Here is a 115,343-nt window from a genome sequence, read left to right on the forward strand (position 1 = left end):
CGTTAATTGCTCCGTCTGCTTGCTTATATCCGTTAAAGCAACGATTATCGCTTTTGTCAGTAAATCAGCCTCCCTATTCCAATGGTTCTTGGTTTCCGAAAGCTGGACTTTTTCTCTCCCGATTTTGCTAACGAGGTCGGCAAGTGATACGAAAGGGCGGGCCAATCTACGAGCAAGCCATATTGCGGAAAGCAATAATAAGATAAACGGAAGAAGTATATACAAGAGTAAGGTTTGGATATGATCATTCAATTGTTCATGGATAGCACCGATCGGAGAATAAACCACCACACCCCAACCGTTCTCCGGAACGGTTGAATATCCGGCGAGGAGGGGAACTCCTTTCAAGTTGATCATCTGCTCCTGCCCGCTCTTGCCTTGAACAAGCTTCTGAACGACTGGATTAGCGCTAACATCCTCTCCTAACCGGGTTTTATCGGGATGGTACAACAGATGACCGTCTGACCCTACCACATAAAAGGAGGAGCCAACATCATCGACGTTACTGCTGCCAAAAATCATATTCATGATGTTGTTCTCCTGCAAAAAAATGGTGCCCCCGACAATGCCGCGGTATGTCCCGTTCTTCTCAAATAACGGCTCACTCATAAATACAATGAGGCGATTGCTTTTGGAGCTTGTATACGAATGGGACAAGTAGGGCTTTCTCGAAGCCAGTGCTTCTTTGGCAGCATCCGTCGAAATGCGGCTCCCGACAGCGCCTTCGGAATAAGGAGATCTGTTGCGGATGAGTCCCGTTTCATCAACCACGAAGACGGAGTTAAAGTAGTTGCTGCTGTGGCGCATGAATTCGAGGTTATTATACATTTCATCTTCGTTTGTAGTAGGATTACTTGATAAAATACCGGCTGTATACTGAAGGCTGCTCCGCATCGATTTAAATAAGGAGTCCATGGTTTGACTCATTTTTGCAGCGTTTGTGAAATTTAAGGTGAGTGTTGTTTCGTATAATGCCTGTTTTTTTGATTGATAGGATGCAATGAGTAAGATCGTTAACGTGAGTACGACGGAAAGTGCGACCAATCCCGACAGTAGAGTGGCTAGACCGATTTTATTCCTTTGGCTTTTTTTAATCTCGCGTAGTACAGGCATGGTAAAACTCCTCTTTAATAAAAATGGCTTTCGTTACAATTCGACGTTATTCTACACATACCTCTCAAATGCATGTAATAATCACAATAATAATTGCTACTATTATCCTATTTACTGTAAGTAGAATGAGGAGACTGGAGAAGAGTAAGAGTCGAGAAGGCACATCTTACGTATGGAGCATTAATCCAATGTAGGTCTATACGAAAAAGAGAACGTAATCTGAAAATAGAGGATAGAGGGCAGGGGGATCAGGTGAGTGGAACCTGTCTGCTCCCAAGCGGGGATGAGTATTGATTGTAGTGCCGATAGCCCACCTATTAAAAAAGTGACCCGCAAGATGGTATACATCCTACGGGTCACGGTCTTTAGTGCTCTTAACTTGCTGGCTTAGCCAGTCGCAACGGCCACCCAGTGCCCCTTTTTTACTTCCACGAATTCGGAGCGTTCGAGGCCGTAGGGATCAGCTTTGGAAGCTTCCTCATGCGGCACTAGCTTCTTCTGCGATTCAACCTTGGGATCGGGTACCGGAATGGCCGCAAGCAGCGACTTCGTATAGGCATGGATCGGGTTCGCGTAAAGCTCCTCGCTTTCGGCAAGCTCCACGATTTTCCCTTTGTACATCACCGCGACGCGGTCGCTAATATGCTTCACCATCGATAAATCATGGGCGATGAACAGGTACGTTAGGCCGAGCCTTTGCTGGAGTTCCTCCAGCAGCTTCACGATCTGGGCTTGAATCGAAACGTCTAGGGCGGACAACGGCTCGTCGCATACGATAAATTCCGGCTCCACGGCCAGCGTTCGCGCAATGCCGATCCGCTGGCGCTGTCCGCCGGAAAATTCATGCGGATACCGCATGGCATGAGACGGATCTAGCCCAACCATCTCTAGCAGCTCCTCGACACGTCTCTGGCGATCCCGCTTGGTGGTCGTTATTTCGTGCACGTCAAGCGCCTCGCCAATAATATCAATGATGCGAAGCCTTGGATTCAGGGAGGCATACGGATCTTGGAAGATCATTCCCATATGCCGCCTCATCGTCTTCATCTCAGAGCGGTTTAATTGCTGGAGCGGAATGCCTTTGAAGAGCACCTCGCCGCCAGTCGCTTCATTTAAGCGGAGAATCGTGCGGCCGGTCGTCGACTTGCCGCTGCCGGATTCTCCTACCACGCCGAGCGTCTCGCCTGCCTGTATATCGAAGCTGATATCATTAACCGCCTTAACAATCTGTCCTTTTCCCATATCAAAATATTGCTTCAAGGCGCGAACCTGCAGCAGCGGCACGCCCTCTTCCCGCTGAACAATCGCAGGCACGGGCTTCGGTTTTTTCTTCTCGTCCAAGCGCGGTAATGCGTTGAGAAGCTTAACGGTGTAAGGATGCTGCGGATTTGCAAAAATTTGCTCCGTTGTCCCCGTCTCGACGATTTCCCCGTCCTTCATCACGACGACGCGGTCGCACATGCCGGCCACGACGCCGAGGTCATGCGTAATTAAAATAATGGAGGTACCGAGCTGCTTCTGAATATCCTTCATCTGGTTAAGGATCTGTGCCTGTATGGTCACGTCAAGCGACGTTGTCGGCTCGTCCGCAATAAGCAGCGATGGGCGGCATGCTAACGCAATAGCGATCATGACCCGCTGACGCATCCCGCCAGAGAACTCATGAGCATACTGATGATAGCGGGCTTCGCTGTTTGGAATGCCTACGAGCTTCAGCATCTCAATCGCTTCCGTCCGGGCTTGCTTCTTATCCAGCTTTCGATGCTTGATCAAGCTTTCTTCAATTTGGTTGCCGATCCGCATCGTCGGATTAAGGGAGGACATCGGATCTTGAAAGATCATCCCGATATCCCTTCCGCGTATGGCTTCCATTTCTTTGTCGGTTTTAAAGGCAAGGTTTTGGCCTTGAAAAAGCACCTCGCCGTTTTTCACCATGGAAGGAGGAGAGGGCAGAAGCCTCATAATCGTACGTGCGGTAACGCTTTTGCCGCTTCCGGATTCGCCTACGATTCCCAGCGTCTCGCCTTTACGGACTTCAAAGCTGACATGACGGACTGCTTCTATTTCTTTGTCACGGGTGAAAAAAGAAACCGATAAATCGTTAACTTGCAATAATGTATCCATATATGCACCTGCAATTCTGTTGTTTTCCAATAAAGAATAGTTAATATTTAAAAAAAGATGATGCTTTTTTTTTACCTCATACTCCTTATAGCATGTATAATGAAAAAAAGTAAGTAACCAATTTAAAAGTTATTGACATATTCCAACCCTTAAAATAAAATCTACTATATCGATCGGAATAATGCAATTTAAAATTACGAGAATGAAAGGAAGCGGACTAGCTTGAAAGGGCACGCAACTGCAACGGGTAATGGCTTTGTTGATCATATTGCCGCCATCTACCGCAAAATGTTACTACATCCGGCCTACAGTCTGCTTTTATTGCTGATAGGAGCACCCGTATCTGCCATCGTGTATGGCGTTCATCAATATCGTAAATCCAAGTACGGCTACAAAGCTATCGCCGAGGAGACGAAGAACAAGCTGCTTGCGACCGGGTACCGGGGTAAGCTGCTGCTTGAGGCTAAGGAACAGCTTATCCGCAAGCACCGTTTCTTCGGGCAAACTGTCAGCGCAGAGCAGACCGAGCTGGAAGCGAATCGGATGGCTGAGATGAAATTCAATGAGACGTTCAGCCATGAACTGGAGAAACGGCTTGCCAGCGAGAGCGGACTGAAGTTTTCGTTTGGCGATACGTATCATGCGTTAGCTTTGAATCCGGCCTTTTTCGCATTATCGCTGATTATCGGTTTCCCTATGTATCTATTGATGGCAATCTACTCTATGCCTTACTTGAAATACGTCGCGGAACGATTGGTGATGGCTATATTCGTCATCTTCGGAGTCGCGTTTCTCGTTTTTACGATCCTATATATATCGCCGATGAATCCAGCGGCTAACCTATTAGGCGAGACAGCGACCGCCGAGCAAATTGCAGCGTTCAACCATCTGTACGGATTGGATCAACCTTATCTTGTCCAGCTATGGGACACGCTTAAAGGCATCCTTACTTTCGATCTTGGCAAGTCTTTCGCGGGCAACGAGAACGTAACCGCAGCCATTGCCAATAAATTTCCGGTGACGCTGACGTTAACGGTCATCTCGACGCTGATCGCCGTATTAATCGCTCTGCCAATCGGCATTGTTTCGGCTACGAGGCCGAATTCCTTTTTTGATTATACCTTTATGTTCATTGCCTTGCTCGGATTATCGATCCCGAATTTTTGGCAAGCTCTTATTTTTATTTTGAATTTCTCGATTAAGCTGCCATGGCTGCCCGCAACGTATAACCCCGAAAACTGGCTGTCCGCGATTATGCCGATCGTCGTTCTCGGTACGGGACTAACGGCTGCCGTAGCCCGCATGACCCGTTCATCGACGCTGGAGGTCATCCATGAGGATTACATTACGACCGCAAGGGCAAAAGGGCTTGCCCGAAAGCATGTGATATGGAAGCATGCCGTAGGCAACGCGCTAATCCCTATTATTACGGTCATCGGCCTGCAGTTCGGCGGCATGCTCGGCGGAGCGGCGGTTACGGAGAAAGTATTCAATATTAGCGGTATAGGCAGTTATATCGTGGACAAACAATTCATTCCTGACATTCCTAGCGTGATGGGCGGGGTCGTCTATACAGCCATTACCATTTCGATCGTGAACGTTATCGTCGATTTGCTGTATGCGTTTTTTGATCCTAGAATCCGTTCGAAAATGAAACAATACTAAAGCAGGTGCTACTCTTGACGAATCCTACTATCACTAAGCAAGAAGTCAGGTTCAGGCTGAAATCAAGCCAAGAATACGGCCAAGCGAGCTTCGCCGGCATCGTATCCCTGGCTCTGGCGCTTGTTCTTCTGCTAAACAGTTATGTTCCCGGCGACGGGTCATTTAAGCCAGCAGTACTCATCGTAAGCATTGCTTATTTCGCCTTTGCGCTGCTTGAGTTGGCGGTATGGGCGCTCATTCGAAGCGATCTTATCCGGTTCGGCGCAATTAGACGTTCCACAAGGTTGCTAGGTTATGTGCTGCTGTTAAGCGTGCTAACCGCGAACGTGTTCGTTGCAACCACTGCGTTCCAGCTCATCAAGCAGAAAAAAAGCGCGGCCTACACGCTAGCCGTTTACTCGCTGCTTACGACCTTGCTCGTATTCGCGGTTTCTGCTCTAAATCTGTTCAAGCCCTATGTGGCAAACGGCTTCCTAATAGGCATGTTCCTGCTGATCATTGCCGCGATCCTGCAGCTCGCAGCGTTGCTCCTGGTTGCCAAGTATGCGGAGAAAGCGGTTATGCCGCGCTGGATGGGATTAGTTGCCGGCATTCTTATCTTAACTTCGGTGTCCGGCAATTTGTTCGCTTTATTCCTGGGATTATTGCTGATTGCCAAGCTGCGGGACAGGGGCTATACATCCGGTTCCAAGCTGGGGGAAGTCGTCGAGCGTCTGTCGAGAAGCTCGACTTCCATGCTGGGACTGCTCTTCATCTTGTTCCTGCTCACGTTGTCCATAACCAGTTATCTGACCTTCGATTACGGCCTTGCGATCGAGAACAACTACAGCTTAATTCTTCAATCTCCTGAGCTGGCCTACCCGCTTGGAACGGATAACTTCGGAAGAGACCTGTTCTCGCGTATCGTCTTCGGAGCACGCATTTCATTGGCCGTCGGCCTGTTGTCAACGCTCATCCCCGTCCTGATCGGGGGCGTGCTGGGTGCGGTCTCCGGCTATTACGGGCGGCATACGGACAACATCATTATGAGAATACTCGATATCCTCTACGCGATACCGGGCATTCTGCTTGCCATTGCCATTATCGCGGCATTCGGCGCAAGCACCGTCAATTTGATCTTGGCATTGAGCGTAGGCGCGATCCCGACGTATGCCAGGACGATGAGAGCGAATGTCATGCTCGTATCCACTCTGGAATACGTACAGGCCGCTAGGGCATTCGGCGCAAGCGACCTGACCATTTTGTTCAAGCATATCGTACCCAACTCCATCGCGCCGATGATCGTAAAATCTACGCTGACGATTGGCACCGCGGTCATCTCGACCAGCAGCTTGAGCTATTTGGGGCTCGGCGTAGAGCCGCATATTCCGGAATGGGGCAACATTTTAAAGCTCGGTAGCGCCTATCTCGAGACGCATGCCTTTACGGCCGTCTATCCGGGACTTGCGATAATCGCGCTGGTGCTTTCGTTCAACTTCCTTGGCGACGGCTTGCGCGACGCGCTTGATCCGAAGCTGGATTAATGCTTCAATCCCTTTTTTAACCTCATTCATATTCCATCGACTTCTACGTTACGAGACATGAACGGACGATAACTGAATGTGAGTTAACATACAAGATAACGATAACCCAGGAGGAGAATACCATGAAGAACAAAGGCAAATTCGCCGCTTTGTTGCTAATCAGCCTTTCGATTATGCTCAGCGGCTGCAAATTAACGACTAAAAACGACGTGGCGGAATCGCCGTCGCCAACGCAAGGAACGGAAGCTGTCGTCGACAGCAACCCGGTAGACATAGAGCTGCTTGGCATGAGCTCAAACGAGGCTGACCTTAACATCGTTCGCGACCAGCTTGCAAAAAACGGATTTAACGTAAAATTGAATGTACAGGCCGATTACGGCAGCTTCAAATCGCAGCAGGATGCCGGCAATTATGACATCGCATTGTCCAGCTGGACTACCGTTACCGGCAATCCTGACTACGCGGTTCGCTCGCTCTTCAAGACTGGCGGAGACTACAGCATCCTTGCCGATTCGGAGATCGATACTTTAATTGATGCCGCCGGTGCTCAAACGCCAGAAGAGTACACGGAAACTTATAAGCAATTCGAGCAGCAGCTCGTCTTCGACAAGGCTTATATCGCGCCGCTATACAACTCGCTTAAAGCGCAGGCTTTGAACCAGGACGTACTGAACAAGGATTCCGTCCGCATCTCGAAGTCCCGTTCCCTTCCTTGGGAAGACGTCGATTTTAAAGACACAGCGAAGCGCGGTACGGATGCGCTAGTGCTTCAGTCGACTATGCCAACGCTGACGTCGCTTGACCCGATCAAAGGCAACGACGGCTCCATCAATATTATCAATACCAATATGTACGTTCGGTTAGTGAATCTGACAGATGACGATAAAATCACTTCGGAAGGCTCCTTGTCATACAATCATGCCATTGCCGAAGGCAATTCCGACTACTACTTCATCCTAAGAGACAATATCAATTTTGCCCAAATTAAAAACAAGCTTGCAGCAGATACAGGCGAACGCGTTGGTGCTGACGATGTCATCTTCTCGCTAAACCGCGCGAAGGACAAAAACTCCGTGCCTGACCACCGCACGTTCACTCTTCACGAGCATATTAAAAACGTGGAGCTTGTGACGGATGCCGCAGCACTGGAAGCTGTTAAGCTCTCCGGCGGCAGCGACAGCGTGAAAACCGCTCTTGAGCAAGGCCTTGGTACAAAAATAAACGAGCTCGTATCGGACAAGAAGCAAGCGAACAACAAAGAGGGCAAATACCAAGTCGTTAAGCTTACGACGACTGAGCCTTTCCCTCAAGTGCTGAACTATTTGGCTCATCAATCGGCAGGCATCGTGTCCAAGAAACAGGTAGAGAGCATCAATAAGTACGACGTGGCTAAATTCGACGTGAACAAAGATATTCCTTACGGCGACCAAAACACGGTAACGGAAGGCAGCGCGTACAACAATACATTGTATACGAGCGGTCCTTATATCCTGTCCTCCAAAAATGATTACGAGGCGATCTTCTACAAAAACCCTGCTTATATGACTGGCACGGAAAATGAGCCGAATATCGCCAATATTAAAATCCGTTTCATTAAAGACGCAGACAGCAGCTTGTCCGCGCTTCGCAGCGGCGAGATTCATATCTACTACGGCGTATCCGAGACGAAATTCGACGTCGTGAAGGGCGACAGCAAGCTGGCGCTTCAAACGGTACGGAGCAACGCTGTTTCTTACTTGCTGTTCAATACGAAAAACCGTCCAGTCGCAGAAAGCGCAGACCTGCGGAAAGCCGTTCTCTACTCCATCAATCAGGACGAGATCTTGTCTTTCTACAACGGCAATAAATTCAAAGCCGTTTCCACGCTTAGCCCGCTGGTCGACACAGGCCTGGAGCTAAAAGCCGATCCGGCGAAAGCGAAAGAATTCTTAAACGCCTACAAAGCGAGCAAATAACTTTTAATACTGGCAAGAGACTGCCTCCGGTTATCGATGATGACCGGGGCAGTCTCTTTCCTATCGAGCTGCTCACATGCGGAGCACAAAGGAGAGATCACGAATGGATGACAGAATCAAGCCTGATACGAAACTATCGCAATGGGATGCCCTGATGTTGGAATCGCTGAAAGCATACGACTGGTCCGAGGATGAGCTCATTAGCAGAGTTCAGGCCGGCAATCTGCCTGCGGATGAAAGCAAGTTCCATTTCGATTACGCCGCTTTAACCGCTTTGGCGAACGAGGATGCGGACAACTTCGCGCAAGCTGTGAAGAACGGCTACCAAATCAAGTACAACACGATCCGCGGCATTCATAGCTGGATACTCGTCGCGCTGAAGCAAGAAGCGGAGCTTATCCTGGAGCCGGATAACGAAGCGGTCAGCGCATACTTGTCTGAGGCTGACGCGCAGCGTCTAGCTTCCGTCCTTTCATTCGGATGGAGCTTATTGCCTCAAGAGGGGACACAAGATTCGGACGGAAGAGTCTTGTATAGAGTCGCGCCTACACGAGCATAAAAGGCTGTATGGATAGATGAAGTGAATGGTAAAGGAATTGTTTATGATGAAGGCTGCCGTGAACTAACGTTCACGGCAGCCTTTTATTAATTAAGCCCTGTGCATCTATTGCAATCTCATTCTCCGTAGCTTCCCCGTATCTTCATTCACCTAATAACGCATTAAAAGGATTCAGCCCCGTTTTAAATTTCTGGGACTGAATCGCATTATTTATCTACTCTTTAGAAAAAGCGGATTCGTCTTTAATTTCCTCTTGAAAACCTCGAATGCTTTCTTTGCGGCGCTCATTTTTTTCTTCGATTTGATTTAGTTCCGTGCTGCTGATTTCGGATGAAAATTCGTTTAAATAACTTTCAGCTTCTTTCATGTTTTCCTTTGTATTTTGGATACTTTGCTGTAAATGCTCAACATTATCTGCCCGATTATCCGGTTTTGCCATTCGTTTATCGCCTCCAGGTAATAGTTGCGCTCATTGGAGCACTAACCATTAGTTTTGTCACTATCGGACAATCTTATGTATTTAAAAATGTTTTTCGAACACGATTGTAATCGTTCCATCGGTTTACAGACAGGAAGAGGAACCGGAAAGACTGGCTCTGAGAGAGGCCCATGCAATTGCGCATGGCCCTTTTCGATTTATTGAGAACGCTTATTACGGGCATCTGCGCTTCTAGCAATCTCCATTATCTAGTAAATGATGCAAACATATGCGTGAATAATAGAGTTCAGATACATATGTTAAGTATTTACAATAAGGGGATTTTATAGTGGTAAAAATTGAATTATAGTTATATCCGAGGAAGCAAAACTTCAAAATTACTAAGATGAATGGAGATGGTTTAATGTTTTACACGCTTTTCACGGATGGTACGGTAAGCTACACGTATGTGGCCAACAAAATCGTTGATGGTCTCGTAGGTCTAATTCCAGGCGGACAAGCTGCAACAATCGCTGCTTCAATTGCATACAAACTGAAGGCGATCGTACGCACCACAGACGGCTTTAGCTGGTGGGATCTCGGCGGCGTCATCGTCGATATCGGGAAATTCATTATTGACCTGCTGCCTGCAGCAAAGCTGGCGAAAGTGGTCGGCATTCTGTGGGACTTGTCGCAATTGCTCTAATTCCATACATCGTATCATAAAAATACAACCTTAGCCATATATGGCAAAGGTTGTATTTTTATGATCATTATAGTAAAGTATTTGTTAGTTCTTGTCCGACCTTGGTAGACTCTATCAGGTTTTGGGAGAAGTTGTTATTCGCTGCTTGGATTGGTAATGAGATCCCACTCGAAGGAGGTGATTCAATTGACAGCTAAACTGGTGGACACGAGGAATCTGGCCTTTATTTACATCGCTATCGTCGTCGTTTGCTTCTCAGTGGGCTATTTCAATGCTGGCGTCGGGAGACCGCCTGACGATGTTGAGAAGCTGGGGACACATTTCATTTGGTTCGTATTTATCGCGAATACGATAACCATTCTGTTCATGTATTTACTGTCCACAGTCGGCTTGGCCATTCCATTCATTATTAAGAACTTGTATTCCATCGGTTACGCCGCGAAGGCAAGTGGAATTCCGCCGTTGATTTATTTTCCCGTTTCGCTCATACACGGTATTTTTGAGTTAATTGCGCTGTTCCTTGTACTATTCACCTGCATACAGAATATAAAAATTCTTATCCTTATTAAAAAAGGAGGTGAATCACAGAGCGCGTTCTGGACGTTTAATAAGCGATTGCTGCGGCGAGAGATTCCATTGACGGTTGTTCTGCTGATAGTTGGAGCCTTGCTGGAAATTCTGGTATCGAACCGGCTCATAGCCGCGATTGTGGGGTAAGGTTCATTAATTTGTACTAGGGGGAATGCCGGAATGCGCAGGGCTATGAATGTAGGATGAAGTTGAATAAATATGGAAATAGTATTTTGCTGCATGACAGTATGAAGATTGTGTTCATCGACATCAACGACATTTTGTTCCTGGAGAAGCTGGGAAACGATACATACATCCATACAGCGGATAAAACGGTGAAGGCATCCGTATCCTTGAAGAATATTCATACTTTATTGTCACCGGACTTTGTACGCTCTCATCGATCCTTCATCATTAATAAGAGGCGAATCGTTGAAATCCAATTTATGAATGCCTCTTGCTGTGAGGTATTATTCGGGGAGCAGAAGAAGGCGTTAATCAAGAAGGAAAAAGTAAACGAAATTATAACTTAAAGGAATGATCCTTTTGTATACATACCGAATGTATAACCGCTATTCCACGAAAAAGTCCGAAGTCCTCAATGAACAGGGAGAGGTCATTGCCTATATTGAACGAACTTATTCAAATCCGTTAATGAGATTGCTGGATATCGTGACAGAAGGGGCGATGTTTACCGATTACCGAATTACAGATGCGAATGATAAGCTGGTCGTCGAGGCGAATCAGGTTCGGACGTTCATCAAAAGAAGACAGTACTATATCACCTATCATTCGGGTGAGGGCACCTCGAAAATTCATTTGGTCGATAAGAAGCTTTTGGATCTTGGCGAGAAGACGGATTTTGAATATCAGGGCAAAACCTACCAGCTCAATAAACCATTGATGGACTGGGGAATAATCATTCTGGATGGAAAACCGTTGGCGGAGTGGAAGGAAACACTGACAATTCCGGCCAAAGCCAATTTCAAGCTGGTGGATCCTGCATGCAATGAGCATGAGCTGCTGCTATTGGGTATCTTCCACACCTATCTTCATTCCCCTAAATAATTAACTAGAATAGAGGAGGCTTTTTTCTATGAAAAAGAAATGGATCGCTATACTTTTATCGTTCATTTTCTCCGGTCTTGGACAAATCTATGCCGGTTCCCTCATTAGAGGAATTGTATTCGCTGTGCTATCAGTCATCGCTATGATCTGCAGCCAATCCGTGTCTGCGGTGTTCAGCCTAGTATTTCTGGCGATATGGGGATACGGCATGATCGATGCGGCGCAGAAGGTAACGAAGGCCAACCTGGCGGTTAACAGTCGATAGCTAGCAACCCCGATAGGCAGACCAAATATAAGGATAAGGTGAGGTCCTTTACGATGTCCATTTCGATTAGTGGAGACAACTTGATCGTCAAACGGAAGGACAAGCTTGTCTTTGTCCCAATTGAACGAATTTGTTTCATTGAAAGGCAAAATCAAAAAACGTATATTCACCTGGATAAAGAAGTGATTTATTCCAGGTCATTGTTGAATGAGCTGTTCGTCTATTTGCCCCCGCATTTTAAACGCTTGCATAAATCATTTATCGTGAATTTCAAGCGAATCCAGGAGCTAGTGCCGATCAATGACCAGATTTACGAAGCGAAGTATAGGGGCGGGAAGGTTGCGTTGGTTTCTAAAAAGCTATATTTGGTAACGATCGAGGGCTTCTAGCAGACGGAGAATGACAAGGAGGGACATTCATTTTAATAGGCTTACGAGAGTGCGGCATATCTGATCCCCACGCCTCATGCTGATTGAGTCCACCTTCAACATCAGGCGAGGGGGGATCGTACTCATATGGAGCTATTATTATCAAGCTGTAGGAGTTGGTCTGGTTGCAATCCGAAGCTGTACTCGGCAAAGCGAAGAAATCAAGAGGGATTTGGGCGTGGGGCATTATCGTAGTTATTGCGGCTGCTGCCTTTGGCCTTGGTTATGCGTATTTGGAGGTGCTGCGGTCCGAATCGACGAAGATGATTTATGAGCTGGTAACGGTTAAACGAGCGGAGATGGCTAAAACCGTGATTGTCGCAGGGATCGTAAAGCCGGAGCAGGAACAAAGCCTGTATTTCGATACCGAGAACGGCGAGGACGCGGAAATTTTAGTCAAGCAGGGTGATCGAGTGCAGGAGGGAACGCCGCTCGTTAAATATACGAATCGTGATAATAACGTCGATATGAAGCGGGCGCAGTTAGCGCTGAAAAGCGTAGAGGTCCAGCGGGAGGAGCTGGAGCTGCGGCGGAAAGAACTTGAACGGCAGCTGTCCACGGTGATGAGCAGCCAGGATGAGGGGCAGTTGAATCAATTCCATGAGCAGGTCGCCAAGCTGGAGATGGATGAGAAGCGGATTCTCATCTCAGAGCAGGAGGCTCAATTAACGTTTGATGAGCTAGAGCAGCAGGCCGCCGATACGATTGTATACTCCTCACTCGAAGGCATCGTCAGTCAGGTGATGCCGTTAAATGATGGTTATGTGCCAAGCGGCCCGATTGTAGAGCTGGTGTCGGCGTCACAGATAGTCGAAGCGGAGGTGTCGGAATATGAGCTGGAAAATGTCCAGGTTGGACAGGCCGCTTTGTTCCGGTCGAAGGCCTTCCCGAATCGGGAGTGGGAAGGGGCAATCAGCTTCCGTGACGAGCAGCCTGCCGAGACGGCGGCAGCTGATGAGAAGGGGGTCAGTACGTACCCAGTTAAGCTAAGCCTGGCGTCAGGAACGCATCCACTCGCGAACGGATCGCATGTCAATGTGGAAATCCAGACGGTCGTCCAGGAGGTGCTCGCTGTCCCGTATTCGAGCGTATTTGAGGATATGTGGGATCAACCCTCATTGGACAGCGACGAGAAGCCGTCGAAAAATGTATACGTGGTGACGGCCGACGGCACGGTGGAGCAGCGTGAGGTCAAGGCAGGTCTGATATCCGATCATCTGATTGAGATTACAACCGGCGTATCGGAAGGGGAGCGGGTTGTGAAGTCGCCATCATTAGATATTCTGGTCGGCATGAAGATCATTGAGCAGAACATTAAAATGGTTGAAAGCTAGGCAGGGTGGGTGATAGGCTGTGAGAACCTTAATCGAGAACTTTGAAATTGCTATCTCGTCGATCTTTGATCATAAGTTAAGATCGCTACTAACGATGTTTGGGATCGTCATTGGCGTTGGCGCTGTCATTGGCGTTGTTGCCATCGGCCGGGGCGGGGAATCGATGCTAAAGAGCAATTTGGCCGGACAGCAGGAGAACACGCTGACGATTATCTATGTGCCGAATACGGATGATATTTCGTTTGAGAAGGAGCCTCCGGCTTATTTTGCGGATAAGGATATAATTGCGCTTCGAACGATAGACCAAATTAAGCAGATCTACGCCACGAACGACAGCACCGTCGATGTCACCTATTATCAGAACGAGAGCGGCGCCAGCCTGAAGGGGATCGATATGACCTATTGGAACACGGTTAAGGCGAATATCGTTCAGGGACGGGCGTTTACCGATGAGGAGTGGGAGGGAGGTAAGCGGGTTGTCATCATTACGGAGCGCCTGGCCCGGAAGCTCGAGGAAGAGCTGCCTGCCATCGGAACCGGCTCGATCCTCTATATTAATTATGAACCTTTCGAGATTGCCGGTATTTATGCGGCCAAGTTGGAGAGTGACCTCGGCATAATGATGCCCAGGGCCTTATGGCCGGTGCTGTATGATAATGATCATATACAATCCGTCGACGTCCAGACGTACAACGCCGATCAGTTGGAGCTGGTCAGCAAGAAGGCGGTCGACGTGCTCAATTCCACTAGTACGCTCGACGGGCATTATGAGGTGGTGAACCAGGAACTGTTCAAAACGATCCTGACGACGGTCACCCGTGTCATGACAAGCGTCGTGGGCGGCATCGCCAGTATTTCCCTTGTTGTCGGCGGAGTCGGCGTAATGAATATGATGCTGGTCTCGGTGACGGAACGAACGCGGGAGATCGGAATCCGCAAGGCATTAGGAGCCAGCTATCGGAATATTCTGGTCCAATTCCTGATCGAATCGATGATTTTAACGACGCTAGGAGGCATGGCCGGCATCATTATCGGGCTGGTGTTCGCTAATGTCGTTGCGCATTTTGCAAAGTGGCCGCCGCTTATCGATCTGTCGATCATCGGCATCGGGGTGCTGTTCTCGATGGTCATCGGAATCTTCTTCGGCTTATTGCCCGCGAACCGCGCGGCTCGGATGAAGCCGATCGAGGCGCTGCGTTATGAATAACGAATGGCGAATGATTAATGGAAGATGATGAATAACGCAAGACATCTAGTATGATTCCTATGAAAGCGTGCGTGAAGCTATGATTACATTGACCGATATATCGAAGCTGTACCGGAACGGAGCGGTCGAGGTGACTGCGATCAAGCAAATTTCACTTCATATCAAAAAGGGGGAATTCGTCTCCATCATGGGTCCGTCCGGCTCAGGGAAATCGACGCTCATGAATATAATCGGTTGCCTCGATACGCAGGATTCGGGCAGCTATGAGTTGGACGGCATTCAGATCGAATCCCTGCAGGAGAAGGAGCTGGACAAGGTTCGCAATCAAAAGATTGGCTTCGTGTTCCAGAGCTTCAACCTCCTGCCAAAGCAGACGATTCTGCGAAATGTGGAGCTGCCGATGATTTATGGCTTGTATTCCAGAAAGGACAGGATTGAGCGGGCGAAGGTGCTGCTGGACAAAGTAGGACTCGGCGAGCGCATCAAGAATCGGCCGAATGAGCTTTCAGGCGGGCAGCGCCAGCGGGTCGCCGTCGCCCGGGCGCTCGCAATGAATCCCTCAATCTTGTTAGCCGACGAACCTACAGGCAATCTGGACACCGCCTCAGCCGCCGATATCATGCAGCTGTTCTCCCAGTTGAATGAGGAGGGGACGACGGTCATCCTCGTTACCCATGACCCCCACATTGCGGACTATGGAACACGGATCGTACTGTTCGGGGATGGTGAGATAAGGAGCGATGTCCGCCAAGAGCGATGACCGGTAAAGTGTATGCGTAAACCGCAGCTCGCCATACTTGCGCAGAAAAAACGTTTTATTAGAGTTTGTTATTATGTCTCAAAGTGATAACTACATTTCCTTTTTTACGGCCTTGATCGACATACCGGTGCGCCTCGACCGTCTGCTCCAGCGGATAGCAGCGATCAATCACTGATTTCAGTTGGCCCGCCTCGACAAGCTCCTTGAGAAAAACGAGATCTTCTTTGCTTGGGACTGCCGTCCCGCCGATGATTTTCTTATCTGTTGTCATCGAATACCACAGCGCTTTAAGCTCAGAACCCACCAATCCCGTATGAAGATAATAGCCTTTTTGCTTCAGTGAGCTTTTACATTGTGATAGCGAAGTCTTGCCAACCGCGTCAAAAATAATATCGTAGGCCACGCCGTTTTTTGCAAAATCCTCTTGCGTGTAGTCTATAATCTTATCTGCGCCTAGAGATTTTACCAATTCTATATTCCGGGTACTGCATACCCCAGTGACTTCTGCCCCATAGTATTTGGCAAGCTGCACCGCGAAAGTGCCTACGCTGCCCGATGCGCCATTGATAAGGACTTTTTTTCCGGGCTGGATGTTAGCTTTCTTGAGGAATGACAGGGCGGTAAGTGCTCCAATAGAAAGAGTAGCAGCTTCCTCATAGGTCATATTGTTTGGCTTTTTCACCACAGCGCCATCCTCGGGCAGACATTTATACTCGGCGTGGGCACCAAAATTCACCTTGAAGGTCGATGCGAAAATCGGGTCGCCTGCTTTGAACTGTGTTACATCTTTTCCGACTGCGGCCACTTCACCGGCAAGCTCCATTCCGAATATCGGATTTCTTGGTTTTCTAAAACCTAAAGCAATTCGGCCGGGGAGCCAGAACATGGGAGGGACGTTAAAGCTTCGCATCCTACAGTCCCCGACATTTACAGTTGTCGCAAAGACTTTTATTAATAGTTCATTGTCTTTGGGCGTAGGTTTTTCGACCTCTTTGAGCTGCAGAACCTCCGGTGATCCGTAGTTTGATGCCACAATAGCTTTAATAACGATTCCTCCTTATGATAGGCGTGCGGCTATTAGCTCATTCGTTTTCGTTTTTGCCGATTCGGAAGCGAAGGCAGTTAAATTGAATCCTTTAACGATGAGCCATACCGCTAAAGTCATTTCATATAAGGCTACCGGAAGCGCCAAAACGGCTCCCCATGTTGAAAGTTGAAGAATAATACCGAACATTTCTAACAAGGCTGCGATAAAAATAAGTGTCGCTCCAGCAAGACCCATGACGGATATAAATCGGGGTACGAGTTTTGATTTATAGAGCAAATAACTGCACAGCATCGTGTTTATGCCAAGCATAAAATTAGGTCCCAGCATAAAGGTCCAGTCATGTACGGCTTTTAATAAGGTACCTGAGGCTTGAAAAGCGGAAGCATCCGAAGCGGCTGTTTCTACAAATTGCTGACTTAAGGTCAATAGGGATAGTACGCTGACGATACCAACCATTATAATAACGGCCTCAAGAAACCTGAAGCAGACATACCCAAGAGCTATACTTTCATTTTGCTTTCTTAATAATGGAAACAGCATAATCGAAGTGCCAATAGCTGAGCAGACAAGAATTAACTCAAAAAGCGCTCCCAGTACCACTTGGTTTTTATGCTCAAAGCCTGCAGTAAGGTAATCCGGACCATTTAGAATAGGGTCGTATAAAAGAAGACCTACAATTGACGTGACCGCCGCTAGTATAAATAGCGCTCCGACAATGATTGCGGTTTTTCTGTTGGCTATCATTTTTTTATCTCCTTCTTTTTTATATATTAGATATACGCCTTCTTCATCCAGTCCGATATGCCAAGCCCCTCTGATTCATGTAATTCCTCGACATCAGTCATTCTAATTAATGAACCGTCTTTGATGGCTATAAAGCTATCCAATATCGATTCGATTTCTGTTATCTCATGGCTGGTCATGACTAATGTCTGACGTTCCAGATCGACATAAGAAATCATTCCCTTCACGATAGATTGCCGCACCAACGGATCAAGTCCAGATAACGGTTCGTCCATTAAAAGGTAAGGCACTTCTCTGGCTAGCGTAAGCACGATTTTTAATCGGCTGCGATTTCCTTTTGAGAGCTCTTTGATTCTCTTATCTGGGTCTAGCTGCATATACTTCATGATTTCCTCAGCCTTAGCCATATTGAAGTCCGTAAACTGCGAAGCCTCAAAGGCCAATGCTTCTCTTACCGTGAATATGGAGTAGAAAGAATCATGCCCCGATAAGTAAGAAACGAGCTTGGAGATTCTGCGATTCGCCATTTCTCCATTAACGGTCACTGTTCCACTTGTCGGCTGCGAAAGACCTGCTATAAGCTTCAATAGCGTTGATTTTCCACTGCCGTTTTCGCCCACAATGCCTATGATCTTACCTAAGGGGAGCGTCAATGAAATATTTTTAATTGCAGGACGTTTCATATACGTCTTTGAAACATTAGCCAATTCAATCACATTACGCATCTCCTTTATCCATTTTGTTTAAGTGGTCCTGTAGTCCGGCGATCATTTCATGTGAGCTGTATCCCATCTCCTGCATGACCTGAACAAACGTTAGAATCTGCTCTTCTTTCAAATTCCCGCGTAGTTGAATCAGCCGCTCCTCATTTTCTGTGACAAATGTTCCTTGACCTCTTCTTGTTTCCAAAATGCCCTCACGCTCCAGCTCGCTGTAAGTACGCTGTATGGTATTCGGATTGACGTTGTAGGATAACGCCATATCACGGACAGATTGAAGCTTCTCACCAGCTTTTAACTCTTTGCTTACAATCAGTCGATTGATCCGATCTGCCAATTGCAGATAGATTGCTTTTGAAGTATTAAATTCATCCATTCCATCGTTACACCTCAACTTTCCTATCAATGACCCAAGCACTCAAATAAAATAGTCCAATGATTACAATAAAGTGGTACAAATATTCTCCTGCATAGGCGGGTATGGGATCTATTGAGAATGTCGGAAAATTCATTTCTAAGTCTACCCACTGCGTTAATAACTTATATGGTTTAGAGGAATCAATTAAGGCACCTACCCAGCTTGGTAGGATGACCGCGCCAAGAAGCGCTAACCAGGTCCAATGCCCAATTCTATATTTAAGGGCATGATGTATGGACCATAAGAGTATCACGAAGGCGCTAATCATCATGGAGATTATAAAAAGATGAGGAAAAATCAACAATGCCGCCTTCAAAGTATCCGTCCAATACGCTTCAATTAAATGGAACCTAGTAGTAATCAGCAATCCTGCCATCAAATAGAGAATAATTAAGGATACAGCCATCATGACCATTCCGTTTAATACTTTACTTAAGAGTAGGGTGGGGGCCGATCGTTGGCTATGCAGCCAGAGATGCAGCTTATCCGCCTCTGTTCTCAAGCTGATCAACAAGATGACCGGAAGGTAAAAAATATGGAGCACAATAGCAGCTAATAAGGGTATGAATAGGTATAAGTTGTCACCAGTACTCATATCCACGTACAACGTTAACAATAAAACCAAGAAGTTCATGACAAGCCCTATGAAAAAAACGGTTCTTGTTAATTGAAAATCCTTTTTGAATAGAGCCGACCATGCGGTCATTTGTATCTCCCCTTATATTTGAATTTGAACAATGAATTATTGTATTAGTGAGATAGTACACTAATTCATTAATTCATGTCAATGGGCATTAATAAAACGACTGGAATCTAAGCTAGGCAGTCCTAAGTCCTTCCGTTTGCATTAACATCCCATGTATATTCTCCTAATTTTTAAAATGATATTGTCGAAAAAACGGTACTTTTTACCTGAAATTATGATAGAATTGGGAAATCATATATTAATAGGAGAGATTATACTTATGCATGTTAGATTGAGAAATGCTGCAGGCGGAGTGAAGGAAGTGAAAGTCGGGTTCAGTTGGACTACGCTCTTATTTGGGTTTTTCCCGGCGCTATTCAGAGGCGATTTGAAGTGGGCTGTCATTATGTTTATTATCTCGGCAGCAGTTGGAGTATTCACAGTGGGGTTTGGAGCATGGATTCCCGGTATCGTCTTTTCTTTTGTTTATAATAAAATATATATTAAAGAACTGCTGGAAAAGGGTTACCACCCAGCAGATGAGCATGCTCAATCTGCACTGCGTACTAATGGAATCATTGCGGCTTAGATCACCATTTCTAAGTTATTTTTATCCGCCTGCGATCGCAGGCCAACACAAAGAGCTTACTCGGTTACCCGAGTAAGCTCTTTGCCGTTCGTTATACCCAATCACCAGTTATTGCCGGATACTCTTACCACTGTAAAATTCGGACTTCCGCTTTCGCCGTAAATGGCTGCAACACCAGGGTTGTTCACCTTTACATTCGTAAAGCTTGCTCCACCGACAGCTGGTCCTTGGCCTTGTTCTCCTCTGACAACAAGCTTAATACCGTAGCGGGTAGGGTTGTTGATATTGACGTTCTCTACACGAACATTTTGCATAGCAAGGTTCTCCGGAGACTTCGTCTGGAACATTAAACCAAAGTAAACCGGGTTATTGATGTCCACATTTTTCACCAGAATGTTCTTGAAGGTTCTGTCTCCTCCGAAAAACCAAATAGCACCAAAGTTCTGATACTCGTTGATCTTGTCATCTGCTCCGACGCTGGTCCAGAAATCTCCGCCCGTCCGGTCTAATGTTACTCCGTCAATAACGGTGTCTTTATCGCCAAATCCTAATGTGTTGTAGCCGAAGCTTAAGCTGCTAATTGTAATTCCAGGATAGGTTAATGTATCTGCTCCGTAGAGGTTTTGATAAAGGTTATCCGAACCGCCATATACGGCAAAAGCCGCTGCACGTCTTACACAGGTTGCCGTCAGATTGATGTACTTATTGCCTACATTGTAGGAACCGCCAGCATCGACCGCACTGAACAAAGCGAACGCATCGTCACCGGCTCCTCTGGAATAGTTGTTGTCAATCACGTTATAGGATGAACCGTTCGTCATGTTGATTCCATCTGCGAATGTGTTTTTAATACGGTTGTCTTTGAACGTATTGTTAGATGAGTTGACTCCCCAATATAAGCAGATGAAGTGCTCTACCCAAATATTTTGAACCGTTACGTTCTGCATGCCATTGCCGTCGATGAATTTGCCTGGTCCGTCTATTCGGTATACATAGTTGCCCCATGCAGACAGGTCCTTAATAGTAGAGCCGTTGGCTGTAGAACCAATATTAAAGCCTACATCCGTATTGGTTTGATTTTGTGGCGCTACGAGTTTGGTATGCCATGGGCCGGCGCCGATGATTTCGGTTGCACGTCCATAAAGGAATATTTTACTGTTAATCGTCCACTCGCCGGCAGGTATGAAAATCCCTTTTTTCGTTGAATCCTGTCTAAATTCATTAAGCGCTTGCTCAATGGATTTTGAAGCGGAAACCTGAATGTATTTGCTTGGGTCAGGGTTAGACGCTGGAGGCGCGACATTTTCCGTTTCGATCATGTCTACATAGATGGAAGGTACGTCTCCAGCATCCTTTTGGATTTTGATCTTCGTTCCGGCTTCATATACTTGGTCAAGCAGCAGCTGGGAATCTTCATAGAGCCAGTAAGCGGTTAAACCTGCTCCAGGGCTATTGTCATAGCCTAGTCGGCCAAGCGTACTTGGTGTCGCATAAACGTTAGAGAACTTGGATGTTACTGTGAATTTACCTTTACTCACACCGTTTGCATAAATAGTAACGGTTCCGGTCGTATTTTCCGCTACGGCGTTACGAAGTACAAAGGCGTTAGCCGGAGAGGTTAGCGTGAACTCTACATATTCTCCTGTTGCATCAAGATGTACGGCAGAGCGTCCTGAGGCTTCACCGGCAAAGTCGCCAGGTTTGAAATTTGGAGCTAATTTTGTTCCGTTTGTAGTGTTGGAAGGAGACTCAGCTTCCATAATGGTAAACGGCATATTAGCGCCGCGGCCTGAATATAGGCTGGTTGTATTTGTGTTGTTTGCTTGTTTGATGATTACCTCGTTTGCATCAGCTGCAACGGTTGTAGTTACCGTGTAGCTGCCATTGACAGCCGTCCAGGTTCCCATACTTACATTAACGGATTGTCCGGCTGCTAATGAGCCGTTATAGGAACCATTCAATGTTTGAATGGTGGTGCCGACAGAGTTCTTTAGCACGACGGTGATTGGATGAGAGCCGCTTGCAGAGGCGATGTTTCCTTGGTTTTTCAAATTGACTGAAAAGGTTACTGTATTGCCGCCGCTTGGATTACTTGGATTCCATGCAGCTGTTGCAATTAAATCGGAGCTTGGCACAGGAGCAACGGTCAGCGTAGCCGCATTGCTATAGCTATTGTTATTCTCGTTCTGCTCGATAATGGCGTTGCTCTCATCAGCCTTGGCGCTGATCGGGTATGTTCCAGCGTTTTTTGTCCCTGCATTCAGCGAGACCGTTGCCGAAGCGCCAGCTGTCAGTGCGGCTACCGGGGCAGACCCTGCTAGCTCGTTACCTAAATAGAAGCTGACCGTAGTCGCAGGAGAGCCCGTGTTGCCGATATTTTTAACCGTTGCGTGAAGTGTAATGGCATCTGTCTCGACCGGTGATGCTGGCGTCCATGATATTCCGGTAATCGTAAGGTCCGGATTCGGAGCTGGAGTGCCGTATATTTCGAACTCAGCCACTTGACCGGCAGGAGCGCCGGAGTTGGTAGTGATGTTCAATCGTACCTGTTTCGCTGTAGCTGCAACCGGAATCGTTACCGTGTTCCCGTCAGCAGGGTTGAATGTATACGACTGAGAGGCAGCCAGGTTGCTGAATGTTGCGTTGTTCTGATTGTTGCCTAACACTTGAATTGTTTGCGAACGCGTGCCCCATTCGCTAGACGGGTTTAGCTTTAAAACAACCGATGTGATGCTGTGGTTGGCACCGAGATCGACAGTCAACTGGCTCGGATTGCTCCCGCCTTCCCAGTATGTAGCCGTATTTCCGTCGTTGCCGTTTGCTGCTACGAATGTGTGGATCGATGAGGTAGAGGTGATCGTTTTGCCAATGGCTAAGTTGGAGCCAGCAGGAGGTGTTGGCGATGGTGTAGGTGTAGTTGAAGGCGTTGATGTTGGCGATAGTGTAGGTGTAGGACTTGATGTAGGTGTTGGCGGCGGTGGAGTAGGTGTGGGCGTTATCGTGGAACCGTAGATTTCGAATTCGGAAATTTGGCCTGCCTGCCAGCCGGTGTTAGCCGTAATGTTTAGGCGAACGTAGCGGGTACTTGTTGCGGTAAAATTGATCGTCACCGTGTTGCTGCTCACCGACGGATTGAATGTGTAGCTTGTAGAGCTGACAATATCGGTAAACGTCGAGCCGTTCGTACTGCCCTGCACAGCCAATGTTTGCGTGCGCGTTTCCCAGCCTGTCGGCAGCTTCAATACGATTTGATCGATGCTTGCGCTTGCGCCGAGATCGACTTGAAGCCATTGCGGGAACGCGTTATTTTTACTCTCCCAATACGTGCTCTGGCTACTGTCGTTTACATGGCTAGCTTGATACACATCTGCATATCCGCTGGCCGTAACAATCTTGCCAAGAGCAAGGTTAGGGCCTCCGGCGGCAGAAGAGGGAGAAGGGAACAGTGTGAGCTGCGAAAGCCATACAACAATTGCCAAACACAAAATAAAGAACGGGTTTCTTTTTCGCAAATCGCTCGTTGAGAACATAAAAAACCTCCTAGTATAGTCTAACCAGCTATTAATGCGCTTTCATTTTTGCGCAGAGCTCCATTCCTTTCTTAATCACCTCCTTTAAGTGTAATGCCGTGAGACGCAACGAAATAAAACCAACTTTTATGTACGATTAACCTTGCACGATCATGCGGTATGTTGAACGATCCCATGACACCAGCATAAATCAGTTGCACGGCTTGCTGAAGACGCATTCCTACGTTTATCGTGTGTAATCTTATTGTTTAGACTGAAAAAATAGGGGTATCCTTCGCTTCCCCGCCAGATGTCGCAGTTAGTCCCCGCCAAAAGCCTAGTTCGTAAACAGACCGAGGACTGTTACGGATACAGAAGATAATCTCTACAATAAAGCTATAGATGAGGAACAAGAAAGGGCGATTGAATATGAAAAAATTATTTCGTTCAACAACGGACAGCAAGCTTACAGGTTTATGTGGAGGCATCGGTCAATGGTTAGGAATTGATTCCACTATCATCAGACTGCTGGTCATCATTACGGCGTTCTTTAGCTTCGGAGCTGTGATACTGGCGTACTTTATCGCTACGTTGTTTGTGCCAAAGGGAAATAACAATAACTTCAGTTTTTAGACTGAGACTTCATACAATTTGAGGAGAGATGATAGAATGGGAATTTTACAGCGTGTAGTTAGCATGACAAAAGCAGCGGCCAACGAGATGTTAGACAAAATCGAGAATCCGGTTATGATGCTTAATCATTATTTGAGAGATTTGGACGAGGATATTGCAAAAGCGGAGCGCGCCATGGAACAGCAGCAAGTACAGGAGCGCATGCTTCAAGCCAAGCTCAATGATCTGAATGAGCAAGCAGCTCATTATGGAGAAAAAGCAGAGCAAGCACTATCCGCGGAGCGCGAGGTAGATGCCCGTATGGCGCTTGAAGCTAAGTTCATCTATCAGGAGCAAGCCGAAGAGACGACGAGGCTGCAGCAGCTTGCCAAGCAAGCCGTTATTGAGCTCGGGCTGCACGTCCAGAACCTGAAGGAAGAGAAAGTCAAGCTTCAAGGAAAGCATACAGAGCTAGTTAACCGTGTACGGCAGACTGCTGGAGCACCGGGTTATAAATCCGAGCACTCGTTGCAAGGAAGCTCGGCATCCAGAGGCTTCGAGCGGATCGAAATGAAGGTCATGGAATGGGAGGCGGAACGTGAGCTTGCCAAAGGTTATAACCGTGTAGACGCTGGTAAAATCGGCTTCGATCACCAACAAGAGCAACGAAGCGCTCGTGTGGATGAAGAACTGAAACGTCTCTTGCAGAAGAAGCCTAACAGCTAACCAAAGGGTTATTCCAACAAAATTGCTACAGCAAAAGCCTCAGTCACGTTGACTGAGGCTTTTACTACCGTACCAACCCCAGAAAGTGAAACCTCCCAGGAAATGGATACGTAATATGAATTTAGCACCTTAAATTTGGAAGGGATAGTGGAATAATGAAAAAAATCTCGTACATACCGAGAACGGCTTTATGGGCCAAATCATTTGCAGCAGCCTTATTGACCGTATGTTTGATGGCCTCAACGGTCTACGGCGCTGCGCCGGAAGAAGAAGGCAAAGGAAAAGCAGTAGAGTTAAACGTGGAAAATGCAGCTATGTTCCTCGATAAATTTTTTGCCTCGGAAGAAGCCAAACCGCAATATGTAGGCGCATCCGTCGTTGTTGTGAAAGACGGCAAGGTTGTTGCGCAGAAGGGCTATGGCGTTGCGGACAAGGATAAGGGAGATGCGGTAGATCCTGCTTCCACCGTCTTCCGGATCGCTTCGGTTTCGAAGACCTTTTCGGCTGTAGCAGCTATGCAGCTTATTGAGCAGGGAAAGATTAACCTAAAAGATGATTTTCTGAAGCATCTGCCGGATTTGGAGGTTGAAAATCCTTTCAATACCCCTGTCACGATCGAGCAGTTGCTGACACATACGACTGGATTTGAAATTCGTGACCCGAATAAGGAAGATCTTCATTTTGATTTTGAGAAGACTATTTCAATTGAAGATTATGTACGAGCCAATTTGCCTCCGGTTATTCGGAAGCCGGGCAGCTCTTACATGTATGATAATTTTGGCTCCCTGCTGCTTGGATTAGTCGTGGAGAAAGTAAGCGGAGTGCCGTTCGACACCTACATGGCTCAAAATATTTTTAAACCGCTTGGCATGAAAAACAGCGGCTTCAAGCTTGAAGGCACATTAAAGGAACGCTTAGCGACCGGATACGATGTGACAGGTAAGCGGGTAGAACCATACGCGCTCGCGCCGACCATTATGCCGCACGGTGGAATGCTTACGACTACCGAGGATGTAGGGAAATTTATGATCGCCTTTCTTAATGGAGGGGCATCCGAATCCAGCCGAATACTTGCCAATAAGACAGTAGAACAAATGGAAGTATATCAATCATCTATTCATCCGCTTTTGCCTGACACCACTTATGGTTTTGAAGCACCGTTCCAGATACCCGGTGCAGGAAGCAGTTCCAAAATCATCACAAAAGGCGGTGATCTGCCAGACTTCAGCTCTTATTTATTTCTTATTCCTGAGCAGAATACCGGTGTTTTCTTGACGTATAACCAGCAAGGCGCGCTGCGCAACCTGTTTTATCCGCAGTTCATCCAGACCTTTTTTCCGCAATATGCGGCTCCTGCGAAGCTAGCCGATTTTAAAGCGGCATCGAGCGATCAACTGGAAAAGTTCACCGGCTACTATGCGGATCTTCGGATCAAGAGTATAGTCTCGAGCATGAAGACGGAAGAATCGGGTCTGACGATTAGCGACGTTTACATCGGGCCTCGCAAGCTGCATCAAGTGGATGCGAATTTGTTTGTCGATGAGCTAACGAACCAATTTACCGGATTCAAGCTGGACGAGAACGGAAACGTTCTTTTTATGAAAGAGCCATATCTCAATCCATTTGGCTATGCAAGCAAAGGAACAAAGCCAGCGGGCTTTGCTGATGTGACGAAGGAGCATGCTTTTGCGGAGCAGATATTAAGCTTGCAGTCACTTGGTTATTTTGCGAACGACGCAAGCAAAGCCTTCGAGCCGGAACGGCAGGTGACTAGAGGAGAATACGTGAAATTTATTTTGGAAACGAGTAATCTGAAAGGCAGTGAAACGACTGAGCTCGCTTTCGGCGACTTGTCAGGCCATCCTTCAGCAGCCTTCGTTCAGGCAGCTTATGAGCTTGGAATGGTGAAGGGGAGCGGCTCTGGGAAGTTCGAACCGGATCGCGCCATTACGCGCCAAGAAGCAGCGGCCATGCTGTGGCGTTTGCTTAGCGCTCAGTATCCGTCAGAGCTGTTTGAGAAAGTGAAAATTGCAGGCAAGACGGACGCTTGGGCAGTTCCAGCCGTTAAAATGATGGTCGCTCTCGGCATCTATGGGCCGGAAGTTAAATTCAATGCAGACGGATCAGCCGATTACCAGTCCCGGAAGGTGTTGAATCAGCAGGAACAGGCTGCCATTCTATTCGCCCTGCTTACGCAGCCGACGGATCAGATCGCTGCAGCCCTCTCGAAGGGAGCGCCGGAAAGCGCCAGTCCTGCCGTTTTGCCTAACGCCTCATAAAGTTATGCATAGTTAAATATAAATAGGATTAATCTTTGACATGTAGCCTGCGATTACGCGGTCCGTTAACGGACGCGATAATAGCGGGCTCTTAACTTTTTGCAATACAGCAGCCGCAGCAAAACTAAAAAATGGACACCCTCAAGCCAAAAAATGAGGATGTCCATTTTTTAAATCCATTACTTCGCAGCCGTTACGCTTACGCGGGCTTGCTCATTCTTTTGGAGCAATGTAGAGAAACGGGATAGCGGAGTCTTTTTTCCGTTTTTAAAGCTAGGCATCATTGGAACCATGGATGTAGGCCTCCTTTACTAGTTTCATAGTAACAATATCATATGGAATAAATTAGGGTCAATTGTATTTTTTTATCGTTTTTTCTCGTATGGTGGAGAGGTACTTTTTTATCTCTTGAAAATTGCCCCTATAACGGTTTTCTCGTTCATATGCTCCGTCATACTCTCCTATTTTGAGCGCGAATTTAGAGTAAAGCCGGTTTAGATAACGATGGCTCGCGAGCACGTTAAATTCCATCCATTGTACTCGTTGATTGTCGTTTGCGATATGCTGGATAAGGCGATGAAAACCATCCAGAAATAATTTGCTGCTTCGATATTTCTCTTCGATAATAACGGAGTCAACAAATGCGATTTCTCCGTTGGGATTTGGCTCGTAATCACTCGATACGTAGCGGAAATTTCCCCAGCCTATCGTCTGGTTATTAGAATCGAGGATTAGCATAATGCTCGACTCCGGAAGGGTGTGCATGATATTTATCAATGCATCCGCCAGAGTGATATTATTGCGAAAATCTTGACGATTTTTAATAAAAAACAGGGCATAGCGGGCAAAATCGGCATCGGTTCTGCATATGATGTGCTGTGCGCGCATGTAGCTAGCTACCTCCTGACTAATGAATAATAGAGTTCATGCGGATAGGCCATAGCAAAGCTATGATAGTTTGTGAAATCTGCACTGTAATGGGCGATGACCCCAAAGTCGGTTTGCATTTCTGAGATTTTTTGTGCAAAGCGAGCACATATTTTATCTAATCCGGCGCTATCCGGAACCCAAAATCGAAGCTCCTGCGGCGGTTGCTTCAATTGGGCCAGATGCTGTCCAAGGAACTGAAGGGCTTGCATAAAGATACGGCCCCGACGATATTTCTCCAGTAGAAACACAACTTGAATCTGCACGACATGAATGTCCTCGTATTGCTGCTCTCCCGTTCCGTGTATGTATCCGACTGCCCCAATGACCTCATCTTCATCCAGCAGTAAAATAGCTTCTCTATCCATGAAAATGGGACTCGAGAGATAGCTGAGAGAAACAGGAAATGAGTAATTTAGATTTAATTTTTCGTAATTCTCCAGCAAAAATTCGATATACTTCTCTTGATATTTTGCAGTTGCGCAAACAGAGAAATGAACGCTCATTTTACAATAACCATCCTTTTTATTGGTTGTATCGTGAGTATACCATTAATTAGGCGGTATGTGACCCTGGTAGTGGTCCCTTTGGCATAAATGTATCCGTTACCCGCTCACTACGATAAATAATCATCTATTGTTTTTAGAGTACAATCTATATTTCCATAGGTATTTTATTCCTTGTTAGCTTGCTAGAATACCCTGTAAGCGTTGTCATTTTGAATAAGCTTAGGGGGATGGATATGCGAAGTAAGTTTTGTCTGTTGTTAGCTTTTTTACTATTGTTCGGATCGTTAATGCCACTCGGAAGGTATGGAAGCGCTGTGCAAGCGGCATCGGGTACCGTGATTCAGAACGGATTTGAGGATGGACTTTTTGGGAGCTGGATGCCTTTTAATTGCAGCGGAGGGACAGCGCAGATTGCAGTGTCTACGGATTATGCGGCGACGGGATCAAGCTCCTTGCAGCTATCCGGTCGAAGCGGCGTAAACTGCAGTCCGAGTATAGATTTGAACGCATTGCTTCAGGAAGGGCACAGCTACGATATCTCGTTTAAGGCAAGACTGGGAGCAGGCTCTGATCAAGCGCATGTCACGATGAAAATGACCAATCAAAGCAACAACTATGATTGGATCATTGGCAACCAAAGCATGAATGATCAAGGCTGGACAACCTTTTCGAAAACCTCGTATACAAGACCGGCGGGCACAACCTCGCTTACGATGTATTTAGAGACAGCGGCATCAACGGCTGACGTCTTTATCGACGATGTGCTGATTGTGGATAACACGCCGCCAGACGGAACGGAAGAACCGGGAACGCCTCCGATAGGCGAAGCGGAATTTGGTTACAAATTTGATGGCGGAACGACAGAGGGCTGGGGACCGAGGGGGGACGGAGTTGTCGTAGCTGTATCCGGCGAGCAACAAAAATCGGGTTCATACAGCTTAAAGACGGCGGGACGGTCGAGCGATTGGCATGGGCCAACGGTTAGCGTATTCGATAAGCTCACGAAAAACGCGAAGTACGAGGTGAGCGCTTTCGTCAAGCTTGTGGATGCACCAACAACTTCCCATTCGTTTAAAATTTCAGCGGAGCTGGACGCAAGCGGCTCCAAAAGCTGGGTGAGCGTTGCCTCGGCAGCGGTAACGACGACTGATTGGGTAGAGCTCAAGGGAACGTTTAGCTTCAACTCGAATCTTTCTGATATAAGCTTCTATATTGAAAGCGCGAACGCAGCGGATTCCTACTATATTGATGATGTACACGTGAAGATGACGGAGCTTCCTGTAACATCTCCGCCGGTTCAAACGGATCTTGCAAAGCTGCAGGAGGTTTACAATAGCTATTTCAAAATCGGGGCGGCTTTGGAGCCGAACCAGCTCGAAGGAAAGAGCAGAGAGCTTCTGGATCAGCACTTCAACTCAGTCGTGGCAGAGAATGCGATGAAGCCAGGCTCCATTAATTCCATAAAAGGAACTTACAATTTTGAGAGCGCGGACCGGCTTGCTAAGTTTGCCCGGGACAATAAAGTGAACATGCGCTTCCATACGCTCGTGTGGCATCAGCAAGCGGCGGACTGGATGTTTTTGGCGGATGATGGCTCTGCACTAAGCCCTAGCGCGGAAAATAAAGAGCTCGTTATTCAGCGGCTTAAGGATTATCTTGGCGTAGTTGTACCCAGATATGCAGACGTTGCAACGGATTGGGACGTTGTGAATGAGGTTATTGACGAAGGCAGGCCAAATGGGATGCGTGATAGCCTATGGTATCAGCTGACCGGCGAGGATTTCATTAAGGTCGCGTTTACTGAAACGCGCAGATTGCTGGATGAGATGTATGCGCAGGATCCGGTAAAGTATGCAATGGCTAAGGATTCCAAGCTGTTTATTAATGATTACGGGACACATAACCCGCAAAAAGCGAAGTTTCTTCTTAGTCTTGTTACGAGATTAAAGGAAGAAGGCGTGCCGATTGATGGTGTTGGCCACCAGACACATATTAATATTAGCGGGCCTTCCATACAGCAGATTTCTGATTCCATCAAGATGTTCGGCGAGGCTGGCTTCGATAACCAGTTAACGGAGTTTGACGTTTCTGCTTACACAAATAACACGGATGCCTATCAGGATGTGCCTCAGGAGCTGCTTGCCAAACAAGGCTACCGCTACAAAGAATTGTTTGATGAGTTAAAGCGGCTGGATGATACCGGCAGAACGGCTGATAATCCTGAGGGATGGATTAGCAATGTAACATTTTGGGGAATCGCCGATGACCATACTTGGCTTCATAATCGGCCAGTCACTCGTCAAGATGCGCCATTCGCTTTCGATAAAAATTATCAAGCGAAGCCTGCTTATTGGGGAATGGTTGACCCATCGAAGCTAACTGCCGTGAAGAAAACGGCAAATGCTGTTCATGGTAGTCCGAGCCTAAGCGGCATGGATGATCTCGTTTGGAATACCGTTCCGGTTATTCCGCTTGAGAAGAGCGGCGTCTTGGAGGCTGGGATGAAATTGTTGTGGGACGAAGACCAGCTTTATGTGAAAGCGATTGTGACAGACCCATCGAAGCTGTCCGGCGATAAGGTCGATTTGTTTGTGAAGGATGGCAGCGCAATAAAATCCGTGCAAGTTGTACGGGGAACTGCCGGTTCCGTTGAAACCGATAACGGGTATACGATTGTTGCGGCAATTCCGCTAACAGGCAGCACGGCTGGAAGCAAAGCTTCCTTCGATATTCGGGTTACGGATGCTGGTTCAGATGACGGTACGGAGCATGGCAAGAACGGCAGCATTATTTCCTGGAGTGATCTGGGCAACAGCCAAGAAGCGAATAGCAACGGCTATGGCGAGCTGACGCTTATACCGGGAACGCAAATATCCAACGCGAACTATGGCACTCCTATCCTCGATGGAGAGCTGGATGCCATATGGGCTAATGCTAACAAGCTTGATACAGCTGTTAAGGTGGAAGGCGGCGAGGGCTCCAAGGCTGAATTTTACACGATGTGGGATGATGAGCATCTTTACGTCTATGCGATGGTAACTGACAAGAAGCTATCTGCAGCGAGCGCAAATCCTTGGGAGCATGATTCCATCGAAATCTTCTTGGATCAAAATAACGGAAAAACGAGCTCCTATGACGCGGATGACGGCCAGTACCGGATTAATTTCGAAAACGTCCGTACCGTTGGCGGCCATGCATCCCATGACAACTATAATGCTGTAACGAAGAGTGTGTATGGACCTGGCGATATCGCTACGGGATACATCGTTGAAGCAGCGGTTGATCTGGATATGATTGCACCTCGTAACGGAACCGTGATCGGCTTCGATCTCCAGGTCAATAATGATGATAATGGAACAGGGAAAAGAGACAGCGTATGGATGTGGAATGATCCGACAGGCAAGTCTTACGAGAACACCTCGAGGCTTGGCGTAATGGTGTTGGGCGGCAAGCCTAATGATGGCGGCAGCACAGGAAGCACAGGAGGCTCAGGAAGCACAGGAAGCATTCCGCAAGCCAAGCCGGGCGAGCTGAATGTGACGGTAGACGCGAATGGAAATGCGAAGGCTTCCATAAGTGCCTCCGATTTGAACAAAGCGCTCTCTGGATCCAAGCTTGGGCTGCTGAAATTCCATGCTAACGGTGCGGATAAGGCGGAGCAACTCTCGATTGCTATTTCGGCTGATCTGGCTGATGCTGCGAAGCTGGCTGGAATCAAGATCATTGAAATAAGCTCAGGCATTGCTTCGGTTCAATTGCCGGTATCGTTATTTGAAGGAGCGGGCAGCTCAGACACGATTGAGCTTAATATCAGTAAAATTGCTGCAGAGGCGTTATCGGATGTGATTCGCGCGAAAGTGGGCTCGAATACCGTATACGACTTCAAGCTAACCGTTGGCGGTAAAACAATCAGCCAGTTTGGTGAAGGAGTGTCCGTCGGAATTTCGATGCCTTATGTTTTGGAAAAAGGCGAAAACAGGAATCAAATTGTCGTGTGGTATGTATCGGACGATGGAAAACTAGAGGTCATCCAGAATGGCAAATATAACGCCATAACGGGTATGGTTGAGTTCGCAACGACACACTTCAGTCAATTCGCTGCTGTTTTCATTGATGTGAGGTTTAACGACGCGGCTTCCATCGCTTGGGCAAATGACAGTATTCGCGGCCTTGCGGCACGCGGCATCGTTAACGGTATATCTGAACAAGTATTTGCGCCGGGCCGTGCTGTGACGAGAGCGGAGTTTATCCAAATGCTGATGCACACGCTGGACCTGGAGCAAGCAAGCGCAAGCAGCTCATTCCTCGATGTGAAAAGTGGTACCTGGTATTACGATGCAATTGCTTCCGCTCAGCAATTAGGTATTGTATCGGGATTAGCGGATGGCACATTTGGAATTAACGACCAGATTAGCCGTCAGGAAATGGCTGCAATGGTGTACCGAGCTATGCAAAAAAGCGGTCATATTTTAAGTGATGTGAACCATAAAGTGGAATTTGATGATGCTGCGGCTATCGCGGAATATGCCAAAGAGGCTGTCGTGGCTCTACAAGCTGCAGGCATCATAAATGGCATGGGCAATGGCAGCTTTGCTCCAAACAATTCTGCAAGCCGTGCACAAGCGGCCATTATTTTATATCAGCTGCTGCAGCAGCAAATAAATTAATGGCTGCCTAATTATAGTAACCGATAAGGAAAAGAGCCGTTTAAATGTGTGCATATATGTGCAGAAAGCCTACATAAGGCTCGGACATATGCAGCTCACTTTAGCGGCTCTTGGTTTGTCCTAGGAAACCACAGGGTTCAATGGGATCTATTTCTGTTTAATTGTTTAATCTCGTCTTCAACAGGGGTAATAGGTGTTAGGTTTCTTTAGGCTGGTGCATGCCGATAAAGCTAAAGATTTAATTCCGAGAGGAGGGCAACAAGATGCCATGGACAAAGGATGATTATCCGGAATCACTCAAAAATTTTATGGCTCCCGTGCGCAACAAAGCGATCGAAATTGCCAATGCTTTGCTTGAGGATGGCTATGAAGAAGGCAGAGCCATTGCGATTGCAACGTCCCAAGCGAAGGAATGGGGCGAGAACCGAGATAAGCAAATCCGCAAAAAAAACGCGTAGCCGAGGCAGCTCGCATTTACACTCGAAAATCGCCTCCAATTCAACAGCTCTTGCGAGTCTGTTAATTGGAGGCGATTTTTTGTTGTTTTATCCTCAAAAATGAAACATTCCTATTAGGAAAGCGATTGTATGTGTCGCAAACGTTAAGGAGCATTCCGTCCATATTGTGTAATGTATATGTCATGTATTGATCATTTTGCGGTGAAAAATTCCGAGTTAATCGCTTTCATTTAGTTGTTGAAATAATATTAAGATAAATGATGTCATTGATATTGACACTGTTCCGTTGAGCGTTTATCATTAATACCAGCAGTGGAGAAACTAAATGAATAAATCGAAGAAATGGTAACGAAAAGCGATTAATATTGCATTTAACGTATCATATCGGTGGTAAATATATGTATTTAATTCAGTGGAGAAAAAAATGGGAGAGACGTCCGTGAAAAAGCATGATCAGGATTTTATGAAGAGGCAAAACCGTCTTACCGTCTTTGAAATCATTAAAAACCAACATCCCATTTCCCGTGCTTCTATTGCGAAGCAAACGGGAATGAGCCCAACTACGGTCAGCAGAATTGTCGGTGAATTGACGGAGCAAGGCTATCTTTTGAATTCCGATCAAGTATCGGCAGGACTCGGCAGGAAGTCGACGCTGCTGGGTATGGTAAATGCTTCGGTGCTATCGGTCGGCGTTGATCTGGACCGCAGCCTAATGAGTATCGGTATCGTCGATTTGCAAGGCAAGCTTGTTTGCAGCAGCAAACACCCGCGAATACCGGATGAGAGACCGGAAACGACGCTTTTGCGCATTAGCGAAGCGATAGAGCAAATGCTGATACAGCAAGAGCTGGATAGAACCCGCATCGTCGGCATCGGCGTTGGGCTTCCCGGCATCGTGAACAATGAAGAGGGAATCGTCGTCTTCTCCGTTCAGCTTGGTTGGAAGAACGTTAAGCTGGCCGAGAGATTGAAGGAACTGACCGGCATTGAAATTGCCGTTGATAATGAGCTGAAGGTGCGGGCGCTTGCCGAGCATTTGAAAGGGGCTGCAGTTGGCTCCAGACGTACTGCGCTGCTAGGGTTTGGGCATGGCGTCGGTTCAGCGATTATTCTCGAGGGAGAGATCTACCGGGGGGTCATGAACAGTGCCGGTGAAATCGGCCACACGACAGTAGACCCGAGCGGGATGATGTGCGAATGCGGCAAAGCTGGCTGTCTGCAAACCTACATCAATATTAGCTCGTTGTTATCGGAGGCGAATCGTATTCGCCAGGTAGGCACGATCGAGGAGTTATTTGAAGCGAAGCGTGCAGGCGAGCATTGGGCGATCCATCTGATCGATCGCGCGCTCATGTATATGGCCATTACGATTAACAATGTTGTTTGCATGTACAATCCTGACAGTGTGATCTTAAGCGGTGAGCTTGTCGACAAGTTTCCGGATATTCACGATGAAGTCGAAAAGATCTATCTCTCGCGTTTCTTATGGGAACCGCTCCGTGATTCATTTGCATTCCATCGTTCGATGCTGAACGAGAGAGGCGTCATGATTGGATCAGGTTTGTTGTCTCAAAATCGTTTTTTCGCATTGGAGTAAATTTATTTTCGGAGAAGGAGGTCGCAAAGATGGGATTTACAACTCTAGTAGAAGAGTATCGCGGCGGCGTACTTGAGAATGTGCATTACGGTGCTGTTAGCGTAGTGGATGAGAAAGGCAGCATCCTGTATAAGGCAGGTGATCCGGAGCATCTCACGTTCCTGCGCTCCGCCGCGAAGCCTTTTCAGGCTTTGCCGGTGATGAAGCGAAGAATTGATGAGGTATATGGCTTGACGAGCAAGGAGGCATCGCTCTTCACCGCTTCGCACCGAGGCGAGGCTTTCCATATCGAAGCGCTGGAATCGATGTTTCAGAAAATGGGATTAAAGGAAGAGGGGCTCCATTGCTGCGCTACGTACCCGCTTAACGAGGATGCGAAAGCCGATCGTCACCGGGCTAATGAGCCCAAACGCAAAATCTTCCATAACTGCTCAGGCAAGCATGCTGGATTATTGGGCCTTAGCAAGCATATGGGCTGGGATGAACAAACCTATTACGATCCCAATCACCCTGTTCAGCAAGAGATTATGGAGATGATGGCTTACATAGCCGAGGTGCCGAAAGAATCCATTCCGCAAGGCATCGACGGCTGCGGGCTGCCCATTTTCGCGCTTCCGCTCCATAAAATCGCATATTCCTATTTGAAGCTGGCTTGTCCCGACTTGATCGGGGACACCGATATACGAAATGCTGCTGCTGCAACCGCAAAGCTAATGAATGATAATCCCGATATGATCGCCGATACGAAGTTTATTTGTTCGGCATTGCTCAGGGATGGCAACTTGACGGCAAAGGGCGGGGCAAAGGGCGTATACGGCATTGGGCTCCGCAAGGAAAGAATCGGCATCTCGCTGAAGGTATCCGACGGCTCCGAGCAAGTTTGGCCTTGTATTATCGCATCTATACTAGAGCGCATCGGCTACGGCAATCAAGCTACGATTGACCGTCTGTATGCACTCGTGCCGAATGAGATTGTGAATGACGGCGGAACGCCTGTTGGCAAGCGCCGAGCTGTTTTCCAGTGGCAAGTCTGATCGTAGGGCAAGAATAATCTCCAAGTCGAGTACGACCGGTTTAGGAGCTGTTCTAATACATCATTTCTATAGGGGAGTGTAGAAGATGAAAGCAAAAGGAAAAGTAAGTTCGATGTTCATGCTGTTGCTCATCCTAGCTGTAGTTGCTGCAGGCTGTGGTAAGGCGAACAATAACGGAGGCACAGGAAACGCGGGCGGAGACGCTACGAACAAGCCGGAAGCAACGAATACGGCAGCAAAGAACGATAAGGATATCGTGATTGCCATTAATGCTAACTTTATTACGCTCGACCCGCATAATGCGAGTGACACTCATTCGATCAGCGGCGGCAGAACGATGTATGAAGGGCTGATGGGTTTCGATGAAAATATGCAGCTTATTCCTGTCCTTGCTACAAGCCACCAAATAAGCGAAGACGGACTTGTGTATACGTTCAGCTTGAAAGAGAACGTTAAATTCCATGACGGCACTGACTTCAACGCAGAGGCGGTTAAGGTCAACATTGCACGTATTCAAGACGAGAAAAACAATTTAAGACTGCGCAAAAGCTTCGCTAAAGTTGCTAAAGTGGAGACTCCCGATGCTAAAACAGTAGTCGTTACGCTTAGCGAGCCATACAACGCCTTTCTAAATAAAGTAGCTATGGCGGGAATTATCAGCCCGAAAGCGCTTGAGGAGAGCGGAGCTGATATTGCGAAGAAGCCTGTAGGTACAGGCCCGTTCAAATTCAAAGAATGGGTGCAAGGCGATCGCCTAGTTGTAGAGAAGAATGCTGATTACTGGCAGGAAGCTCTACCGAAAGTGGACAGCATCACCTTTAGACCGGTACCGGAGAATGGCTCGCGTATTGCCATGTTGAAAACCGGCGAAGCCGATTTCATCTATCCAATGCCAACAGAGCAAGTGAAAGAGGTTGAAGGGCAAGAGGGAATTACGATCGATACAATTGATTCGACGATCGTTCGTTATGTGACATTGAACACGATGAAGAAGCCTTACGATGATGTAAAGGTGCGTCAAGCGATCAACTATGCAATCAACAAAGAAGCGTATATCAAAGTTGTAAAATCGGGCATTGGCGCTAAGCTGGATTCCACGATGTCTTCGAAAACACAATACTATTCCCAGCAAACGGGCTATGACTATGATGTTGCGAAAGCAAAAGCTTTGCTAGCTGAAGCGGGCTACCCGGATGGCTTCGAAGCTGAAATCTGGGGCGAGAATGATTCCGAAACGATTAAAGGCATGCAATTCATTCAACAGCAATTAGCGCTTGTTGGCATTAAGCTGGAAGTGAAATCGATGGAAGGCGGTACGCTTTCCGATCAAATCAACTCCGCGAAGACGCCTGAGGAAGCCAAAATACAAATGTGGTATGTGAGCTGGTCCCCATCTTCCGGTGATGCTGATGGTGCGACAAGAGGCTTGTTCAGCAGTGAAATGTTCCCGCCTGCAGGCTCCAATACGGCCTATTACAAAAATGACAATGTCGACAAATGGATCGCAGAAGCGAATAAATCGACTGATCCAGAAGAAGCAAAAGGGATTTACGCTAACATTCAAAAAACGATTTGGGAAGAAGCGCCATGGGCATTCATGGGCGTTGACCAAATTATCGCAGGGAAAAGATCATACCTGGAAGGCGTCAAAGTATATCCAGACGGTTCCATTAATGTCCTCAATGCTGAAGTGAAGTAATGAGCAGGCATGACAAACGTTAGGCTTAGTATCATATGAAATGAACGGGGCCGCTTCTATAGATTAACGGGAAGCGGCCCTATTATATCATTTGTCGAAACTGAAGGAGGCTTATAAGTTGGGTAGATATGCTTTACAAAGACTCCTCGGGGTTATTCCATTGCTGTTTGTTGTATCCGTGCTTGTCTTTATGTTTATTCACTTAATACCTGGCGATCCGGCGAGGCTTATTGCGGGGAAGGACGCTACGCTTGAAGAAATTCAAGGCATTCAGGAGCAGCTTGGCCTTAATCTTCCGCTTTGGAAGCAATACGTGAACTATATGGGGGATCTGCTGAGCGGCAATCTAGGAAATTCAATTCGTTCGGGCATGCCGGTTACCGATATGCTGGAGAGCAGAATTATGCCTACTTTGTGGCTTACGTTCCTTAGTATGGCTTGGGCACTCGTTATCGGTCTTCTAATTGGCGTAGTATCTGCGGTGTACCGCAACAGATGGCCGGATTACGCAGGCACGCTGACAGCGATTTCGGGTATGTCTATTCCCGGGTTCTGGCTTGGACTTGTACTGATTCAAATTTTCTCGGTAGAACTTGGTTGGTTTCCTACCGGTGGCGTTGATTCTTGGAAATCTTATATTTTGCCTTCCATTACGCTTGGAGCGGGCATTATGTCTATGTTGGCTAGATATTCGCGGTCATCGATGCTGGAGACGATGCGAGAGGATTATATTCGTACAGGTCGTGCAAAAGGCTTGCGTGAGTCCGTCGTTATTGGCAGACATGCGCTTCGCAATTCCCTTATCCAGGTTGTTACCGTAGCGGGCCTCCAATTCGGCTTTTTGCTTGGCGGTTCGGTAATGGTCGAGACGGTTTTCAGTATTCCGGGACTCGGCAGGCTGCTGGTTGATTCTATTCTTTTCCGCGATTATACGGTCATTCAAGCGTTGCTATTGCTATTCGCTACACAGTTCATTCTGATCAATTTAATTGTAGATTTGCTGTATGGCGTACTCAATCCAAAAATTAGGTATTCGTCGTAGTTGATGCGATGAAGACATGTAACAATACGAATGGCCATGCGACAGATGATGTTGCTTACAGCGTTTATTTAGGGTTAGGAGGAATATCATGAGCAACAATTCGACGGTAATGGGAAGCGGTTCCCCGTTACCGGAAGAGGTGCAGGCCCCGGTTAAAACGAGGGGGCGATTCGGAGAGTTTAGTCGCAAGTTTTGCAAACAACGGATGGCTCTTGTGGCTGCCTGCTTTATATTATTGCTTTTTGTCGTTGGAATCTTTGGGCCGCTCTTGGCGCCTTACAATCCTGATGAACCGAACTATGATGCCTTAATGTTGGGGCCCTCCGCTGCTCACTGGGCGGGTACGGATGAATATGGCCGTGACATTTTAAGCCGGCTCATTGATGGGACGCGGCTGACGTTAGCCGTCAGTCTCAGTGCCGTAACGATTGCAGCGGTGCTTGGTACTATTCTTGGCCTGCTAAGCGGATTTTTCGGCGGTTGGTGGGACCGGATTATTATGCGGGGCAGCGATGTGCTGTTCTCGTTTCCTGACTTACTGCTCGCTATTGGTATCGTGGCTATTCTCGGACCTGGTCTATCGAACGTCGTTATTGCGGTTGCCGTATTCGGTACACCTTCCTTTGCGCGAATCATTCGAAGCGTGACGTTGTCCGCTAAGGAAACGCTGTTCGTTGAGGCCGCTCGTTCGATGGGAGCTAAAAATAACCGAATTATTTGGCGTCATATTTTTCCTGAGACGGTTTCCAGCATTATCGTTAATGTATCGATGAAAATCGGCGGTGCTATTCTGGCGGCTGCCTCACTAAGCTTCCTCGGAATGGGCGCGAAGACAACAGAGCCCGATTGGGGCGCCATGTTAAGCATGGGGCGCGATTATTTGAGTATTGCCCCGCATATCGTCTATTTTCCGGGCATAGCGATCTTTTTGACTGTACTTGCTTTTAACCTGGTCGGGGACGGACTGCGAGATGCTCTTGATCCCAAGATGAAAAATTAAGGAGGGACAAGACATGACTCAACATTTGCTGGAAGTACAAGGATTGAAAACGGAGTTCAAGCGTGGCAGCGGCAGCATAACGGCTGTCGCGGGCGTTGATTTTCATATAAAGAAAGGCGAAGTGCTTGGTCTTGTCGGTGAATCCGGCTGTGGGAAAAGCGTAACTTCCTTGTCGATTATGCGGCTGCTTAAGGATACGCCGGGCAAAATCGCCGGAGGAGCCGTTCGCTTCGAAGGAACCGATCTGACGAGTATTTCGGAGAAGGACATGCGCCGCATTCGGGGCAATGAGATGGCGATGATTTTTCAGGAGCCGATGACGTCGCTTAATCCTGTGCTGCGGATCGGCTTGCAGCTGGCAGAACCGATTATGCTGCATTTGGGCTATAGTCGCAAGAAGGCCCGCGAGCATGCGATTCATATGCTGAAGCTTGTTGGCATTCCCCGTGCGGAGGAGCTGGTGGATGACTATCCGCATCAGCTGTCAGGCGGAATGAGGCAGCGGGTGATGATCGCCATGGCTATGTCGTGCAACCCGAAGCTTCTTATTGCGGATGAGCCGACGACTGCGCTCGATGTGACGATACAAGCGCAAATTCTTGACCTGATGAAGCGGCTGAAGGAAGAGCAGGATATGGGCATGCTGCTCATTACGCATGATCTCGGCGTTGTAGCTGAACTTTGCGACCGGGTAGTCGTCATGTACGCGGGCCGTGTCGTGGAGGAAGCTTCCGTTCATGAGCTGTTCGCAAATCCGCAGCATCCTTATACGAAGGGCTTGATCCAATCCGTTCCGAAGCTGCGGCAAAATGTACGCCGTTTGGATTCCATTAAAGGCAATGTTCCAGACCTTTCACAGATGCCGCAAGGCTGTAAGTTTGCGCCGCGCTGTTCGTTCGTCATGGAGAGCTGCCTCACGAAAGAGCCGGATTTACTTCCTATCGAGGGGCTTTCGGATCGTAAGAGCCGCTGCCTGCTTACGCAGCAGGAGAACACGGAAGGAGTGGGACGCGCATGAAGGATACGCCATTAATAGAAGTGAAGGGCTTGAAGAAGTCCTTTTCAGTTAAGAAGGGCTTTCTCGGAACGACTAAATATTTGCGCGCGGTGGATGGGATTTCATTCGCTATACGCAAAGGAGAAACGTTCAGCCTCGTCGGTGAGAGCGGCTGCGGCAAGTCGACTACAGGCAGGCTGGTGACGCGCTTGCTTGCGCCAAACGATGGCGAGGTGTGGTTTAAGGGTCAGAACATCAGCCATATATCCGATAATCAAATGCGTCCGCTTCGCAAAGATATGCAGATGGTATTCCAAGACCCATACGCTTCGCTTAATCCGCGGATGAAGGTTAAAGATCTGGTCGCGGAGCCACTCCTTATTCATACGAAGCTCTCTCCGAAGGAGAGGGATAAGCTGGCTTGCGAGCTGCTTGAAACCGTTGGCCTTAGCAGCTTCCATGCGGAGCGTTATGCGCATGAATTCAGCGGCGGGCAGCGGCAGCGGATTGGGATCGCACGGGCGTTGTCCGTTCGTCCGAGCTTAATCGTTGCCGATGAACCGGTGTCGGCTCTGGACGTGTCCATACAGTCTCAGGTGCTGAATTTGCTGCAGGATTTGCAAGAGGAATACGGCCTCACTTATTTGTTCATTTCGCATGATCTCAGCGTTGTTGAGCATATTAGCGACCGAATTGGCGTCATGTATCTCGGCTCGCTAGTAGAGACAGCGGACAAGGATACTTTGTACGACCGTCCGCTGCATCCATACACGCAAGCGCTGCTTTCTTCGGTTCCGGTGCCGGACCCTAGCCTTAAGAAGGAACGCATCATTTTGAAGGGGGATCTTCCAAGCCCCGTCGATCCGCCATCGGGCTGCCGGTTCCATACAAGATGCCCTTCCTGCATGGAAATCTGCAAGCAGCATGAGCCGGCGTTCCGGGAAATTGAACCGGGGCATGAGGTCGCATGCCATTTATACGATGAAGAGATGTTGAGGCTAGAGCGTTAATTGAACTTATCTAGATACTTTAAGGCAAAGAAGGGAAAGCGATGAATATTGTAATCGATTCCGCCGATTCGGCGGATATTCTCGTCTATCTGGCTTATGAAGAGGAGGTCTTCCCCCTCAAGCTGGGGGAAGCACATAAACGCAGCGGCAGCGTGACATGGTTGTACAGCCGAGCGGAAGAAGAGCAGGACGCGCTTGCGGTAGGAATGGGCAAGCGCCGCGATTTGACGCTTGAAAAGATTCGCCGGGCAGGCGGATCAGCTGCTCGTATGGTGCAGCGTGAAGGCAGAAGCAGCGCTTCGCTTGTCCGCGTGGCGGGTAGTGCCGAAACAGGTGCAGCCCGCGACGATAGCGAAATCGCTGCCGCCGATTGGCTGCAAGCGTGGACAGAAGGCTGGCTTCTCGGCTTATATCGTTTCCAAGCTTATAGGGATGCAACGAAGATAAACGATACGGTTGATTTATGGCTGCAAGCGAAGGATTGGCCGGAGCTGAAAGCGGCAGAACCAGCCGCTGTACTTGAGAATGGGAGAATCCGTGCCGAGGGCGCAATGCTTGCGAGGGACCGGGTGAATGAATCGCCGGATACGCTGAATCCAGCTACCTTCACACAATGGATGGCGGATTACTTCGACCGTGATGCTAGCTCTGTTAAGGTTCATGTGTACCGAGGACAGGAGCTTGTCGATCTTCAGATGAATGGCTTGATCGCAGTAGGCGCAGGAAGCAAGCATGAGCCAGCGCTCGTTGAAATCCGCTACGAGGGAAATCCGGAGCTGCCGATGCTGGCTTTGGTTGGCAAGGGCGTTACGTTCGATATGGGCGGCATGAACGTGAAGACAGCCAGCGATATTAGCGATGCCCGCATGGATATGGGCGGCGCGGCCGCAGTCATTGGCGCGATGGACATTCTGCTTCGGAAGCGGGCTAAAGTGAATGTGACGGCGCTGATCCCGGTCGTTGACAATGTGCCGGATGCGGAGGCGATTTTGCCGTCGTCGGTCATTCGTTATCCGAACGGGTTGACGGTTCAGGTCGCGAATACCGATGGCGAGGGCAGGCTCATTCTCGCAGATGCATTGATACATGCAGCGAATATCGGCGCAGCAGAAGCCATTGATATTGCAACATTGACTGGGAATGTTGGGGCTGCGCTAGGTCTTGGCATTGCCGGCATTTGGGGCGATGCAGACATGACGCGAAGTCTCGTCGAGATTGGCGAGCGCAATGGGGAGAGGCTATGGCCGATGCCGCTTATGGATGAATACGAAGCGGATCTTAAGAGCCATTATGCCGACCTGCGCAATGTCAGCACCTCTCCGTTTGCAGGTGCCATTACAGCAGCGCTCTTTATTCGCCGATTCGTAGCGGAATCGATGAAATGGATTCATATCGATATGGCGGGTACGGTTCAATACAAGCAGGATATGAGCTATTCAGAAGCAGGCGCGACCGGATATGGGGCACGGCTTCTTGCGGACTATGCGATGAAGCAGGAACAACGATAAAAAATGGATGGAGAGGGGGCTTCGTTATGATTTTGGAAGTCATCGCTACTTGTATAGAGGATGCTTTGACGGCAGAGGCAAACGGCGCAGACCGTCTTGAGCTGATTACTGCCATTACGGAAGGCGGCTTAACGCCGGGAATCGGATTAATTCAGCAGGTTGCAAAAGCGGTGAGCATCCCTGTCTTTGTGATGGTTCGTCCGCATAGCCGCTCATTCGTATATTCAGATAACGATATTTTGACAATGGCAGCGGAGACGAGAGCGATCGCAGAGAGTGGTGCGGCGGGTATTGTTGTTGGGGCATTGACTTCGGAAGGCCGCATCGACGAGCGGGCTCTGGAAACCTTGCTGCCATTAACGAATGGCTTGCAAGTGACATTCCACCGCGCGTTTGACGAGCTGGAGGACCAAATTGCCGGTTTGCGGACGCTGAGCCACTACCCGCAAATTAAACGAGTGCTTACCTCTGCCGGACCCGGTCCGGCGATGGAGGCTATTCCGGCTATGCGCGGACTGGTCCAGGAATCGCAAGGCGGTTCGGTGAAAATATTGGCTGGCAGCGGCTTGAAGCCGCAAGGCATTCAGGCGTTTATCGAGCAGACGGGAGTGACGGAAGTGCATTTTGGCTCGGCTGTCCGTATCGGCAATGACTCGCTGTCTCCAATTGATCCGGCTGTCTTGCGGGCATTGGCTGAGAGCCTGCGCTGCGTCGATTGATACTAGAAAGTGAAAAGGTGATTGGCCATGCATAAGGTTGAAAGCTACGTAGTCGGAATCGACTTAGGAGGAACAAAGATTGCAGCGGCGCTGTTCGACTCGAACGGCACGCTATTGAATAGAGAGCAGATAGAGACTGCCGGCGCGCGAACGGCCGAGGAGGTAGTCCGGCGGATGAGCGGAATGATTCGCTCAGTTGCCGAAGGACGGCCGTTAATCGGCGTCGGATTAGCCTCTCCCGGAGCGGTCAACAGCCGGGAAGGTATCGTTATTAACGGCACTAACCTCCCGGAGTGGAACAACGTCCCGTTGAAGAGATGGATGGAAGCGGCGCTTGGCACGCAGGTGCAAGTAGTTAATGACGCTAATGCTGCAGCCTGGGGCGAGTATGTAAGAGGCGCAGGCAAAGGTGCCGAAAATATGGTTTACGTCACCTTCAGTACAGGTATTGGAGCGGGAATCGTCATGGACGGCAAACTGCTGCTAGGCACACATTCCTTCGCGGGGGAGCTGGGTCACAATATGATCGATCCTAGCGGTCCGGTATGCAGCTGCGGAAGATACGGCTGCTGGGAAGTGTTTGCTTCTGGTACGGCAATTCGCGATACGGCGCTGAAGTACATGGAGAACAGATCCTCGCTCATATCCGAGCTGGCAAGCGCAAGCGGGGATAAAGTGACGTCTCAGCATGTATTTCAAGCCATGAAATTAAACGATCCGGTAGCTGTCGAAGTCATTGACCGGACGATTCATTATATGGCGCAAGGTTTGGCTAATGCGGTTCATACGTTTAATCCCGATCGTATCGTGATCGGCGGAGGCGTAAGCAAAGCGGGAGAATTACTGTTCCCAGCGCTGCGGAAGAAGACAGAAGAGCTTGTGATGGCACCGTACAGAGGGACTTACAGCATCATGCCTGCCGGCCTAAAAGACGATGTCGGTCTGATTGGCGCCGCGGCATTATTTCATACATTCGAAGCAGGAGCATGAAGTTATCATCCATTTTATAAACGGAGGGATTCAAGGATGGGAACGAGAGAAGAAAGAACGGAATGGTTTTTGCGGGACAGATTCGGTTTGTTTATTCACTGGGGACTTTATTCGATTCCGGCCAGAGGTGAATGGGTTCGCGGCAACGAGCGGATGAGCAAAGAGCATTATATGACCTATTTCGATGAATTTGACGCCTCTCGCTATGATCCGAAGGCATGGGCTAAAGCAGCTAAGGCAGCTGGACAGAAGTACGCTGTGCTGACGACCAAGCATCATGACGGATTCTGCTTATTCGACAGCCAGCTAACGGACTTCAAGGCGACCAACACGCCGGCTGGACGCGACCTCGTTCGTGAATATGTGGATGCTTTCCGGGCTGAGGGAATCGCCGTCGGATTGTACTACTCCATTATCGACTGGGATCATGGCGATTATCCGGGTTACGGGGATAAGGCGCATCCCGACCGCAGCAACGAAGCGGCGAAAGACAAGCCGATTGACTTTGATCGATACCTCTCGTACATGCATGGTCAAGTGAAGGAGCTGCTTACCAATTACGGCAAAATCGACATCATGTGGTTCGACTTCTCTTACGACAATATGACTGGAGAGAAATGGAAAGCGACAGAGCTTGTACGGATGATTCGCTCGATTCAACCGGATATTATTATCGACAATCGCTTGGGCGGCAACATTCGAGCGGCCGAGCCGGAGGAATATGCGGGTGACTTCTTCTCACCGGAGCAAATCATACCGCCAGGCGGCATCGTTGACGTGAATGGAGAGTCTATTCCTTGGGAAGCATGCATTACGCTTAACGATAACTGGGGTTACTGCTCAGATGACAAAAACTATAAGTCGACTAAGCAAGTTATCCGAACCATGGTGGAATGCATCAGCAAGAATGGCAATCTGCTGCTTAATGTAGGACCCGATGCCAAAGGCGAAATGACACGCGAGTCGCTTGTCGTATTAAGCGAGGTCGGCGAATGGATGCGCTTGAATGGAGACAGCATTTACGGCTGCGGTCATTCGACGCTGCCGAAGCCGGAGTGGGGCCGTTACACGCAAAGGGGCAACAGGCTGTACGCTCATGTCTATGACAGAGGGATTGGCCCAATCTATTTCCAAGGCTTGAAGGGGAAAATCAAGAGGGCAAGACTGCTGCGAGATGGTACGGAGCTTAAGATCGAGGTGCCGTGGATGGCCGAGGAATATTCCGATATTGAAGGCGGAGCATTCATTACACTGAAGGGCGCAGAGCTGCCTGATGAGATGGATACGGTTATTGAACTCGAGCTATTCTGATTGCCGAATAAAGGGCTGTAACTGAAGGTCTAAGACTTCAGTTACAGCTCTTTTTTTATGTGCCAATAGACGTGTATTTAAGACCAACCCCAAAACGAGAGGAGCCTGCCGCTTGGTGGCGGACTTACTCATCATATGAAGTATCTCGCCTTGGAGTTAAACAACTTAGAGGGCATTTCTGCAGAAGATAAAGAGGGCATTGTGAACGATTTTAAAAAGTATGGCGTTGACGTATTGGATACCACTTTAGAGCAATTGGAACAAGAAGGGCGAGTGGGTGAGGCGCATTCTATTAAAGGGGTGCTGCTTAAAGTGAAGAGCACAGAAGCCACTGACAATAAAGTCGTCGTTAGGGGATTTGTTTATAAATCCGCCAAGGGCGGCATCGGTACAGAAGTTGTTGTAGAATACGCGGATAGCCAATGGCGAGTGACCAAAGCTACAGCTACGGGGATAAGCTAACGTGGGCGCTATGCCGATTGTATTTAATCTAGTAATCTAGCGAAAAATACACACCGAAATCTATCATTCTCCATACAATAATAGTAATTCTTAATATAAGGGAGATGGTAGGTATGACAAACAGAGGGGGATGCAAAAGCTCTGGGAAGCGAAGCCATGGGAAATCAGGGAACCAGAGTCAAGGAGGCAAAAAAACAGAGAGCCGCAGTCATGGCAATAATGGCTCAAAGGAACAAAGCTGCGACAAAAACAACCGTGTTCTTAGCATGCTGCTCAAGCTGGGCGTAGGTTCTACGAATATTCGCATTTTTTTTGGCGGAAAAGTACGTTCGGGCGTGTATTTAGGTATAGTTGACGATAGTGTGGTAATCAATGTTAAAGGCTCCGTCAACTATATTAGCATTTCCTCTATCATTGCGATTGAAGTTGGGCTCGGCAAAAAAAAGAAAAAGAAAAAAAGATCAAGCTGCAGAAAGTCTATTTGTTTTTAATTTCAGTAAGGGTGTTCGGCTTCAAGCGTGACAAGTGTAAATGACGCACTTGATGACCGCACAGCGATTAACTAGACAAAGCAAAGGAGGACACGCCCCCCTTTGCTCTTTTTTATGCCATAAATGAAAACAAAACCCGGATGTTCATTCATGCTGACGACGTGACATTTGGCAGGACCTCCGCTTTGTCTTGCTCAGCGCTCGTTTTCCTTCTTTTATAGAACGACAAGACGCCTGATGTAACGGCAATCGATAGAGCAGAGAACAACCCGCTCGTAAGCGGTAATACGGATAGGCTGGTGAGGACAACCAGGAGGTCAAAAACGAAGTTGGTCATGCCGGGATTGATTCCATGTTTTTTGTGCAAGTAAATGGCAAGTATCGTTGCGCCGCCGAGCGAAGCGCCGTTACGGAACAAGGCGGTGAGGCCGGCGCCGACAAAGGCTCCTCCGACGATAGCTCCAACCAGAGATGGGATCATAAAGGAAGGCAATATGTTATCCATGGCGCTTATTAAAGAGAGAAGCGCGATAGCTAGAATGGTTTTGATGGTAAAGGATTTGCCCATGTAAAAGTAAGAGAAAACAAAAAACGGAAGGTTGAGCAGGGCGAATAAATAGTGGAATTGGACATGCAGCAAGGGCGATAAGCTTAAAGAGAGGCCCGCTGTTCCTCCGGTAACGATATGGGAATGCTTTAGGATGATCAATCCGCCGGCAGTAACGAAGCAGCCTATTGCAAAATGGAGCCATTTGTTGATGTTTTCCTTCACTTTGATGTCTGACTTCCGAATCATATCGCATGCACCGCCTGCTTAAGTTTGTTAATATAAGGATACAAAATAGCGCGAATCGTATATATAATAAACGGAATGAAATTGATGTGAAATTAGGTAACATTGAATGAAATGACAGTGTTTTTTCTGCAAAATGAAGGGAGGCTTTTCGAGGATGGATCAATTGGATCGAACGCTTCTACGATTGCTGCAGGAGGATGGGCGAATGACGGTGAGCGAGCTGTCCAAGCGACTGGCTTTGAGCCGTCCCAGTATTTCGGAGCGTTTGCTGCGTCTGCAGGAGAGAGGGGTCATTACGGGATTTGGCGCTCGCGTATCGCCGGCCGCAGTCGGGAGAAACATACAGCTGATCATTCAAATGAGCGAATTGAAAGTATTCCCGATGGAATTCGAGAAGCGCATCATGAATGACGATGAAATTATCGAATGCCACCGGGTAACGGGAACAGTCAGCTATATTTTGAAGGCGGCGGTAACGGGGATGGATGCGCTGAGCGAGCTCGTAGAGCGGCTAATGCCATTCGGCAATGTCAACACCTCGGTTATTTTGTCTTCTCCGGTGATGAACCGGACGATGCTGCCGAAGGAATAAACGACAGATAAAGAGAGGATGTACTATATGGAACAAGCAATGACACTAATGGAAGCTTATAAAAAAGCCAGCTATCCCTTAATCGGTCATGGAAGGCGGAACGTACAGGTGCTGAAGGAAGCGCTGGCACAATGGGATGATGAGCAGGATAGCGATATGTACGGCAAGGGGGAGCTGATCGAAAATTTTGAGGTGCGAATGGCGCGCCTGCTAGGCAAAGAAACGGCTGTCTTCTTCCCCAGCGGCACAATGGCTCAGCAAATTGCGCTCCGGATTTGGTGCGATGAGAAAGGGATTAAGAAGGTAGGCTATCATCCGTTAAGCCATCTGGAAATTCATGAAAAAGACGGAATGAAAGAACTGCATCATCTTGAACCGATATTGCTGGCAGATGAAGAGAGGCCTGTTCTTCTTAAGGATCTGCTCGGACTGAAGGAAGACATCGCCTGCTTACTGCTCGAGCTGCCGCAGAGGGAAATTGGCGGGCAATTGCCGGAATACGCGGAGCTTGAAGCGATGTCGGCGTTTTGCCGGGAAAGAGGAATTAAGCTTCATCTTGATGGGGCAAGGCTGTTTGAGATTCTTCCCTATTATCGAAAGTCCGCTAAAGAGGTTTGCTCGCTCTTCGACAGCGTGTATATTTCGTTCTATAAAGGAATTGGCGGTATTGCTGGAGCTGTCTTGGCCGGAGAGCGCCATTTTACGGAAGAATCGAAGATTTGGAAGAGACGTCATGGCGGAGATTTAATCAGCCTGTATCCCTATATTATTGCCGCAGATTATTATATGGAGCGGCGGCTGCCGCATATGGAGAAGTATTACAGGGAAGCAAAGGAGCTTGCTGAATTATATAACGGGTGCCACGCGATGAAGACTATCCCGGAAGTGCCTGTATCCAATATGTTTCATGTGCACACTACGGTAAAGAAGGAGCAGCTTGAACCGATTCTTATCGCAATCGCTAATGAAACAGGCATCGGCTTGACGCAGTCAGTACGTGATAAAGGCGATGAAGGCTCGTATTTTGAGGTTAACCATGGCGATCGGTATGGCTTGGCTCCCAAAGAGTCTGTTATAGAAGCTTTTCGTTTGCTGGACCGGAAGCTGCAAAGGTAGGACGAGCTGCTTCAGCGGATGCGACTGGAGAGAGAGGATATGCAATGAAAATATCGGAATTGCGTCATGCGATCAACGGTTTATCTGAACGGGAAATCCAATCATTAATCATGCAAATAATGCTCAAGGCCGATTCTGTGGAAAATGATGCTTATCCAATAGAAAATTTGTATAAGGATTTATTGGAGATCTACCAGTTCGTTATAACGCCAAATAAACAGCAGCAATGGGAACCTGACGAGGACTGCAATCAAGTGCATATCGCTTTTGGCGATTCGTTTGCGGGAAGCTTGAAAGCAGCGATCAAGAAGCTCGGGAGGGAGGATACCGATAAGGTAATCACTTTTCGCGACCGCTACTCAATCGGACCTATATGGCAGCTGCACGAAGAGGAAGGACGAACGAAAAGGCAGGAATGGTTCTTCGACCATATTAACGGTAGAGACGATGAGGATGACAACGAAGAAATGCATCAGAGCTTGATAAGGCAAATCTCGCTCATTCCGCCTCAAGCAACCATAACGATATGGAGCAGCATGAATGCCCACGAGCAGGTAGGATTACGTTATGCTGTATACTTATTAAGAAAAAGTTTGAACCAGGTATTTATCCTATCTGCAACGGAGGCTTGCAGCAGGCTGTTTAATAGACCAAACCTGACGATAGAGTATACGCATGCTGGAGAAATAACGCCAGACAAGCTGCAGGCTGTCCTCCGTGACAGAAGCGAGAGTATGCCGATAAGCGGCGATTCAAGAGCGGCATTAGAGACAGAATGGCTGAAGCTTGCCGAGCAGCCGGAGGTACTGCGCATTTGCAAAGACGAGCGAGTTCTTCCTGTTAGCCAAGATTATTTCGATTCCTATCTGATGGAGACCGTTGAAAAACTGCATAGCGGAAGAGGAAATCGGGACTTCATCAAAGCTGCTCGCGTGATTGGCGAAGCGTTAGGATACTGCGATCAGTATGTGGGTGACGACTATTTTGAATACCGAATTCGGGAATTGATTTATAGCGGCCGTCTCAAAATCAAGGGAGTCCCGCGCGCTATGCGCTATTACAGCGTAAGAAGCAGCGTGGACTGAAAAGAGGTGACGTAATGGCTAATGAAAACAGCAGATCAAAAACGTTGGGCGAATTTCTGAAATCACGCAGAAATCGGCTTCAGCCGGAACAGGCAGGCTTTGCCTCCTCGTATGGACAACGAAGAACGCCGGGACTACGACGTGAGGAAGTGGCGCTGCTATCTCGCCGAAAGGCGTTGCGGCGGGTGCTCGATATCCTGGCAGCGTCTAACAGATGAATATCTTAACGTTTAAGCGTTTGTACCATCCTGAACAATAAAAATCCCCATTAGGTCAAAAGTGGAAAGGGAGTTCATTCGAGAATAAACTCCCTTTTCACATTCTGCCCAAAGGGGATCTGCTGTTCCTAAAGCTTAGCCACAATAATGCCGGCCACAACCAAGCCCAAGCCTACAAACGTTTTCCAGCTTGGCACTTCCGAGAGGACGAAGAAGGAAACGACAAGCAAGGCTGTAATATCAAGAAATTTAGAGCTGGAGACGACCAGCGTATTGCTGCCTAAATATTTATAGCCATATTTGAAGCCCAATCCCAGCAGTACATTGGCAAGAAATAAGATGGGGATCATATACGCTTGATACTTCAAGGTTTCTCCTAATGAAGCGCCGATAAATTTTGTCTGAAAGGCGAACACGCCGTTAATAAGGAGATACCCCAAAAACAAAATGACAATCGCATAAAACATTTGTTTATCTCCTTTGAGCCTACTCCGTCACAATACCGTAGACGAGTACCGGAGGCGTTACCTCGCTGCCGATGCGAATATTCTCGTAAATGATCTTCAGCACATCGTCCACATTTTCGCGATTCGCATGAATCGTAACGAGTGATTCTCCCGCTTTGACCGTATCGCCGATTTTCTTATTCAGCATAAGTCCTACAGCTAGATCAATTTCCGATTCCTTAGTCGCCCGTCCAGCTCCCAGCAGCATAGCCGCTGTGCCGATCTCATCCGCAACAATCTCCGTAACGACGCCATCCTCTTTGGCAGGCACTTCAATGAGATAAGGGGCTTGCGGCAGCTTTTCAGGATGATCTACGACAGAAGGGTCGCCGCCTTGATTGGCGATAAAGGCTTTGAATTTATCGAGCGCTTTGCCATTGCGGATAACTTCCTTCAGCAGCTCCTCGGCTTCTTCCAGTGAGCTGGCTTTATTCGCCAGAAAGACCATTTGGCTGCCTAGCGCAAGACAAAGCTCCTCCAAATCCTTAGGCCCTTTTCCTTGCAGCGTATCGATAGCTTCCTTCACTTCCAAGGCGTTGCCGATAGCAAAGCCGAGCGGCTGGCTCATATCCGAGATAACGGCCATCGTCTTGCGGCCGACGTTATTGCCGATGCTTACCATCGCATGCGCAAGCTCTTTGGCATCGTCTACGGTTTTCATAAACGCGCCGGCGCCAGTCTTCACGTCGAGCACAATAGCATCCGAGCCGGCAGCAATCTTCTTGCTCATAATCGAGCTGGCAATAAGCGGGATCGAGTTGACCGTTGCCGTAACATCGCGCAGGGCATACAGCTTCTTGTCCGCTGGCGTTAGATTGCCGGACTGGCCGATAACCGCAATTTTATCCTTATTCACCAATTGCACGAATTCATCCTTTTCGATCTCTACATGGAATCCTGCGATGGCTTCCAGCTTATCGATTGTACCGCCAGTATGTCCAAGGCCGCGGCCTGACATTTTGGCAACCGGGATATCGAGCGCAGCTACTAAAGGAGCGAGCACCAGCGTGGTCGTATCGCCAACTCCGCCTGTGGAGTGCTTGTCTACCTTCACGCCTTCAATCGCCGACAGGTCGATCGTATCGCCGGAATTCACGATCGCCATCGTCAAATCGGCGCGCTCGCGCTCGGTCATATCCTTGAAGAAGATTGCCATAGCCAGGGCGCTAACCTGATAGTCCGGAATTTCATCCTTCGTATAGCCTTCAATAACAAAGTTGATTTCTTCTGTCGTCAGCTCTTCGCCGTCACGTTTTTTCTCAATCAAATCAACCATTCTCATCTGTTTCTCTCCTCGCTTTGTATCGCTTTTTATATAGAAATAACGGTTTCGAGTGCGACTTCCATCATATCGTTAAAGGTGCTTTGACGCTCTGCGGACGTAGTTTCCTCACCAGTCAGCAGGTGATCGCTCACCGTCAAAATCGTTAATGCGTTGACGCCGTATTTAGCAGCCAGCGTATAAAGCGCGGTTGTTTCCATTTCCACGCCTAGGACGCCGTGATCCATCAGCTTTTGCACAATAGCTTTGTCGTCCCGATAGAAGGAATCGGAGCAGAAAATATTGCCCACATGCAGCTTTAATCCCTTAGCGATACCACGCTCGTAAGCAGCCTTTAGCAAAGAGAAGCTGCCAATCGGCGAGAAATCGTAGCCGCCAAACACATGGCGGTTGACGCTGGAATCCGTACAAGCCGCTTGCGCCAAAATGACTTCACGCACGCGCACGCTTTCTTGCATAGCGCCGCAAGTGCCTACGCGCACCAAGTTTTTTACGCCATAATCGCGTATCAATTCGTTGACATAAATACTGATAGAAGGGACGCCCATGCCTGTTCCTTGCACGGATATGCGCTGACCTTTGTAAGTTCCTGTAAAGCCCAGCATACCTCTGACCTCGTTATAGCAGATGACATCCTCCAAATACGTATCCGCGATATACTTGGCTCTCAGTGGATCTCCCGGTAATAAAATCGTTTCCGCAATTTGGCCTTGCTCGGCTCCAATATGAACACTCATCGTCATTCTCCTTCAACTTTGTTATTTTAATACTGCTAAAAAGCTAGTGCCATGCGCGGGCCTCGTCACTCCGAAATTTTCTGCAATAGTCGCCCCAATATCCGCAAAGGTTTCCCTTAATGGAAGGGCGTGCCCGCCTTGCTCAAAACGTGGAGAGTATACTAATAAAGGCACATATTCGCGAGTGTGATCCGTTCCGTGATAGGTTGGATCATTGCCATGATCCGCAGTAATGATAAGCAGATCCTGATCGGTCATTTTGGCGAACACCTCTGGCAAACGAGCGTCATATTCCTCTAATGCTTGTCCGTACCCTTTAGGATCGCGGCGATGTCCGTATAACGCATCAAAGTCGACGAGGTTCAAGAAGCTAATACCCGTAAACGGTTCATCGAGAACGGCAATAAGCTGATCCATTCCGTCTGCATTGGATACGGTGCGAATGGTCTTGGTCACGCCCTCTCCATCATATATATCGGAAATTTTTCCGAGAGCAATGACATCGAAGCTGGCATTTTTTAGTTCATTCATCACCGTAGAGCCAAATGGCTTCAAGGCGTAGTCATGACGATTGGATGTCCGTTTAAAATGACCTGGCTCACCAACAAAGGGGCGAGCGATAATTCTCCCCAGCATGTACGGATCCTCCAAGGTGATTTCTCGGCAAAACTCGCAAATTTCATAGAGCTCCTTCAATGGTACCACATTCTCATGGGCGGCGATTTGCAAAACGGAATCCGCAGACGTGTAAACGATCAATGCGCCTGTTCGCATATGCTCTTCGCCAAGCTCGTCAATAATTTCCGTGCCGCTGGCCGGTTTGTTGCCAATCACTTTGCGCCCTGTTTTGGCTTCAATCCGTTCAATTAATTCCGTCGGAAAACCGTCTGCGAATACGCGGAAGGGTACCGCGATATGGAGCCCCATGATCTCCCAATGCCCGGTCATCGTATCTTTGCCGTTCGACGCCTCTTGCATCTTCGTATAATAAGCAAGCGGCTGGCCGGCGACCGGAATCCCTGCTATTTCCTTGATGTTGGATAATCCAAGCACAGCCATATTCGGCATGTTCAGCCCACCGCACTCCTTGGCAATATGACCGAGCGTATCCACATCGAAGTCTCCGAAGCTTGCAGCATCAGGCGACTCGCCAATGCCTACCGAGTCCAGAACAATGAGATGAATCCTTTGATAGGTATGCATACGTATTAGACTCCTTTCGTTATTAAATAAACAGTCCTGCTATGATGGCAGACAAGACGCTAACCAAAGTAGCCCCGTACAGCAATTTCAAGCCGAAACGAGCAACCACGTTGCCTTGCTTTTCATGAAGCCCTTTTACAGCGCCGGCGATAATGCCGATCGATGAGAAGTTGGCGAAAGAAACAAGGAACACGGATACGATACCGACAGCGCGTGCGGATAGATTAGGATATTTCGCAAGCTCCAGCATAGCTACGAACTCGTTGGATACCATTTTCGTCGCCATAATGCTTCCTGCATCGACGGCGTCTTTCCAAGGAACGCCCATAATAAAAGCGAATGGAGCAAAGATATAGCCCAAAATGGCCTGGAACGAAATGCCGAATATACCGCTGAAAAGTCCATTAATCAGAGCGATCAACGCGATAAAACCAATCAGCATCGCGGCGACGATGATAGCGACCTTGAAGCCGTCTAAAATATATTCACCGAGCACTTCAAAAAACGATTGTTTTTCTTCTTCCTGCACCTGTAAAATATCGTCCTCGGCTTCAATCTTATACGGGTTGAGAATGGAGGCAATGATAAATCCGCCAAACAAATTAAGGACAAGCGCCGTTACGACGTATTTAGGCTCGAGTATGGTCATGTATGAGCCGACAATCGACATCGATACCGTGGACATCGCTGAGGCGCATAACGTATACAGCCGATGCTTCGGCAGCAAGCCGATCTGTTTTTTGACCGATATGAATACCTCGGATTGTCCCAAAATAGCAGAAGCTACCGCATTATAGGATTCCAATTTTCCCATTCCGTTTATTTTGCTCAAGACCAGACCGATATATTTGATGATAAAGGGCAGCACCTTCACATATTGCAAAATGCCGATGAGAGCTGAAATAAAAACGATCGGCAGCAGCGCGCTGAAAAAGAACGAGAATTGCCCTTCATTTAGAAGGCCGCCAAATACAAAGTCGATTCCCGTGTGGGCAAATCCGAGCAATTTTTCGAACATGCCGGAGAAGCCTCTAATTAAAACTTCGCCAACGACGGTGTTTAATAACGCAAAGGCTAAAATCACTTGAAGCGCAACCATGATGAGCAATGGCTTATACCGGATGTTCTTTTTATTATTGCTGGCAACGTAAGAAAGACCAAGAACAACAAGCAAGCCCAATATAGCGATTAAATATTTCATTGTTCATTCTCCTAGTAAGTTAGTCTAGTACTTGATGCAGCATTACTATAAAGCGCTTTCAACTAAGACACCGCTTACTTTCCCATATCAGTGGCTTGAAAAGCACCCGGAAGGAGCTGTGATATCGTCCATTCTTCGGTATTGCCATGAAGATTCGTTAAGTAAATTTTCGTATTTTCATCACAAAATTCCGCTAAAACCTGCCGACATGCGCCGCACGGTGAAATCGGTCCTTCCGTATCGGCTGCGACGGCGATGGCCTCAATAATGTGATCGCCTTCGGATACCGCTTTGAAAATAGCTGTCCGTTCTGCGCAATTCGTTAACCCAAACGAAGCGTTCTCGATGTTGCAGCCCTTGTAAATGCGTTTGCTGCTTGTCAGCAAAGCCGCGCCAACAGCAAAATGCGAGTAGGGAATATGAGCATGCTTGCGTGCATCAATCGCTTCTTTAATCAATTGCTCCTTCATCTTTTCAATCCCCCGGAAAAGCTGCTCCGTTTGGGAGCAGCACCATTTAATTTAGTAAGAAGAGGTCGATTGCTCGCCTTCCATAATCTTTACGCCCGAGCTTGCGCCGATTCTGGATGCGCCTGCAGCGATCATTTTTTCCATATCGGCAAGACTGCGAATGCCGCCGGAAGCTTTGACGCCAAGCTTGTCCCCAACCGTTTTGCGCATAAGCGCTACATCCTCGGCAGTTGCTCCGCCGGTGGAGAAGCCAGTTGAAGTTTTTACGAAATCCGCTCCTGCTCGAGCTGATAGCTGGCAAGCTCGAACCTTTTCATCATCCGTAAGAAGTGACGCTTCGATGATTACTTTCACCAGCGCCTTACCTGCTGCAGCTTCAACAACGGCTTGGATATCTTTTTCGACCAATTGATCATTGCCTTCTTTTAAAGCCCCTATGTTAATGACCATATCAACCTCAGTCGCTCCGCCTGCAATCGCATGCTTGGCTTCAAAGGCTTTCGTCTCAGTAGTAGACGCTCCTAGTGGAAATCCGATTACGGTACAAACCTTAACCGTGCTGCCTGCCAACTGTTCAGCTGAATAAGCGACCCAAGTTGGGTTGACGCAAACGGAAGCAAAACTATATTTTTTCGCTTCTTCCGTTAATTTTGTAATCTCCGCTTTTGTTGCATCGGCGCGCAAAAGCGTATGATCTATCATTCCGGACAAATTTAACATAGCCAGTTCACCTTCCCCTTATACGAATCCTCAAATGCATGACTATAATATCATGAGGTTGAACATATGTAAACCAGTTGATGAACAAATGTTCAAACCTAATTTTGTCTAGAGTAGATAAAAAAGTCTGCTGTAAAGGGCAAGACAGAATGAGCGATAATTTGATGCAGGGGATAGAAGAGAGGCCCGTTTCGAGGGAAGCGCGTGCTTAAATGAGGAGGAAGAGATCAGGTAGTTGCACATATACACGAAAAACTGCCCGCAGAGCGCGGTAGGTGATAGCTGTTTCTTTCGGCAGCAGACTTAACTGGAAAAACTCCCGTTATATGTAGCGGTTTTGGAGAAAACGATCAATTAGAAGGATTTTCTCCCGTTTATTTTCTAATGTTTATCGATATGGGGTGAAAGTGTACGTATTAACGGGAGATTTTCCTGTTAAATGATCTGAGGTCCTGTTTTTCAGGTGATTAGATGGAGGCTTTCCAGTTATTTCTGTTCAATAGCTGCGGTTTGAGACGGATGGTTTATGAGGTCGTTTGAAAATAACGTTGTCGCAGTATACGCTCGCCTAGAGATCTTAATATCGGCATCCAGCTGAAGGCTGCGTGGCCCAAGTTACAGTAGATTAAGAGTTGAGGGAGTATGGTATAACGATATCTTTATTTCGAAAACAGAGCATGGTGAGGGGTAACCTCCGATGCTCTGTTTTTTTATTTAAAACGGATGAATGATCGATGGCTCCGACGGTTTGAAAGCAGAGCAAGCTAATTGTTGTCATTCTGAAAGTTGTTTATCACATTTTTTGTTAATTTATCCGGTGTGAGTCGATAATTCATTCGAAATAGCATCTAATCTCGAATTATCCTTACGATTTGTAAAAATATAAATTGACGTTAGGTTATATAACGTGATATATTTTCATCATGTTAAATAAGTTAACATTAAAGGTGTTTTCATTACAATTCGTTCGATTCAAGCTGCTAAAATGATCCAAATTGAAGGTATTTAGCAACTTTAATCGACTTTCAGATCAATCACACTTTTTTTATTGTTAAATAACATAACACGAGAAAGGCGGAGGTAACAAGATGAACAAAAAAACGAACAATCCTATTCTGCTTATTGTTTTATTCGCGCTTGGCTGGACCTTCATGTATGCGGATCGTAACATTCTTTCTCCTGTTATGGGAGTCATTGGAGATGAATGGGGACTATCCAAAACACAGCTTGGATTAATGTCTACTGTATTCTTCATCACGTATGCAGCTATGCAAATTCCCGCTGGTATTTTAGCCGACCGATTCGGCAGGGTGAAAATATTAGTTATCGGATATGTGTTGTTCGGAGTGGGGACGATTTTGAGTGGATTTGCTCCAGGTTTTATTATTTTTCTAGCTCTGAGAGCATTCACAGGATTAGGAGAAGGGACGTATTACGGCCCTGTATATGGCATCACATCAGGCTCGATTCCTCCAAAATACCGAGGATTATCTTCCGCATTTATTAACAGCGGTATGGCTATCGGCATTTCCCTTGGCTTTATCGCCTCCAGTTACTTTACCTATACATTAGAAAAAAGTTGGCAGTTTTCATTTTATTTATTCGGTTTTTTGACAATCGTGGTAGCTATTTTAATTGGTGTATTCGTGAAAGACGACCGCAGCAAAGAACAGCGTCAAGCCGCTAGGGTCAAGGGCGAGCGGGGCAGCATGAAAGTTCTGTTTACAAGAAATCATATTTTTACATACATCCTTATCTTTTGCTCGCTTTACGGATTTTTTGGAATGCTGACATGGCTGCCTTATTATTTGCAAAGCGTACGCGGCTTAGAAGGCTCACAAACAGGTATCATTTCATCACTCGTCCCATGGGCATCCATTCCGGGAGCGATATTGTTTGGATATTTGTCTGATAAAATGAAAAACAAAAAGCCGCTCATTTTGCTGCTTGTCCTGCTGGGCTCTATCTGCCAGTTCGTCATTCCGTATGCGGAGAATTATTCGCTCATGATTGTAGGTTTGGTCATTTATGGCCTCGTCGGCAAATTGGCGCTTGATCCGATTCTAATCTCGTTCATCGCGGAAATTACGCCGTCCCATATGTATTCAAGAGCATTCAGCTTCTTTAACTTTGCTGGCATGCTCTCGTCGATATTTGCGCCATACCTAACAGGTTATCTGGCAGACGCTATGGGCAATATCGAGTTTGGCTTTTATTTGTCAGGCGTGCTGCTGCTGATCGGCGGAATCTTGTTTATGTTCACGAAGCATGGCCCGGTCCCAGCCGGTGTTGCCTTTGACGCTAAACCGGCAATAAGTAAGTAGAATACAAGAGCCGCAAGAAACAGTCTCATTGTGGAGACATTGGATAGAAAAAATCATAAAGCCGTTTTAAAAGCAGAGCATGGTGAGGAATAACCTCAAGTGCTCTGCTTTTTTATGCCTGATTTCAACTCGAATGTAAGCGGATAAAACAGTAGTGGAAATTTTGGATGGAATAGGATATTGTAATATTGTAATAAAAATTACAATAACAACAACGGGAGAACACACACTTATGTCTAACAAGAAACAGAGCGTTGTTATATCCATTCGGTTAGATGATATTACTTTGAAGGCAGTAGACGTGCTTGTTGATTCTGGTCTTGAGTCGAACCGTTCAAGGGCAGTCACGCATTTGATAAACGTAGGCATACAAGCATCCGAGGAGCTGCTCCAAAAAGCCAAATCGCTTGCAGATAACGTTCAGCAATTGCGAAATGAAATGATTGATGCTGTAAAGCTGAACAATCTAGACAAGGTGGCAGAGCTGATCAACAAGGATTCGACGCTTGTTAATGCAAGCAACGCTAGCGGAGAAACGGCTGTTTTGATGGCGGCCTATTACCGCTCAAAAGAGATTAAGGAATTGCTTTTGAATAACGGCGCGGAGCTCACTATTTTTGAGGCGGCAGCAGTTGGCAATACGCAGCGCATAAAGGACTTGCTGGCAGATTCACCTGAATGGCTCGAAAGCTACAGCAGCGATGGCTTTACTCCTTTAGGCTTAGCCGCTCATTTTGGCAACGAAGAAACGGTGAAGTTCCTATTGGACAAGGGTGCGGACATAGACGCCAGAAGCAAGGATGGGAACCTGAACAATATGGCCATCCATGCCGCTATAGCCGGAAATTTTGAGCATATCGTGAAGCTGCTGATCCAACATGGAGCCGATGTGAACGTGAAGTGTGAAGGGAAGTGGCGACTTGGCTTTACTCCCCTTCATGTAGCTGGACATTTTGGCCGAGTCTCGATGATCAATATGTTGCTACTGGCAGGAGCAGATCGAACAGCTGCCAACGATGCGGGAGAAACGCCCTACGAATTAGCTAAGTCAAAGGGGCATCAAGCGTCAGCTGTTCTTTTGCAATAAAAAAACAATCAAAGGAGAAATTTCAATGGAGAACAAGCTGGCCATCCAACCCGAATTAGTAAGAGATTTTGTCGGCAATGCACATGGTGACCTGGATCGTGTTAAAGAGCTTCTCCTGCAAGAGCCTGGGCTCGTCAATGCAGCATGGGATTGGGGCGGCGGAGATTGGGAAACAGCTATCGGTGCGGCCGCTCATATGGGAAGAAGGGACATCGCTCAGTTTCTTATCGAAAATGGGGCGCGCCTCGATTTATTTGCGGCGGCGATGTTAGGGAAGATTGATATTGTCCGAGCTATGCTTGCTGATAACGCTAATCTTGTAAATGCAAGAGGTGCGCACGGAATTCCATTAGTCGTTCACGCTCAGCAGGGCGGGGAAGAGGCGGCGCAGGTTCTCGATTTGCTGAATGAGTATTTATAATCTTTATCATTGCCAAAAAGCCATCTCACGCCGATATATCGGTACGGGATGGTCTTTTTTTCTGGCATGCGGCTTACGGTTTCCAGGCTTCTTTCTGCCGAGGAGAAGCTCTACGAACAATAGATTAGGCACCCAGCAAAGCCACTCAATAACGATAAAGGTATCGTTCGCATCGGTTAGTCCTAAAAATACCGCTTCCGGCTTGTACAGGAATTAACGTTGTAAATGACGAAACAATACTTGAGCTGTGTGTGAGGCGAGTGACGTGAAGAAATGATCATTTTTTTTCAAAGCGTTATGTCGATTTCTAACTTTGCGATTCGTCGTTTACGTAGGAGCGAGATTAACGGTTCGATGAGAACGAATAATCGGGTCTCCATTATGAACCCAGGAGGGAAATAGATATGCGATTTATGATGGTTGTAAAAGGGACGAAGGATTCCGAGGCGGGGGTTATGCCTAGTCAGGAGCTTCTCGAAGCGATGCTGCGGTACAACGAAGAATTGGCTAAGGCCGGCGTCCTGCTCGCTGCCGATGGTCTCCATGCAAGCTCAACTGGAATCCGGATATCGTATCCGGAGCCAGGCGGCAAACCGAAAGTCATTGACGGACCTTTTACCGAGGCAAAAGAAATCATAGCCGGCTACACCCTTATTGAGGTCAAATCAAGAGAAGAAGCGATCGAGTGGGCGATGCGCATGCCAGATCCCCACGGAAATGGCGAAGGGCAAATCGAGCTCCGTCAGGTGATCGATGCGCCAGAGCTGACACAGAACCCGGAAACGCTGGCCGTGCTTCGCGATCAGATGGATAGGCTTAAAAAATCGTGAACGACTCCTCGGTTCAGCGTACAATCGACGCCATCTGGCGTATCGAATCGGCTAAGCTGATCGCCGGGCTGGCGAGGATGGTACGTGATGTTGGTCTCGCGGAAGATCTTGCCCAGGATGCGCTTGTCATTGCATTGGAACGGTGGCCGAATATCGGCATTCCGGACAATCCCGGCGCTTGGCTGATGACGACGGCAAAGCGCCGGGCGATTGATCTGCTGCGCAGAAGCAAGCTGCGTGACCAGAAGTATGAGGAGTTTGGGCGAGGAAACGCCCTGTACTCTGAAGATGATATGGACATGTCGATGGATGGAGAGGTTGGCGATGACCTGCTCCGATTGATTTTTACTACCTGTCACCCCGTCTTGTCCAAGGAGGCGCGGGTCGCCTTGACGCTGCGTCTGCTCGGGGGGCTTACGACCGATGAAATTGCACACGCGTTTCTCGTCGGAGAGTCCACTATCGCACAGCGGATCGTTCGGGCGAAGCGTACGCTTAGCGCGTCTCGGGTTGGCTTTGAGGTTCCCGTAGGTGAGGAGCTTAAAGAACGCCTGTCGACCGTGCTCGAAGTCATCTATTTAATGTTTAACGAGGGCTATACCGCGACTTCCGGCGGCAGCTGGATACGTCCGCTGCTTTGCCAGGAGGCGCTAAGACTAGGACGCATTCTGGCGGAAATCGCAGCTGGAGAGCCGGAGGTTCACGGCTTGGTTGCCCTGATGGAAATTCAGTCGTCCAGGTTTAAAACAAGGGTAAATGCAACAGGTGAGCCTATCCTTCTCATGGACCAAAATCGCGCGTTATGGGATCAGCTGCTGATCCGTCGCGGCATGGCCGCTCTCGAGCGTGCGAGAAATCTCGGTCGCCCGCTTGGGCCATATGCGCTTCAAGCTGCGATTTCCGCGTGCCATGCGCAGGCTCGTACCGCATCCGAGACCGACTGGGCGCGTATTGCCGCCCTTTATGAAGCTTTGTCACGCGTAATGCCTTCGCCTATCGTAGAATTAAACCGAGCTGTGGCTATCGCCATGGCTTTCGGTCCGGCATTTGGCCTTCAAATTGTAGACGAGCTAACCTCTGAGCCATCGTTAAAGGAGTACCACCTTTTGCCGAGCGTACGCGGTGATCTTCTGGTCAAATTGGATCGTATGGAAGAAGCTCGCATCGAGTTCGAGCGAGCCGCCTCGCTTACGCGCAACACGCGCGAGCGCGAGCTTCTGCACAAGCGCGCCGCGGAATGCGCTTCAAAAGGGTGCTAACATTCATCATGAAAAAAGGTAACGCAGAGACAGTGCCAGGCACAGACGGATTTCTTTTTTTAAGCGTTATTAAAATAGATGAAACGCCATGTCGATTATGGTGCCTCCCGTTCGTCGTGTAGGTAGAGGCGGGTTGCAAGCAGCCCAGACTCATTTGATATCGGGAGGTAACCTACATGCGATATATGTTAATTGTCAAAGCGACCAAGCGTTCTGAAGCTGGCGTGAAGCCGAGCCGCGAGCTTATGGATGCGATGGCTGCGTATAACGAAGCGCTTGCAAGAGAAGGCGTGCTTATCGCTGCTGAAGGCCTGCAGCCAAGCTCCAGCGGACTGCGGATCACGTATTCGGTTCATGGCGACATGCCCGAAGTAACGGTTGGGCCTTTTGCAGAGGAGAAGCAGCTCGTTGCGGGATTTACGCTGATTGATGTGAAGTCGGAGGACGAAGCGATCGAATGGGCGAAACGGATGCCGAATCCGAGCGGCTGGGGCAAGGGAGAAATTGAGCTCCGCCAGCTTTTTGAGGACGAAGATCTGCTGCATGCTTCCGCAATGATAGTGATGGAGTCCGATTTGCGGGATCAAATCGATATGCTGAAAAAAAGCTGATATTCCTACTGCTAATCTGTCGATTCAGTCATGGCTCGTTCGTCGTAAGAATAAAGCCTGAAGTTTCGGATAATCACTAGTGGTCGCTACAGTGATAATAGCCAAAAAAGGAGATTGAAAACATGAACCAAGAAGTAACGGATTTTATCGCATCGGTAAAAGAGCCTTGGCAAGGGGAGCTATGCTCCCGCCTTCGCGAGGTTGTAAATAGCGCGATTCCAGACGTTCAGGAGCGCATGCAATACAAGAAGCCTCATTTTTTGAAAAATGGAAAATACGCCGCTGTTATTTCAACGTCGAAAGAAGCAGTGAGCTTTACGATCTTTAACGCCAGCGAGCTGACGCTGCCGGAAGGGCTGTTCGAGGGCCCTCCGGAAAGAAAAACAATTAAGCTTCGTCAAGGAAATACGGTGGATGCCGATCAGCTTTCGTCGCTGGTAAGTGAGGCTTCCTCCTCTTTATAAGCTCGAACGGCTGCTGCAATAAGCGTTGAATGGAGATTTCGCGCATAGTCAACGGCTGGTTGTAGGCCGGATTTTTCCTGTGAGGGAAAAATCCGGTTTTCTTTGTTTTGCAGTCGTATAGACAGGGTGATTCTGTGCAAAAAATAGAGCGAGTCGTTAAACGGAATCGCCCCTCACAGACGCTTCGGTTTGACCCGAATTCGAGGGACGGGCTTTCTTTTCTTCACCGTTATTGTGTATATTGATGCTTACAGTCATTCTAAAAGGAGTGTCGACATGAACCGTTTTGGACAAATAAATACGCTTCGCAATCAAATTTTCCTTGGCTTCATGCTCGTTATGGTCATTGTGCTCGGTTCGGTTGGCTTTTTTACGTATGGACAGGTATCGGTCCTGCTGCGCAATAATGCGGAGAAGCATATTCAGCAAACGGCTGTCCAGGCGACAGGCAAGCTGGATGTGCTGCTCAGGCAAATTGATACGTTTACGATGCAGGTAGCAACCAATGCAACGATTCAGCGGCTGATGATGCTGGAGGCGGAAGGGCGGAAAATCACTTTCGAGGAGCGGCAGTCCCTTCAGAAGGAAATTCGGAAGCAGGAAGCATATGCAACGGGCATCCGCTCATTGGAGCTGTATACGAAAGACTATCGCATGCTGTTTCCGCTAACGGAGGTCAGCTTGGACAACCGAGTGCCTGCGGATTGGATCAGCCAAGCAGATCAGGGAGATGGAAAGCTGGTCTGGTTCGGCATGGACCCTCGCTTCCCCGATTCGATCATTGCCATTCGCCATGTCAGGCTCATTGATCGCTCGTTTTCGGATGCAGGGTATTTAATGGTGCAAATTGATAAAAACTATTTTGAGCTTACGGACGCTGTTGGAAGCGCTGACACCGGCTTGCGCGAAATGATGGGCCTATTCGATGCCGCTAACCAGACGATTACCTCCGACTTTTCCAAAGAAGTAGACGTGGAGAAGATGCAGCAGAAGGGGGAAGAGACGGTCACGCTAAGCGGAGAAAAATATATGGCAATCGATAAGCAATCGGAAGCGACAGGCTGGAAAATTATTATTTTAACTCCGGTAAAATACGCGACGGAGGGCATTTCGATTTTGCGCACGGTTATCCTTATTTCGATTTTAGTCGGTAGCTTGCTGTTTCTCTTTTTGACATTTATATTATCGACGATGATTACGCGGCCCATATTGAATTTGATTAAGGCGATGCGCAACGCCAAGCTTGGGACGCTCAAGCCTATTCCGGTTTCGTCTACTACGATGGAAATTAACGAGCTTAATAATACGTATAATCAAATGGTTGTCTCTTTGAATGAATTGATTGAGGTCGTCTACCAGAAGGAAATCGTTCAAAGCCGAACAGAGCTGAAGGCGCTGCAGGCGCAGATCAACCCGCACTTTTTGTTCAATACGCTGGAGGCCTTTAATTGGGCGCTTGATGAGAAAGGGGAAGAGGAGCTGGCTCAAATCGTCATCGCGATGTCTGGATTGTTCAGATACGTCATTTCTCGCGCGGACGAGGACGAATGGGTGACGGTCGGCAACGAGCTTGATCATGCCATACGATATTTAAAAATTATGGATATGCGCATGGTTGATAGACTGACGTGGAGCGTTGAAGCCGATGACACATGCCGAAGTGTACCGATTCCGAAGCTGCTTATTCAACCGCTTGTGGAAAATGCGATCCTGCATGGCGTAGAGCAGCGGATAGGTGCCGGAACCGTAACGCTTCAAGTCGAGCCGTCCGAACGGCCGGGCTTCACGCGAATTGTCGTGTCGGACAACGGACCGGGCATGAACGAGGACAAAATCGAGGCACTATACGCGGCGATGGATAAAGGACATGATCCGTCTTCCTTCAAGGGCACTGGGGTAGGCATAAGCAATGTGGAAAGAAGACTGAAGCTCTATTATGTCGCTGAAAGCGACGGATTGGAAATTCGAAGCGAAATAGGCCGCGGCACGACCGTTGCCTTTGAAATACCGAATGAACATGGGAGGGACAAACAAAATGAAAACCATACTGATCGTGGATGATGAGCCGAGGACGAGGGAAGGCGTGCGCAAAGTGCTGGAGGCGTGGTCAACTGGACAGTATCGAATCGAAACCGCATCAAACGGGATCGAAGCGCTGGAGTGGCTGACGCAGCATGAGGTTAACTTGCTTGTGACCGACATTCGTATGCCTGAGATTGGGGGGCTTGATTTGGTCGAGCGAATAAACGGCTTGCCGAATCCTCCCGTTGTCATCATTATTTCAGGTCATCCTGAGTTCGACTATGCCCAGAAAGCGCTGCAGTTTGGCGTGATTGAATATTTATTGAAGCCATTGGACAAAGCTAAACTCATTCAAGCGGTAGAAACGGCTATGCAGAGAGAAGAAAGCAAGCATCGGATCGAGCGAATGGAGAAGCTGGTAGACCCCAAGCTGCTGATTGCCATGGGAGAAGAAACGAGCTACAGCCCCCAGGTGCAGGAGTCCATTCAGTATTTAAACGAGCATCTGCATAAGCCGCTGACGATGCGCGATACGGCGGAGCATTTGCATATGAACGCAAGCTATTTGAGCGTGCTGTTTAAGGAGCAGACCGGGCTTACGTTCAGTGAATATTTGACGAGGAAAAGGGTGCAAAGGGCGAAGGAATTGCTGTCTGGCACGAGGCTTACGATTGCTGAAATCGCTGATCAGGCGGGCTATCAGACGTCGAAATATTTCGTGAAGGTATTTCGCTCGCTAGAAGGCGTCAGCCCAGGCCAATATCGCAAAACGATCGCTCATGCCGAGCAGACAATCCAATAAAAGTAGTATTTTTCCCAATTCATATGCCCTTACGATGATAGAGCGGCGAAGTTAAACTAGATTTGTAGCAAACAAAATCTATCACCAGCAGAAAAGGGGATGTAAACGTGTTCAAAAAGAAATGGACAATTCTGCTATTGACGCTGTGCCTTGCGATTATCGCAGCAGGCTGCGGCCAAAAGTCGAACAACGGCGGCAACGAGACTTCTACTAACGGCACAAATGAAAGCGGTGCCGAAAAGGTGACCGTCAACTTTATGCACTTGTGGCCTGAAGGCGTATCCGCGGGTCAGAACAAAATCGTTAATCAAATTATTACTGAATATCAAAAAGAGCATCCTAATGTGACGATCAAACAGGAAGTGCTGGATAACGAACAATATAAAAATAAATTGAAAGTGCTTTCAGCTTCCAATCAGCTGCCGGATGTCGGCGTTACTTGGGCTGCGGGCTTCTTGCAGCCTTACGTAGAAGGCAAGCTGTTCACGCCGCTTGATGATCTAGTGAGCGGGGAATTGAACGGGAAATTCGTCAACGGCACAACGGAAGCATACGCAGTAGACGGCAAAACGTACGGTTTGCCGCTCGAATTCAACATTTCGCCCATTTATTACAACAAAGCGATCTTTGAGAAATACAAACTTGAAGTACCGCAAACCTACGAGCAATTTAAGCAGGTTGTGAAAACGCTCTCCGAGAACGGCATCGCGCCAATCACGCTTGGCAATAAGGACCGCTGGACCGGATCGCTTTGGTACATGTACCTGGCTGACCGCTTTGCCGGACAAGAAGCATTGTCAAGCGCGATCAGCGGCTCAGGATCATTCAAGGATGAGAATTTAGTTAAGGCTGCAAGCGAGGTTCAAGCGCTCGTTGACAGCAACGCTTTCGTGAAAGGCTTCAACGGCTTGTCGAATGAAGAAGCCAAATCGGAGTTTTTGAACAGCAAAGCAGCTATGTACATGATGGGCACATGGGAGCTGCCTAACTTCACAACCAATGAAGATATTCCTCAGGAATTCCGCGACAGCGTAGGGTTCTTCAAATTCCCGACGGTTGAAGGCGGCAAAGGCGACATCAACAGCTGGGTAGGCGGACCGGGCGTCGGACTATTCGTTTCGGAAAACTCCAAGGTGAAAGAAGAATCGAAAGCTTTCGTCCAATATTTTGTGGAAAAATGGGGAGAGCAATCCGTTACGGGAGCGGGCGTCATTCCTGCAACGAAGGTGGATACTTCCACGCTTGATTTGCCTCAGCTTTATGTAGATCTATTTAACGAGATGAATAAAGCAAGCAGCATCACCTTGTTTGCAGACGTTCAAATGCAAGCAAGCGCCGCTGAGACGCATCTGAACTTGATTCAATCGTTATTCGGCAAAGCTGTGGCGCCAGAGAAGTTCTCTGAAGAGCATGACGCAGCGATTTCCAAAGGAAACTGACAGCTTCTAGAGCAGGAAGCAGGGGATAAGGCTTATCCGGTTAATCAAGCCGGGTAAGCTGCACACCCCGATAATGAGAAAGGAGTCGGCTAATTTGGATAAGGTCATGTCGAATAAAAAAATAATCGCGCTGTATGTTTTGCCTTCTCTGCTTTTAATTATGGCTATTGTATACATTCCAATCGTTCTGACAGGCTACTATGGATTAAACGAGTGGAACGGTATCGGAGCGATGAAGTTTATCGGTTTGGATAATTATCAAGCGCTAATCAAGGACAAAATGTTTTGGAGCAGCGCGGGCCATTCGCTTCTATTGGCTGTTTTTTCAGGGGCTAGCCTTATACTCTACTTAATCGTTGCTATGGTATTATCGGCAAAACTGAAAGGCGCGAACTTGTTCCGCAAAATCTATTTGATTCCGATGCTGCTGTCTTCGGTTGCGATCGCACAGCTGTGGCTGAAAATTTTTCATCCAACGAATGGCATTTTGAACAGTCTTCTCGAATCTATTGGAGTCGCCAATCCTCCCGCATGGCTTGCAGAGCCTTCGATTGTTCTGTTTGCTTTATTTATTCCAATCCTGTGGCAGTATGCGGGCTTCTATATTTTGATTTATTACGCTGCGCTTAAAAACATACCGGCTTCCCTAGAGGAGGCTGCGAAGATCGACGGTGCGAACGCGTTCCAAATTGCTTTCAAAATCAAGCTTCCGCTCGCAATGGAAGTCATTAAAGTAACGATCGTGCTTGCGATCGTCGGATCGCTCAAATATTTTGACCTCATCTATGTCATGACAGACGGTGGGCCAAACGGCTCCAGTGAAGTGATGGCGTCCTATATGTATCACCAAGCTTTCCGGGCTTATGATTTTGGCTATGGCAGTGCGATCGGCTTCTTCCTGCTTATCATTTGCCTAGTCGTAACTTGGATCATCCGTAAATTGACTGCATCAAAAGATACGATTCAATATTCATAAGGAGGGAGGCTTCATGATGTCTGGAACCTCAAGGCAGCTCGGTGGCGGGGTGGAAAGCCCCGGAGCAAGTGTAGCAGGCAAGCTTGGCTATACGCTGCTGTATATCGTGCTGATCGCTGTTGCCGTACTGCAAATTTTTCCGCTCATATGGCTGCTGTTTTTCTCGCTTAAAAACAATCAGGAAGTGTTCAACCTTCCTCCGCTGTCGCTGCCCATGCATCCGAAGTGGGAAAACTACGAGAAGGTGTGGAGCGCCGGCAATATTGACGTTTACTTCTTCAACAGCGTCTGGATTACCGTCGTATCGACGGTTCTGACGATTGTGCTCGGCAGTCTCGTTACCTACGCGATTACGCGGATGAAATGGAAGGGAAGCTCTTTCGTGCTTGGCCTATTCATGGTGGCGATGATGATTCCGGTTCATTCGACGCTCATTCCGCTGTTTAGCATGTTTAATAAGGCTCATTTGATTGATCAGCCGTTGTCGCTCATTTTGTCCTATGTGGCGTTCAATATGCCGATCACGATCATGATTCTGCTTGGGTTCTACTATGCCCTGCCGCGTGAAGTGGAAGAAGCGGCGGTCATAGACGGCTGCTCCGTGAATCGCATGTTTTTCCGGATCGTGCTGCCGATGACGGGCTCCGTTATTGCTACAACGGGAATCATTAATATGATTTATAATTGGAACGAGTTTATTTTCGTCAACACGTTCATCAGCTCGGACGGCTATAAGACGCTGACGGTCGGCGTGCAAAACTTTATCGGCCAATATACGACGGATTGGGGCGCAATCGGCGCGACGCTTATGATCAGCATTTTGCCGATTCTGATCGCCTTCCTGTTCCTGAGCGACCGTATTGTAGAAGGCATTGCTGCGGGTTCGGTCAAAGGTTAAGCGTTAAACGTAAAGAACCTCCAAACACTTCGTTTAAGTGCTGTTGGAGGTTCTTTTCTTTTCTTTTCTTTTCTTGCTCTATCCCAGTAAAAGAAGAAAGTCCTCCGGAATGTCGAACCCTTTCCAAGAGGACTTTCTATTTTCATTAATGGTTTTCGTAGATGAAGTAATCGAAGTCTGCATGCTGGCTGCGGCCCGATGTATCCTGGCACTGCATGCCGACAAATGCGCCGGTAAAGAAGCCGCCGCCTTTAATGTAATCATCCGAGAGCTTGTAGGACTCGAAATCTGCGGGAAGACGGGTCCAGCTCCTGCCGTCGAATGAATACGAGTAATAGTACAGCGTATTTTCCGTATCCACGCGCAAGTAAACATAGGCAATATCTTCAGGAATGGCGATTTCTTTGCCGCGAAGAGGCTCCGAGAACGAGAAATTATCGCATGCGACAAGCTGCAAAATTTTGCCCTTCTCTTCATTCCACGAAATTTGGCAGGATGTCCAGTTTTGCGTGTTGTAGTAGTTCACAAGCCCGGCTGATTGCTGGAAGCTCGTCGGATGGAAAGCGACCTTCGTTTCCGCCGTAAAGTTAAAATGCTGCCAGCGCCTGGCGATAAACGCTTGCGTGAATTTCGACGTCAGCGATTCTTTACCGTAAAGGCGCAGATGCCCGGGATTGTCGTGTAGCGATACGATCTGATTTCCAAGCGGGATGCGCAGGCTTTGGAAATGCAGGTTCAGCGTATCGCTGTCAAAATCATCCTTCACCGGATAATCAGGCTCCCATTGCACCTCCGGAATATTTGGCCCTTCAATGATGAGCGAAGGCTGATTGCCGCCGACGACGTAAGGCCACTCATCACGCCATTCGACCCGCTGAATCGCCGTTTCTCTGCCGAGCGGGCAGTAGCCGCGTGGATCTAGCAGCGGCGCATTTTCGATAGAGAGTGGTCTTCCAACCAAATGCACCAAAAACCACTCATCCGTATGCGTTTGTACGATAGATGCATGACCGGCCTTCTGAAGCGGAATGCGCGGCGCATGGAACGATGTGATCAATGGATTTTCGGGATGAACCTCATAAGGGCCGCGCAGCTGCTTGGATCTTGCTATCGTTGCCTGATGATCATATTTCGTGCCGCCCTCAGCCGTAAGCAAGTAGTAGTAGCCATTGATTTTGTACAGGTGGGGCGCTTCCGTCAGCTTAACATCCGTTCCTTTGAAAATGATTTCCGGCTTGCCGATCAGCTTCTGCTCGCTGACGCTGTATTCTTGCAGCAGTATGCCGTAGAAGTTATGATGTCCGGCCCGGTGATCCCACATCATGTTTACAAAATATTTTTTGCCGTCCTCGTCATGGAACAAGGAAGGGTCGAAGCCGGAGCTGTTTACATGGATAGGCTCCGACCACTCGCCATCAATCGTGTCACAGGTGACCAGATAGTTGTGGCAGTCCTTCCATTGCCCTTCGGTCACTTTCACATCGGTGTAGATAAGCCAAAATTTATTGTCGCTATAGGATAGCGCAGGAGCCCAAATGCCGCCGGAGTCCGGGTTGCCCATCATGTTCAGCTGGCTTAGCCTGCTCAGAGGCCTTGCGGCAAGCCTCCAGTTTTTTAAGTCTTTGGAGTGGTAAATCCCAACGCCGGGAAACCATTCGAAGGTCGAGACCGCAATATAGTAGTCTTCGCCAGCACGGCAAATACATGGATCGGGATTAAAGCCTGTTAAAATCGGATTTTGAATCGCAGTCATTTCTTTTCTCCTTTGCGAATGTGATAGAAAGCAGAGCCGAAAGTGCAGTGGCTGCAGAGAAGCAGTTACCCATCTTAGCAGTCTTCTTCGTTACAAAATATACGCTATAATATCAATATGATAGCAATGATTTTGCATCGTTCCCATATCCAAAGCTGGATGAAATTTACCCAAATCAATCAGGTTAGGCGAGCTCGCAAATGATAAAGGAGGAGATGTTCATATGTCGACAACATTTGAAACCGTCCGCAAGGAATTTATGCTCCCCGATATGGAATCCACCTTCCGCGTATTTGCAGCGCATTGGCGGACGGTTGATCGGGATTGGAATTATCCGCTGCACAAGCATCCGCTCTTTGAGGTGAATCTCGTATTATCGGGCGTACAGGAGATGACTGTCAACGGACTTGCCTATCGGCAAAATCCGGGTGATCTTATGCTGCTGGGTCCGGGAGACAATCATGAAAGCAAAGTGATCGAAGGCGGTGAAATGACGTATTACTGCTTGCATTTCGACGTGGATGAACGGTCCTTCCGCGAGCTTCTTATCCGCAATAGCCATTGCTTTCATGAGTCCGGCAGCGAACTGGCGATTGCGATCAAGCCTGCGTTGGATAAAATCATGGCGTTAACATCTAAGGAGGCTGCTGGGCGGGTTGAATCTCGAATGAGTATTTTGTCCGCGTTGTTCGAGCTGTTCGCCGGCTTAAGCGGGACCTTGTCGGAGCTAAATCGGAACAGTGCCGGAGTGCGCAAGTCTGCTGCGGCTTCACAGATTGCGCTTATGCTGGAGCAAGCGGTAGAGAATGCGGCAAACGGGGGAGAAAAGGACAGCGAGCTGGACACAATCCGGTCGATTGCGGAGGCGGTAGGGTACAGCATGTCGTCGGTCAATCGGATGTTTACCCATGTCTATGGAGTATCTCCGCGGCAATATTTATCCACCTTAATGTTGAAAAAAGCCAAGCTGCTGCTGATGGATCCGGACGCGAGCGTCGAATCGATATCGGCAAAGCTTGGCTATCATAATATGGCTCACTTCAGCAGGCAGTTCAAGCGTTGGACCGGCGAGTCGCCGAGCAGCTTCCGCGGCCGGTTTCATGATTGACTATCGCCGCGCTAGCTTTTTGATTATTTTTTTCCCAATGATAGATGAGAAATAGAAAGCAGGGACAGGGTCGCTTATGCTCCAAATCGCCGGTGCTTTTCTGGTAAAATGGGTTTTTACGATCTGCATGATGCCTAGCTGCCCCGCTTTCACATAATCGCGCGAGGAGATAAGATCCTCAAATAAAAAGCAAAAGGCGATGCCGATATCCTCTCTAACTGCATAGCTTCCAACCGGCGTCCCCGTGAGCTCCTTATACGCGAGCAATGGAAAATCAACGCCGCATTTTCGGAGAAGAGGATCGAGTGTAGTCGTTCTGGCATTTATTTCGAGCAGATAGTATTTCCCCGTCTCCGCATCCTTCTTAAATTCAATTTCAGCGAAGCCCTTATAGCCGATCGCTTCCAGAAAGGGAGCTCCAATGTCATAAAGCTCCTCCACATATTTTTGCTTCGTAAAGGAAGAAGCGCCAAAGTTAATCGGAAACTGCCTTAGCTTTTGGCAGGTGAGCCAGTGGGTCACTTTGGATGTTTGATCCAAATAAGCGTCAAACGTATAGACATGATCATCGAAGCCGGGAATAATGCGCTGTACGATAACGTCTAGCTTGGCCTGTGCCGATTTTTCAAGCGCGACTCTCATTTCCTCCAAGTTGTTGCAGGTGAATATTTTAGCGCGGAACAAGGATACAAACGAAGGGGAGTCTGTCGGCTTCACGATACATGGAAATCCGATTTCGTCAGCGACGCGTTCCTCGAACCGCTCCTCGGTTGGACTGATCGATTCCGGAACTAATACACCGTGCTTCGTAGCGAGCGTATGAAGATATTCTTTGTCCATGATGCTGCTCCAAAAACCCTGCTCGGTCATGTTGATATGGAAGTAGTTTTTGAGCTCATCGAGATAGGCATCTATAAATTCCACATAGGGATCGACGCTTGGGAACAGGACAGGCTTCACTTCCTGTTGCTTGGCATAGCTGATTAAATACTGCAACAGCTCTTCCTTCTGCTTCTTATAATGAGGGACTATTAATTGTTCGCTTAAATATTTAGACTGTGCGCCGTATGTATTTTCTTTGGAATGGTCCATGGCGACCGTATAGATGCCATTCGATCCTAGGCCTCTTATAATGCTAAGTCCTGTATAGAAGTTAGAGCCTAATATGACGGCTTTATTTTGCACGTAGGAACACTCGCTTCCATTAATAGTTTGGATAGTCAAATAACGATGAGCGGCAGCAACTAAATATTAGAAAATATATCATGATTTTTCCTTATTATCAAAGAAGTAATCGCATTAATTAAGCTTCTGCTTTCGGATTTGTACGCCGTATTTCGGATTACACGCCTTAAGCTGAACTCCTGTGCTATATTTTGAGTGAATGCTGGAAGGGGTATACCAAACCTACATATAAGGAGGCAATCCGATTATGAGCGTGTATAGCGGCAATAATGACGTAAGCGGTTTCATTCAAGCGGATGGGAAAAAGATTATCAATGGGGATGGCAAGGAGATTGTGCTGAGAGGCGTAGGCTTCGGAAGCTGGCTGCTGCCGGAGGGCTATATGTGGAAGTTCCCGGAGGGCGGAGACCGTCCGCGCAAGATTGAGGCGATGGTGGAGGCGTTAATCGGGAAAGAGAAGGCATCGCGGTTCTGGGATACATATGTGGAGCGTTATGTCGATGAGATAGATGTTCGCGAGGTTGCTAAGCAAGGCTATAATTCGGTTCGTCTTCCGATCAATGCGCGCGGCATTTTAGAAGCTGGAGATGAAGTGGTCTTTAATGAGAAACGGCTGGCGCGGATTCACCAAGTCATCGAATGGTGCAGAGCCTACAAGCTGTATGTCATATTGGATCTGCATGGAGCGCCGGGCGGGCAGACGGGAGCCAACATCGACGACTCCGAGAATGACCAGCCTGAGCTGTTTATCGACCGCAAGAATCAAGAGCTGACGATTGCGATCTGGCGAATGTTCGCGGAGCGGTACAAGGATGATTGGATCATCGCCGGATACGACCTTTTTAATGAGCCGCTGCCCGATTGGTTCAGCCAATACAATGGCCAAGTGGAGCCGCTGTACAAGGAAATTACGGCAGCGATCCGTGCAGTGGACAAGCGTCATATGATCATAATTGAAGGCGTTCATTGGTCGACGGACTGGAGCATATTCACGGACAAATTTGATCATAATTTGATGCTGCAATTCCATAAGTACTGGAACAATCCCGATTCGGAGAGCATCCAGAAGTATTTGGATAAGCGGGAAGAGTGGAATGTGCCGATCTTTATGGGTGAAGGCGGCGAAAATAACGCGCAGTGGTACAGCGGTGCGTTTCAAATGTTCGAGGACCATGAAATATCGTGGAATTTCTGGACATGGAAGAAGATGAGCACGTTGAATTCGCCATACTCGATTCGCATGCCGGAAGGCTGGCATTTGCTGACCTCTTATTTGGAAGGCGGCGCCAAGCCGGATGCGGAGACTGCGGAGAAGATATTAAATCAATATCTCGACAATCTCAAACTAGAGAACTGCGATGCTTATCCTGAAATCTCACGTTCGCTGCTGCGCCATCTTCCGCTCCAAATTCCGGCTGAATTTTACGGACAGGGTGAAGGCAAGGGCTTCGGCATTGTGCGGAAGAGGGAGAATAAGCTGGAGCTGCGGGCGAGCGACGGCGTACCTATGCGTATGATTACGGGCAAGGCCGAGAAGCCAAGCTATCATTCCGAAGGCGGCAAGCCTTGGGCCGAGGATAACACCTTATGCGTGGAGCTGTATGCAGGCGACTGGCTTGCTTATGATGCTTTATGCGTCGAAGCCCGTAAGTTCGATCTTCGTGCCAGGCTGCATGCGGCAGAGGGCGGGGCTGTCCTATCCATTGAATGGGAAGGGCATGAGCAAGTGACCCGTGCGGTAAGCGGGGAGGAATGGCAGGAGAGCCTGATTATGGAGAGCGTCGATACGGCAAAAGGTGCAGTACGCGTCATTATTCGTGTGCTTCAGGGACAAGTGGATTTGGACTGGGTTACATTTTCCTATGCTGAATAATGTGTAGATCCAATCATGTGATGCGCGGCAGCTTCTGCCCGCATCACATTTTTTTTGTGCACAAAAACGACAGCTTTAGCCCAAAACCGAAAAATGGTCACCTGAATACGAAATCTAAAGCCTTACGGCAAGAGGGACAACGATCTACAATTAATCTATAGAGTTTGCAAAGGCTTACATCAGATTTTCATCAGCATGGGGGTTATTATTTTGAAGACACAGCTAAGTACGGCACCAGCATCCTTGCCTGCTGCGGACGCAAAAGCAGCGAGAAGCAAATGGTTTAAGAAGCTGTATAGCCAAAGGCATGTCCAGATTATGGCGCTGCTCGGCGTAATTTGGATGATTATATTCAACTACGTTCCGATGTATGGCGTTATTATCGCTTTTAAAGAATTCAATATTGTGAAATCCATTAGTGAAGCGCCTTGGGTAGGCTTCGCTCATTTTAAGGAATTTTTCCAAGACGAGAGCTTCGTCGGCGTGATGAGGAATACGCTCGGCATCAGTTTGATTAAGCTGGCGATCGGATTTCCGCTTCCAATTATTTTTGCCTTGTTCCTTAACGAGGTCCGTTCTGTCGGATTTAAAAAAGCAATTCAGACCATTTCCTATTTGCCTCACTTCCTGTCATGGGTCATTCTCGGCGGCATTTTAACAACGTGGCTGGCGGATGTAGGTGTTATCAACAATGTGCTGCTCGCGCTTAATCTTATTAAAGAGCCGATCTCGTATTTGGCAGAGCCGAGCTACTTCTGGAGCATTATCATTACATCGGATATTTGGAAAGAGCTTGGCTGGTCCGCCATTATCTATCTTGCGGCTATCGCCAGCGTATCGCCGGAATTGTACGAAGCGGCAACCATTGATGGAGCGGGGCGCTTTCAGAAAATGTGGTATGTCACGTTGCCGAGCATCAAATCGACGATCTCCATCCTCTTCATTCTTGCAGTAAGCGGCGTGCTTAACTCCAACTTCGACCAGATTCTCGTACTGAGAAACTCGCTGAATGAGAGTGCAAGCAACGTAATCGATATTTATGTTTACCAGACCGGCATGCAGCAAGGACGCTATTCCTATTCGACAGCGGTCGGATTGTTCAAGGCGGTCATCGCCCTTATTCTCTTGCTGATAGCTAACCGCGTAACGAAAAAAATGAACGATACATCACTTTTCTAGAAAAGGAGGAGTCTAGCCGTGTTTAGTATTAAACGTAAAACAAAGGGAGAAGCTTTCTTCGACCTCTTCAATAACTTTGGCATGCTTCTCATTTGCTTCGCGACGTTATATCCCATTTGGTATGTGCTGGTCAACGCCTTCAACGAAGGGCAGGACGGCATGCGCGGAGGGATCTACTGGTGGCCGCGGATTTTCAGCTTTGAGAGCTTCGACGCGGTTTTCCAAAGCACCGGCATTATGACGGCAATGGGCATTACGGTTGCAAAAACCGTGCTTGGAACGCTAATTCACGTGTTTTTTACAGCTATGGTTGCCTTTGCTTTCTCTCGTAAAGGTCTCATTGGCGGCAAAATATATATTCTCTTTGGCACCGTTACCTTGTTTTTTGGCGGCGGCCTGATCCCGACCTATCTGCTTATGAGAGATCTTCATTTGCTCGATAATTTCATGGTCTATATCATTCCGGCAATGTTCAGCTTCTTCGATCTCATCATCTTCATGACCTTCTTCCGAGATATTCCGGATGGGCTTGAGGAAGCAGCCAAAATTGACGGTGCGAATGATTGGTCGATTTTTGCAAGGATTATTCTTCCTGTTTCCATGCCGGTTATCGCTACGATTGCGCTGTTCCACGGCGTATACCAATGGAATGATTATTTTGCCGGTGTCATTTATATGAACAACATGGACCTGCAGCCGGTTCAGACGTATTTGTACCGGGTTGTCGCTCAGTCCAGCTCTAACCAGATGCTTGCTGCTATTCCTGGAGGCATTGGCAAATCGGTTACGACGCAATCCATCAAGCTGGCTACGATGGTCGTTACAACGCTCCCGATCGTGATCGCTTATCCGTTCCTGCAGAAGTATTTTGTCAAAGGGATGATGATTGGCTCGATCAAAGGTTAACCACCGGCAAAAACTTCCGTCCTTTAACGGGCAGAGGATTGCATATATAATCATTCATACAGAGAAGGGGAAGACAAAATGAACAAGAAGCCTAAGCTCAAAAATCTATTGATGCTGATGATCGCAACGGTTCTAGTCTTAACAACGGCTTGCTCATCAGGCGGCAACACAAATGAGAATAAAGAAGAGGGCACGGGTGCTCCTGCTGAAGAAGTGAAGCTTACGCAAGACGATAAGGGCTGGGAAGTGGATAAAAGCCCGATTACGTTTGACTGGTATATCAACTTTTCTTGGTTCCCTAACAAATGGGGCGTAGACGCTACATCGAAATATATTACGGAGAAAACAGGCGTTAACGTAAACTTTATCGTTCCTGCCGGCAACGAAGCAGAGAAGATGAATACGATGATCGCATCGGGCAGCCTGCCTGACTTTATTACGCTAGGCTGGTATGAAGAAGCGGTTAAAAAAATGATTGAAGGCGATCTGGTACTGCCATTGAATGAGCTTGCTGACCAATATGATCCTTACTTCTACAAAGTAACGGACCCGGCTAAGCTTTCGTGGTACAAGCAGGAAGACGGCAATGTTTACGGCTATCCTAACTCGTCCTCATCCCCTAAGGATTATGAGAAATTCGGAGATAACATTACGTCAACACAAACGTTCCTAGTGCGTAAAGATATGTACGAAGCGCTTGGAAGCCCGGATATGCGTACGCCGGAAGGCTTCTTGAAGGCACTTGAGGCTGCGAAGGAAAAGTATCCTGACGTTAACGGACAACCGCTTATTCCGCTAGGCATGTATGATTTTAACGATACAGGCAATGCGTCGCTTCAACATTATATTCAAAATTTCTTAGCTATTCCGTACGATAAAGATGGCCAGCTGTATGATCGCAATACAGATCCTGAATATGTGAAATGGCTCAAAACGATGCGTCAAGCGAACGAGAATGGCTTGTTGGCGAAAGACATCTTCATCGACAAGCGCCCGCAAATGGAAGAGAAAATCGCGCAAGGCCGTTACTTTGCGATGCTGTATTCTAGATCAGACCTAGCTAACCAACAAAATGCGCTATTTGCAAATGATCCGAACTCCATCTATATCGCGGTAGACGGTCCTGCGAATGCGAACTTGGATCAACCGACACTGGCTGGACCATCGATTTCTGGTTGGACGGTTACATTGATCTCCAAAAACGTGAAAGACAAAGCGCGTGCGATTCGTTTCCTAGACTATTTGATCTCTGAAGAAGGTCAGCATGATACTTTCTTCGGCAAACAAGGCGAAACTTGGGATAATATCGATGGCAAGGATCAGTTCCTGCCGGATGCGCTTAATCTGTTGAATACGGATCGCGGCGCTTTCGACAAGAAATTTGGAGCATCCCATACGTTCTGGATGATGATGGACACGAACCTTACACCGGTATGGTCTCCTCCTGCTGTTGAGCCGTTCAAGCAATTGGAAGACTGGACACGCGGCAAGGCGAAGAGCTTGTCTGAGTTCGACCAGCTTAATCCTACGGGCACTTCGGAAGAAGGCATTATGAATACGAAGATCGATCAAGAGTTCGGTAAAGTGCTTCCGAAGCTAGTGCTTGCCAAAACCGATGCTGAATTCGATAAAATTTGGAACGACTATCTAGCTAAACGCGAGTCTCTCGGCTTTAGCAAGGTACAGGCATACAAACAAAAGCAATACGAAATAAACGTAGCGAAATTGGCTGACGCCACCAAATAATCGAATCATGACTTCTATGATTTAAAGGATGGCCAAAACGAAAGGTACTCCAGAACCGGAAACGGGCTGGAGTGCTTTTTGTTGCATAGGAAATAATAACAGTGAATGATATACGGAGCGGAAGTGAAAAAATAATGGGCAGGAAATTCCCGTCGTACCTTCAATCGATTACACATTGGCTGGGACGCAGATCGATGCAAAGCCGTCTAGTAGCCGCTTATATTATCATTCTATTAATACCAAGCATCGTTGTATCGAATTATCTTTTTGGCCAGATCAGGGATAGTTATACGAATGATACGATTAAACAGGGCCAATACTTGCTGGAAATGGAAAAAGTGAATATTTTGAATCAGATTGAGGCGATGGAACTGGCTGCCCAGCTCACGATATCGGAATCTGAAATTTTAGAGTATATATCGACTAGGGAAGAGCCGCCTATTGAAGAGCTGCTTGACCTGAATCGGGGCCCTCTTACCGATATGATCAATATTCAAACGAACAATCCGAATATTGCCCATCTCCGCTTATTCGCGAACAATGAGCACATATCGGAAATTTGGCCGATTATCTTTCATGAGCGCCGGATACAAAGCGAGCCATGGTTCGCTAAGCTGGATCAATTGGATGGCAAGGAGCTTTGGATGTTCAAGGACAAGGACCCGGATATATTGCGTCGTTATGTGACTGATGTTAATGACCAAATGCCGAAGGTTTCCCTCGTACGCATCATACATGCCGGGAGTAAGCGCATTGGGGTTATACAGGTGGAAATGCTGCTGAAGCAATTCTCGCCCAAAGCTTTTGCGAATATTAAGGATGAGGGCTCACAGATGATGCTTGCAGACAGCAGCGGCGCTATCTATCTGGATGACAATCAACCGTTTGCAGGCCGCAATCCGGAGCTCCGCCAAGCGATTGAGAACGAATTTGCTGAAATGAACGAGCAAGGAATTAACGAGAAACGCTTTGTCGTGAATAAACATCCCTACCTGCTCGTCTCAACGCCAATCGAGCAAGCCGATGCCCATATTTTGAATGTCGTGTCCTTGCAAACCGCGCATGAACGCATATCTGGGGCAGAGAAGCAGATCATAGCCGCAAATCTGATATTGATCGGACTGCTATCTATTATTACGTATATGTTGAATTCCTTTATTCTCAAAAACCTGAGGCGTCTGACAGAGGCGATGAAGAAGGTGAGAAAAGGGGAAGTGCCTACCGGGCTGCCGCTCGGGGGAGGCGGAGAAATAGGGGAGCTTGCCCATCATTTCAACAAATTGATTCATACCATTAATGAATTGATTGCGCAGGGAGTGAAGAAGCAAGCGCTGACGAAAGAGGCTGAGCTGCGTACGCTTCACAGCCAGATTGACTCTCATTTTTTGTACAATACGCTTGAGAATATTAAGATGCTGGCAGAGATGGAGAACCAGCGGACGATATCCGATTCACTCACCTCGCTCGGCGGGATGATGCGCTATAATTTCAAATGGTCAGGTGAATATGTCAGTTTGCGGGATGAGATACGACATATTCAAAATTACATTGCCGTTATGAATATTCGGTTCGACGAGCCTATCGAGCTAGAGCTGCATATACCTCCGAAGCTGATGGAGATCGAGGTGCTCAAAATGTCCCTGCAGCCGATCATCGAAAATGCGGTAAAGCATGCATGGCTCGGAGTGGAAGAGAGCAAAAGCGCCATCTTGATTCATGCGTCCGAAAATGAGCGTGCCGAAATTATCATTACGCTCAGGGACAATGGAATAGGCATTCAAGCGCAGCGTCTGGAGAGATTAAATGAAATGATTCATGCCGAAAATAGGGCAAATTCTTCCCGCGGCGAAGAGGTTGGCAGCGGAAAGCAAGCGTTCGGAATTGGCCTGCGCAATGTTCATCAGCGTATTCGGCTTTATTATGGCAAGCAATATGGATTACATGTGTACAGCAGCGAAGGGCAATTTACAGAGGTGGTTATTACTCTTCCTAAGGTGCTGTTAATGGGAGGGGGGGTCCGGATATGAGGAAGCTATTAATCGTAGATGACGAGAAAAATATCCGATTAGGGCTCAAAACCATGATTGAACGAGAATTTCCGGAACGATACGATATTCGGACAGCCATTCATGGAGAAGACGCTCTAACGCAGTATAATAGCGAACGGGCGGATATCGTCATTACAGATATTCGCATGCCGGTAATCGACGGTATTGAACTGATTAAGCGGCTGACTAAGGAAGCGGAGCCAGAGCCAAAACCGATCTTTATTATTTTGAGCGGATATGATGATTTTGCCTATGCGAAGGCTGCAATCAAATATCAGGTTAAAGATTATTTGCTGAAGCCTATAAGGCGGGACGAGCTATTTGAATCGCTGCGCAAAAGCGAGATTACGCTGCAAGCACAAGCTGAATTAGCGGAGAGAGTAGCGGTGAGCGATACGTACCGTGAAGAGCTGCGAATTAATTTGCTTAAGGAATGGTTTCGGCAAGACAAGCCTGCCGCAGACAGCATAAGCGATCTGGCATCCAAGATTGGCTTCGAGCAAATGACGTCCCCGTTTACTGTCGCTGTCTTGAACTATAAATCAGAGAGCGGCGACTCGATGAACAAGGATGAGTTTAAGCTGCTCGTTGAGAGGATGCTTCAGCCGATCAATGGCGTTTTGGATATCTCCTTTTTGGATAGCGAGAGTAAGCTTGTACTGATCGGAAGCCCGGCCTGGCAGTTCGAGGAATGGTTTCGGCAGGCAGGCGGAAGGGAGCTGGACGGTCTGCGCATGGGTGTAAGTAGCGAGGGCAACAAGATAGAGGACTTGTTCCATTGCTATAAGCAGGCATCGGAAGCGCTTCAGTCTTCGTTCTTGTATTCGAATTGCCGCATGCTGCGTCATGAGGACATTCGAGAGAAGCGACGGGATCTCAAGCTGCCTGACGAGGAGATCCGCAAGCTTGGGAATATGCTGGGGACCGATCGTGAACGGGAAGTTCAAGAGCTGCTGAAGCAGATCTTCCGTACGGAGGACTTACCTGACGTTGACATCCATTACTTAAAGCTAGTTGGAAAACGGATGAATGAGCAGGTGCTGGACGAAGTATTCCGTATTTACGGCGAGGAATCGATCGAAGTGCTGAAGCTGTATCGCAAAGTAGGCAATATGGATAACTTTCGGAGCTTTCATGACTATTACCGAAGCTTGGAGCTTTTGCTGTTAAGCGTAAATGATTATATCCGAGGCATTCGTTCTGCTTACAGCGAGCATTCTGAGATTAAGTCGGCTGTTGCCTATATAGAAGAAAATTATTACAAGGCGCTCAATATGGCTGTCGTAAGCAATTATGTCGGCTTGAATTACTCCTATTTCAGCGAAGCGTTCAAAGCCCATACAGGAGAGAGCTTCGTATTATTTCTGAAAAAAGTGCGTATTCGCAAAGGCAAGGAGCTGCTGCTCGAAGGGAATCAGAAGATGCAGGAGATCGGAGGCGCCGTCGGCTTTGAGAACAGCAAGCAGTTTTCACGCGTGTTCAAGGAGCTGGAAGGTATCTCGCCGCAGGAATATCGGATTAAGGTCAGATCGGATGCTGGTCAAGGCCAAGTAAGCAATAGAGAATGAATGTAAGAGGAGCCGCGAGGCTCCTCTTTTTTTATTGTTAGGTTTGGGCTAAATTAGGGTACTAATACTTATAAGCGAAAGGAGCTGTTGAAAGATGTTATTCGATGATCGTTTGCCGCAAGACATTCTTGAGGTTAATCCCGATAATGAACCTGAAATTACACCGCCGGCTTCGCCGGAGATTAAGCCTGTGCAGCCTGTCCCGGAAATTATTCCGCAGACGCCGCCAGAGATTAAACCAGACGTCATACCTGAAGTTAAACCGGATATTCCCCCTGAGGTTCCGCCAAGGAATGATGTCACATAAGCATATATAGAGAATGAAGGCCAGGAGCTCTCCTATGGAGATAGCCTGGCCTTTGTTATGCAAATAGACGGGGCTTCGGGCAACCCCGGCGTATTGGATGACTGAGCAGACTGAGATGCTGGGCGTCAGAATGGGCGTCAAAAAAACGGCCCCGGCATGGCACACCCAGGCGATAGCGCTCAGATTAGGAACATTTACCTATCATTCATTAGATATGGGAATGAAGGATTAGCATGTGATATAGCCTGATGTAACCTTCGTGTAATATCGACGTGCGATTAAGCTGCCGCGAATTACTAGGCGCCCTCAATAAGAGAAATCATGTATATAAATATTAAAAATGAATAAAACGCGAAACGTGATTATTTTTTTAATGATCATCGAAATATCAATAAATAGATTGCAAAATCAACAAAATTAAAGCATTAATTTTTGTATATTCTTGAATTAAATAAAATATTATTATTGAAAATAATAATTAAATAAACATGTATTTTTCCACATTAATACTTGACATAATGTAAATTTAACATTAATATATGTAGAAAATAAGGATTCATAACCATAATTAAGTAAAATAAAATGAAAAGAAATAATACTTTAGTCTTACTAAGCAAAGCAGTTCGATCAAAAGTATTAGTATATCTTTGTCTTAAATTGTCTGAATATTATGATAATTAATGCTTTAGAACTAGTTGATGTTAGGGGGATTCCATTGAATGAAAGGCTGCTGAAAATCGAGCATTTAACGACCTCTTTTCGAATCGCGGATCATTATTATGCAGCAGTGGATGATGTGACACTAACGGTGAGGGAAAATGAGGTTTTAGCCATTGTCGGGGAATCCGGCTCCGGCAAGAGTGCGCTAGCCTACTCGATTATGGGGCTGCATACGAGAGCTAGAATAGAAGGAAACATTTATTACAATGGCCAAGACATTGCCCATATGTCGCCCTCGATGCTGAACAGGTTAAGGGGCAACGAGCTCGGAATGATCTTTCAAGATCCTCTGTCAGCTTTAAATCCGCTTATGATTATTGGCGCACAGATTGAAGAGGCCATTCTCCTCCATAAGCCGAAGCTTTCGAAGAAGGAGCGGACGAGTAAGGCAATCGAGCTGCTCGCCAAGGTAGGGATTCCGCGCCCAGAGCATACCTACGGGCGTTACCCCCATGAATTGTCCGGCGGAATGAGGCAGCGGGTTGTCATTTCGATTGCGATCGCTAATGAACCCAAGCTATTGATAGCCGATGAACCGACAACCGCGCTCGACGTAACGATTCAGCTGCAAATTCTCGAGCTGCTCAGGAAGCTAAAGGAGGATAGCAAGGCTGGAATCGTCTTGATTACGCATGATCTCGGTGTCGTTGCCGAAATGGCTGATCGCGTCGCTGTTATGTATGCCGGCCAAATTGTCGAGATTGCCGATATTTATACGCTTATCTCGAATGCCCAGCACCCCTACACAAGATCGCTGCTGCAATCCATTCCGACTGCCAATGAGGCGAAATCCAAGCTCCATGTGATTCAAGGAATCGTTCCGTCTCTGCAAAATCTTCCTCGCCAGGGCTGCCGCTTTCGTTCGCGGATTCCTTGGATTGATGAATCCGCGCATGAAGAAGAGCCCATCATGCATGAAATTTCACCGGGGCATTTGGTCAGGTGCAGCTGCTATAGGCACTTTCACTTCCCTGATCCAAAGGAGGAGGATCGTCAGCATGTCATTTCTTAAGGTTAGTGATCTGAAGGTGCATTTTCCAAACCGCGGCGGCCTTTTCAGCAGAAAGGGCCAACCGGTCAAAGCGGTAGACGGTATTCACTTCTCCATGGAGCAGGGCCAGACTTATGGTCTTGTTGGAGAATCGGGCTCCGGCAAAACCACGACAGGCCGAGCGATTATAGGCTTAAATACGATCACATCGGGCAGCATTCTTTTTGAAGGACGACAGCTTGCTGCAGATGGCGTGCAGAGACATTCCGCATTCCGCAGAGATATTCAAATGATCTTCCAAGACCCTTATTCCTCTTTAAATCCGAAGAAGCGAGTACTGGACATTATTTCCGAGCCATTGCGAAACTTCGAGAAGCTGTCGGCAAGCGAGGAGAAGCGCCGCGTCCAGCAGCTATTGGAGCAGGTAGGCTTAAGCCCGGAATCGATTTATAAATATCCGCATGAATTTTCGGGAGGCCAGCGGCAGCGGATCGGCATTGCGAGAGCGATTGCGCTAAAACCTAAGCTGATTATCGCTGATGAGCCGGTGTCGGCACTTGATGTGTCGGTACAAGCGCAGGTGCTGAATTTTATGCAGGATATCCAGAAGGAACTGAATCTTACCTATTTATTGATCAGTCATGATCTCGGCATTATTCGGCATATGTGTGATCAGATTGGCATTATGTATAAGGGCCGTTATGTTGAGCAAGGTACGACAGCGGATATTTTCGATGACCCGCATCATATTTATACGAAACGTCTTATCTCTGCCATTCCTGATATTGATCCGAACAAACGTGAGGAAAAGTATAGGTTCCGAGAAGCGGTAAAGGCGGAATATGAACAAGCCTATGGGAACTATTTTGACGAGGATGGCATGGCTTATCCATTGAAACCAATATCAGAGACACATTTCGTGGCTTTGCCTGAGAGAGGTTGAGGACGATGTGGAGGACAATTGCGCGAAGATTGGTCATTATGGTTCCTCAAATTATATTACTGAGCATTCTTGTATTTTTAATGGCCAAGGCGATGCCGGGAGACGCGCTGACAGGCCTGCTCGACCCAAGCATCGATCCGGCGGCGCTGGATGCGCAGCGTGAGAGGCTAGGCCTCAATAATCCATGGCATGTGCAATATTGGGACTGGATTACGAAGGCTGTTCAAGGCGATTTCGGGCAATCGTTTCGCTTTAAAATGCCGGTTTCCGACCTGATCGGACAGCGGATGATGAATACGGTATGGCTGTCTTTAGCGACATTAATCCTTACCTATTTAATAGCGATTCCACTAGGCATTACGAGCGGCCGCTACCATGACACTTGGGCGGACCGATTGATAACCGGCTATACGTACATAGGCTTTGCGGCGCCGTTGTTTATTTTTGCCCTAGTGATGTTATGGGTGTTCGGCTTTCATTTTGGCTGGTTTCCGACCGGCGGAAGCATCGAACCTGGATTAGAGCCCGGAACCCTTCAGTACGCAGTAAGCAAATTCTATCATTTGCTTCTGCCCGCCTTGTCTATCGCCTTAATTACAACGGTAACGACCGTTCAACTGCTCAGAAGCGAGATTATCGACACGAAGCAGAAGGATTTTATCATAACGGCAAGAGCGAAGGGCGCTTCAGAATCCCGCGTGTATAATCGGCATATTTTACGAAACTCGTTATTGCCGATCGCAGCATTCTTTGGCTATGAAATTACGGGGCTTATCGGAGGTACGGTATTCATTGAAAGCATCTTCAGTTACCCGGGAATGGGCGAGCTATTTTTGAGCTCGATTTCGCTGCGTGATTTCAGCGTCGTCACGGCGTTGGTTCTCTTGTACGGAGTGGCATCCATTTTAGGCGCACTAATTTCTGACATGATATTAAGTATCGTTGATCCTCGTATTCGAATTAAATAAGAACCCGAGACCTTGAGGTGAATGAAATGAGGAAGGAAACCGCCCCAATAAGCGCGCAGCAGCAGCTGGACAAAAGCCCTTCAGGCTGGAGCATCATCTGGCGGGAAATCGTCCGAGACAAGCTGGCTTTCGTGTCATTGATTTTCCTGAGCCTAGTTATCTTGTCCGTCTACGGAATATCGCTTGTTCTGGATCAGGCGCAAATCGTAACGATCGATTTATTCGAGCTGAAGCAGCCGCCATCGGCAAAATACTGGCTCGGCACCGACTATGGCGGACGCGATGTATTTGGTCAATTGATTATCGGAACCCGGAACTCTTTATCCATTGGCATTATTGTTACTTTGCTTACTGGAATAATTGGCGTTTTAGTAGGACTCATCTCCGGTTATTTCGGGGGGGCGGTAGACAATGTTTTTATGCGATTTGTCGATTTCTTTATGATTTTGCCGACTCTAATGATCGTAATTGCATTTGTCACAGCCGTGCCTAAATATAGCATCGTTTCTTTTTCACTCATTATGACCGCTTTTCTATGGATGGGGATTGCAAGGCTGATTCGCTCCAAAGCGCTGCAGGAGAAGGAGCTGGATTATGTGCAGGCATCAAAGACGCTTGGCTCTTCTAATCTGAAAATAATGCTGTCGCAAGTACTGCCAAATCTTAGCTCCATTATTATCGTTACGATGACTTTGAATTTGGCGGCAAATATCGGCTTGGAATCCGGCCTTTCCTTCCTGGGGTTCGGTTTTCCAGAGAGCACGCCTAGTCTTGGTACATTAGTCAGCTATGCAAGGGACCCGCAAACGCTAGAATCGAGATGGTGGATCTGGTTACCTGCGTCATTACTGATCCTGGTATTGATGTTGAGTATAAATAATGTCGGTCAAGCGTTAAAGCGTGCGACGGATGCAAGGCAAAGAAAAGGATAATAAAGGAGGAAATTTATGGTTAAGAGGAAGTCTGTATTTGCAAGGTCTCTCATCCTTCCGCTCATGCTGGCGCTGCTCGTCTTTCTTGCAGCTTGTACTTCCGGCAATGGGAACAATGCGGGGAATCCGTCTCCGACGGACGGAGGGGATAAACCAACGCCGACCGAGAGCGAGAAGCCTGCCGTAGAAGATGGCCTTTATTCGATTGATGATTTCAGCAATGTGAAGAAAAATGAAGGCGAAGCGATTAAAGGCGGCTCCATCACCTTCGGCTTGGTATCCGATACGCCTTTCGAAGGGACGCTGAATTTCAACTTTTATTCCGGCGATCCGGATTCTCAGGTGTTGGGCTGGTTTGATGAAGCACTGCTGACCTGGGATAAAAACTATGTATACACGAATGACGGAGCTGCAACGTATGAAGTGTCGGAAGACGGCAAAACGTTTACGTTTACGATCCGTGATAATGTCAACTGGCAGGATGGCAAGCCGGTAACCGCAGAAGATTGGCTGTTTGCCCATGAAGTCATTGGAAATCCGAAATATGACGGCCCGCGGTATGACTCTAATTTCACCAATATCGTAGGGATGAATGAATTCCATGAAGGAAAAGCGAAAACCATCTCCGGCATAGAGGTGCTTTCTGATAAAAAGCTTAAAATTACGTACGTGGAATCAACGCCATCCTTATTGACCGGCGGCGTGTGGTCTTATCCGCTTGCCAAGCATATTTTCGGCAATATGGATGTAGCTAAAATTTCTTCTTCGCCAGAGGTTCGCGAGAAGCCGATCGGCTTCGGGCCTTTTAAAGTGAAAAGCATCGTTCCTGGCGAATCGGTTGTCTTTGAGAAAAACCCGGATTATTGGCGGGGAGTGCCTGCTTTGGATGAAGTTGTTCTAAAAGTTATTAACCCAACGACCATCGTTCAGCAGCTCGAAAGCGGCGGGGTCGATCTCGTCAATTCATTCCCGGTAGATCAATACCCGGATAATGCGAAGATGGCTAACGTTGAATTCCTTGGCGCGATTGACCGTGCGTATACTTACATTGGATTTAAGCTTGGAAAATGGGATGCAAAGGCTGGCAAGGTTGTTCCTGATGCGAAAGCTAAAATGGGCGACGTTAATTTGAGGAAAGCGATGGCGCATGCCGTCGATAATGACCAGGTCGGCAAAAAATTCTATCACGGCTTGCGCTGGAATGCAACGACGCTGATTCCGCCGTCCCATCCCGAATACCATGATGCTACGAATAAAGGTCTAGCTTTTGATCCGGAATTGGCTAAAAAGATTTTGGATGATGCGGGCTATAAGTTAGATGGGAAATTTCGGACCAACCCGGATGGCAGCGAGCTAGTCATTAACTTTATCTCGATGACCGGCGGGGATATTGCTCAGCCGCTTGCCCAGTATTATGTACAGTCCTGGCAAGCAATCGGATTGAACGTTCAGCTGGAAATGCTGGAGTTCAATACCTTCTATGACCGTGTTGGCTCCAGTGGCGAGGATGACCCTAAGGTTGATGTTTATCAAGGGGCATGGGGCGTAGGCATTGACGTTGACCCAGCAGGCTTGTATGGACGCGATGCCATCTACAACTTCTCGCGTTATGCAAGCGATGAGCAGGATCGTCTGCTTAAAGCAGGCGTGTCGGCGGAAGCCTTTGATGTGAAGGTTCGCCAAGGCATTTATAAGGAATGGCAGCAGCTAATGGTCGATGAGGTGCCTGTTTTCCCAACCTTGTACCGTGCTGTGATCGTTCCGGTCAACAAGCGGATACTCAACTATGCGATAGGCGATGGAACAAATCTATATCCGCATCAGATTGCCATAACGCAGGATAAACCGTTTGTAGCGAAATAAGAAGCAGAAGGGCCCGGCCGTTAATGGTCGGGCTCTTCCCTATTGCAGAGCAGAACGATTAATACTTGCCGTGACCAAGCAAGTGAGACAGACATTATTAATGTTTATTAATAGTCCTTGTTCTCGTGCAACCAATGAATGGCAATAAGCGTCTAACTTTTTGGAATGCTTTATTACATTGTTTGGAGACAGGGGAATTGGAACGCATGAAATTAGGAAAATGGACCATCTGGCTGCTGTTTGCAGCTATTTGCATGACTGCAATTGCACCGATCAGCCAAGCAGCACCAAAGGCAGGCATTCATATTATTTTGAACGGAAAAACGGTTGAGAGCGATGTATCGCCTTATATCCTTCCGAAGGTTAACGTCACGATGGTACCGCTTCGTATCATTAGTGAAGAACTGGGGGCGAGTGTGAATTGGAACGCTAAGGAGCGGTCGGTAACGATTCAAGGCAGCGGAAATAAACAGATTTTGATGACCAGCGGCAGCACAATTGCAGACGTTAATGGGGAAAGTGTCAAGCTGGACGCTTCCGTTCAGGTTAAAGCCGGTAGGGCGATGGTACCGCTTCGGTTCGTCAGCGAGCAGCTCGGCTTAACGGTTAATTGGAACCAGGCGAAGCAGACGATTACGCTGACAGCTGCAATCGAAGATCCATCAGAGGACATTCCCCTGCCAGATCCAGTACCCAATCCCATTCCAGATCCAATCCCCGTTCCGGAACCAAGTCCAGGACCAGTCACAAAGACGGAGCTGCGCGGAGCATGGGTTTCTACCGTGTACAATTTGGACTGGCCCTCTAAGTCCTCCTATCAGAATGCGGTGAAGCAGATGGGTGAATTCATCAGCCTGCTGGATGAGCTGCAAGGAATGGGAATGAACGCAGTATTTGTTCAGGTACGTCCTACGGGCGATGCTTTGTATCCTTCAAAGCTGGTGCCATGGTCAAAATATTTGTCGGGCGTACAAGGCCTGGCCCCGACGTATGACCCGCTTGCTTTCATGATCGAGGAGACGCATAAGCGGAATATGGAGTTCCATGCCTGGTTCAATCCGTTTCGGGCAAATGTGGATACAAAAATCGATCAGCTGGCTGATATCCATGTGACGAAGCAGCATCCAGACTGGATCGTGAATGCAGGAGGCAAGCTGTACATTAATCCCGGCATTCCAGCGGCACGCCAGCATATTATCGATACAATCATGGAGGTCGTGAACGGCTATGCGATTGACGGCGTACATTTGGACGATTATTTCTATCCGTCGAATGTGGCCTTTGCCGACGATGCAGCGTTCAAGATTAACAACGCCGGTAAAATAACATCAAAAGCGGACTGGCGCCGGAACAATATTAACGAATTTGTGCGTCAGCTCGGAGAGTCGATTCATACGGTGAAGCCGCAGGTGAAATACGGAATCAGCCCATTTGGGGTGTGGCGGAATAAGTCGGTGGACAAAACGGGCTCAGACACAAGCGCAGGCGTAACGGCGTACGACAATATGTATGCGGATGCTAGGACGTGGATTCAAAAGGGGTGGATTGATTATATCAATCCGCAAATTTATTGGAGCCTCTCCTTTAATGCTGCACGCTATGACAAGCTTGTAGACTGGTGGGTACAAGAAGTAAAGGGAACGGGAGTTGACCTGTATATCGGGCACTCGCCCTATAAGCTCGGGACGAAGGAAGCGGGCTGGCAAAGCGCTCAGGAAATGATTGATCAGCTGGAATACAACAAGAAATATCCAGAGGTGAAGGGCGATGTGTTCTTCAGCGCTAAGGATCTACGGAAAAATCAGCTCGGCATTATAGATGCGCTGCGCACTTATTATTTCAAATAAGCTTATTATAAATATGTACAATGCTTTGCCGATGCGGTAAAGCATTGTACGTTTTTTTTGTATGATTCTTGACGGCTTGGCTATTGTAAAACTCAGAAATATTTTAAACGGTGCGAAAAAATGGTTGCAAGACAGGCATCTTTCACACTCACTCGCGAACGGATGACATAATAACATTATTGTCATTGCTATAACGGTATGATACGATAGGACGAAAGTGCTGAGAGGGGGGAGTAATGAGCATGCCCAATCATCTTGCAAAAATGTGATTCAAGGCGAATGCTCTGCTACCCATTATGACCAATGAACTTCCACTAAGTAAGGAACAAATTTTAGATGCGGCAGAACAGGTGCTGAGACGTTTCGGGCCTGACAAGACGTCGGTGGTCGACGTAGCCAAGGTGCTTAAAGTGAGTCACGGCACGCTGTATCGCCATTTTGCGAGCAAAGCTTCCTTGCGGGAAGCGGTAACCGAGCGCTGGCTGCACCGATGCATCGCATTGCCACTAGAGGGGATTGCCAGCCAGACGGGCGGCAGCTCCACGGAGCGTATGCGCTTATGGATGGAGACACTTATCCGCAGCAAGCGGAACTACGCAGCCAATGATGCCGAGATGTTCGCGATGTATGCGGCAGTAACGCTAGATGCTGTTGAGATGATCACTGTACATATCGATCGCTTGGTCAAACAGCTCGCGCATATCATCGAGGAAGGAATGAAAGCAAAGGAGCTTAAGCCAGGCGAATCGGAGCAGGCTGCGAAAGCGCTGTTCATCGCAACCTCTCGCTTTCATCATCCCGCTCATGCGTTCGAATGGTCGGCAGAGAAGAGTGATGCAGAGTTCGATATGGTGTGGAAGCTGCTGCTAAACGGAATCGCCGCATAGTCAATAAAATGAAAGCTCTTCTGATGACGGACATCTGAGGGGCTTTTTCTTTTTATAAGGGAGAAAATGAATGGTTCGCATAAATGAATGACAGAAATATAATTCTGTCACTTGATATTTGTTAGAAGTGCGAATATAATCAAAACATAAGAGCGACATACTGAGGAGGAACAAATGATGGAACATAAATTAGCGGGCAAGGTAGCTTTGGTAACAGGTGCATCTAGAGGTATAGGACGTGAAATTGCTGAGGAATTGGCCCGGAACGGAGCAAAGGTTGTTGTGAATTTCGCGAGCAATCCAGGTAAAGCAGAGGAGGTCGTTAACGGCATTAAGCAGCAGGGCGGAGAAGCTGTAGCGATACAAGCGGACATCAGCAAAGTAGCGGAAGTGGAAATGATGTTCCAGAAGACGCTTGAAGCTTTTGGGCATGTAGATATCCTTGTTAATAACGCCGGTATTATGATCACAAAACCAATCGTGAGCATGACGGAGGAGGACTTCGACAAGCAGTTCGCGATCAACGTGAAGGGCACGTACTTTGCTTGCCAACAAGCGGCTTTGCATATGAATGCGAACGGACGAATTATTAATTTCTCGACGTCGGTTAATGGTGCCATGTTCCCAGCTTATAGCGCGTATGCGGCTACCAAAGGTGCGGTTGAGCAGATAACCCGTCAGCTTGCCAAGGAGCTAGGGCATAAAGGCATTACGATTAATGCGGTTGCGCCTGGACCAATTAACACCGAGCTTTTTAAAGTAGGCAAGTCGGAAGAACAAATTGCGGGCATCGTAAATATGAATTCTTTTGGAAGATTGGGTGAGCCTGAAGATATTTCGAGTGTCGTGGTGTTTCTAGCTGGCAAAGAGTCACAATGGATGACGGGACAAACCATTCGCGTGAATGGCGGATTTATATAAATGATACTGAAATAACAAACGAGGCAGCCCAGGTTTATTTTCTCCTGAGCTGCCTCGTTTCATGCGGTTAAGCTATTTTACTTTTCTTTATCTTCATTAAACCATAGCGGCTCTTCGTTATCGACTTCGCCATTATAGTTAATGAGGATCTCTTCCCCGGCATTTATTGCCGTGTAAGCAAAAAAATCAACCGTATGATTGTCAAAATTAAGATCATAGTAGGCGTTAGGCGTATAGGAATGGTTGAACAGCATACCATAGCCTAGCAGTATAGCGGTGTGATTAGCGCCATACTCAAACACATAATCAGCAAGCAAGGTTTTCTCTATGTGTTCATGCTCTTCATTTGGGAAGGGAATTACCGGTGCTTCGTGAATAAGATCGCCTTTTGCTATATCACGTGTCGCGAATACCCCTCTATTGAATTCTCCGTCGCTAAGCTTGGAAGTCTTTACCTCAATCATGTTGCTCACCTACGTTTTCTTTAGTCTAAGGAGTCCCTTATTATATAAGAAATCTAACTCATCTAAGGTAATATAGCAATTTAATGAGGAAATAGCCAGCATCTCGTGTTCGCGGCGCATAAAATTAGAAACAATAATCGCCGCTTGACCGTCTATCCTAAGAGGTGATTGCTATGTATCGAAAATCGCTGCTTTTTGTCCTTTGCTGGGCGATCTTACTAAGTGCGGCCGTGATTATGAAGCCGGCTGTCGTTTATGCATGCTCCTGTGCCATGTCGCCGTCTCCAGAGTCGCAAGTTAAGGAAACGCTTGAGCACAACACAACCGTCTTCGCAGGCAAAGCGATGAAGGTTGTCCAGCCGCCTGAGAAACAAATGATGTCCAGCGCTGACTTGGTCCAAGTAAACTTCGAAGTATCTACGGTGTGGAAAGGTGAATTGGAACAGCGAGCAATCGTCTATACGGCAATGAGCTCGGCGAGCTGCGGCTATGAAAATTTTATAGAGGGCCAGCAATATCTCGTGTCTGCCAGCGAAGTATCAGAGAAGCTTGAAACGGGTATATGCGATTTAACGAAGCCGCTTGATATGGCGAGAGAAGAGCTTAAGATTTTATGGGAAGGCCATGCTCCGCTGCCTCTACATTCGAAGCAGACTTTGCCAAGCAGTCAGCAAGACGTTGAGGCAACCAAAGCGCCGATTGATTCGAAAATGCTTTTCATGATACTGCTAGTCGCGTTCTTCATCATGATTGCGATTGTCATCCTGCTGGTAAGGCGCCGCCGCTTGAAATGATCGCAGATGCCCTATTTTACAAGGCCGGGAGCTCCGTAGGAGAGCCCGGCTTTATTCATGTGAAGCACATTTTCATGTGAATAATTAACAGGGTGAGTGACAAACGATAATCTAATGAAACCATGCTATATTTACAAAGACAAAATCTATGGCAAAATGGTATTGGCGATACGCAGCCCGTAAGGGGCGTCGCGCTCAAAGCCATGTTTTAGGGGGAGCCTTATGTATAAGCTGCTGTTAGTCGATGACGAGCCGGAAGTGACGGAAGGATTAATGATAGAAATTGACTGGGCAAGCTGCGGCTTCTCGGAGGTAAGGACGGCTGGAAACGGCAAGGAAGCGATGGAGCTATTTGAGAAAATGGAGCCGGACGTGCTCATTACTGATATTAGTATGCCCTATATGAACGGGCTTGAGCTCTCGGAATGGGCTAGGAAGACGTATCCGATTACTCGGATCGTGATTTTATCCGGCCATGATGAATTTGAATATGCGAAGCAGGCGATTCATTTGCAGGTCGAGGCCTATGTTTTGAAACCGTTCTCAGCTGAGCAGTTGACGGAGACGATTGCAGAGGTTGCCAAGCGGATGGATGAGGAGCGGGAAAAGCGGAGCAATGTCGAGCTGCTTGAGGAGCATTACCGTACAAGCTTGCCTATTGTTCGAGAGAAGTTTTTATCGTCCTTGATTACACGCAAACAGCAGCATAAGGATATATCGGTGAAAGCAGCCAAATACGGCATGCAGCTCGAGGGTGAAGGCTATGTCGTATCGATAATTGCGGTGAACCACTCGGACATCGGGAATGAGGATGCTGCTCAGCAATCAACGCATTCGCTAGCCTCCTCAACCGACTTGGACCTGAAGCTATTTTCGGTATGCAACATCGCAAATGAAATATGGACGAGACATGAGCTAGGAAAAGTATTTATTCATCAGGACCAGGTCGTGCTGTTCTCCGTAAGTCCGCGCCCGGACTCTGAGCTGATTATGGAGCAAACGCAGGATGCGCTAAAAGAAATTTTGCAAAGCATCGAGAAGTTTTTGCGGTTTCCGGTCATGATCGGCGTCGGAACATTCACGCGGGATATCGGCAATTTGAAATATGCGTACGAATCTGCCACGGTTGCTCTTGATTATCGGCGAATTCTTGGCAATAACCTCATCATCTGTATAGATGATATGGAGAACCGCGACCATGAGAAGCTCCTCTTCGACGAGTGGAAGGAGCAAAGTTTAATTAGCGCCGTCAAGCTGGGCACAGAGAAGGAGCTGGAGGAGGTCGTTGAGGGGCTGTTCGACGAAATCGCTCGCGTTCAGGCGCCTGTGCATGAATACCAGCATTATTTGCTCGAAATGGTTACAGCCATTATCAAATTAACAAAAATCCATGAGAGTGATTCCGATGATATTTTCGGGGGCAGCTGGGGGATATTGAATCAATATCAGAAGCTGAACAGCATGCAGGAAACGAAGGCTTGGTTCGGGGAGCTGTGTGCGAAGGTGAGGAGCCGCATCGCCAGCCGCAGGCAGCATACGTATAAGCAAATTGTCGAGGATGCGATCAGCTATACGAAGAGCCATTTTCACGAAAGCGATTTGTCTATAGCTAAGCTCTGCGCACAGCTGCATATCAGCACCGGCTATTTCAGCGGATTGTTCAAAAAAGAGCTGAAAATGACATTCGGCGCCTATTTGCTGCAGCTGCGAATGGAATCAGCCAAGGAGCTGCTGCGGACGACGGAGCTTAAAGCGTTCGAGATTGCCGATAAGGTGGGCTTCGCGGACCCGAACTATTTTAGTCTGAGCTTTAAAAAATATGCAGGCGTATCCGCCAAAGAATATCGTAGCGGCTTGACGGAGCAGGACAGATGATGCAGCGCAGAAGCATTCAGTATATTTTGACGGTATCGTTTACGCTGTTTTCGGTATTTATCATATTAATTGTTAGCGTCGTTTTGTATGGCCGGTTCTCGGCTACTGCCAAGGAGAACGCCTTCCGCAACTCGCAGCAAATCGTTGATCAGGTCAGCTACAATCTTGAAAATTATGTAGAGGTCACGTCCGATCTGTTCAACATGATGCATCATGCGATTGGCCAAAGCGAAAATGTGAAGTCTGATATGATGCGCCAGCAGCTGGAATCGATGATGTCCACGCGCACTGATACGGTGTCGCTTGCGCTCTTTGACGATAAAGGACAGTTGTTATTCGACTTGCCGAATGTAGAACTAAAGGACACGCTGCAGGTGACCGAGGAAGGCTGGTTCCGAAGCGCGCTCGATACGACGGGGCATTTGTCCATATCGCTTCCTCATGTGCAAAACCTGTACAAGCAGCAATTCCGCTGGGTCGTATCGATCAGCAAAAGCATTACGGTTCAGCATAATGGCAAGCAGGTGAACGGTGTTCTGCTGCTCGATGTAAATTTCAATACGATAGATGAGCTGTCTGAACGAGTAAGCTTAGGGCAAAAAGGGTATGTGTACATGCTGGACGAATCGGCAGGCAACATCGTGTATCACCCGCAGCTTGAGCTCATTTACGCGAGTCTGAAGGATGAGAATGTCGAGCTTGCGCTCAAGCATACTTATGGCAGCTATATAGATGAATCCGCGGAGGAAGCGAAAATGATCAGCGTCCAAACGATCGGCAACGTGGGCTGGAAGGTCGTTGGCGTATCGTATATGGATGAGGTGATGACCACGAGCTCAGTGCTGAACCGCTCGATGTCCAAGCTTCTTGTCGCGTTGGCGCTCATCGTTTTCTTATTGTCCAGCATGGTTTCCCGTCGTATATCAAGGCCGATCAAGCGGCTGGAGCTGTCGATGAAAAGCGTGGAGCGAGGCGACTTTGATCTAACGGTGAGCGGCGAGGGGCCGCTTGAGATTAAGCATCTTGCGGATCGGTTCAACATTATGATCGGCACGATCAAGCAATTGATGAATCGAATCGTTACGGAACAGGAGAGCAAACGAAAGTACGAGCTTGAAGCGCTGCAAGCGCAAATCAATCCACATTTTTTGTACAACACGTTAAATACGGTCGTCCGCATGGTCGGCATGAACAAGAACGAAGAAGTGATCAAGACGATTACGTCGCTGTCGAAGCTTTTCCGAATTAGTATCGGCAAAGGCAAGAGCTTGATACCGATAGCGGATGAGATGGAGCATGCCCGAAACTATTTGATCATTCAGCAGATGCGCTTTAAAAACAAATTCGATTATTCCTTTGATATGCAGGAAGAGGCTTTGTCTTATGTAACCTTAAAGCTGATTATCCAGCCTTTAATCGAGAATGCGCTTATGCATGGCATCGAGCCTTCCGTCGATAAGGGGCATATTGTCGTATCCGCAAGGCTTGATGGAAGCGATGTGGTCATTAAGGTGATCGATAATGGGCTTGGCATGTCCGAGAAGCAGCTTGGCAAAATCTTGACGGGAGAAGTTGTTAGCTCGAAAGGGTCTGGTGTAGGCATTATGAACGTTCAGGAAAGAATTCGGCTTTACTTTGGCGAGAAGTATGGGCTGCATTTTGAAAGCGAGCTGGAGGTCGGCACAACTGTAACGATTCGTTTCCCTGCTCGATTGCCTGAGCAAATCGAAGGAGAGGATCAGCCGTAATGGTCATGAAAAAAGGAAGCATCATTAGCCTGCTGCTCTTCCTTGCAGCTGCCTACCTGCTTTATGCTGCGCTTTATCCAGATGAGCAGGAGCCGAAGGAGGAACGGGCAGGGAAGACGATACAGCTCATTCTTCGTACTAGCAAAGGCGACTATTGGCAAAACGTGACGATGGGTGCGCAGGCAGCCGTTAAGGAATTTGGCATCAATCTGCATGTCTCCGCTCCAACGGACGAAGGCGATGTTGCGGGCCAGCTGCAAACGGCAATGCAATCGCTGGAGACAAAGCCAGATGCCATCGTGCTTGGAGCGAATGACGATGCGGCATTTGAGCCGTTTCTGAAGGAGGCTGCCAAGCGGCATATTCCAGTCATCGCAATCGACAGCTTGCTCACATCAGGCGAGACGAAATCTTATATAGGCATGGACAATTATCTTGCCGGGAAAGAAGCGGTGCGCGAAATGGCTGGCCAGCTTGGCGGCGAAGGTGACGTAGCAATGGTTACGTACACCAAAGGAGGCATTAACGGGAAGCTGCGGGAGCAAGGCATTCGTGATGCCGTTGCGGAGTTTGAAGGCATTCGGCTCGTTGACAGCCAGCCCTGCTCGGATGAATACAGCGAATGTCAGCAAACCGTCAGCGGGATGCTGGATAAGCAAAAGGTTGACGGTATTCTGTCGCTTAACACAGAAACATCGATCGGCGCAGCGCTTGAGCTTAAGCGCAGGCAGGCTGGGGAGAAGATTAAGCTGATCGGCTTCGACAGCTCGCCAGAGCTTCTGGAATTGCTGCAGGAAAATCAGTTGCAGCTGTTAATTGTTCAAAACCCGTTCAGCATGGGCTATCTTGGCGTTAAGCAATCGCTGGAGGCATTGCAAGGGAAACAAGTTTCTGCCCGCGTGGAAATGGACATGGAGTTTATTACGGAAGAAAATATGTTTTGGCTAAAAAATCAAAAACTGTTGTTCCCCATCGTTCAATAAAACGAAAGACATGAGGATATTAATAAAAATGATGAGGATATTAAATGTGAATCCAGCGCCATTTGCGACATAATGAAGCTGTAGTTAATTAATCCACCAGGGGGCAATAAAAATGAAAAAGTGGACAGCAGCGATTATGATCGGTGCACTTGCGGTTACGGCAGCAGCATGCGGAAACTCAAACGGTGAGGGAAGCACTAGCGGCTTGCCAAAGGCAGGAGTTGCGATTTATAAATTTGACGATACATTCATGAGCGGCGTGCGCAATGCTATCGATTCAGCGGCAGAAGGTAAGTTGGCAGTAGATATCGTAGATAGCCAAAACTCGCAGCCAACACAAAATGATAAGGTTGATCTATTTATTACGAAAAAAGTAAAAGCGATGTCGGTCAATCCGGTTGACCGTACGGCTGCAGGCATCATTATCGATAAAGCTCAAAAAGCAGACATTCCAGTCGTGTTCATCAACCGTGAACCGCTTGCTGATGATTTGGCAAAATGGGATAAAGCTTACTTTGTAGGCGCTAAAGCGGAAGAGTCCGGTACGATGGAAGGCGAAATCGTTGCTGAGTACTGGAAAGCACATCCGGAAGCGGATAAAAACGGCGACGGCGTATTGCAATACGTTATGCTAAAAGGCGAGCCGGGACATCAGGATGCTGAGCTTCGGACGAAGTTCTCGATTCAAGCAATTCAAGATGCAGGCATTAAAGTAGAGAAGCTAGCTGAAGATACAGCGATGTGGGATCGCGTTAAAGGCCAAGAAAAAATGGCGGCATTCCTTTCTTCCAAAGGCGACAGCATCGAAGCTGTTCTAGCTAATAATGACGACATGGCGCTTGGTGCAATCGAAGCCTTGAAAGCTGCTGGCTACTTCAAGGACGATAAATTTATGCCGGTTGTCGGCGTAGACGCAACAGATCCTGCAAACCAAGCTTTGAAAGAAGGAACATTGCTCGGAACGGTTCTGAACGATGCGGCGAACCAGGGTAAAGCAACAGTTGAGCTCATGCGTGTACTTGCGGCTGGCGAAACGCCAACGAAAGAAAACACTGGCTTTGAAATTACAGATGGCAAATATGTTTGGATTCCATACCAAAAAGTAACGCAAGAAAGCAAATAATACGAGTAGACAGATAGATAAACAAGAAGCAGGGGAATAACGTCACTTGCGTTGCCCCTGTTTTTTTTCGCCCGCTTGCTAGGTGGGCTGGATAAAAGGAGGCTATACGATGGCAAAGCAGCATCCTTATTTGCTTGAAATGAACGGGATTACGAAGACGTTTCCAGGTGTCAAAGCGCTAGATGATGTAACGCTGAAGGTACGTCCCGGCACAGTTCATGCTCTAATGGGAGAGAATGGTGCAGGCAAATCTACATTAATGAAATGCTTGTTTGGCATTTATAAGCCGGATGCCGGCGAGATCTTCTTGGATGAACAGAAGGTCGATATTAAAAACTCAAAAGACGCATTGAACCACGGCGTCTCAATGATCCATCAAGAGCTTCACCCGGTGCCGCAGCGCAGCGTGATGGAAAACATTTGGCTTGGCAGATTTCCGGTAAAAGGCTTTCCCCCTTTCCGGTTTATTGACCATAAAAAGATGCACCGCGACACGGTAGCGTTGTTCGAGGATTTAAATATGACGATCGATCCGAACCAGCTTGTCGGCGAATTGTCGGTATCCAAAATTCAATCGCTTGAAATTGCCAAAGCGGTATCGTTTAACTCGAAAATTATCGTAATGGATGAGCCGACTTCATCGCTAACAGGCAATGAGGTAGAGCAGCTGTTCGCTATTATTAACAAGCTGCGGGCACGAGGCGTCTCCATTATTTATATTTCGCACAAAATGGAAGAAATATTACGCATTTCGGATGATGTGACGATTATGCGTGACGGTAAATATATCGGCACTTGGCCGGCTCCCGAGCTGACCATCGATACGATTATTACCCGGATGGTTGGCCGTGATCTATCGGACCGGTTCCCAGAGCGGACGAACAAGCCTGGCGAGGTCATGCTGCGGGTGGATGGCTTAACGTCACCGCACGCACACTCCTTCAAAGACGTTTCGTTCGAGCTTCGCAAAGGAGAAATACTTGGCGTAGGCGGACTTGTCGGCGCGCAGCGTACAGAGCTGATTGAAGCGCTATTCGGTATTCGTTCCGTGAAATCGGGCACGATTTACAAGAATGGCAAGCCAATTACGGTGAAATCGCCAATTGACGCGAAGAAGCACAAAATCGCGCTGTTAACGGAAGAGCGGCGGGTAACGGGCATTTTCCCAGTATTGTCTGTCATGGAGAATACCGCTATCGCAAATCTGGGTATGTATCAGAATCGCTTTGGCTTCCTAGACGAAGCGAAGATGAGAAAAGAGGCGGCGAAAGGCGTCGAGAAATTCAAAACAAAAACGCCGTCAGTCGATCAGCTTATTCGCAACTTGTCGGGTGGCAATCAGCAAAAGGTGCTGTTGGCTCGTTGGCTGCTGACCGATCCGGACATTTTGCTGCTGGATGAACCGACGCGGGGCATCGACATTGGCGCTAAATACGAGATTTACAGCATTATTATTGAGCTGGCGAAGCAAGGAAAGAGCATCATTATGATTTCGTCGGAAATGCCGGAGCTCATTGGCATGTCTGATCGCATCATGGTCATGTCGGAAGGACGCTCGACTGGCATTTTGGAAGGCCAGTCAGCGACCGAACAAAGTATTATGCGGCTGGCAGCACAGACAGGCTAATGATGAAGGATTTAAGGAGGTTTACGACAAATGGACACAGCTAAAGGCATAAAGATAAAACATGCATTTTCGCAAAACGCAATTTGGATTGTACTTGTCGCATTAATTTTAGGAATCGCCATTATTGATGCAAACTTTTTGTCTATAACAACGCTTAGAGATATGCTGGTGCAGTCCTCGACGAGGGTAATCATCGCATTAGGTGCTGCTTTTGTGCTTATTACTGCAGGTACTGACTTGTCGGCAGGACGCGTAGTCGGCCTCAGTGCGGTCGTATCCGCATCGATGCTGCAAATGCCTGATTACGGCAGCAAGTTTTTCCCTAACCTGCCGCAGCTGTCGCTCATCATCCCGATCGCCATTGCGATTATAGTTGGCTTGTTAGTGGGGCTCTTGAACGGCTTAATCGTAGCAAAGTTTAACGTTCCGCCGTTTATCGCAACGCTCGGTACAATGGTTGCGGTGTATGGTATGAACTCTCTTTATTTCGATTTGCCGCCGAACAACTCGCAGCCAATCGGTGGTCTACGTAAGGACTTTACAGAGATTGGAACAGGCGCCATTGGCGGCGGCCAATTCTCGATTCCTTATATCGTTCTTATCGCTATCTTCGTAGCGTTCATCGTATGGGTTGTTTTCAACAAAACGCGTCTTGGCAAAAACATGTACGCCATTGGCGGCAACATTCAAGCCGCTCATGTATCCGGCATTAACGTTGCTCGCAACCTGATGTGGATCTACGCGATTGCCGGCGCTTTGTATGGTCTGGCGGGCGTGCTGGAAGCTGCGCGTACAGGCGGAGCATCGAACAACTACGGTAATATGTACGAGCTTGATGCTATCGCAGCTTGTGTGGTCGGCGGAGTGTCAACGACCGGGGGCGTAGGCCGGGTGAAGGGGATCATCGCAGGTGTTCTCATTTTCACTGTCATCAACTACGGTTTGACTTTCATCGGCATCAACCCGAACTGGCAGCTGATCATCAAAGGCTTGATCATCGTCGTTGCCGTTGCATTCGATATTCGCAAATACGTTGCGAAAAAGTAATACAAGCAGGAAGAAGGAGCTGTCCCATAAGGTCGATGACCTTGGGCAGCTTCTTTTTTGTATGTATGAGGTGGTTTACAGGTTCCTATTGCATGAAAGGCAATAAGTTACGGCGTTGAGCAGTTTATATTAGGTTATGCCTCCAATCACGCTGCAAACATATTTAGCCACGCCATCCTCATCGTTGCTTTCCCCTACGAGGGTCGATAATGCGATAAGCGCGGGATGCGCATTGGACATAGCGACCTTGGTTCCTGCTGCTTCAAACATGCCCAAATCGTTCAGATTGTCTCCGAAAACGGTAATTTCCTCAGGCTCGCATTGCATCAGCTTAGCCCATTGCAGCAGCCCCTCCTTTTTGTTTGCCTTACTATGGCTGAACTCCAGGAAATAGTGATTCTCTATGTATTGGTCCTTCATGAGATGAATATGAACCTTATCTCCGAACGTCTGCTGCACCATCTCCTTTATGGGCTCCAATTCTTCAAGCAGCCCAATATAGGTCACTATAAGCGTGCGAAACGAAGCCGAGCATGCGAGCTGCGGCATTTCGCCAAAGCGGGGATCGTTAGGGCGGCTCTCGAAAAATTTCATATCCCCGGTTCGAGTCAGTTTTTCGTGCAGCACGCGTTCTTTATCTTCCTCATCCAGCGCAAATAAAAACGGGAGCAGACCATGCGTTCTTCCTAAGCTTATGATTTCATCCGTGGTTTCATTGTCGAGCCAATAGCCGCCAATGACCTTTAATGACTGCGGATCAAAAATGACGGCTCCATTATACAAAACAATAGGATATTTCCACGGAATGACTGAGACGATTTTGTTCGAGCTCATATAGCTTCTTGCAGTAGCATAGCTAATGATCATTCCTTCGTTCAAAGCGCTGCATAATACGTTTTTCGTATATTCGGACAAGGTGGCATCCGATTTCAGAAGCGTTCCGTCAAGATCGGTAAGGAAATGTTTAATCGCCAAAAATAACGCCTCCCATGTACAGCTAATTTAATTCTATTGAACTAACGCTATCTCTAACCATTAGCAAATCTAAGTAAGATGGGACATAGCGCCGGACCACGCTTTTGCTAGCAAGCGAATGCCCGTTCAACGTCTCTTTCCGTCATGCCTCCAAAGCTTAGTATAAGCTTTGTCATAATCTTCCATCAATCACGAGAAACTAAATAGAAAGAAGGAGTGTTTCCTATATTAGCCGTTGCATTTGCCTTCATATTACCTTAACATTAGTGTTTAAGTAAGCCGTCATGCCTTGACGGTTTATTTTTATTTTCGGAGCAAGTGTTGATCTCTAAGGAGTGAAGGATCTTGAAGCTTATATCCACCCGTTACAATTACGATAGATCGCCGTTTATTTTCTTATTTGTTGTTATGATGCTGAAAATGGCCCTGTTTCGCCAATTCGTCTTTAATGGCATTCAGGCAGATCGCCTGCTTACGGATGCGGCAGCCGTGCTTGCCTTGTTATTAATAGTCGACGTCATAACCTCCGCGAAATGGAGAGGGACGGTATTCGGGATACTGAATGCGGTGCTGTCGCTTCTCCTATTCGCTTCAACCGTATATTTTAGCTACTATGGCACGGTGCCTACCTATACCGCGCTGCACGGACTGGATCAGGTGCTGCAAATTCGGACAAGCGTAGGATCGATTATTCAAGTCAAATATTATTTATTTTTTGTTGATGTTATTGTGTTGGCTCTGCTGTATATGATAAAACGTGTACGGGGCACGCGCAGCGAGGGCAGAAGACGCGTCGTTCGGCCTTTGATCGCAAGTATTGCTGCTGTTTTGTGCGTCGCTGTATCGGGCGGATACATCTGGTCAGGCAGCTCTATCCCAAATGAGATTGTGCAAGCTGAAAGCCTAGGCTTTCTAGATTATCAGGTGGCCGCTGCGATTAAAGCGAATCAGGAGCAAAACGCGATTAAGAATGGAAGCGTGGAAGAAACGGCTGCTAGCGCAGAGGCGCTTCAAATTTCTTATTTTGACCAAGCAGGGGCTGCGGTGACAGCAGGTACGCCGAACTACTTTGGCTTCGCCAAAGGAAAGAACGTCATCGTCGTTCAGCTGGAGGCATTTCAAAACTTTACGATTAATCTATCGGTTGGAGGACAAGCTGTTACTCCGGTTCTGAATCAGCTGGCGAAGGAGAGCTTCTACTTTCCGCATTTCTTTCAGCAAATCGGGCAGGGCAACACGTCGGATGCCGAGTTCATGTCGAACACTTCCATCTATCCGACCGGCGTTATGGCTATGTCCACCGGCTATGGCGACAGAATCGTACCCAGTATGCCGAGATTGCTTGGAGACAAGGGCTATTCCTCGAACACCTTTCATATTAATGATGTAACGTTCTGGGATCGCAACCGGATGTATCCTGCATTAGGATTTGAAGCATACTATGATAAGCCGTCTTTTAAAAACGATCATTTCAATTCCTTTGGCGCCTCAGACGAGGAGCTATACAAGGTTGGGCTGGAGAAGCTTCAAGCGCTGGATCAGCAAAATAAACCGTTCTATGCGCAGTTTGTAACGACGTCCAGCCATCATCCGTTCAAGGTGCCGAGCAAGCTCCAGCGGATTAAGATGCCGGATTCGCTGCAAGGCACGCAGCTAGGCGATTATTTGACCGCAATAAACTATACCGATTATGCGCTCGGAAAATTTATTGATGGACTTAAAGCGAGCGGGATGTGGGAAAACACGGTGCTGGTCGCATACGGCGATCACTCCGGCCTTCAGGAGAAGGACAATGATCCAGCATGGGTCAGCGAGCAGCTTGGCATAAAATATGACAGTCAAGTCAGCCGCTTCAACATTCCGTTGTTCATCCATGTACCAGGTGAAGACGGGAAGGTGGTCGAGCAGGTAGGCGGCCAAGTGGATATTATGCCGACGCTTTCTAATTTGCTTGGCATTTCCCTCAAGGAGGAAGGCTATACGGCCTTTGGCCATGATTTGCTCAATACGACGCAAAATGTAGTCGGTATGCGATATTATTTGCCGACGGGTTCGTTTTTCAACAACGATATTTTGTTCGAGCCAGGCAAAGGATTCGAGGATGGCACGGCTACCGATATCAGGACCAAGGAGCCGGTAGCCGATTTCAGCCAATACCGCGAGGATTATGATTATATATTGGAGCTCATGAAGCTTTCGGATGAATATGTCCGTTTGCTGCCGAAGCGAGCGCCTTAAAAAAGATAGAGCGCCTCTTGTCCATTAGGACGAGGGGCGTTTTTTTCATCCAAGAAGCAATTATAAGCTTTAATGCAAGGTGGGAATGAGTTAAGATGGAATTAGCTCTATCCGATTATTCTATTTCATTAAACGTAAGGAATCGATGAGACATGCGAATTGGTTTTTTTGATTCAGGGATTGGCGGGCTTACCGTGCTGGCGGAAGCGCTCAAACGGCTCCCTGACAAGGATTTTCTTTATATGGCGGACACCCTTCATGTTCCCTATGGCACGAAACCGAAGGAAGACGTGAAGGCATACATTTTCGATACGGTTGGCAAGATGATGAATGAAGGAATGGACGCGTTAGTCGTAGCTTGCAATACGGCGACCAGCATTGCCATTACGGAGCTTAGGGAGCGTTACTCTCTTCCGATCGTAGGCATGGAGCCTGCGGTTAAGCCGGCGGTGGAGATGAACCGTGCAACGGGCAAAAGAGTGCTCGTCTTCGCCACGCCTTTAACGCTGCAGCTGCCTAAGTATTATGCGCTCGTCTCCCGCGTGGATGATATGGGGATCGTGGATTCGCTGCCTCTGCCGGAGCTTGTCCATTATTGCGAATCGCTGCAATTCGATAAACAAATTATGAATGAATATTTCAGGTCCAAGCTCTCTAATTATGATTTGAATGATTACGGCATCATTGTGCTTGGCTGCACGCATTACCCTTTCTACAAGGATATTTTGCGAGAGCTGCTTCCGGCTCATATCGAGATTGTAGACGGGAATGTCGGGACGGTGAAGCGTCTGCACGCCTTATTGAATCGTTACGGCATCGCCGGTGGCGGCGGCAGCGGGAACGTGCGATTTATGTGTACCGGCAACGAGCCGGCCTATATCGATAAAATGCAGACGGCGCTAGCCTTCTTGCGCGAAAAGGATGCTATGACGGAGACGCTCCCCAATTAACGATGCAAATAGGCGGACGACGCTCATGCTTGAGTGTTGTCCGCCTATTCGAGTTAATGGGCTGTCTATTTCGATGCTTCGGCTTCAATATCCTCTATCATAAGCAGGACAGGGCAATGGTCGCTTCCCAAAATATGAGTATCGATTTGCGCATCGATAAGCAGCGGGCTCAGCCTTGATGAGGCTAGAAAATAATCAATGCGCCACCCGACGTTCCGCTCGCGAACCTTCGGCATGTAAGACCACCAGCTGTACACATCCGCACGATCCGGGTAAAAATGTCTGAACGTATCGAGGAACCCAGCCTCCAGCAGCTCCGTCATCTTGCCTCGCTCTTCTAACGTAAAGCCTGAGTTGCCCAGATTCGGTTTCGGATGCTTCAGGTCGATCTCCTGATGCGCCACGTTCAGATCGCCGCATACGAGTACAGGCTTCACGGTATCCAGCTGCTGCAGGTAGCTGCGGAACCGATTTTCCCATTCCATTCTGTAATCGAGTCTCGTCAGGTCGCGCTTCGCATTAGGCGTATATACGTTAACGAGGTAGAAGCCGTCGAACTCAAGCGTGATGACACGCCCTTCGGGCTCCGAGTTTTCCTCTATGCCGTAGTGCACGGATAGGGGCTTTATTCTCGTGAACACGGCAGTGCCGGAGTAGCCTTTCTTAATCGCATAATTCCAATACTGGAAATACGCCTCGCCCAGCTCCATGCTGATTTGCCCATCTTGCAGCTTCGTCTCTTGCAGGCAAAAGATATCGGCGTCTGTTTCTTTGAAGTAGTCGTTAAAGCCTTTGGTTACGCATGCTCTAAGACCGTTTACGTTCCAGGATACGAGCTTGATCATCATTTATCTCCTTGCGTTTTCTATCATTTATTTACTAGTTTAGCATAAAGGAGCTCCTATGTTCGAACTAAAAACGTATTTCGCCAAGTCTCAGAAAGACATTCGTTTAGAATTCGGAACAGATATAGAGGTATGTGAGAGATTGCATAAATACGAGCGGGAAAAGCTGCATATGGATATGGATGATGACACGCAACTATGGAACTTCGTTCATTTTAGGGATGTCGACGTTATACATTCTCCTATGAAAATCACGATCAAATATAAAGGCGAATCTATTATTGATTTAGACAACCCGTCTGCTTCAGGCAACGGTCTTTGGTTAGATTATTTAGCATGCTTAGAAAAGTACATGGTTAATAAACGAGCTGTAACTCTATATGGATATGAGTGTGAGATGAGCATGACGGCGAGCGGCGACAATGAATTGAAGTTTTGCATTTACTCGGCTCACTTCAAAGAGGCGCTCATTTCCGTAGTGCTGCCCGAACTGGAATTTGTCGAAGCGCTGCTGAGCGAACTGAAGCATATTTGGACTAAAATGGAGGAACATGGCCTATTCGAAACGGCAGCAAGAGCATCAACTAAAAATATCGGCTTAGGTGCGGACATCTTCAAACGTATTGAACAATGTGAGCTTCATATCGTTAAGCGTTAACATGATTAAATAGGATTCTCTTATTACAGCTAGTTTGAGGCAGAAAGGGGAAGAACATGAGCAAGGTCAATAAGTTGAATTCGCTAACCCACTACAAAATGATGCTAAGCCGCTATCTGCTACCTCGAAAGAAGTCGCTGTTTGCGCTTGCGCTGCTCCTTTTTTCCTCGATCGGACTGCAGCTGATCAATCCGCAAATTATTCGGTATTTTATTGATACCGCCCAATCGGATAAAGCGCTGGAGCCGCTTTACTACGCTGCGGCGCTGTTTATCGGATTCTCGCTCATCCAGCAGCTTATTTCGGTTACCGCAACCTATGTGAGCGAGAACCTCGCTTGGCGAGCGACGAACCAGCTGCGCGGTGACCTTGCCGAGCATTGTCTAAAGCTGGATATGTCTTTCCATAAATCGAATACCTCGGGATCCATCATTGAGCGTGTCGACGGGGACGTTAATGCGCTTGCCAACTTTTTCTCCAGCTTCATCATCCATTTAGCAGGCAACCTGCTGCTTATGCTGGGCATTATCATTTTGTTATTCCGTGAGAATGTGCTTATCGGCGCAGGGATGCTGCTGTTTGTTGTGTTCGCGATGCTAGTCATTCAATGGATTCGCAAATTTGCAGTGCCGGTATGGGCAAAATGGCGCCAAATCAACGCCGAGTTTTACGGCTTTATCGGCGAGCATCTGGAAGGCACGGAGGACACGCGGGCGAACGGCGCGACCGGCTTTGTCATGAACCGTTTCTACGCGCTGCTGCGCCGCATGCTTCCGCTGCGGAGAAAGGCGTTTCTCGGCTTCTCATCGATGTGGATCACGACGATTATCGTTTTTGCGCTAGGTAACGCGATGGCTTTTGCCATAAGCGCGTATCTGTGGAAGGCTGGCAGCCTCTCCATCGGAACGGTCTATCTCATCTTCTATTACACGGAGCTGCTGGCGAAGCCTATTGAAAAGATAAGGACGCAATTCGAAGATTTGCAAAAGGCGGACGCAAGCCTGCTTCGCATCCGGGAGCTGCTTGCTACGGCTCCAAGAATCGAGGACGGGCCGGGCGCGAAGCTACCGGCAGGTCCGCTGGCGGTAGAGCTGGACAATGTCACCTTCGGCTATGACGAATATCCGACACTTGAGGAGCTGCAGCTTCATTTGAAGCCGGGAGAGGTGCTTGGACTGCTTGGACGGACAGGAAGCGGGAAGACGACGCTGGCGCGCCTGCTGCTTCGCTTCTATGATCCGCAGCAGGGAAGCATTAAGCTGAGCGGTACGGATATTAGGCAGTGCAAGCTCATGGAGCTGCGCTCAAAGGTGGCGCTCGTAACGCAAAACATTGAAATATTGCAAGGAAGCGTACGGGACAACTTGACCTTCTATGACGATAGCATTTCTGACCAAGACATTGTTCTTGTTCTGCGCGAGCTGGGGCTTCGAAGCTGGTATGAGTCGCTGCCGGAAGGGCTTGATACGCCGCTCGCATCGGGCGGGGGCAGCCTGTCGGCGGGAGAAGCGCAGCTGCTTGCCTTTGCAAGAGTGTTTCTAACGAATCCAGGCCTCGTCATTCTTGATGAAGCCTCATCCAGGCTCGATCCGCTAACCGAATATCGGATGGAGCAGGCAATCAGCAAGCTGCTGAGTAATCGCTCCTGCATCATTATTGCGCACCGACTCGCCACGGTGCAGCGGGCCGACCAGATCGTTATTTTGGAGCAAGGACGCATCGTGGAGAGCGGGCCAAGGATAAAGCTCGCTTCCGACCCGGGATCACGGTTTAGCCAAATGCTTGCGGCTGGACTAGAGGAGGTGCTGGCATGAGCACGTTTATGTATATGTGGCGTTTGATATGCTACCGCAAGGCATGGTACATCACCAATGCGCTCGTCTGGACGATTATTTACTTAATGCCGATTTTTCCGGGACTTATTACGAAAGCTTTTTTTGATTCTTTAACGATTGATTCAGCCGCCGGCTATGGAACATGGGGGCTGATCGCGCTGCTGATAGGCGCCGCGCTTGCCCGCAGCGCCACAGTGCTGATCGGGTTTATAACGGATGTGAATTTTCGGTTCCGGATGGGCATGCTGCTGCGCCGCAATTTATTGGAGCACATATTGAAGGAGCCGGGAGCAAGGGCGATACCTTGCTCGCCTGGCGAGGCCATCAGCCACTTTCGCGACGATGTCGATCAGTCTGAGGAAGCGGTAAGCTGGTCCGTTGACGTGTTCGGCATGACCTGCTTCGCGCTCGTATCGTGCTTTATTCTCATTCGAATCGATGCGCAAATGACGCTGCTCGTCTTTTTGCCGCTGGTGATCGTCGTTATTGCGGCGCAGCTAGCGACGACTAGGCTGCAAAAATATCGTTCGGAGAGCCGTGAATCTACAGCGAAGGTAACGGGTGCGATTAGCGAAATGTTCGGCAGCGTGCAGGCTATTCAAGTAGCAGGCGCCGAGAAGCGGGTAATGGCAAGATTCAGAGAGCTGAACGACAATCGCCGCAAAACGATGCTGAAGGATAAGCTGATGACCGAGGTGCTGGATTCGATTTTCTCCAACTCAGTGAACCTCGGCACGGGGCTGATTCTACTGCTCGCCGGACAAAAAATGCGCGGGGGAGAATTTACGGTAGGCGACTTTTCTTTGTTTGTTTACTACCTGACCTTTGTCACACAGTTCATTTCGAATTTCGGCAAGTTCCTCACTTATTTCAAGCAAATGACCGTTGCGCTGCTTCGTTTGACAGGCATTTTGCAGGGCGCTCCGGCTCAGGTGCTGACGGCCGATCATGAATTGCATTTGCGCGAGGACGCCTCGAAGACAACCACTTCGGAGCAGCCTGCAAGCATGCGGCTAGAACAGCTTGAGGTCAGCGGATTAACGTATATATATCCTGAGACCGGAAGAGGAATTACGGATGTCGACTTCACGCTGAAGCGCGGCTCCTTTACGGTCATTACTGGCCCAATCGGCTCTGGCAAAACGACGCTGGTGCGAGCCTTGCTGGGACTTCTGCCGCAAGATAGCGGGACGATTCGTTGGAACAGATCTGAGGTAAAGGATGCCGGCTCGTTTTTTGTTCCGCCGCGGAGCGCTTATACGGCTCAAGTGCCAAGGCTCTACAGCGATACGCTGCGCGAGAACATATTGCTTGGCCATTCGGATAAGGATGGCCAGCTGGCAAGAGCGCTTCATACGGCGGTGCTGGAGGACGATCTAGGGCATTTGCAGGATGGACTCGATACGGTCATCGGGCCTCGCGGGGTGAAGCTCTCCGGCGGTCAGGCACAGCGAACGGCTGCGGCTCGGATGCTTGTCCGCGACAGCGAGCTATACGTATTTGATGATCTCTCCAGCGCGCTGGACGTAGAGACCGAGCAGAAGCTCTGGTCCCGACTATTCCGCGAACGCGGCGATGCAACATGCCTTGTCGTCTCGCACCGCAAGACGGCTCTTGCGCAGGCTGATCATATTATCGTAATGAAGGATGGACGAATCGAGGCGGAAGGAACGGCAGAGAGCCTGCTTGCTTCGAATGAATCGTTTCACAAGCTATGGCATGGTGAAGAGAGCTAGCGAATCCATTTTATTTGGTTTCCCGCAAGGCAAGCTATTGCAAGGCTGCTAAACCATAATCAGGAGGTATTCAAATGAAGCAAATGGAGCAACAAAGCGGCGAAACGGTCAAAAGTCCGATATTGAACAAGGTAGGATCTATTTTTGTTCCGGTTAAGGATATCGAGAAATCGCGGGATTGGTATTGCCGGCTGCTCGGACTTCCGAATGATTGCGAAATAATGAATGGGCATCTTTGTCCATTGCCGATGCAGGGCACCGGCCTTATTTTGGATACGATGCCGATGTGGGGCGGGAAGGAGCCTGGCGGAGCTCCTAATCTAAGGACGCCGGCTTTTATGCTAATGACGAATGATCTTAAGACATCTTATGATTTTGCTGTCGCCAATCAGGTGAACCTTGTAACGGATATTCAGCATGATCATTGGTTTGTCATTAAGGACCTGGATGACAATATGCTTATGATTTGCAGGGAGTAACAAGCGATAGGATTGCAAAATAGGGCTGGGTGCCTCTCCCATTGGAGAAGGCACTCGGCTTTTTGCTTTATAAAAGTTAGTTGACATCCACTTACCCTAATGATAGGATGAATATATACTAATTATAGGATTCACAAAATTAAGATATATAGCAAGAGAGGAGGCTAAATCATGAAGATGAACGTATATACGCCATTGCAGCAAGCGACGGGCTCCTTTGAAGGAGGCAGAATCATTGAGCAGAAGCCGATCGGGTTCCCTCAGGATTTGGGTGCGGTTAAGCGGGTTGGGCCTTTATTTTACTGGGCTTGGGCACATGCCATGGAGGGTGGCAGCATTGGGCTTCATCCGCATAAAGGGTTTGAAATTATGACCTATGTCGTGAATGGGCAAGTCTCGCACGGAGACACGCTTGGAACGGAAAGCACCGTAGGTCCTGGCGGCGCTCAAGTGATGCAGACAGGTTCCGGCGTATCGCATCGCGAGAAAATAGATGGGCCTGACGCTGAGATCTTTCAAATATGGTTTGAGCCCGATCTGGAGGAAGCGATCAAAAGGAGACCTACCTACAACGAATATGTTGCCGAGAACTTTCCTTGGGCTAATAATGATCACGTTCAGAAGAAGACCATTCTTGGTGAGGGATCTCCCATTCATTTGGTAACGGATGCACAAATGTGGGATATTTCATTGGACGCTGGCAGCGAGTATGAGCACACGATTCCTGAAGGCTATTCCATCGCAGCATTAGCCATTCGAGGAAATGGCAAGTGGAGCATAAGGGGAGAAACGACTTCATTCCAGCATAAAGACTTTACCGTGCTGGAGGCAGGCAGTACTCAGTCAGAGACGGTACGCTTGGCAAGCGAGCAGGAAAAAGTACGCATGATCGTCATTCAACTGCCGAATCAAGTCGCTTACGAGCTGTATCAGCGTTAATCATTTCGAACATAAACATTTGAGGAGATGAGCAGGATGTCAACGATTAAACTAGCTATTATCTATTACAGTGTAACGGGAACGAATTATCAAATGGCGCAATGGGCTGAGGAAGGCGCAAAGGAAGCGGGCGCTGAGGTGAGAATTTTGAAGACCCCGGAGCTGGCAGACGAGGAAGCGATTCAAGCGAATCCGATTTGGAGGGCGCATGTTGCTGCGACGGTGGAAATTCCTGAAGTTTCCTACCAGGACTTGGAATGGGCTGATGCGATTATTTTCAGCATCCCGTCTCGTTTTGGCGGCATGCCGGGTCCGGTTAAGCAGTTTTTGGATTCGACGGGCTCGCTGTGGTTTAATGGCAAGCTTGTCAATAAAGTCGTAAGCGCAATGACCTCGGCTCAAAATGCGCACGGCGGACAAGAGCAAACGATTCTTAGCTTATACACCTCGATGTATCACTGGGGAGCGATCGTCGCTGCGCCAGGCTATTCAAGTCCTGTTACCTTCGAAGCTGGCGGCAATCCATATGGAACGAGTGTGACGGTTCAGGGCGGGAAAATGGTGGAGGACGTCAAAGTAGCGGTTGAATACCAAGCGAAACGGACCGTAAATGTAGCGCAGTGGGTAAAGCTCGGACAAGCTCAAGCGTAAGCTTAAAGGAGCTAAAAAGGAATGAAGAGGCGGCGTGAGGCTTGCCTCTTTTTTTTGTGTGTAAGGCTTCTGTTGGCAAGCAAAAGAATAAGAGATAAGATAGGGCTAGAGTGATGCTGCATGCATC

The 115,343-nt window shown here is 47.9% G+C and carries 102 protein-coding genes and 1 pseudogene (1 of these 103 only partly in view); 79 read left to right on the forward strand and 24 right to left on the reverse strand.

What is annotated here, in order from left to right; all coding sequences use genetic code 11:
• Both HI950_RS15555 and HI950_RS36720 read right to left on the reverse strand, forming a co-directional pair.
• Positions 1–1,113, reverse strand: the 5' portion of a protein-coding gene (locus HI950_RS15555) for a sensor domain-containing diguanylate cyclase (protein ID WP_169085653.1). 498 nt of this gene lie to the left of the window's left edge; only the first 1,113 of its 1,611 coding nucleotides appear in the window; it begins with the start codon at positions 1,111–1,113; its stop codon lies beyond the left edge, outside the window.
• Between the two features lie 387 nt (positions 1,114–1,500).
• On the reverse strand, positions 1,501–3,237 hold the full coding sequence (locus tag HI950_RS36720) for an ABC transporter ATP-binding protein (protein ID WP_169085654.1): 1,737 nt from the start codon (positions 3,235–3,237) through the stop codon (positions 1,501–1,503).
• Between the two features lie 222 nt (positions 3,238–3,459).
• Here HI950_RS36720 and HI950_RS15565 point away from each other — a divergent pair, with 222 nt between their 5' ends.
• The 4 genes from HI950_RS15565 to HI950_RS15580 all read left to right on the forward strand — a co-directional run bounded on the left by HI950_RS15565 (position 3,460) and on the right by HI950_RS15580 (position 8,939).
• Positions 3,460–4,902 (forward strand): ABC transporter permease, encoded by a 1,443-nt coding sequence (locus HI950_RS15565; RefSeq protein WP_411268098.1) that lies wholly within the window; start codon positions 3,460–3,462, stop codon positions 4,900–4,902.
• 14 nt (positions 4,903–4,916) lie between these two features.
• Complete coding sequence (locus HI950_RS15570) at positions 4,917–6,425, forward strand: ABC transporter permease (protein WP_169085656.1); 1,509 nt, start codon at positions 4,917–4,919, stop codon at positions 6,423–6,425.
• Between the two features lie 122 nt (positions 6,426–6,547).
• Entirely contained in the window at positions 6,548–8,380 is a 1,833-nt protein-coding gene (locus HI950_RS15575) for an ABC transporter substrate-binding protein (RefSeq protein WP_169085658.1), read from the forward strand.
• A gap of 103 nt (positions 8,381–8,483) precedes the next feature.
• Entirely contained in the window at positions 8,484–8,939 is a 456-nt protein-coding gene (locus HI950_RS15580; protein ID WP_169085660.1) for a hypothetical protein, read from the forward strand.
• Positions 8,940–9,153: 214 nt separating this feature from the next.
• Here the strand turns inward: HI950_RS15580 and tlp are convergent, their stop codons facing one another.
• On the reverse strand, positions 9,154–9,378 hold the full coding sequence (tlp, locus tag HI950_RS15585) for a small acid-soluble spore protein Tlp (protein ID WP_169085662.1): 225 nt from the start codon (positions 9,376–9,378) through the stop codon (positions 9,154–9,156).
• A gap of 403 nt (positions 9,379–9,781) precedes the next feature.
• Here tlp and HI950_RS15590 point away from each other — a divergent pair, with 403 nt between their 5' ends.
• The 9 genes from HI950_RS15590 to HI950_RS15630 all read left to right on the forward strand — a co-directional run bounded on the left by HI950_RS15590 (position 9,782) and on the right by HI950_RS15630 (position 15,695).
• A complete protein-coding gene (locus HI950_RS15590; protein ID WP_169085664.1) occupies positions 9,782–10,063 on the forward strand; it encodes a hypothetical protein in 282 nt (93 codons plus the stop codon).
• A gap of 186 nt (positions 10,064–10,249) precedes the next feature.
• Complete coding sequence (locus HI950_RS15595; protein WP_169085666.1) at positions 10,250–10,780, forward strand: stage II sporulation protein M; 531 nt, start codon at positions 10,250–10,252, stop codon at positions 10,778–10,780.
• A 56-nt stretch (positions 10,781–10,836) separates the two neighbouring features.
• Complete coding sequence (locus tag HI950_RS15600; protein WP_169085668.1) at positions 10,837–11,166, forward strand: LytR/AlgR family response regulator transcription factor; 330 nt, start codon at positions 10,837–10,839, stop codon at positions 11,164–11,166.
• A gap of 13 nt (positions 11,167–11,179) precedes the next feature.
• Complete coding sequence (locus tag HI950_RS15605; RefSeq protein ID WP_169085670.1) at positions 11,180–11,701, forward strand: tubby C-terminal domain-like protein; 522 nt, start codon at positions 11,180–11,182, stop codon at positions 11,699–11,701.
• Positions 11,702–11,729: 28 nt separating this feature from the next.
• Entirely contained in the window at positions 11,730–11,966 is a 237-nt protein-coding gene (locus HI950_RS15610; protein WP_169085672.1) for a hypothetical protein, read from the forward strand.
• Between the two features lie 53 nt (positions 11,967–12,019).
• On the forward strand, positions 12,020–12,355 hold the full coding sequence (locus tag HI950_RS15615; RefSeq protein ID WP_169085674.1) for a LytTR family DNA-binding domain-containing protein: 336 nt from the start codon (positions 12,020–12,022) through the stop codon (positions 12,353–12,355).
• Between the two features lie 164 nt (positions 12,356–12,519).
• Complete coding sequence (locus tag HI950_RS15620) at positions 12,520–13,728, forward strand: efflux RND transporter periplasmic adaptor subunit (RefSeq protein WP_169085676.1); 1,209 nt, start codon at positions 12,520–12,522, stop codon at positions 13,726–13,728.
• Positions 13,729–13,747: 19 nt separating this feature from the next.
• The gene (locus HI950_RS15625) at positions 13,748–14,935 is read left to right on the forward strand and encodes an ABC transporter permease (RefSeq protein ID WP_169085678.1); all 1,188 of its coding nucleotides are present in this window, start codon (positions 13,748–13,750) and stop codon (positions 14,933–14,935) included.
• Between the two features lie 79 nt (positions 14,936–15,014).
• Positions 15,015–15,695: an ABC transporter ATP-binding protein gene (locus tag HI950_RS15630; protein ID WP_169085680.1), complete on the forward strand. Its 681-nt coding sequence runs from the start codon at positions 15,015–15,017 to the stop codon at positions 15,693–15,695.
• A 58-nt stretch (positions 15,696–15,753) separates the two neighbouring features.
• Here HI950_RS15630 and HI950_RS15635 read toward each other — a convergent pair whose 3' ends face one another.
• The 5 genes from HI950_RS15635 to HI950_RS15655 are packed head-to-tail and all read right to left on the reverse strand — an operon-like array spanning position 15,754 to position 19,330.
• A complete protein-coding gene (locus HI950_RS15635; RefSeq protein ID WP_169086096.1) occupies positions 15,754–16,740 on the reverse strand; it encodes an NAD(P)-dependent alcohol dehydrogenase in 987 nt (328 codons plus the stop codon).
• 12 nt (positions 16,741–16,752) lie between these two features.
• Positions 16,753–17,487, reverse strand: a complete 735-nt coding sequence (locus HI950_RS15640) for a DUF4386 domain-containing protein (RefSeq protein WP_169085682.1) — start codon at positions 17,485–17,487, stop codon at positions 16,753–16,755.
• 26 nt (positions 17,488–17,513) lie between these two features.
• A complete protein-coding gene (locus HI950_RS15645; RefSeq protein WP_169085684.1) occupies positions 17,514–18,203 on the reverse strand; it encodes an ABC transporter ATP-binding protein in 690 nt (229 codons plus the stop codon).
• Between the two features lies 1 nt (position 18,204).
• Positions 18,205–18,582, reverse strand: a complete 378-nt coding sequence (locus tag HI950_RS15650; RefSeq protein ID WP_169085687.1) for a GntR family transcriptional regulator — start codon at positions 18,580–18,582, stop codon at positions 18,205–18,207.
• A 7-nt stretch (positions 18,583–18,589) separates the two neighbouring features.
• Positions 18,590–19,330 (reverse strand): hypothetical protein, encoded by a 741-nt coding sequence (locus tag HI950_RS15655; RefSeq protein ID WP_169085689.1) that lies wholly within the window; start codon positions 19,328–19,330, stop codon positions 18,590–18,592.
• Positions 19,331–19,589: 259 nt separating this feature from the next.
• On the opposite strand from HI950_RS15655, the gene HI950_RS15660 reads away from it, so the two are divergent.
• Positions 19,590–19,898 carry a DUF2628 domain-containing protein gene (locus HI950_RS15660; protein ID WP_169085691.1) on the forward strand — a complete coding sequence of 103 codons (309 nt, stop codon included), beginning with the start codon at positions 19,590–19,592 and terminating at the stop codon, positions 19,896–19,898.
• Between the two features lie 101 nt (positions 19,899–19,999).
• On the opposite strand, the gene HI950_RS15665 is transcribed toward HI950_RS15660, so the two are convergent.
• Positions 20,000–23,428, reverse strand: coding sequence for a discoidin domain-containing protein (locus HI950_RS15665; protein WP_169085693.1), 3,429 nt, complete (start codon positions 23,426–23,428; stop codon positions 20,000–20,002).
• A 408-nt stretch (positions 23,429–23,836) separates the two neighbouring features.
• Here HI950_RS15665 and HI950_RS15670 point away from each other — a divergent pair, with 408 nt between their 5' ends.
• The 3 genes from HI950_RS15670 to HI950_RS15680 all read left to right on the forward strand — a co-directional run bounded on the left by HI950_RS15670 (position 23,837) and on the right by HI950_RS15680 (position 27,024).
• A complete protein-coding gene (locus HI950_RS15670) occupies positions 23,837–24,040 on the forward strand; it encodes a PspC domain-containing protein (protein WP_169085695.1) in 204 nt (67 codons plus the stop codon).
• A 36-nt stretch (positions 24,041–24,076) separates the two neighbouring features.
• Positions 24,077–24,745 (forward strand): PspA/IM30 family protein, encoded by a 669-nt coding sequence (locus tag HI950_RS15675; RefSeq protein ID WP_169085697.1) that lies wholly within the window; start codon positions 24,077–24,079, stop codon positions 24,743–24,745.
• A 155-nt stretch (positions 24,746–24,900) separates the two neighbouring features.
• Positions 24,901–27,024: a serine hydrolase domain-containing protein gene (locus tag HI950_RS15680; protein ID WP_169085699.1), complete on the forward strand. Its 2,124-nt coding sequence runs from the start codon at positions 24,901–24,903 to the stop codon at positions 27,022–27,024.
• A 351-nt stretch (positions 27,025–27,375) separates the two neighbouring features.
• On the opposite strand, the gene HI950_RS15685 is transcribed toward HI950_RS15680, so the two are convergent.
• Positions 27,376–27,912 carry a GNAT family N-acetyltransferase gene (locus tag HI950_RS15685; RefSeq protein ID WP_169085701.1) on the reverse strand — a complete coding sequence of 179 codons (537 nt, stop codon included), beginning with the start codon at positions 27,910–27,912 and terminating at the stop codon, positions 27,376–27,378.
• 8 nt (positions 27,913–27,920) lie between these two features.
• Complete coding sequence (locus HI950_RS15690; protein WP_169085703.1) at positions 27,921–28,457, reverse strand: hypothetical protein; 537 nt, start codon at positions 28,455–28,457, stop codon at positions 27,921–27,923.
• Positions 28,458–28,693: 236 nt separating this feature from the next.
• Here HI950_RS15690 and HI950_RS15695 point away from each other — a divergent pair, with 236 nt between their 5' ends.
• From HI950_RS15695 to HI950_RS15765, 15 genes are all read left to right on the forward strand, one after another.
• Positions 28,694–33,127, forward strand: coding sequence for an endo-1,4-beta-xylanase (locus HI950_RS15695; RefSeq protein WP_169085705.1), 4,434 nt, complete (start codon positions 28,694–28,696; stop codon positions 33,125–33,127).
• A gap of 263 nt (positions 33,128–33,390) precedes the next feature.
• Positions 33,391–33,585: a DUF2188 domain-containing protein gene (locus HI950_RS15700; protein WP_169085707.1), complete on the forward strand. Its 195-nt coding sequence runs from the start codon at positions 33,391–33,393 to the stop codon at positions 33,583–33,585.
• Between the two features lie 439 nt (positions 33,586–34,024).
• Complete coding sequence (locus tag HI950_RS15705; RefSeq protein WP_169085709.1) at positions 34,025–35,182, forward strand: ROK family transcriptional regulator; 1,158 nt, start codon at positions 34,025–34,027, stop codon at positions 35,180–35,182.
• Between the two features lie 29 nt (positions 35,183–35,211).
• The gene (locus HI950_RS15710; RefSeq protein WP_169085711.1) at positions 35,212–36,216 is read left to right on the forward strand and encodes an asparaginase; all 1,005 of its coding nucleotides are present in this window, start codon (positions 35,212–35,214) and stop codon (positions 36,214–36,216) included.
• An 85-nt stretch (positions 36,217–36,301) separates the two neighbouring features.
• Positions 36,302–37,915, forward strand: coding sequence for a glutathione ABC transporter substrate-binding protein (locus HI950_RS15715; RefSeq protein ID WP_169085713.1), 1,614 nt, complete (start codon positions 36,302–36,304; stop codon positions 37,913–37,915).
• A gap of 118 nt (positions 37,916–38,033) precedes the next feature.
• A complete protein-coding gene (locus HI950_RS15720; protein ID WP_169085715.1) occupies positions 38,034–38,957 on the forward strand; it encodes an ABC transporter permease subunit in 924 nt (307 codons plus the stop codon).
• A gap of 88 nt (positions 38,958–39,045) precedes the next feature.
• Positions 39,046–39,957: an ABC transporter permease gene (locus HI950_RS15725; RefSeq protein ID WP_169085717.1), complete on the forward strand. Its 912-nt coding sequence runs from the start codon at positions 39,046–39,048 to the stop codon at positions 39,955–39,957.
• Between the two features lie 13 nt (positions 39,958–39,970).
• Positions 39,971–40,975, forward strand: coding sequence for an ABC transporter ATP-binding protein (locus HI950_RS15730; protein ID WP_169085719.1), 1,005 nt, complete (start codon positions 39,971–39,973; stop codon positions 40,973–40,975).
• Positions 40,972–41,964: an ABC transporter ATP-binding protein gene (locus tag HI950_RS15735; protein ID WP_169085721.1), complete on the forward strand. Its 993-nt coding sequence runs from the start codon at positions 40,972–40,974 to the stop codon at positions 41,962–41,964. Before HI950_RS15730 ends, HI950_RS15735 begins: the two co-directional genes overlap by 4 nt.
• 41 nt (positions 41,965–42,005) lie before the next feature.
• Positions 42,006–43,472 (forward strand): leucyl aminopeptidase family protein, encoded by a 1,467-nt coding sequence (locus HI950_RS15740; protein WP_169085723.1) that lies wholly within the window; start codon positions 42,006–42,008, stop codon positions 43,470–43,472.
• 26 nt (positions 43,473–43,498) lie between these two features.
• The gene (locus HI950_RS15745; protein WP_169085725.1) at positions 43,499–44,191 is read left to right on the forward strand and encodes a copper homeostasis protein CutC; all 693 of its coding nucleotides are present in this window, start codon (positions 43,499–43,501) and stop codon (positions 44,189–44,191) included.
• Positions 44,192–44,218: 27 nt separating this feature from the next.
• Positions 44,219–45,181, forward strand: coding sequence for an ROK family protein (locus HI950_RS15750; protein ID WP_169085727.1), 963 nt, complete (start codon positions 44,219–44,221; stop codon positions 45,179–45,181).
• Positions 45,182–45,217: 36 nt separating this feature from the next.
• A complete protein-coding gene (locus HI950_RS15755) occupies positions 45,218–46,492 on the forward strand; it encodes an alpha-L-fucosidase (RefSeq protein WP_169085729.1) in 1,275 nt (424 codons plus the stop codon).
• A gap of 150 nt (positions 46,493–46,642) precedes the next feature.
• The gene (locus HI950_RS15760) at positions 46,643–46,954 is read left to right on the forward strand and encodes a hypothetical protein (RefSeq protein ID WP_187768103.1); all 312 of its coding nucleotides are present in this window, start codon (positions 46,643–46,645) and stop codon (positions 46,952–46,954) included.
• Between the two features lie 113 nt (positions 46,955–47,067).
• Positions 47,068–47,445 (forward strand): hypothetical protein, encoded by a 378-nt coding sequence (locus HI950_RS15765; RefSeq protein WP_169085734.1) that lies wholly within the window; start codon positions 47,068–47,070, stop codon positions 47,443–47,445.
• A gap of 148 nt (positions 47,446–47,593) precedes the next feature.
• Here the strand turns inward: HI950_RS15765 and HI950_RS15770 are convergent, their stop codons facing one another.
• The gene (locus HI950_RS15770; RefSeq protein ID WP_191296887.1) at positions 47,594–48,241 is read right to left on the reverse strand and encodes a YitT family protein; all 648 of its coding nucleotides are present in this window, start codon (positions 48,239–48,241) and stop codon (positions 47,594–47,596) included.
• 154 nt (positions 48,242–48,395) lie between these two features.
• Here HI950_RS15770 and HI950_RS15775 point away from each other — a divergent pair, with 154 nt between their 5' ends.
• From HI950_RS15775 to HI950_RS15790, 4 genes and pseudogenes are all read left to right on the forward strand, one after another.
• Positions 48,396–48,833, forward strand: coding sequence for an Lrp/AsnC family transcriptional regulator (locus tag HI950_RS15775; protein ID WP_169085736.1), 438 nt, complete (start codon positions 48,396–48,398; stop codon positions 48,831–48,833).
• 27 nt (positions 48,834–48,860) lie between these two features.
• The gene (locus HI950_RS15780; protein WP_169085738.1) at positions 48,861–49,949 is read left to right on the forward strand and encodes a threonine aldolase family protein; all 1,089 of its coding nucleotides are present in this window, start codon (positions 48,861–48,863) and stop codon (positions 49,947–49,949) included.
• Between the two features lie 44 nt (positions 49,950–49,993).
• Positions 49,994–51,034: a DUF1835 domain-containing protein gene (locus HI950_RS15785; protein ID WP_169085740.1), complete on the forward strand. Its 1,041-nt coding sequence runs from the start codon at positions 49,994–49,996 to the stop codon at positions 51,032–51,034.
• Between the two features lie 14 nt (positions 51,035–51,048).
• Positions 51,049–51,198: pseudogene (locus HI950_RS15790) on the forward strand (helix-turn-helix transcriptional regulator); the annotation flags it as partial.
• 182 nt (positions 51,199–51,380) lie between these two features.
• On the opposite strand, the gene HI950_RS15795 reads toward HI950_RS15790, so the two are convergent.
• From HI950_RS15795 to deoC, 7 genes are all read right to left on the reverse strand, one after another.
• Positions 51,381–51,719 carry a hypothetical protein gene (locus HI950_RS15795; protein ID WP_169085742.1) on the reverse strand — a complete coding sequence of 113 codons (339 nt, stop codon included), beginning with the start codon at positions 51,717–51,719 and terminating at the stop codon, positions 51,381–51,383.
• 19 nt (positions 51,720–51,738) lie between these two features.
• Positions 51,739–53,040 (reverse strand): pyrimidine-nucleoside phosphorylase, encoded by a 1,302-nt coding sequence (locus HI950_RS15800; protein ID WP_169085744.1) that lies wholly within the window; start codon positions 53,038–53,040, stop codon positions 51,739–51,741.
• A gap of 29 nt (positions 53,041–53,069) precedes the next feature.
• Positions 53,070–53,777: a purine-nucleoside phosphorylase gene (gene deoD, locus HI950_RS15805; RefSeq protein ID WP_169085746.1), complete on the reverse strand. Its 708-nt coding sequence runs from the start codon at positions 53,775–53,777 to the stop codon at positions 53,070–53,072.
• 21 nt (positions 53,778–53,798) lie between these two features.
• A complete protein-coding gene (gene deoB / locus HI950_RS15810; RefSeq protein ID WP_169085748.1) occupies positions 53,799–54,980 on the reverse strand; it encodes a phosphopentomutase in 1,182 nt (393 codons plus the stop codon).
• 22 nt (positions 54,981–55,002) lie between these two features.
• Positions 55,003–56,181, reverse strand: a complete 1,179-nt coding sequence (locus HI950_RS15815) for a NupC/NupG family nucleoside CNT transporter (protein ID WP_169085750.1) — start codon at positions 56,179–56,181, stop codon at positions 55,003–55,005.
• A gap of 74 nt (positions 56,182–56,255) precedes the next feature.
• Complete coding sequence (locus HI950_RS15820; protein WP_169085752.1) at positions 56,256–56,651, reverse strand: cytidine deaminase; 396 nt, start codon at positions 56,649–56,651, stop codon at positions 56,256–56,258.
• A 51-nt stretch (positions 56,652–56,702) separates the two neighbouring features.
• Positions 56,703–57,371 carry a deoxyribose-phosphate aldolase gene (gene deoC / locus HI950_RS15825; protein WP_169085754.1) on the reverse strand — a complete coding sequence of 223 codons (669 nt, stop codon included), beginning with the start codon at positions 57,369–57,371 and terminating at the stop codon, positions 56,703–56,705.
• A gap of 1,088 nt (positions 57,372–58,459) precedes the next feature.
• Between deoC and HI950_RS15830 the strand changes: the two genes are divergently transcribed.
• From HI950_RS15830 to HI950_RS15885, 12 genes are all read left to right on the forward strand, one after another.
• Positions 58,460–59,695: an MFS transporter gene (locus HI950_RS15830; RefSeq protein ID WP_169085756.1), complete on the forward strand. Its 1,236-nt coding sequence runs from the start codon at positions 58,460–58,462 to the stop codon at positions 59,693–59,695.
• Between the two features lie 232 nt (positions 59,696–59,927).
• Positions 59,928–60,782 carry an ankyrin repeat domain-containing protein gene (locus tag HI950_RS15835; protein WP_169085758.1) on the forward strand — a complete coding sequence of 285 codons (855 nt, stop codon included), beginning with the start codon at positions 59,928–59,930 and terminating at the stop codon, positions 60,780–60,782.
• A gap of 25 nt (positions 60,783–60,807) precedes the next feature.
• Positions 60,808–61,203, forward strand: a complete 396-nt coding sequence (locus HI950_RS15840) for an ankyrin repeat domain-containing protein (protein WP_169085760.1) — start codon at positions 60,808–60,810, stop codon at positions 61,201–61,203.
• A gap of 404 nt (positions 61,204–61,607) precedes the next feature.
• Complete coding sequence (locus tag HI950_RS15845) at positions 61,608–62,033, forward strand: YciI family protein (RefSeq protein ID WP_169085762.1); 426 nt, start codon at positions 61,608–61,610, stop codon at positions 62,031–62,033.
• Positions 62,030–63,292: an RNA polymerase sigma factor gene (locus tag HI950_RS15850; protein WP_317618382.1), complete on the forward strand. Its 1,263-nt coding sequence runs from the start codon at positions 62,030–62,032 to the stop codon at positions 63,290–63,292. The genes HI950_RS15845 and HI950_RS15850 overlap by 4 nt, the downstream gene beginning before the upstream one ends.
• A gap of 176 nt (positions 63,293–63,468) precedes the next feature.
• Complete coding sequence (locus HI950_RS15855) at positions 63,469–63,903, forward strand: YciI family protein (protein ID WP_169085764.1); 435 nt, start codon at positions 63,469–63,471, stop codon at positions 63,901–63,903.
• A 122-nt stretch (positions 63,904–64,025) separates the two neighbouring features.
• Positions 64,026–64,367 carry a DUF1801 domain-containing protein gene (locus HI950_RS15860; RefSeq protein WP_169085766.1) on the forward strand — a complete coding sequence of 114 codons (342 nt, stop codon included), beginning with the start codon at positions 64,026–64,028 and terminating at the stop codon, positions 64,365–64,367.
• 276 nt (positions 64,368–64,643) lie between these two features.
• Entirely contained in the window at positions 64,644–66,428 is a 1,785-nt protein-coding gene (locus tag HI950_RS15865) for a sensor histidine kinase (protein WP_169085767.1), read from the forward strand.
• Positions 66,403–67,191, forward strand: a complete 789-nt coding sequence (locus HI950_RS15870) for a response regulator transcription factor (protein ID WP_169085769.1) — start codon at positions 66,403–66,405, stop codon at positions 67,189–67,191. Before HI950_RS15865 ends, HI950_RS15870 begins: the two co-directional genes overlap by 26 nt.
• Positions 67,192–67,298: 107 nt before the next feature.
• Complete coding sequence (locus tag HI950_RS15875) at positions 67,299–68,630, forward strand: extracellular solute-binding protein (protein ID WP_169085771.1); 1,332 nt, start codon at positions 67,299–67,301, stop codon at positions 68,628–68,630.
• A 94-nt stretch (positions 68,631–68,724) separates the two neighbouring features.
• Complete coding sequence (locus HI950_RS15880) at positions 68,725–69,606, forward strand: carbohydrate ABC transporter permease (protein ID WP_169085773.1); 882 nt, start codon at positions 68,725–68,727, stop codon at positions 69,604–69,606.
• Positions 69,607–69,619: 13 nt separating this feature from the next.
• Complete coding sequence (locus tag HI950_RS15885) at positions 69,620–70,504, forward strand: carbohydrate ABC transporter permease (RefSeq protein ID WP_169085776.1); 885 nt, start codon at positions 69,620–69,622, stop codon at positions 70,502–70,504.
• 145 nt (positions 70,505–70,649) lie between these two features.
• On the opposite strand, the gene HI950_RS15890 is transcribed toward HI950_RS15885, so the two are convergent.
• Positions 70,650–72,257 (reverse strand): glycoside hydrolase family 43 protein, encoded by a 1,608-nt coding sequence (locus HI950_RS15890; protein ID WP_169085779.1) that lies wholly within the window; start codon positions 72,255–72,257, stop codon positions 70,650–70,652.
• Between the two features lie 223 nt (positions 72,258–72,480).
• On the opposite strand from HI950_RS15890, the gene HI950_RS15895 reads away from it, so the two are divergent.
• Positions 72,481–73,365, forward strand: a complete 885-nt coding sequence (locus HI950_RS15895) for an AraC family transcriptional regulator (protein ID WP_169085781.1) — start codon at positions 72,481–72,483, stop codon at positions 73,363–73,365.
• On the opposite strand, the gene HI950_RS15900 is transcribed toward HI950_RS15895, so the two are convergent.
• Complete coding sequence (locus tag HI950_RS15900; RefSeq protein ID WP_169085783.1) at positions 73,366–74,550, reverse strand: carboxylate--amine ligase; 1,185 nt, start codon at positions 74,548–74,550, stop codon at positions 73,366–73,368.
• A 247-nt stretch (positions 74,551–74,797) separates the two neighbouring features.
• Here HI950_RS15900 and HI950_RS15905 point away from each other — a divergent pair, with 247 nt between their 5' ends.
• From HI950_RS15905 to HI950_RS15975, 15 genes are all read left to right on the forward strand, one after another.
• Positions 74,798–76,423, forward strand: coding sequence for a cellulase family glycosylhydrolase (locus HI950_RS15905; RefSeq protein ID WP_169085784.1), 1,626 nt, complete (start codon positions 74,798–74,800; stop codon positions 76,421–76,423).
• A gap of 210 nt (positions 76,424–76,633) precedes the next feature.
• A complete protein-coding gene (locus tag HI950_RS15910; protein WP_411268099.1) occupies positions 76,634–77,602 on the forward strand; it encodes an ABC transporter permease in 969 nt (322 codons plus the stop codon).
• Between the two features lie 81 nt (positions 77,603–77,683).
• Entirely contained in the window at positions 77,684–78,508 is an 825-nt protein-coding gene (locus tag HI950_RS15915) for a carbohydrate ABC transporter permease (RefSeq protein ID WP_191296906.1), read from the forward strand.
• Between the two features lie 78 nt (positions 78,509–78,586).
• Complete coding sequence (locus HI950_RS15920) at positions 78,587–80,254, forward strand: extracellular solute-binding protein (RefSeq protein ID WP_169085790.1); 1,668 nt, start codon at positions 78,587–78,589, stop codon at positions 80,252–80,254.
• Positions 80,255–80,355: 101 nt separating this feature from the next.
• Positions 80,356–82,281 (forward strand): cache domain-containing sensor histidine kinase, encoded by a 1,926-nt coding sequence (locus HI950_RS15925; RefSeq protein ID WP_317618383.1) that lies wholly within the window; start codon positions 80,356–80,358, stop codon positions 82,279–82,281.
• On the forward strand, positions 82,278–83,870 hold the full coding sequence (locus HI950_RS15930) for a response regulator (protein WP_169085792.1): 1,593 nt from the start codon (positions 82,278–82,280) through the stop codon (positions 83,868–83,870). Before HI950_RS15925 ends, HI950_RS15930 begins: the two co-directional genes overlap by 4 nt.
• A gap of 94 nt (positions 83,871–83,964) precedes the next feature.
• Complete coding sequence (locus HI950_RS15935) at positions 83,965–84,177, forward strand: hypothetical protein (RefSeq protein WP_169085794.1); 213 nt, start codon at positions 83,965–83,967, stop codon at positions 84,175–84,177.
• Positions 84,178–84,892: 715 nt separating this feature from the next.
• A complete protein-coding gene (locus HI950_RS15940) occupies positions 84,893–85,909 on the forward strand; it encodes an ABC transporter ATP-binding protein (RefSeq protein ID WP_169085796.1) in 1,017 nt (338 codons plus the stop codon).
• On the forward strand, positions 85,896–86,831 hold the full coding sequence (locus HI950_RS15945; protein WP_169085798.1) for an ABC transporter ATP-binding protein: 936 nt from the start codon (positions 85,896–85,898) through the stop codon (positions 86,829–86,831). The genes HI950_RS15940 and HI950_RS15945 overlap by 14 nt, the downstream gene beginning before the upstream one ends.
• Positions 86,832–86,836: 5 nt before the next feature.
• Complete coding sequence (gene opp4B / locus HI950_RS15950; RefSeq protein ID WP_169085800.1) at positions 86,837–87,799, forward strand: oligopeptide ABC transporter permease; 963 nt, start codon at positions 86,837–86,839, stop codon at positions 87,797–87,799.
• Between the two features lie 26 nt (positions 87,800–87,825).
• A complete protein-coding gene (locus tag HI950_RS15955; protein ID WP_169085802.1) occupies positions 87,826–88,731 on the forward strand; it encodes an ABC transporter permease in 906 nt (301 codons plus the stop codon).
• A gap of 15 nt (positions 88,732–88,746) precedes the next feature.
• On the forward strand, positions 88,747–90,594 hold the full coding sequence (locus HI950_RS15960) for an oligopeptide ABC transporter substrate-binding protein (protein ID WP_169085804.1): 1,848 nt from the start codon (positions 88,747–88,749) through the stop codon (positions 90,592–90,594).
• Between the two features lie 206 nt (positions 90,595–90,800).
• Positions 90,801–92,441: a family 10 glycosylhydrolase gene (locus HI950_RS15965; RefSeq protein WP_169085806.1), complete on the forward strand. Its 1,641-nt coding sequence runs from the start codon at positions 90,801–90,803 to the stop codon at positions 92,439–92,441.
• 296 nt (positions 92,442–92,737) lie between these two features.
• Entirely contained in the window at positions 92,738–93,328 is a 591-nt protein-coding gene (locus HI950_RS15970) for a TetR/AcrR family transcriptional regulator (RefSeq protein WP_169085808.1), read from the forward strand.
• 177 nt (positions 93,329–93,505) lie between these two features.
• Entirely contained in the window at positions 93,506–94,249 is a 744-nt protein-coding gene (locus HI950_RS15975) for an SDR family oxidoreductase (protein ID WP_169086104.1), read from the forward strand.
• A 77-nt stretch (positions 94,250–94,326) separates the two neighbouring features.
• Here the strand turns inward: HI950_RS15975 and HI950_RS15980 are convergent, their stop codons facing one another.
• The gene (locus HI950_RS15980) at positions 94,327–94,713 is read right to left on the reverse strand and encodes an SET domain-containing protein (RefSeq protein WP_169085810.1); all 387 of its coding nucleotides are present in this window, start codon (positions 94,711–94,713) and stop codon (positions 94,327–94,329) included.
• Positions 94,714–94,886: 173 nt separating this feature from the next.
• On the opposite strand from HI950_RS15980, the gene HI950_RS15985 reads away from it, so the two are divergent.
• The 7 genes from HI950_RS15985 (at position 94,887) to mglC (ending at position 103,910) form a co-directional block, all read left to right on the forward strand.
• Entirely contained in the window at positions 94,887–95,507 is a 621-nt protein-coding gene (locus HI950_RS15985; RefSeq protein ID WP_169085812.1) for a hypothetical protein, read from the forward strand.
• 222 nt (positions 95,508–95,729) lie between these two features.
• On the forward strand, positions 95,730–97,382 hold the full coding sequence (locus HI950_RS15990; RefSeq protein ID WP_169085814.1) for a response regulator transcription factor: 1,653 nt from the start codon (positions 95,730–95,732) through the stop codon (positions 97,380–97,382).
• Complete coding sequence (locus tag HI950_RS15995; RefSeq protein ID WP_169085816.1) at positions 97,379–99,130, forward strand: cache domain-containing sensor histidine kinase; 1,752 nt, start codon at positions 97,379–97,381, stop codon at positions 99,128–99,130. The genes HI950_RS15990 and HI950_RS15995 overlap by 4 nt, the downstream gene beginning before the upstream one ends.
• Entirely contained in the window at positions 99,130–100,113 is a 984-nt protein-coding gene (locus tag HI950_RS16000) for a substrate-binding domain-containing protein (protein WP_169085819.1), read from the forward strand. Before HI950_RS15995 ends, HI950_RS16000 begins: the two co-directional genes overlap by 1 nt.
• Positions 100,114–100,225: 112 nt before the next feature.
• A complete protein-coding gene (locus HI950_RS16005; RefSeq protein ID WP_169085821.1) occupies positions 100,226–101,236 on the forward strand; it encodes a galactose ABC transporter substrate-binding protein in 1,011 nt (336 codons plus the stop codon).
• 109 nt (positions 101,237–101,345) lie between these two features.
• Positions 101,346–102,863 (forward strand): sugar ABC transporter ATP-binding protein, encoded by a 1,518-nt coding sequence (locus HI950_RS16010; RefSeq protein ID WP_169085823.1) that lies wholly within the window; start codon positions 101,346–101,348, stop codon positions 102,861–102,863.
• A 30-nt stretch (positions 102,864–102,893) separates the two neighbouring features.
• Positions 102,894–103,910, forward strand: a complete 1,017-nt coding sequence (mglC, locus tag HI950_RS16015; RefSeq protein ID WP_169085825.1) for a galactose/methyl galactoside ABC transporter permease MglC — start codon at positions 102,894–102,896, stop codon at positions 103,908–103,910.
• 129 nt (positions 103,911–104,039) lie between these two features.
• Here the strand turns inward: mglC and HI950_RS16020 are convergent, their stop codons facing one another.
• The gene (locus HI950_RS16020; RefSeq protein WP_169085827.1) at positions 104,040–104,885 is read right to left on the reverse strand and encodes a Cof-type HAD-IIB family hydrolase; all 846 of its coding nucleotides are present in this window, start codon (positions 104,883–104,885) and stop codon (positions 104,040–104,042) included.
• 345 nt (positions 104,886–105,230) lie between these two features.
• On the opposite strand from HI950_RS16020, the gene HI950_RS16025 reads away from it, so the two are divergent.
• Together HI950_RS16025 and murI are read left to right on the forward strand one after the other, a co-directional pair.
• On the forward strand, positions 105,231–107,123 hold the full coding sequence (locus tag HI950_RS16025; RefSeq protein WP_317618384.1) for an LTA synthase family protein: 1,893 nt from the start codon (positions 105,231–105,233) through the stop codon (positions 107,121–107,123).
• A 152-nt stretch (positions 107,124–107,275) separates the two neighbouring features.
• Positions 107,276–108,073, forward strand: a complete 798-nt coding sequence (gene murI, locus HI950_RS16030) for a glutamate racemase (RefSeq protein ID WP_169085830.1) — start codon at positions 107,276–107,278, stop codon at positions 108,071–108,073.
• Positions 108,074–108,138: 65 nt separating this feature from the next.
• Here the strand turns inward: murI and HI950_RS16035 are convergent, their stop codons facing one another.
• Positions 108,139–108,915, reverse strand: a complete 777-nt coding sequence (locus tag HI950_RS16035; RefSeq protein WP_169086108.1) for an exodeoxyribonuclease III — start codon at positions 108,913–108,915, stop codon at positions 108,139–108,141.
• A gap of 175 nt (positions 108,916–109,090) precedes the next feature.
• Here HI950_RS16035 and HI950_RS16040 point away from each other — a divergent pair, with 175 nt between their 5' ends.
• The 6 genes from HI950_RS16040 (at position 109,091) to wrbA (ending at position 115,216) form a co-directional block, all read left to right on the forward strand.
• Entirely contained in the window at positions 109,091–109,576 is a 486-nt protein-coding gene (locus HI950_RS16040) for a hypothetical protein (RefSeq protein ID WP_187768105.1), read from the forward strand.
• Between the two features lie 56 nt (positions 109,577–109,632).
• Positions 109,633–111,390 carry an ABC transporter ATP-binding protein gene (locus tag HI950_RS16045; RefSeq protein ID WP_169085834.1) on the forward strand — a complete coding sequence of 586 codons (1,758 nt, stop codon included), beginning with the start codon at positions 109,633–109,635 and terminating at the stop codon, positions 111,388–111,390.
• The gene (locus HI950_RS16050) at positions 111,387–113,147 is read left to right on the forward strand and encodes an ABC transporter ATP-binding protein (RefSeq protein ID WP_169085836.1); all 1,761 of its coding nucleotides are present in this window, start codon (positions 111,387–111,389) and stop codon (positions 113,145–113,147) included. Before HI950_RS16045 ends, HI950_RS16050 begins: the two co-directional genes overlap by 4 nt.
• A 74-nt stretch (positions 113,148–113,221) precedes the next feature.
• Positions 113,222–113,626 (forward strand): VOC family protein, encoded by a 405-nt coding sequence (locus HI950_RS16055; RefSeq protein WP_169085838.1) that lies wholly within the window; start codon positions 113,222–113,224, stop codon positions 113,624–113,626.
• Between the two features lie 171 nt (positions 113,627–113,797).
• Positions 113,798–114,565, forward strand: coding sequence for a pirin family protein (locus HI950_RS16060; RefSeq protein ID WP_169085840.1), 768 nt, complete (start codon positions 113,798–113,800; stop codon positions 114,563–114,565).
• Between the two features lie 36 nt (positions 114,566–114,601).
• On the forward strand, positions 114,602–115,216 hold the full coding sequence (gene wrbA, locus HI950_RS16065) for an NAD(P)H:quinone oxidoreductase (RefSeq protein WP_169085842.1): 615 nt from the start codon (positions 114,602–114,604) through the stop codon (positions 115,214–115,216).
• Positions 115,217–115,343 lie beyond the last annotated feature (127 nt).

Source organism: Paenibacillus sp. PL91 (genome assembly GCF_012935325.2).
Classification (GTDB): Bacteria; Bacillota; Bacilli; order Paenibacillales; family Paenibacillaceae; genus Pristimantibacillus.

Bases quoted from the DNA above. Each gene is read 5' to 3' on its own strand.
- HI950_RS36720 (WP_169085654.1), bottom strand. From the start codon at position 3,237: ATGGATACATTATTGCAAGTTAACGATTTATCGGTTTCTTTTTTCACC.
- HI950_RS15575 (WP_169085658.1), top strand. From the start codon at position 6,548: ATGAAGAACAAAGGCAAATTCGCCGCTTTGTTGCTAATCAGCCTTTCG.
- HI950_RS15580 (WP_169085660.1), top strand. From the start codon at position 8,484: ATGGATGACAGAATCAAGCCTGATACGAAACTATCGCAATGGGATGCC.
- tlp (WP_169085662.1), bottom strand. From the start codon at position 9,378: ATGGCAAAACCGGATAATCGGGCAGATAATGTTGAGCATTTACAGCAA.
- HI950_RS15590 (WP_169085664.1), top strand. From the start codon at position 9,782: ATGTTTTACACGCTTTTCACGGATGGTACGGTAAGCTACACGTATGTG.
- HI950_RS15600 (WP_169085668.1), top strand. From the start codon at position 10,837: ATGAAGTTGAATAAATATGGAAATAGTATTTTGCTGCATGACAGTATG.
- HI950_RS15610 (WP_169085672.1), top strand. From the start codon at position 11,730: ATGAAAAAGAAATGGATCGCTATACTTTTATCGTTCATTTTCTCCGGT.
- HI950_RS15615 (WP_169085674.1), top strand. From the start codon at position 12,020: ATGTCCATTTCGATTAGTGGAGACAACTTGATCGTCAAACGGAAGGAC.
- HI950_RS15630 (WP_169085680.1), top strand. From the start codon at position 15,015: ATGATTACATTGACCGATATATCGAAGCTGTACCGGAACGGAGCGGTC.
- HI950_RS15640 (WP_169085682.1), bottom strand. From the start codon at position 17,487: ATGATAGCCAACAGAAAAACCGCAATCATTGTCGGAGCGCTATTTATA.
- HI950_RS15650 (WP_169085687.1), bottom strand. From the start codon at position 18,582: ATGGATGAATTTAATACTTCAAAAGCAATCTATCTGCAATTGGCAGAT.
- HI950_RS15655 (WP_169085689.1), bottom strand. From the start codon at position 19,330: ATGACCGCATGGTCGGCTCTATTCAAAAAGGATTTTCAATTAACAAGA.
- HI950_RS15660 (WP_169085691.1), top strand. From the start codon at position 19,590: ATGCATGTTAGATTGAGAAATGCTGCAGGCGGAGTGAAGGAAGTGAAA.
- HI950_RS15665 (WP_169085693.1), bottom strand. From the start codon at position 23,428: ATGTTCTCAACGAGCGATTTGCGAAAAAGAAACCCGTTCTTTATTTTG.
- HI950_RS15670 (WP_169085695.1), top strand. From the start codon at position 23,837: ATGAAAAAATTATTTCGTTCAACAACGGACAGCAAGCTTACAGGTTTA.
- HI950_RS15675 (WP_169085697.1), top strand. From the start codon at position 24,077: ATGGGAATTTTACAGCGTGTAGTTAGCATGACAAAAGCAGCGGCCAAC.
- HI950_RS15680 (WP_169085699.1), top strand. From the start codon at position 24,901: ATGAAAAAAATCTCGTACATACCGAGAACGGCTTTATGGGCCAAATCA.
- HI950_RS15685 (WP_169085701.1), bottom strand. From the start codon at position 27,912: ATGCGCGCACAGCACATCATATGCAGAACCGATGCCGATTTTGCCCGC.
- HI950_RS15690 (WP_169085703.1), bottom strand. From the start codon at position 28,457: ATGAGCGTTCATTTCTCTGTTTGCGCAACTGCAAAATATCAAGAGAAG.
- HI950_RS15695 (WP_169085705.1), top strand. From the start codon at position 28,694: ATGCGAAGTAAGTTTTGTCTGTTGTTAGCTTTTTTACTATTGTTCGGA.
- HI950_RS15700 (WP_169085707.1), top strand. From the start codon at position 33,391: ATGCCATGGACAAAGGATGATTATCCGGAATCACTCAAAAATTTTATG.
- HI950_RS15710 (WP_169085711.1), top strand. From the start codon at position 35,212: ATGGGATTTACAACTCTAGTAGAAGAGTATCGCGGCGGCGTACTTGAG.
- HI950_RS15715 (WP_169085713.1), top strand. From the start codon at position 36,302: ATGAAAGCAAAAGGAAAAGTAAGTTCGATGTTCATGCTGTTGCTCATC.
- HI950_RS15725 (WP_169085717.1), top strand. From the start codon at position 39,046: ATGAGCAACAATTCGACGGTAATGGGAAGCGGTTCCCCGTTACCGGAA.
- HI950_RS15730 (WP_169085719.1), top strand. From the start codon at position 39,971: ATGACTCAACATTTGCTGGAAGTACAAGGATTGAAAACGGAGTTCAAG.
- HI950_RS15735 (WP_169085721.1), top strand. From the start codon at position 40,972: ATGAAGGATACGCCATTAATAGAAGTGAAGGGCTTGAAGAAGTCCTTT.
- HI950_RS15740 (WP_169085723.1), top strand. From the start codon at position 42,006: ATGAATATTGTAATCGATTCCGCCGATTCGGCGGATATTCTCGTCTAT.
- HI950_RS15745 (WP_169085725.1), top strand. From the start codon at position 43,499: ATGATTTTGGAAGTCATCGCTACTTGTATAGAGGATGCTTTGACGGCA.
- HI950_RS15750 (WP_169085727.1), top strand. From the start codon at position 44,219: ATGCATAAGGTTGAAAGCTACGTAGTCGGAATCGACTTAGGAGGAACA.
- HI950_RS15755 (WP_169085729.1), top strand. From the start codon at position 45,218: ATGGGAACGAGAGAAGAAAGAACGGAATGGTTTTTGCGGGACAGATTC.
- HI950_RS15765 (WP_169085734.1), top strand. From the start codon at position 47,068: ATGACAAACAGAGGGGGATGCAAAAGCTCTGGGAAGCGAAGCCATGGG.
- HI950_RS15770 (WP_191296887.1), bottom strand. From the start codon at position 48,241: ATGATTCGGAAGTCAGACATCAAAGTGAAGGAAAACATCAACAAATGG.
- HI950_RS15775 (WP_169085736.1), top strand. From the start codon at position 48,396: ATGGATCAATTGGATCGAACGCTTCTACGATTGCTGCAGGAGGATGGG.
- HI950_RS15780 (WP_169085738.1), top strand. From the start codon at position 48,861: ATGGAACAAGCAATGACACTAATGGAAGCTTATAAAAAAGCCAGCTAT.
- HI950_RS15785 (WP_169085740.1), top strand. From the start codon at position 49,994: ATGAAAATATCGGAATTGCGTCATGCGATCAACGGTTTATCTGAACGG.
- HI950_RS15795 (WP_169085742.1), bottom strand. From the start codon at position 51,719: ATGTTTTATGCGATTGTCATTTTGTTTTTGGGGTATCTCCTTATTAAC.
- HI950_RS15800 (WP_169085744.1), bottom strand. From the start codon at position 53,040: ATGAGAATGGTTGATTTGATTGAGAAAAAACGTGACGGCGAAGAGCTG.
- deoD (WP_169085746.1), bottom strand. From the start codon at position 53,777: ATGAGTGTTCATATTGGAGCCGAGCAAGGCCAAATTGCGGAAACGATT.
- deoB (WP_169085748.1), bottom strand. From the start codon at position 54,980: ATGCATACCTATCAAAGGATTCATCTCATTGTTCTGGACTCGGTAGGC.
- HI950_RS15815 (WP_169085750.1), bottom strand. From the start codon at position 56,181: ATGAAATATTTAATCGCTATATTGGGCTTGCTTGTTGTTCTTGGTCTT.
- HI950_RS15820 (WP_169085752.1), bottom strand. From the start codon at position 56,651: ATGAAGGAGCAATTGATTAAAGAAGCGATTGATGCACGCAAGCATGCT.
- deoC (WP_169085754.1), bottom strand. From the start codon at position 57,371: ATGTTAAATTTGTCCGGAATGATAGATCATACGCTTTTGCGCGCCGAT.
- HI950_RS15830 (WP_169085756.1), top strand. From the start codon at position 58,460: ATGAACAAAAAAACGAACAATCCTATTCTGCTTATTGTTTTATTCGCG.
- HI950_RS15835 (WP_169085758.1), top strand. From the start codon at position 59,928: ATGTCTAACAAGAAACAGAGCGTTGTTATATCCATTCGGTTAGATGAT.
- HI950_RS15840 (WP_169085760.1), top strand. From the start codon at position 60,808: ATGGAGAACAAGCTGGCCATCCAACCCGAATTAGTAAGAGATTTTGTC.
- HI950_RS15845 (WP_169085762.1), top strand. From the start codon at position 61,608: ATGCGATTTATGATGGTTGTAAAAGGGACGAAGGATTCCGAGGCGGGG.
- HI950_RS15855 (WP_169085764.1), top strand. From the start codon at position 63,469: ATGCGATATATGTTAATTGTCAAAGCGACCAAGCGTTCTGAAGCTGGC.
- HI950_RS15860 (WP_169085766.1), top strand. From the start codon at position 64,026: ATGAACCAAGAAGTAACGGATTTTATCGCATCGGTAAAAGAGCCTTGG.
- HI950_RS15865 (WP_169085767.1), top strand. From the start codon at position 64,644: ATGAACCGTTTTGGACAAATAAATACGCTTCGCAATCAAATTTTCCTT.
- HI950_RS15870 (WP_169085769.1), top strand. From the start codon at position 66,403: ATGAAAACCATACTGATCGTGGATGATGAGCCGAGGACGAGGGAAGGC.
- HI950_RS15885 (WP_169085776.1), top strand. From the start codon at position 69,620: ATGATGTCTGGAACCTCAAGGCAGCTCGGTGGCGGGGTGGAAAGCCCC.
- HI950_RS15890 (WP_169085779.1), bottom strand. From the start codon at position 72,257: ATGACTGCGATTCAAAATCCGATTTTAACAGGCTTTAATCCCGATCCA.
- HI950_RS15895 (WP_169085781.1), top strand. From the start codon at position 72,481: ATGTCGACAACATTTGAAACCGTCCGCAAGGAATTTATGCTCCCCGAT.
- HI950_RS15905 (WP_169085784.1), top strand. From the start codon at position 74,798: ATGAGCGTGTATAGCGGCAATAATGACGTAAGCGGTTTCATTCAAGCG.
- HI950_RS15915 (WP_191296906.1), top strand. From the start codon at position 77,684: ATGCTTCTCATTTGCTTCGCGACGTTATATCCCATTTGGTATGTGCTG.
- HI950_RS15920 (WP_169085790.1), top strand. From the start codon at position 78,587: ATGAACAAGAAGCCTAAGCTCAAAAATCTATTGATGCTGATGATCGCA.
- HI950_RS15930 (WP_169085792.1), top strand. From the start codon at position 82,278: ATGAGGAAGCTATTAATCGTAGATGACGAGAAAAATATCCGATTAGGG.
- HI950_RS15935 (WP_169085794.1), top strand. From the start codon at position 83,965: ATGTTATTCGATGATCGTTTGCCGCAAGACATTCTTGAGGTTAATCCC.
- HI950_RS15945 (WP_169085798.1), top strand. From the start codon at position 85,896: ATGTCATTTCTTAAGGTTAGTGATCTGAAGGTGCATTTTCCAAACCGC.
- opp4B (WP_169085800.1), top strand. From the start codon at position 86,837: ATGTGGAGGACAATTGCGCGAAGATTGGTCATTATGGTTCCTCAAATT.
- HI950_RS15955 (WP_169085802.1), top strand. From the start codon at position 87,826: ATGAGGAAGGAAACCGCCCCAATAAGCGCGCAGCAGCAGCTGGACAAA.
- HI950_RS15960 (WP_169085804.1), top strand. From the start codon at position 88,747: ATGGTTAAGAGGAAGTCTGTATTTGCAAGGTCTCTCATCCTTCCGCTC.
- HI950_RS15965 (WP_169085806.1), top strand. From the start codon at position 90,801: ATGAAATTAGGAAAATGGACCATCTGGCTGCTGTTTGCAGCTATTTGC.
- HI950_RS15970 (WP_169085808.1), top strand. From the start codon at position 92,738: ATGACCAATGAACTTCCACTAAGTAAGGAACAAATTTTAGATGCGGCA.
- HI950_RS15975 (WP_169086104.1), top strand. From the start codon at position 93,506: ATGGAACATAAATTAGCGGGCAAGGTAGCTTTGGTAACAGGTGCATCT.
- HI950_RS15980 (WP_169085810.1), bottom strand. From the start codon at position 94,713: ATGATTGAGGTAAAGACTTCCAAGCTTAGCGACGGAGAATTCAATAGA.
- HI950_RS15985 (WP_169085812.1), top strand. From the start codon at position 94,887: ATGTATCGAAAATCGCTGCTTTTTGTCCTTTGCTGGGCGATCTTACTA.
- HI950_RS15990 (WP_169085814.1), top strand. From the start codon at position 95,730: ATGTATAAGCTGCTGTTAGTCGATGACGAGCCGGAAGTGACGGAAGGA.
- HI950_RS15995 (WP_169085816.1), top strand. From the start codon at position 97,379: ATGATGCAGCGCAGAAGCATTCAGTATATTTTGACGGTATCGTTTACG.
- HI950_RS16000 (WP_169085819.1), top strand. From the start codon at position 99,130: ATGGTCATGAAAAAAGGAAGCATCATTAGCCTGCTGCTCTTCCTTGCA.
- HI950_RS16005 (WP_169085821.1), top strand. From the start codon at position 100,226: ATGAAAAAGTGGACAGCAGCGATTATGATCGGTGCACTTGCGGTTACG.
- HI950_RS16010 (WP_169085823.1), top strand. From the start codon at position 101,346: ATGGCAAAGCAGCATCCTTATTTGCTTGAAATGAACGGGATTACGAAG.
- mglC (WP_169085825.1), top strand. From the start codon at position 102,894: ATGGACACAGCTAAAGGCATAAAGATAAAACATGCATTTTCGCAAAAC.
- murI (WP_169085830.1), top strand. From the start codon at position 107,276: ATGCGAATTGGTTTTTTTGATTCAGGGATTGGCGGGCTTACCGTGCTG.
- HI950_RS16040 (WP_187768105.1), top strand. From the start codon at position 109,091: ATGGATATGGATGATGACACGCAACTATGGAACTTCGTTCATTTTAGG.
- HI950_RS16045 (WP_169085834.1), top strand. From the start codon at position 109,633: ATGAGCAAGGTCAATAAGTTGAATTCGCTAACCCACTACAAAATGATG.
- HI950_RS16050 (WP_169085836.1), top strand. From the start codon at position 111,387: ATGAGCACGTTTATGTATATGTGGCGTTTGATATGCTACCGCAAGGCA.
- HI950_RS16055 (WP_169085838.1), top strand. From the start codon at position 113,222: ATGAAGCAAATGGAGCAACAAAGCGGCGAAACGGTCAAAAGTCCGATA.
- HI950_RS16060 (WP_169085840.1), top strand. From the start codon at position 113,798: ATGAAGATGAACGTATATACGCCATTGCAGCAAGCGACGGGCTCCTTT.
- wrbA (WP_169085842.1), top strand. From the start codon at position 114,602: ATGTCAACGATTAAACTAGCTATTATCTATTACAGTGTAACGGGAACG.